Annotated in this window: 110 protein-coding genes, 2 tRNA genes and 1 other RNA gene (2 of these 113 running past the window's edge); 60 read left to right on the forward strand and 53 right to left on the reverse strand. The window is 72.9% G+C overall.

What is annotated here, in order from left to right; genetic code table 11:
• From CXR44_RS19970 to upp, 5 genes are all read right to left on the reverse strand, one after another.
• A protein-coding gene (locus CXR44_RS19970; RefSeq protein ID WP_101787585.1) for a helix-turn-helix domain-containing protein crosses the window boundary here: on the reverse strand, positions 1 to 207 show its start. 1,137 nt of this gene lie to the left of the window's left edge; only the first 207 of its 1,344 coding nucleotides appear in the window; the start codon lies at positions 205 to 207; its stop codon lies beyond the left edge, outside the window.
• A 96-nt stretch (positions 208 to 303) separates the two neighbouring features.
• Positions 304 to 834, reverse strand: a complete 531-nt coding sequence (locus tag CXR44_RS19975) for a PH domain-containing protein (protein WP_101787586.1) — start codon at positions 832 to 834, stop codon at positions 304 to 306.
• A complete protein-coding gene (locus CXR44_RS39540; protein WP_180903592.1) occupies positions 831 to 989 on the reverse strand; it encodes a hypothetical protein in 159 nt (52 codons plus the stop codon). Before CXR44_RS39540 ends, CXR44_RS19975 begins: the two co-directional genes overlap by 4 nt.
• A 97-nt stretch (positions 990 to 1,086) precedes the next feature.
• Complete coding sequence (locus tag CXR44_RS19980) at positions 1,087 to 1,311, reverse strand: hypothetical protein (protein WP_101787587.1); 225 nt, start codon at positions 1,309 to 1,311, stop codon at positions 1,087 to 1,089.
• A gap of 204 nt (positions 1,312 to 1,515) precedes the next feature.
• A complete protein-coding gene (gene upp / locus CXR44_RS19985; RefSeq protein WP_101787588.1) occupies positions 1,516 to 2,154 on the reverse strand; it encodes a uracil phosphoribosyltransferase in 639 nt (212 codons plus the stop codon).
• Positions 2,155 to 2,296: 142 nt separating this feature from the next.
• Here upp and CXR44_RS19990 point away from each other — a divergent pair, with 142 nt between their 5' ends.
• The 4 genes from CXR44_RS19990 (at position 2,297) to CXR44_RS20005 (ending at position 3,854) form a co-directional block, all read left to right on the forward strand.
• Positions 2,297 to 2,806 carry a tRNA adenosine deaminase-associated protein gene (locus CXR44_RS19990; RefSeq protein WP_101787589.1) on the forward strand — a complete coding sequence of 170 codons (510 nt, stop codon included), beginning with the start codon at positions 2,297 to 2,299 and terminating at the stop codon, positions 2,804 to 2,806.
• Positions 2,807 to 2,825: 19 nt separating this feature from the next.
• Positions 2,826 to 3,305, forward strand: coding sequence for a tRNA adenosine deaminase-associated protein (locus tag CXR44_RS19995; RefSeq protein WP_101787590.1), 480 nt, complete (start codon positions 2,826 to 2,828; stop codon positions 3,303 to 3,305).
• Positions 3,306 to 3,319: 14 nt separating this feature from the next.
• Positions 3,320 to 3,757 carry a nucleoside deaminase gene (locus tag CXR44_RS20000; protein ID WP_101787723.1) on the forward strand — a complete coding sequence of 146 codons (438 nt, stop codon included), beginning with the start codon at positions 3,320 to 3,322 and terminating at the stop codon, positions 3,755 to 3,757.
• A gap of 10 nt (positions 3,758 to 3,767) precedes the next feature.
• Positions 3,768 to 3,854, forward strand: a tRNA-Ser gene (locus CXR44_RS20005).
• 66 nt (positions 3,855 to 3,920) lie between these two features.
• Here CXR44_RS20005 and CXR44_RS20010 read toward each other — a convergent pair.
• The gene (locus tag CXR44_RS20010) at positions 3,921 to 4,217 is read right to left on the reverse strand and encodes a type II toxin-antitoxin system VapB family antitoxin (protein WP_101787591.1); all 297 of its coding nucleotides are present in this window, start codon (positions 4,215 to 4,217) and stop codon (positions 3,921 to 3,923) included.
• A 48-nt stretch (positions 4,218 to 4,265) separates the two neighbouring features.
• Positions 4,266 to 5,111 carry a KPN_02809 family neutral zinc metallopeptidase gene (gene ypfJ / locus CXR44_RS20015; RefSeq protein WP_101787592.1) on the reverse strand — a complete coding sequence of 282 codons (846 nt, stop codon included), beginning with the start codon at positions 5,109 to 5,111 and terminating at the stop codon, positions 4,266 to 4,268.
• A gap of 111 nt (positions 5,112 to 5,222) precedes the next feature.
• On the opposite strand from ypfJ, the gene CXR44_RS20020 reads away from it, so the two are divergent.
• Entirely contained in the window at positions 5,223 to 5,864 is a 642-nt protein-coding gene (locus CXR44_RS20020; RefSeq protein ID WP_101787593.1) for a LysE family translocator, read from the forward strand.
• Here CXR44_RS20020 and CXR44_RS20025 read toward each other — a convergent pair.
• Positions 5,851 to 7,047, reverse strand: a complete 1,197-nt coding sequence (locus CXR44_RS20025; protein WP_101787594.1) for an MFS transporter — start codon at positions 7,045 to 7,047, stop codon at positions 5,851 to 5,853. The two genes, CXR44_RS20020 and CXR44_RS20025, sit on opposite strands and share 14 nt — an antisense overlap.
• A gap of 77 nt (positions 7,048 to 7,124) precedes the next feature.
• The gene (locus tag CXR44_RS20030) at positions 7,125 to 7,721 is read right to left on the reverse strand and encodes a TetR/AcrR family transcriptional regulator (RefSeq protein ID WP_101787595.1); all 597 of its coding nucleotides are present in this window, start codon (positions 7,719 to 7,721) and stop codon (positions 7,125 to 7,127) included.
• Positions 7,722 to 7,923: 202 nt separating this feature from the next.
• On the opposite strand from CXR44_RS20030, the gene CXR44_RS20035 reads away from it, so the two are divergent.
• A complete protein-coding gene (locus CXR44_RS20035; protein WP_245899279.1) occupies positions 7,924 to 9,462 on the forward strand; it encodes a serine hydrolase domain-containing protein in 1,539 nt (512 codons plus the stop codon).
• Positions 9,463 to 9,552: 90 nt separating this feature from the next.
• On the opposite strand, the gene CXR44_RS20040 is transcribed toward CXR44_RS20035, so the two are convergent.
• Positions 9,553 to 9,640, reverse strand: a tRNA-Ser gene (locus CXR44_RS20040).
• A 106-nt stretch (positions 9,641 to 9,746) separates the two neighbouring features.
• Between CXR44_RS20040 and ffs the strand changes: the two genes are divergently transcribed.
• Together ffs and CXR44_RS20050 are read left to right on the forward strand one after the other, a co-directional pair.
• Positions 9,747 to 9,842: signal recognition particle sRNA small type (gene ffs, locus CXR44_RS20045), an RNA gene on the forward strand.
• Positions 9,843 to 9,872: 30 nt separating this feature from the next.
• Positions 9,873 to 12,485 (forward strand): DNA polymerase III subunit gamma and tau, encoded by a 2,613-nt coding sequence (locus CXR44_RS20050; RefSeq protein ID WP_101787596.1) that lies wholly within the window; start codon positions 9,873 to 9,875, stop codon positions 12,483 to 12,485.
• 354 nt (positions 12,486 to 12,839) lie between these two features.
• On the opposite strand, the gene CXR44_RS20055 is transcribed toward CXR44_RS20050, so the two are convergent.
• Positions 12,840 to 14,270, reverse strand: coding sequence for a helix-turn-helix domain-containing protein (locus tag CXR44_RS20055; protein ID WP_144070021.1), 1,431 nt, complete (start codon positions 14,268 to 14,270; stop codon positions 12,840 to 12,842).
• Between the two features lie 377 nt (positions 14,271 to 14,647).
• Here CXR44_RS20055 and CXR44_RS20060 point away from each other — a divergent pair, with 377 nt between their 5' ends.
• The 5 genes from CXR44_RS20060 to CXR44_RS20080 all read left to right on the forward strand — a co-directional run bounded on the left by CXR44_RS20060 (position 14,648) and on the right by CXR44_RS20080 (position 18,550).
• Positions 14,648 to 14,998, forward strand: coding sequence for a YbaB/EbfC family nucleoid-associated protein (locus CXR44_RS20060; protein WP_101787598.1), 351 nt, complete (start codon positions 14,648 to 14,650; stop codon positions 14,996 to 14,998).
• Positions 14,999 to 15,001: 3 nt separating this feature from the next.
• Positions 15,002 to 15,601 carry a recombination mediator RecR gene (recR, locus tag CXR44_RS20065; RefSeq protein ID WP_101787599.1) on the forward strand — a complete coding sequence of 200 codons (600 nt, stop codon included), beginning with the start codon at positions 15,002 to 15,004 and terminating at the stop codon, positions 15,599 to 15,601.
• Positions 15,594 to 16,124: a DUF5063 domain-containing protein gene (locus tag CXR44_RS20070; RefSeq protein ID WP_101787600.1), complete on the forward strand. Its 531-nt coding sequence runs from the start codon at positions 15,594 to 15,596 to the stop codon at positions 16,122 to 16,124. The genes recR and CXR44_RS20070 overlap by 8 nt, the downstream gene beginning before the upstream one ends.
• 87 nt (positions 16,125 to 16,211) lie before the next feature.
• Entirely contained in the window at positions 16,212 to 17,486 is a 1,275-nt protein-coding gene (locus CXR44_RS20075) for an aspartate kinase (protein ID WP_101787601.1), read from the forward strand.
• Positions 17,483 to 18,550, forward strand: a complete 1,068-nt coding sequence (locus tag CXR44_RS20080; protein WP_101787602.1) for an aspartate-semialdehyde dehydrogenase — start codon at positions 17,483 to 17,485, stop codon at positions 18,548 to 18,550. Before CXR44_RS20075 ends, CXR44_RS20080 begins: the two co-directional genes overlap by 4 nt.
• Positions 18,551 to 18,846: 296 nt before the next feature.
• Here the strand turns inward: CXR44_RS20080 and CXR44_RS20085 are convergent, their stop codons facing one another.
• Complete coding sequence (locus CXR44_RS20085; RefSeq protein ID WP_144070022.1) at positions 18,847 to 19,587, reverse strand: hypothetical protein; 741 nt, start codon at positions 19,585 to 19,587, stop codon at positions 18,847 to 18,849.
• Between the two features lie 193 nt (positions 19,588 to 19,780).
• On the opposite strand from CXR44_RS20085, the gene CXR44_RS20090 reads away from it, so the two are divergent.
• The 4 genes from CXR44_RS20090 (at position 19,781) to CXR44_RS20105 (ending at position 23,434) form a co-directional block, all read left to right on the forward strand.
• Positions 19,781 to 20,449, forward strand: a complete 669-nt coding sequence (locus CXR44_RS20090; protein WP_101787725.1) for a TetR/AcrR family transcriptional regulator — start codon at positions 19,781 to 19,783, stop codon at positions 20,447 to 20,449.
• Positions 20,450 to 20,515: 66 nt separating this feature from the next.
• A complete protein-coding gene (locus tag CXR44_RS20095; RefSeq protein ID WP_101787604.1) occupies positions 20,516 to 21,475 on the forward strand; it encodes an LLM class F420-dependent oxidoreductase in 960 nt (319 codons plus the stop codon).
• 130 nt (positions 21,476 to 21,605) lie between these two features.
• A complete protein-coding gene (locus tag CXR44_RS20100; RefSeq protein ID WP_219601923.1) occupies positions 21,606 to 23,024 on the forward strand; it encodes an amidase in 1,419 nt (472 codons plus the stop codon).
• Between the two features lie 65 nt (positions 23,025 to 23,089).
• Positions 23,090 to 23,434: a YkvA family protein gene (locus CXR44_RS20105; RefSeq protein ID WP_101787727.1), complete on the forward strand. Its 345-nt coding sequence runs from the start codon at positions 23,090 to 23,092 to the stop codon at positions 23,432 to 23,434.
• Here the strand turns inward: CXR44_RS20105 and CXR44_RS20110 are convergent.
• Positions 23,431 to 24,627 carry an amidohydrolase family protein gene (locus CXR44_RS20110; RefSeq protein ID WP_101787605.1) on the reverse strand — a complete coding sequence of 399 codons (1,197 nt, stop codon included), beginning with the start codon at positions 24,625 to 24,627 and terminating at the stop codon, positions 23,431 to 23,433. The two genes, CXR44_RS20105 and CXR44_RS20110, sit on opposite strands and share 4 nt — an antisense overlap.
• Before the next feature lie 206 nt (positions 24,628 to 24,833).
• Positions 24,834 to 25,640 carry an SURF1 family cytochrome oxidase biogenesis protein gene (locus CXR44_RS20115; protein ID WP_101787606.1) on the reverse strand — a complete coding sequence of 269 codons (807 nt, stop codon included), beginning with the start codon at positions 25,638 to 25,640 and terminating at the stop codon, positions 24,834 to 24,836.
• 202 nt (positions 25,641 to 25,842) lie between these two features.
• Here CXR44_RS20115 and CXR44_RS39545 point away from each other — a divergent pair, with 202 nt between their 5' ends.
• Entirely contained in the window at positions 25,843 to 26,490 is a 648-nt protein-coding gene (locus CXR44_RS39545) for a VC0807 family protein (protein ID WP_101787607.1), read from the forward strand.
• Here the strand turns inward: CXR44_RS39545 and CXR44_RS20125 are convergent.
• Entirely contained in the window at positions 26,464 to 26,931 is a 468-nt protein-coding gene (locus tag CXR44_RS20125) for a winged helix-turn-helix transcriptional regulator (RefSeq protein ID WP_101787608.1), read from the reverse strand. The two genes, CXR44_RS39545 and CXR44_RS20125, sit on opposite strands and share 27 nt — an antisense overlap.
• Before the next feature lie 59 nt (positions 26,932 to 26,990).
• Here CXR44_RS20125 and CXR44_RS20130 point away from each other — a divergent pair, with 59 nt between their 5' ends.
• Both CXR44_RS20130 and CXR44_RS20135 read left to right on the forward strand, forming a co-directional pair.
• On the forward strand, positions 26,991 to 27,503 hold the full coding sequence (locus tag CXR44_RS20130) for a GNAT family N-acetyltransferase (RefSeq protein ID WP_101787609.1): 513 nt from the start codon (positions 26,991 to 26,993) through the stop codon (positions 27,501 to 27,503).
• Positions 27,500 to 28,096 carry a TetR/AcrR family transcriptional regulator gene (locus CXR44_RS20135; protein WP_101787610.1) on the forward strand — a complete coding sequence of 199 codons (597 nt, stop codon included), beginning with the start codon at positions 27,500 to 27,502 and terminating at the stop codon, positions 28,094 to 28,096. The genes CXR44_RS20130 and CXR44_RS20135 overlap by 4 nt, the downstream gene beginning before the upstream one ends.
• Positions 28,097 to 28,127: 31 nt before the next feature.
• Here CXR44_RS20135 and CXR44_RS20140 read toward each other — a convergent pair whose 3' ends face one another.
• Positions 28,128 to 28,430 (reverse strand): hypothetical protein, encoded by a 303-nt coding sequence (locus CXR44_RS20140; protein ID WP_101787611.1) that lies wholly within the window; start codon positions 28,428 to 28,430, stop codon positions 28,128 to 28,130.
• A gap of 177 nt (positions 28,431 to 28,607) precedes the next feature.
• Between CXR44_RS20140 and CXR44_RS20145 the strand changes: the two genes are divergently transcribed.
• Positions 28,608 to 30,005, forward strand: a complete 1,398-nt coding sequence (locus tag CXR44_RS20145) for a DUF7059 domain-containing protein (protein WP_101787612.1) — start codon at positions 28,608 to 28,610, stop codon at positions 30,003 to 30,005.
• Positions 30,006 to 30,287: 282 nt separating this feature from the next.
• Here CXR44_RS20145 and CXR44_RS20150 read toward each other — a convergent pair whose 3' ends face one another.
• The 3 genes from CXR44_RS20150 to CXR44_RS20160 form a co-directional block, all read right to left on the reverse strand.
• A complete protein-coding gene (locus tag CXR44_RS20150; RefSeq protein ID WP_101787613.1) occupies positions 30,288 to 33,299 on the reverse strand; it encodes an AfsR/SARP family transcriptional regulator in 3,012 nt (1,003 codons plus the stop codon).
• Between the two features lie 268 nt (positions 33,300 to 33,567).
• Positions 33,568 to 34,224, reverse strand: a complete 657-nt coding sequence (locus CXR44_RS20155; protein WP_101787614.1) for a GNAT family N-acetyltransferase — start codon at positions 34,222 to 34,224, stop codon at positions 33,568 to 33,570.
• A gap of 141 nt (positions 34,225 to 34,365) precedes the next feature.
• Entirely contained in the window at positions 34,366 to 35,652 is a 1,287-nt protein-coding gene (locus CXR44_RS20160) for a pyridoxal phosphate-dependent aminotransferase (protein ID WP_101787615.1), read from the reverse strand.
• A 79-nt stretch (positions 35,653 to 35,731) separates the two neighbouring features.
• Between CXR44_RS20160 and CXR44_RS20165 the strand changes: the two genes are divergently transcribed.
• Both CXR44_RS20165 and CXR44_RS20170 read left to right on the forward strand, forming a co-directional pair.
• Positions 35,732 to 36,724, forward strand: a complete 993-nt coding sequence (locus tag CXR44_RS20165) for a LysR family transcriptional regulator (RefSeq protein WP_101787616.1) — start codon at positions 35,732 to 35,734, stop codon at positions 36,722 to 36,724.
• A gap of 11 nt (positions 36,725 to 36,735) precedes the next feature.
• Positions 36,736 to 37,407 carry a ribonuclease HII gene (locus CXR44_RS20170; RefSeq protein ID WP_101787617.1) on the forward strand — a complete coding sequence of 224 codons (672 nt, stop codon included), beginning with the start codon at positions 36,736 to 36,738 and terminating at the stop codon, positions 37,405 to 37,407.
• On the opposite strand, the gene CXR44_RS20175 is transcribed toward CXR44_RS20170, so the two are convergent.
• Positions 37,404 to 37,835, reverse strand: a complete 432-nt coding sequence (locus tag CXR44_RS20175) for a type II toxin-antitoxin system VapC family toxin (protein WP_101787618.1) — start codon at positions 37,833 to 37,835, stop codon at positions 37,404 to 37,406. The genes CXR44_RS20170 and CXR44_RS20175 overlap by 4 nt on opposite strands.
• Positions 37,836 to 37,838: 3 nt before the next feature.
• Positions 37,839 to 38,081, reverse strand: a complete 243-nt coding sequence (locus CXR44_RS20180; RefSeq protein ID WP_101787619.1) for an AbrB/MazE/SpoVT family DNA-binding domain-containing protein — start codon at positions 38,079 to 38,081, stop codon at positions 37,839 to 37,841.
• Between the two features lie 90 nt (positions 38,082 to 38,171).
• Between CXR44_RS20180 and CXR44_RS20185 the strand changes: the two genes are divergently transcribed.
• A complete protein-coding gene (locus CXR44_RS20185) occupies positions 38,172 to 39,290 on the forward strand; it encodes an LLM class flavin-dependent oxidoreductase (RefSeq protein WP_101787620.1) in 1,119 nt (372 codons plus the stop codon).
• Positions 39,291 to 39,325: 35 nt separating this feature from the next.
• On the opposite strand, the gene CXR44_RS20190 is transcribed toward CXR44_RS20185, so the two are convergent.
• The gene (locus CXR44_RS20190) at positions 39,326 to 39,712 is read right to left on the reverse strand and encodes an SCO5389 family protein (RefSeq protein ID WP_101787621.1); all 387 of its coding nucleotides are present in this window, start codon (positions 39,710 to 39,712) and stop codon (positions 39,326 to 39,328) included.
• Positions 39,713 to 39,797: 85 nt separating this feature from the next.
• Positions 39,798 to 40,742, reverse strand: coding sequence for an ATP-binding protein (locus tag CXR44_RS20195; protein ID WP_101787622.1), 945 nt, complete (start codon positions 40,740 to 40,742; stop codon positions 39,798 to 39,800).
• Between the two features lie 67 nt (positions 40,743 to 40,809).
• On the opposite strand from CXR44_RS20195, the gene CXR44_RS20200 reads away from it, so the two are divergent.
• The gene (locus tag CXR44_RS20200; protein WP_219601924.1) at positions 40,810 to 41,289 is read left to right on the forward strand and encodes a tetratricopeptide repeat protein; all 480 of its coding nucleotides are present in this window, start codon (positions 40,810 to 40,812) and stop codon (positions 41,287 to 41,289) included.
• A 24-nt stretch (positions 41,290 to 41,313) separates the two neighbouring features.
• Here the strand turns inward: CXR44_RS20200 and CXR44_RS20205 are convergent, their stop codons facing one another.
• Positions 41,314 to 42,702 (reverse strand): LCP family glycopolymer transferase, encoded by a 1,389-nt coding sequence (locus tag CXR44_RS20205; protein WP_245899280.1) that lies wholly within the window; start codon positions 42,700 to 42,702, stop codon positions 41,314 to 41,316.
• 118 nt (positions 42,703 to 42,820) lie between these two features.
• Here CXR44_RS20205 and CXR44_RS20210 point away from each other — a divergent pair, with 118 nt between their 5' ends.
• Both CXR44_RS20210 and CXR44_RS20215 read left to right on the forward strand, forming a co-directional pair.
• Positions 42,821 to 43,540, forward strand: coding sequence for a class I SAM-dependent methyltransferase (locus CXR44_RS20210; protein ID WP_245899281.1), 720 nt, complete (start codon positions 42,821 to 42,823; stop codon positions 43,538 to 43,540).
• Positions 43,541 to 43,580: 40 nt separating this feature from the next.
• Entirely contained in the window at positions 43,581 to 45,020 is a 1,440-nt protein-coding gene (locus tag CXR44_RS20215; protein WP_101787624.1) for an MFS transporter, read from the forward strand.
• On the opposite strand, the gene CXR44_RS20220 is transcribed toward CXR44_RS20215, so the two are convergent.
• A complete protein-coding gene (locus CXR44_RS20220; RefSeq protein WP_144070025.1) occupies positions 44,989 to 45,555 on the reverse strand; it encodes a thymidylate synthase family protein in 567 nt (188 codons plus the stop codon). The two genes, CXR44_RS20215 and CXR44_RS20220, sit on opposite strands and share 32 nt — an antisense overlap.
• A gap of 51 nt (positions 45,556 to 45,606) precedes the next feature.
• Positions 45,607 to 46,278 (reverse strand): hypothetical protein, encoded by a 672-nt coding sequence (locus CXR44_RS20225; RefSeq protein ID WP_144070026.1) that lies wholly within the window; start codon positions 46,276 to 46,278, stop codon positions 45,607 to 45,609.
• Between the two features lie 253 nt (positions 46,279 to 46,531).
• Between CXR44_RS20225 and CXR44_RS20230 the strand changes: the two genes are divergently transcribed.
• Positions 46,532 to 47,494: a serine hydrolase domain-containing protein gene (locus CXR44_RS20230; RefSeq protein WP_101787627.1), complete on the forward strand. Its 963-nt coding sequence runs from the start codon at positions 46,532 to 46,534 to the stop codon at positions 47,492 to 47,494.
• A 131-nt stretch (positions 47,495 to 47,625) separates the two neighbouring features.
• Here the strand turns inward: CXR44_RS20230 and CXR44_RS20235 are convergent, their stop codons facing one another.
• Positions 47,626 to 48,537, reverse strand: coding sequence for a LysR family transcriptional regulator (locus CXR44_RS20235; RefSeq protein ID WP_101787628.1), 912 nt, complete (start codon positions 48,535 to 48,537; stop codon positions 47,626 to 47,628).
• Between the two features lie 71 nt (positions 48,538 to 48,608).
• On the opposite strand from CXR44_RS20235, the gene dapA reads away from it, so the two are divergent.
• Positions 48,609 to 49,499 (forward strand): 4-hydroxy-tetrahydrodipicolinate synthase, encoded by an 891-nt coding sequence (dapA, locus tag CXR44_RS20240; protein WP_101787629.1) that lies wholly within the window; start codon positions 48,609 to 48,611, stop codon positions 49,497 to 49,499.
• Between the two features lie 203 nt (positions 49,500 to 49,702).
• The gene (locus CXR44_RS20245; protein ID WP_101787730.1) at positions 49,703 to 50,614 is read left to right on the forward strand and encodes an NADP-dependent oxidoreductase; all 912 of its coding nucleotides are present in this window, start codon (positions 49,703 to 49,705) and stop codon (positions 50,612 to 50,614) included.
• A gap of 7 nt (positions 50,615 to 50,621) precedes the next feature.
• On the opposite strand, the gene CXR44_RS39550 is transcribed toward CXR44_RS20245, so the two are convergent.
• The 3 genes from CXR44_RS39550 to CXR44_RS20255 all read right to left on the reverse strand — a co-directional run bounded on the left by CXR44_RS39550 (position 50,622) and on the right by CXR44_RS20255 (position 52,611).
• Positions 50,622 to 50,774 (reverse strand): hypothetical protein, encoded by a 153-nt coding sequence (locus CXR44_RS39550; protein WP_180903594.1) that lies wholly within the window; start codon positions 50,772 to 50,774, stop codon positions 50,622 to 50,624.
• 600 nt (positions 50,775 to 51,374) lie between these two features.
• Positions 51,375 to 52,253, reverse strand: coding sequence for a 1,4-dihydroxy-2-naphthoyl-CoA synthase (locus CXR44_RS20250; protein ID WP_101787630.1), 879 nt, complete (start codon positions 52,251 to 52,253; stop codon positions 51,375 to 51,377).
• A gap of 25 nt (positions 52,254 to 52,278) precedes the next feature.
• A complete protein-coding gene (locus CXR44_RS20255; protein ID WP_101787631.1) occupies positions 52,279 to 52,611 on the reverse strand; it encodes an ArsR/SmtB family transcription factor in 333 nt (110 codons plus the stop codon).
• A gap of 87 nt (positions 52,612 to 52,698) precedes the next feature.
• Between CXR44_RS20255 and CXR44_RS20260 the strand changes: the two genes are divergently transcribed.
• Positions 52,699 to 52,869, forward strand: coding sequence for a DUF3073 domain-containing protein (locus tag CXR44_RS20260; protein WP_101787632.1), 171 nt, complete (start codon positions 52,699 to 52,701; stop codon positions 52,867 to 52,869).
• Here CXR44_RS20260 and CXR44_RS20265 read toward each other — a convergent pair.
• Complete coding sequence (locus CXR44_RS20265; protein WP_180903595.1) at positions 52,832 to 54,112, reverse strand: cytochrome P450; 1,281 nt, start codon at positions 54,110 to 54,112, stop codon at positions 52,832 to 52,834. The two genes, CXR44_RS20260 and CXR44_RS20265, sit on opposite strands and share 38 nt — an antisense overlap.
• A 69-nt stretch (positions 54,113 to 54,181) precedes the next feature.
• Between CXR44_RS20265 and CXR44_RS20270 the strand changes: the two genes are divergently transcribed.
• Positions 54,182 to 54,781, forward strand: coding sequence for a TetR/AcrR family transcriptional regulator (locus CXR44_RS20270; RefSeq protein ID WP_101787634.1), 600 nt, complete (start codon positions 54,182 to 54,184; stop codon positions 54,779 to 54,781).
• 17 nt (positions 54,782 to 54,798) lie between these two features.
• On the opposite strand, the gene CXR44_RS20275 is transcribed toward CXR44_RS20270, so the two are convergent.
• The 3 genes from CXR44_RS20275 to CXR44_RS20285 form a co-directional block, all read right to left on the reverse strand.
• Positions 54,799 to 55,698, reverse strand: a complete 900-nt coding sequence (locus tag CXR44_RS20275) for an alpha/beta fold hydrolase (RefSeq protein WP_101787635.1) — start codon at positions 55,696 to 55,698, stop codon at positions 54,799 to 54,801.
• Positions 55,699 to 55,766: 68 nt separating this feature from the next.
• Positions 55,767 to 58,613 (reverse strand): helix-turn-helix transcriptional regulator, encoded by a 2,847-nt coding sequence (locus tag CXR44_RS20280; protein WP_101787636.1) that lies wholly within the window; start codon positions 58,611 to 58,613, stop codon positions 55,767 to 55,769.
• A gap of 39 nt (positions 58,614 to 58,652) precedes the next feature.
• Positions 58,653 to 60,065 (reverse strand): LCP family protein, encoded by a 1,413-nt coding sequence (locus CXR44_RS20285; protein ID WP_245899282.1) that lies wholly within the window; start codon positions 60,063 to 60,065, stop codon positions 58,653 to 58,655.
• Between the two features lie 217 nt (positions 60,066 to 60,282).
• On the opposite strand from CXR44_RS20285, the gene CXR44_RS20290 reads away from it, so the two are divergent.
• The 4 genes from CXR44_RS20290 (at position 60,283) to CXR44_RS20305 (ending at position 65,765) form a co-directional block, all read left to right on the forward strand.
• Positions 60,283 to 60,681 carry a DnaJ family domain-containing protein gene (locus tag CXR44_RS20290; protein WP_101787638.1) on the forward strand — a complete coding sequence of 133 codons (399 nt, stop codon included), beginning with the start codon at positions 60,283 to 60,285 and terminating at the stop codon, positions 60,679 to 60,681.
• Between the two features lie 82 nt (positions 60,682 to 60,763).
• Positions 60,764 to 61,765: an SDR family NAD(P)-dependent oxidoreductase gene (locus CXR44_RS20295; protein WP_101787639.1), complete on the forward strand. Its 1,002-nt coding sequence runs from the start codon at positions 60,764 to 60,766 to the stop codon at positions 61,763 to 61,765.
• A complete protein-coding gene (locus tag CXR44_RS20300; protein ID WP_101787640.1) occupies positions 61,758 to 64,187 on the forward strand; it encodes a xanthine dehydrogenase family protein molybdopterin-binding subunit in 2,430 nt (809 codons plus the stop codon). The genes CXR44_RS20295 and CXR44_RS20300 overlap by 8 nt, the downstream gene beginning before the upstream one ends.
• A gap of 9 nt (positions 64,188 to 64,196) precedes the next feature.
• Entirely contained in the window at positions 64,197 to 65,765 is a 1,569-nt protein-coding gene (locus CXR44_RS20305; RefSeq protein ID WP_101787641.1) for a phospholipase D family protein, read from the forward strand.
• Positions 65,766 to 65,836: 71 nt separating this feature from the next.
• Here the strand turns inward: CXR44_RS20305 and CXR44_RS20310 are convergent, their stop codons facing one another.
• Together CXR44_RS20310 and CXR44_RS20315 are read right to left on the reverse strand one after the other, a co-directional pair.
• Positions 65,837 to 66,766 (reverse strand): MauE/DoxX family redox-associated membrane protein, encoded by a 930-nt coding sequence (locus CXR44_RS20310; RefSeq protein WP_101787642.1) that lies wholly within the window; start codon positions 66,764 to 66,766, stop codon positions 65,837 to 65,839.
• Positions 66,763 to 68,667, reverse strand: coding sequence for an ABC transporter ATP-binding protein (locus CXR44_RS20315; RefSeq protein WP_101787731.1), 1,905 nt, complete (start codon positions 68,665 to 68,667; stop codon positions 66,763 to 66,765). Before CXR44_RS20315 ends, CXR44_RS20310 begins: the two co-directional genes overlap by 4 nt.
• A gap of 296 nt (positions 68,668 to 68,963) precedes the next feature.
• Between CXR44_RS20315 and CXR44_RS39555 the strand changes: the two genes are divergently transcribed.
• Entirely contained in the window at positions 68,964 to 69,134 is a 171-nt protein-coding gene (locus CXR44_RS39555; RefSeq protein ID WP_180903596.1) for an SflA family class IV lanthipeptide, read from the forward strand.
• A 187-nt stretch (positions 69,135 to 69,321) separates the two neighbouring features.
• Entirely contained in the window at positions 69,322 to 71,961 is a 2,640-nt protein-coding gene (gene lanL, locus CXR44_RS20320) for a class IV lanthionine synthetase LanL (RefSeq protein ID WP_219601925.1), read from the forward strand.
• A gap of 7 nt (positions 71,962 to 71,968) precedes the next feature.
• Here the strand turns inward: lanL and aroQ are convergent, their stop codons facing one another.
• Entirely contained in the window at positions 71,969 to 72,421 is a 453-nt protein-coding gene (gene aroQ / locus CXR44_RS20325) for a type II 3-dehydroquinate dehydratase (protein WP_101787644.1), read from the reverse strand.
• 196 nt (positions 72,422 to 72,617) lie between these two features.
• Between aroQ and CXR44_RS20330 the strand changes: the two genes are divergently transcribed.
• The 9 genes from CXR44_RS20330 to nrfD all read left to right on the forward strand — a co-directional run bounded on the left by CXR44_RS20330 (position 72,618) and on the right by nrfD (position 85,141).
• On the forward strand, positions 72,618 to 74,591 hold the full coding sequence (locus CXR44_RS20330; RefSeq protein WP_101787645.1) for an elongation factor G: 1,974 nt from the start codon (positions 72,618 to 72,620) through the stop codon (positions 74,589 to 74,591).
• A 278-nt stretch (positions 74,592 to 74,869) separates the two neighbouring features.
• Positions 74,870 to 76,096: a serine hydrolase gene (locus tag CXR44_RS20335; protein WP_101787732.1), complete on the forward strand. Its 1,227-nt coding sequence runs from the start codon at positions 74,870 to 74,872 to the stop codon at positions 76,094 to 76,096.
• 58 nt (positions 76,097 to 76,154) lie between these two features.
• Positions 76,155 to 76,559, forward strand: coding sequence for a hypothetical protein (locus CXR44_RS20340; RefSeq protein WP_101787646.1), 405 nt, complete (start codon positions 76,155 to 76,157; stop codon positions 76,557 to 76,559).
• 230 nt (positions 76,560 to 76,789) lie between these two features.
• Entirely contained in the window at positions 76,790 to 78,337 is a 1,548-nt protein-coding gene (locus CXR44_RS20345; RefSeq protein ID WP_144070027.1) for an ABC transporter substrate-binding protein, read from the forward strand.
• Positions 78,334 to 79,260 (forward strand): ABC transporter permease, encoded by a 927-nt coding sequence (locus CXR44_RS20350; protein WP_101787648.1) that lies wholly within the window; start codon positions 78,334 to 78,336, stop codon positions 79,258 to 79,260. Before CXR44_RS20345 ends, CXR44_RS20350 begins: the two co-directional genes overlap by 4 nt.
• Positions 79,257 to 80,033: an ABC transporter permease gene (locus CXR44_RS39560; RefSeq protein WP_180903598.1), complete on the forward strand. Its 777-nt coding sequence runs from the start codon at positions 79,257 to 79,259 to the stop codon at positions 80,031 to 80,033. Before CXR44_RS20350 ends, CXR44_RS39560 begins: the two co-directional genes overlap by 4 nt.
• Positions 80,034 to 80,080: 47 nt before the next feature.
• On the forward strand, positions 80,081 to 83,281 hold the full coding sequence (gene fdh, locus CXR44_RS20365) for a formate dehydrogenase (RefSeq protein WP_425437445.1): 3,201 nt from the start codon (positions 80,081 to 80,083) through the stop codon (positions 83,279 to 83,281).
• Positions 83,274 to 84,146, forward strand: coding sequence for a 4Fe-4S dicluster domain-containing protein (locus CXR44_RS20370; RefSeq protein WP_101787651.1), 873 nt, complete (start codon positions 83,274 to 83,276; stop codon positions 84,144 to 84,146). Before fdh ends, CXR44_RS20370 begins: the two co-directional genes overlap by 8 nt.
• Positions 84,143 to 85,141: an NrfD/PsrC family molybdoenzyme membrane anchor subunit gene (nrfD, locus tag CXR44_RS20375; protein ID WP_245899283.1), complete on the forward strand. Its 999-nt coding sequence runs from the start codon at positions 84,143 to 84,145 to the stop codon at positions 85,139 to 85,141. Before CXR44_RS20370 ends, nrfD begins: the two co-directional genes overlap by 4 nt.
• A 101-nt stretch (positions 85,142 to 85,242) precedes the next feature.
• Here the strand turns inward: nrfD and CXR44_RS20380 are convergent, their stop codons facing one another.
• The gene (locus tag CXR44_RS20380) at positions 85,243 to 85,686 is read right to left on the reverse strand and encodes a MarR family winged helix-turn-helix transcriptional regulator (RefSeq protein WP_101787652.1); all 444 of its coding nucleotides are present in this window, start codon (positions 85,684 to 85,686) and stop codon (positions 85,243 to 85,245) included.
• Positions 85,687 to 85,757: 71 nt separating this feature from the next.
• Here CXR44_RS20380 and CXR44_RS20385 point away from each other — a divergent pair, with 71 nt between their 5' ends.
• On the forward strand, positions 85,758 to 86,891 hold the full coding sequence (locus CXR44_RS20385; RefSeq protein ID WP_101787653.1) for an FAD-dependent oxidoreductase: 1,134 nt from the start codon (positions 85,758 to 85,760) through the stop codon (positions 86,889 to 86,891).
• A 24-nt stretch (positions 86,892 to 86,915) separates the two neighbouring features.
• Here CXR44_RS20385 and CXR44_RS20390 read toward each other — a convergent pair whose 3' ends face one another.
• Positions 86,916 to 87,365 carry a DUF4383 domain-containing protein gene (locus CXR44_RS20390; protein ID WP_101787654.1) on the reverse strand — a complete coding sequence of 150 codons (450 nt, stop codon included), beginning with the start codon at positions 87,363 to 87,365 and terminating at the stop codon, positions 86,916 to 86,918.
• Between the two features lie 385 nt (positions 87,366 to 87,750).
• Here CXR44_RS20390 and CXR44_RS20395 point away from each other — a divergent pair, with 385 nt between their 5' ends.
• The 7 genes from CXR44_RS20395 to fdhA all read left to right on the forward strand — a co-directional run bounded on the left by CXR44_RS20395 (position 87,751) and on the right by fdhA (position 95,245).
• Complete coding sequence (locus CXR44_RS20395) at positions 87,751 to 88,239, forward strand: DUF2243 domain-containing protein (protein WP_245899284.1); 489 nt, start codon at positions 87,751 to 87,753, stop codon at positions 88,237 to 88,239.
• Complete coding sequence (locus CXR44_RS20400; protein WP_219601927.1) at positions 88,236 to 89,069, forward strand: cytochrome c oxidase assembly protein; 834 nt, start codon at positions 88,236 to 88,238, stop codon at positions 89,067 to 89,069. The genes CXR44_RS20395 and CXR44_RS20400 overlap by 4 nt, the downstream gene beginning before the upstream one ends.
• A 167-nt stretch (positions 89,070 to 89,236) precedes the next feature.
• Positions 89,237 to 89,428 carry a hypothetical protein gene (locus tag CXR44_RS20405; RefSeq protein WP_101787656.1) on the forward strand — a complete coding sequence of 64 codons (192 nt, stop codon included), beginning with the start codon at positions 89,237 to 89,239 and terminating at the stop codon, positions 89,426 to 89,428.
• A 169-nt stretch (positions 89,429 to 89,597) separates the two neighbouring features.
• A complete protein-coding gene (gene selA, locus CXR44_RS20410) occupies positions 89,598 to 90,896 on the forward strand; it encodes an L-seryl-tRNA(Sec) selenium transferase (RefSeq protein ID WP_101787657.1) in 1,299 nt (432 codons plus the stop codon).
• Entirely contained in the window at positions 90,896 to 92,998 is a 2,103-nt protein-coding gene (locus CXR44_RS41025; RefSeq protein WP_245899285.1) for a SelB domain-containing protein, read from the forward strand. Before selA ends, CXR44_RS41025 begins: the two co-directional genes overlap by 1 nt.
• Positions 92,999 to 93,071: 73 nt before the next feature.
• Entirely contained in the window at positions 93,072 to 93,965 is an 894-nt protein-coding gene (locus tag CXR44_RS20425) for an MIP/aquaporin family protein (RefSeq protein WP_101787658.1), read from the forward strand.
• 59 nt (positions 93,966 to 94,024) lie between these two features.
• Positions 94,025 to 95,245, forward strand: coding sequence for a formaldehyde dehydrogenase, glutathione-independent (gene fdhA, locus CXR44_RS20430; protein ID WP_101787659.1), 1,221 nt, complete (start codon positions 94,025 to 94,027; stop codon positions 95,243 to 95,245).
• 103 nt (positions 95,246 to 95,348) lie between these two features.
• On the opposite strand, the gene chrA is transcribed toward fdhA, so the two are convergent.
• The 7 genes from chrA to CXR44_RS20465 all read right to left on the reverse strand — a co-directional run bounded on the left by chrA (position 95,349) and on the right by CXR44_RS20465 (position 102,431).
• Positions 95,349 to 96,482: a chromate efflux transporter gene (gene chrA / locus CXR44_RS20435; RefSeq protein WP_101787660.1), complete on the reverse strand. Its 1,134-nt coding sequence runs from the start codon at positions 96,480 to 96,482 to the stop codon at positions 95,349 to 95,351.
• A gap of 85 nt (positions 96,483 to 96,567) precedes the next feature.
• Positions 96,568 to 97,326 (reverse strand): response regulator transcription factor, encoded by a 759-nt coding sequence (locus CXR44_RS20440; RefSeq protein WP_101787661.1) that lies wholly within the window; start codon positions 97,324 to 97,326, stop codon positions 96,568 to 96,570.
• Between the two features lie 28 nt (positions 97,327 to 97,354).
• Positions 97,355 to 98,182, reverse strand: a complete 828-nt coding sequence (gene pstB / locus CXR44_RS20445) for a phosphate ABC transporter ATP-binding protein PstB (protein ID WP_219601929.1) — start codon at positions 98,180 to 98,182, stop codon at positions 97,355 to 97,357.
• 25 nt (positions 98,183 to 98,207) lie between these two features.
• On the reverse strand, positions 98,208 to 99,098 hold the full coding sequence (gene pstA, locus CXR44_RS20450; protein WP_101787663.1) for a phosphate ABC transporter permease PstA: 891 nt from the start codon (positions 99,096 to 99,098) through the stop codon (positions 98,208 to 98,210).
• Positions 99,098 to 100,036: a phosphate ABC transporter permease subunit PstC gene (gene pstC, locus CXR44_RS20455; RefSeq protein WP_101787664.1), complete on the reverse strand. Its 939-nt coding sequence runs from the start codon at positions 100,034 to 100,036 to the stop codon at positions 99,098 to 99,100. Before pstC ends, pstA begins: the two co-directional genes overlap by 1 nt.
• 2 nt (positions 100,037 to 100,038) lie before the next feature.
• A complete protein-coding gene (locus tag CXR44_RS20460) occupies positions 100,039 to 101,040 on the reverse strand; it encodes a PstS family phosphate ABC transporter substrate-binding protein (RefSeq protein ID WP_101787665.1) in 1,002 nt (333 codons plus the stop codon).
• Between the two features lie 299 nt (positions 101,041 to 101,339).
• The gene (locus CXR44_RS20465) at positions 101,340 to 102,431 is read right to left on the reverse strand and encodes a zinc-dependent alcohol dehydrogenase family protein (RefSeq protein WP_101787737.1); all 1,092 of its coding nucleotides are present in this window, start codon (positions 102,429 to 102,431) and stop codon (positions 101,340 to 101,342) included.
• 70 nt (positions 102,432 to 102,501) lie between these two features.
• Between CXR44_RS20465 and CXR44_RS20470 the strand changes: the two genes are divergently transcribed.
• The 3 genes from CXR44_RS20470 (at position 102,502) to CXR44_RS20480 (ending at position 105,265) form a co-directional block, all read left to right on the forward strand.
• Entirely contained in the window at positions 102,502 to 103,128 is a 627-nt protein-coding gene (locus tag CXR44_RS20470) for a hypothetical protein (RefSeq protein ID WP_101787666.1), read from the forward strand.
• 116 nt (positions 103,129 to 103,244) lie between these two features.
• Positions 103,245 to 104,633, forward strand: a complete 1,389-nt coding sequence (locus tag CXR44_RS20475) for a selenium-binding protein SBP56-related protein (RefSeq protein WP_101787667.1) — start codon at positions 103,245 to 103,247, stop codon at positions 104,631 to 104,633.
• Entirely contained in the window at positions 104,630 to 105,265 is a 636-nt protein-coding gene (locus tag CXR44_RS20480) for a hypothetical protein (RefSeq protein ID WP_101787668.1), read from the forward strand. Before CXR44_RS20475 ends, CXR44_RS20480 begins: the two co-directional genes overlap by 4 nt.
• A 45-nt stretch (positions 105,266 to 105,310) precedes the next feature.
• Here CXR44_RS20480 and CXR44_RS20485 read toward each other — a convergent pair whose 3' ends face one another.
• The 6 genes from CXR44_RS20485 to CXR44_RS20510 form a co-directional block, all read right to left on the reverse strand.
• Complete coding sequence (locus tag CXR44_RS20485; protein WP_101787669.1) at positions 105,311 to 105,682, reverse strand: hypothetical protein; 372 nt, start codon at positions 105,680 to 105,682, stop codon at positions 105,311 to 105,313.
• A gap of 23 nt (positions 105,683 to 105,705) precedes the next feature.
• Positions 105,706 to 106,137, reverse strand: a complete 432-nt coding sequence (locus tag CXR44_RS20490; protein ID WP_101787670.1) for a roadblock/LC7 domain-containing protein — start codon at positions 106,135 to 106,137, stop codon at positions 105,706 to 105,708.
• Positions 106,134 to 107,036, reverse strand: coding sequence for a hypothetical protein (locus tag CXR44_RS20495; RefSeq protein ID WP_101787671.1), 903 nt, complete (start codon positions 107,034 to 107,036; stop codon positions 106,134 to 106,136). Before CXR44_RS20495 ends, CXR44_RS20490 begins: the two co-directional genes overlap by 4 nt.
• Positions 107,037 to 107,039: 3 nt before the next feature.
• Entirely contained in the window at positions 107,040 to 107,417 is a 378-nt protein-coding gene (locus CXR44_RS20500) for a roadblock/LC7 domain-containing protein (protein WP_101787672.1), read from the reverse strand.
• A 232-nt stretch (positions 107,418 to 107,649) separates the two neighbouring features.
• Complete coding sequence (locus CXR44_RS20505) at positions 107,650 to 108,093, reverse strand: hemerythrin domain-containing protein (RefSeq protein ID WP_101787673.1); 444 nt, start codon at positions 108,091 to 108,093, stop codon at positions 107,650 to 107,652.
• Positions 108,094 to 108,221: 128 nt separating this feature from the next.
• Complete coding sequence (locus CXR44_RS20510) at positions 108,222 to 109,112, reverse strand: aldo/keto reductase (protein WP_425437446.1); 891 nt, start codon at positions 109,110 to 109,112, stop codon at positions 108,222 to 108,224.
• Between the two features lie 59 nt (positions 109,113 to 109,171).
• Between CXR44_RS20510 and CXR44_RS20515 the strand changes: the two genes are divergently transcribed.
• Complete coding sequence (locus CXR44_RS20515) at positions 109,172 to 109,507, forward strand: PadR family transcriptional regulator (RefSeq protein ID WP_101787675.1); 336 nt, start codon at positions 109,172 to 109,174, stop codon at positions 109,505 to 109,507.
• Positions 109,507 to 110,445 carry an HAAS signaling domain-containing protein gene (locus tag CXR44_RS20520; protein WP_101787676.1) on the forward strand — a complete coding sequence of 313 codons (939 nt, stop codon included), beginning with the start codon at positions 109,507 to 109,509 and terminating at the stop codon, positions 110,443 to 110,445. Before CXR44_RS20515 ends, CXR44_RS20520 begins: the two co-directional genes overlap by 1 nt.
• A gap of 46 nt (positions 110,446 to 110,491) precedes the next feature.
• Here the strand turns inward: CXR44_RS20520 and CXR44_RS20525 are convergent, their stop codons facing one another.
• Positions 110,492 to 110,556: the end of an alkaline phosphatase D family protein gene (locus tag CXR44_RS20525; protein WP_245899286.1), read on the reverse strand. It continues 1,441 nt past the right edge of the window; the window shows 65 of its 1,506 coding nt (coding positions 1,442–1,506); its start codon lies off the right edge, out of view; the stop codon is at positions 110,492 to 110,494.

Consider the following 110,556-nt stretch of genomic DNA (forward strand, 5'->3'; position numbering starts at 1 on the left):
CTCGATCCCGTGCAGGAGGAACTCGGTGGTGCACCCCAGGCGCTCGGCCAGGAGGCGGGCCACGACCGGAGTCGGGGTGCGCTTGCCCGACTCGATGAGTGAGACATAACTGTCAGACAGGTCGGGCCCGGCCAGTTGGGCCTGGGACATCCGCCTGTTCAGCCGCAGTCCGCGGACGCGGTCACCGATGGTTCCCTGACTCGGCATCTCATCTCTCAAGGCGGGGAAGGGTCAACAACACGCAATGATTGCATGAAGTAGCCGAATCTGGTATCCCCACGTGAAGAATTCGGCACGCGGAGATTAATCGTCGCCGCTGTCCTGGCTGGGGAAAAGCATCTGGCAGACCTCGAGGTAGAGGGTCTCGGGATACGGAATGTAGTCGACGTTGGACAGCGCCTGGTCTTGACCGGCCGATTCGAGGATGAACTCACCGTAGCCGAGCATGCGCCCGAGGAGAGATCGTTTGAAGCTCATGTCGGTGACCTTGGCCAGGGGCATCATCGCGACCTTGCGCGTGATCAGACCCGTGGTCAGCAACATGCGTTTCGAGGTCACCACAAAGTAGTCGACCGACCACTCCGCGACTTTCCATACAAAACGGATCAACAGCACCAGCCAGAGCCACCAGACGACCACGAGGGCCGTGCCGCCTCCGTTGTCGCCGAGGAACTTGCTGAGCAGTCCGGCGAGGATCAGGCCGCCGAAGACCTCGGCGACGGGACGGAGCAGCACGGCCGGGTGGCGCCGCACCATGATGACCTGTTGTTCGTCGGGGAGTAGGTAACGGTTGACCGACGACGGGGCGGAGTCCCCGTGGGTCACAAGTCTCATGCGAGGTTGTTCACGAACTGGGCCAGGGAGTCGGCCGCGTTGATCACGCTGTCGAAGGCCCCCTTGACCGCGGTGGCGGCGTCGGATGGTCGCGCCAGCAGGTAGTAGGCGGCGAATGCGATGCCGCCGTATGAGAGGACTTTTTTGACCTGCACTGTCTGCCTCCGAGATGTTACCTACTACACCCGCCGTCTACATTACCCACCCGGCGGCCCGGGTAAAGGTGTCTTCACGGCTTGGTCATGATCTTGCTTAACCGCGTTCGCTGGCGACCAGCGCCAGGACGTGAAGGTGCTTGCGCGCGATCCGCTCGACGAGACTGGGGTGGGCGTAGCCCGTGACCTCCAGCGCGCCGAAGTGCGCGGCCTCGACGCATCGCGTTACGGTGGTCGCTGAGTGGACGCCGGCGAACTCGTCGCGCAGCGCGGCCTCGACGTCCGCGTACGGACTCGGATCCGCCTCGGTGTGCTCGCTCACGAGAACACCCCGGTGATCGGAAAATCGCTCATCGCGCCCCCTCGCGCCCATGCGGAAGCTGCCTTCCTCTCTCTACGTACCCACACGACAACAGTATGTAACGAAGAGACCACTCCGTGTGACGGAAGGGGGATTTTCTCGGCCCGCCTTCGGGCGGGGCCGCGTCAGGAGCGCCTGTCGGGGCGCTTCAGCCGGAGGATCGGCTCAGACGACGCCGTAGAGCCTGTCGCCCGCGTCGCCCAGGCCGGGAACGATGTAGCCGTTCTCGTTCAGCCGCTCGTCCAGCGCCGCGGTCACCACGCGGATCGGCTTGCCCGACCCGGCGAACACCTCGTCCATGTGCGCCAGCCCCTCCGGGGCCGCGAGCAGGCAGATGGCCGTCACGTCCTGGGCGCCCCTGTCGAAGAGGAACTGTACGGCCGCGGCCAGCGTGCCGCCGGTGGCGAGCATGGGGTCCACCACGAAGCACTGCCGCCCGGACAGGTCCTCCGGCAGCCGGGTCGCGTACGTCTCCGCCTGCAGCGTGGACTCGTTGCGGATCATGCCGAGGAAGCCCACCTCCGCCGTGGGCAGCAGCCGGGTCATGCCGTCGAGCATGCCGAGACCCGCCCGCAGGATCGGCACCACCAGCGGGTACGGCCGCGCCATCCGGACGCCGTGCGCCTCGGCGACCGGCGTGCTGACGGTCACGTCGGTGGTGCGGACGTCGCGGGTCGCCTCGTAGGCCAGCAGCGTCACCAGCTCGTCGGCGAGCCTGCGGAAGGTGGGGGAGTCGGTCCGCACATCGCGCAGCGTGGTGAGCTTGTGGGCCACGAGCGGATGGTCGACGACGAGGGTTTCCATAAGGGACAACGCTATCTTGTGGGGGACGTACCGCCACGATGCGGCTCCGGTTTTGATCACAATTTGGTCGGAGCGGCACACGGCGGCGGGTCGCGTCTGGAACGATTGGAACTCGGAGAGGCCACGTCAGGTGGGGTGTGCGATGACAGACGAAGACGTGTTCGACTTCGCCGTCGTGGTCTATCGGGAGGACGAGTGCTGGGACGCGGAGATGCTCCCGATGGCGCTGACGTCCGACCTGCACGGTCTGATCAAGGCGCTCCGCCAGCAGCCGAGTGAGAGCGGCACCATCGGGCTCGTCGCCGTGGGCGACGAGTTCTTCGTGGCGCTGCGGGTCCTCGGCGAGCGGGTCGACGTCTTCCTGTCCGACATCGCGGCGTCCTGGGACTTCCCGCTGGCGAGGCAGGTCCTCGAATACCTCGACGTGCCGGTGCCCGACGAGGAGGAGATGGAGGAGATCCTCCAGGACGAGGAGCTGGCGCTGCCCGCGGGTGACCTGTCCATCTTCGCCGACCTGGGGCTCGACGAGATGGAGCTGGGCATCCTGTCCGGCGACATCGACCTGCTGCCCGAGGACGTGCTGTCCAGCATCGCCGCGCGGCTCGGCTTCTCCGAGCCGTTCGAGCGTGCCCTCGAATCGGCCTTCGGCTGACCCCTCTGGAGCAAGACACATGGCGGCCAACACCTTTTCCGCGGCATTCGTCAAGACCACCGACGGCTGGAGCGGTGCCGAGGTCGACCTGGGCGAGGCCGAGATCGTCGACGACCTCGGTGACGCCGTCACCGAGGCGCTCGGCCTGTCGGGCGACGAGATGGCGCTGCTCTGCGTCGAGGTGGAGGACGAATGGTTCGCCATCGTGCGCTACTTCGGCGAGGACGAGCCGCGGGTGTTCCTCTCCGACGCCCACGCCATCGCGCCCGACAGCCTCGGTGAGCTGTTCGCCGAGTTCGCGGGCGTGGTGCCCGACAAGGAGCGCACCAACACGCTCGGCGTACGGCCGGCGGGCGACTTCGAACTGCTCAGCGACCTGGGCATCAGCTCCGAGGAGCTGCTGGAGCTCAGCATGGAGGAGGGCGTGCTCCCGGCCGACGTGCTCTCGGTGATCGCCGAGCGGCTGTCGTTCGGCGACGAGCTCGACCGGTTGCGGTGACCCACGCCGAGGCGATGCGCCTGGCCCTGGCCGAGGCCGTCGCCGCGGGGGCCCGCGGCGAGGTTCCCGTCGGCGCGGTGGTGCTCGACCCGCTCGGCGAGGTGCTGGCGGCCGCGGGCAACAACCGCGAGGCCGGAGCCGACCCGACCGCGCACGCCGAGGTGCTGGCGCTCAGGGCGGCGGCCAGGGTGCGCGGGACGTGGCGGCTCGACGGCTGCACGCTCGTGGTCACCCTGGAGCCCTGCACGATGTGCGCGGGCGCGGCCGTGCTCGCCCGGGTGGCGCGGGTCGTGTACGGCGCGGTGGACGAGAAGGGCGGCGCCGTGGGCTCGCTGTGGGACGTCGTCAGGGACCGCCGGCTCAACCACCGCCCCGAGGTCCTCATGGGCGTGATGGCCGGAGAATGCTCGGCGGTGCTCAAGGAGTTCTTCGCCACTCGGCGGATCCGGTAAGCTCGTCGGCGGTGGTGTCGCCTAGTGGCCGAGGGCGCACGCCTCGAAAGCGTGTGATGGGGCAACTCATCCGTGGGTTCAAATCCCACCACCACCGCCCGCCGAAAGGGCCTGCGATCCGGTTGGATCGCAGGCCCTTTCGCATGTTCGGGGGAGGCCTTGCTCAGGCGGGCAGCTCCAGCACGCGGGCGTGCAGGATGGATCGCTGGTGGAGCGCGGCGCGCAGCGCCCGGTGCAGGCCGTCCTCGAGGTACATCTCGCCCTGCCACTGCACCACGTGCGGAAAGAGATCTCCGTAGAACGTGGAGTCGGCTGCGAGCAGGGAGTGCAGGTCCAGCATCGCCTTCGTGGTGATCAACGAGTCGAGCCGGACCTGCCGCGGCGGTATCCGGGCCCAGTCTCGATTGGTCAGACCATGGTCGGGATAGGGGCGTCCGTCGCCGACGAGCTTGAAGATCACCCCATTGATTTTAGGAGAGAAACGGCCTGCTTGTACTGTTCGCTGGAGTTAACCCAGCTCAGCGGTGTCGCAGCGGGCGGGCTGACCGGTCGTGTAGCCCTGCTTGAAGGCGTCGACGCGCTGCCGCGACGAGCCGTGGGTGAACGACTCGGGATCGACGCGGCCCCGCGTGCGCTGCTGGATGCGGTCGTCGCCGACCGCCGCCGCCGCGTCCACGGCCTGGGCGATGTCGGTGTCGGTGAACGGCTTGTCGTAGAAGCCGGTGTCCACGGCGTTCTTGGCCCACACGCCCGCGTAGCAGTCGGCCTGCAGCTCCGTCCCCACCGAGCCGCCGCGTTCGAGGGCGCCGACGAGGTTCTGCACGTGGTGGCCGTACTCGTGGGCGATCACGTACGCCTGGGCGAACGGGCCGCCCTGGGCGCCGAATCGGCTGTGGAGGTCGTCGAAGAAGCTGAGGTCCAGGTAGACGCGCTGGTCGGCGGGGCAGTAGAAGGGGCCGACCGAGGAGTCGGCCGCACCACAGGCGGTGCGCACGCCGCCGCTGTAGAGGACGGTCTTGGCCGGCCGGTAACCGGAGAGCGAGCCCTTCCAGTAGTCCTGGATGCTGTTGACCACGCCCACGACCCGGCACTTCTCCGACTGGTCGGCGTCCTTGCCGGTCCGGCACTGCTGGGCGAGGTTGGAGGTGGGCTGCTGCCGCACCGGCTGCTCTCCGCCGCTGCCGCCGTCGCCCAGGCCGTTCAGCAGGAGGACGACGACCGTGACGATCAGGCCGACGATGCCCCCGCCACCGATGACCATGCCGCCGGGGAACCTGCCGCCGCCACCGCCGCCGCTCCCGCCGGCGTCCTCCACCTGGGAGGCGTCGAGGTTGGCGTTGTCTCTGAAATCCATCGCCGAAGTCCCTTCTCCGAAGAGCCGCAGGACTGCTTCCCCGGGAAGGCGTGGAGATGCCAACGATCAGGCGCCCGCCGTCGGCGATGACGTGTCAGATAATCTTGCGAAATGACCGCAGGATTGATCGGGATCGCCCTCGTGTCGCTGGGCATGGTCCTCACCCCTGGCCCGAACATGATCTATCTGGTGTCCCGGTCGATCACCCAGGGCCGCCGCGCCGGCCTCGTCTCGCTCACGGGCGTGGCCCTGGGCTTCGCGATCTATCTGACCGCGACCTGCCTGGGCCTGACCGCGATCTTCGCGTACGTGCCCGCCGCGTACACGGCCCTGAAGCTGGCCGGGGCCGCCTACCTGCTGTGGCTCGCCTGGACCGCCGTGCGCCCCGGCGGCACGTCGGCCTTCGAGACGCGGGAGCTGCCGGCCGAGCCGCCGCGCAGGCTGTTCGCGATGGGGCTGTTCACCTGCCTGCTGAACCCCAAGATCGCCATCCTCTACCTCTCGCTGCTGCCGCAGTTCATCGACCCGGCCCTGGGCCACGTGCTGCTGCAGAGCCTGGCTCTCGGCTCGGTGCAGATCGTCATCGGCACCGTGGTGAACGGTCTCATCGCGGTCTCCGCCGGGGCACTGGCGGCGTTCCTGGCCCGCCGCCCGCTGTGGCTGCGGGTGCAGCGCTACTTCATGGGCACCGTCCTGGCCGGCATCGCCGTCCACCTCGCCACGGACCGGTCCAGGGCTCTCACGACGGCCTGACGGCCGGGTCGGGATCCCGTACGTCCGAGATCGCCGGGCCGGCGGCCGGGCGGCGGACGAGCTCGGGGACCAGGGTGAGCAGGCCGAGCGCGGCGAGCCCGCCGCCGAGCCAGAGCGGGGCGCGCAGCCCGGCGGTGTCGATGGCGAGCCCGCCGGCCGACGAGCCGATGATGACGCCGAGCGTGATGAACGACGAGTGCACGGTATTGACCAGCGGCCCGGCGTTGCCGGCGCGCTGGACCCGGGTGACCATGGCCGGGTTCATGGTGACGCCCACCAGGCCGACGCCGAGCATGAGGAGCACCGCCGGCACGCGCACATGGGCCAGCAGGGCGAAGCCGGTGAGGAAGACGGCGTTCAAGGCCAGGCCGCACGCCAGGACGCCGATGGTGTGCCGGTCCGCGAGCCGGCCGACGACGAGGTTGCCGGCCACGGTGGCGGCGCCGTACGCGACCAGCAGGAGCGGGACCGTCTCGGCGCCGAACCCGGTGAGGCGCGTCAGGATCGGGTTGAGGTAGCTGAAGGCGGAGAAGGTCGCTCCGATGATGAGCGTGCTGGTGGACAGCGCCAGCCACAGGCCCGGCCTGCGGAAGACGCCCAGGTGCGCGCGCAGGCCCCCGCCGTCGTCCGCCGAGCGCTCCAGCCGGGGCACGCCCCTGACCGTGGAGAGGGCGGCGAGAACGGTCAGCGCGCTGACGGCCCAGAACGCCGCCCGCCAGCCGAGCCGTTCGCCGACGAAGGTGGACAGCGGCAGCCCGAGCAGAGTGCCCACCATCAGCCCGTTCATGACCATGGCGATGGCCCGGCCGCGCACCTCGGGAGCCGTCAGGCGGACCGTGAGCGAGACGGCGACGCCGAAGAACGCCTGCGCGGCGACGCCGGTGACCACGCGGGCGACCAGCATCACGCCGTACGTGGGGGCGGTGGCCGCCAGCACGTTGCCCACGAGGAAGATCGCGAACAGCGTCATGAGGGCGGTCCTGGGACGCAGTCTCAGCAACGCGACCGTCATGAACGGCCCGCCGGCGGCCATGGCGACCGCGAAGGCGCTGATCAGGTAGCCGATCTGGGGGATCGTGGCATCGAGGCCAGCGGCGAGTTGGGGCATCAACCCGGCCACGGCGAACTCGCTGGTGACCATGGCGAAGATGCCGAGGGCCAGGACGTAGACGGCACGGGGCATGGAGGCGCTCCTCTCAGTTCTGGATCAATCGGTGCAAAATGGAGGCGCATGAAGGCGGCTCCCCCGGATCGGAGGGGTCAGCGGATCAGGGTGTCCAGGGCGGTGGCGGCGATGGCCTCCAGATCGGCGCGGCCTGCGCCGCCCTTGGCCGACACCCGGATGCCGGCGATCACGGCGTTGAGGTAGCGGGCGAGGGTGGCGGGGTCGCGGCCGGAGACGATGTCGCCGGCCCGGAGCCCCTCCTCGATCACCGCCTGGAGCGCGTCGAGCCGCCTGCGCAGGTCGCGATCCAGCAGCCGGGAGATCTCCTCGTCGTGCCCGGCGAGCTCCACGGTGGTGTTGACGCTCAGGCACCCGATGCTGGGGCCGTCACCCCGGCAGCGGAACTCGTCGTCGATGATCCGGGCGAGGAGCGCGCGGACGCGCTCGCCGGCCGGCCGTCCGACGTCGCCGAGGATCTCGGCCTGCGTGGCGGTCATGGCGTCGAGATAGCGGGCCAGCGCGCGCTTGAACAGCTCGTGTTTGCTGGTGAAGGCGTTGTAGACGCTGCTGCGGTCGAGGCCGGTGGCCTCGCACAGGTCGCGGGTGGACGTGCCTTCGTACCCGCCCGCCCAGAACGCGCGCATCGCCGCGTCCAGCACCCGCTCCTCGTCGAACGCCCGGGGTCTTCCCATGCGAGCAACGCTAACGGTTCTACACCAAACGATGCAAAATCTCGGCGTCGTGTCAGCGGCCGCGTCAGGGCGGAGACAGAGCGCTATCAGGGCGGCCGGCGATGGTGGACGCCATCGAGACACCTCGGGCGCCGGCAGGACCGCATCCCCCTTCGGCCCCGTTCAGTTGACCTTCTTAACAGATGTGAAGGAGCACGTGGACATGTCCGTCACCCTTGCCGACCAGGACAAGATCACCCTGTGGACCGCCGCGTGGGGCGCCGTGTCGCTGATGTCCGCCGCCGGGGCCGCCGGCTCCGCCCACAAGGCCGGCACCGAGGGCTCCACCGCTCTGACGTCCGCGACCGGCCTGGTCGGGCACGTGCTCGCCAGGAAGCCCAAGGGCGCGAAGCTGGAGGGCAAGTCCGTCGCCGCGCTCGCCGACCAGGTGCTGCCCGCCCTGACCGCGGCCATGAGCCTGCTGAGGCAGCAGGACCCGGCCGAAGCCGACAACTTCCGGCGCACCGTCCTCGTCGCCGTCCACGCGGCCACCCGGCCCCAGGAGGGCGAGCCCAGCCCCACCGTGGCCGAGATGGCCCGCAAGATCACTGAGACCCTCGACGTCGCTTCGGCCGCGCCCGGGACGGGCGAAGCGGACAACGGCGTGGCCGTGCCGGAGGCCGCTGCCGGGCAGGATCGCCCGGAGCTGCAGAAGATCATGCAGGAGATGGTCGATTCCGGTTTCGTCGGGGTGACGCTGCGCGTGCGCGACGAGCGGGGCGAGTGGGTCGGCAGCGCCGGCGTGGGTGAGCTCGGCGGGACCGAAGAGCCCCCGACGGACGGGCATTTCCGGATCGGCAGCAACACCAAGACCTTCACCGCGACCGTGGTGCTGCAACTGGTGGCCGAGGGCAGGATCGAGCTGGACACCCCGGTGGCCGGCTACCTGCCCGAGTTCGGGCTGGACCGGCGGATCACGGTGCGGATGCTGCTGCAACACACCAGCGGGGTGTTCAACTTCACCGGCGACCACTATCCCGAGTACGTGCCGGGGATCGTCTACCAGGGCCGGGAGTGGGTGGAGGGCCGGTTCACGACGTACCGGCCCGAAGAGCTGGTACGGCTGGCACTGTCCAAGCCGGCGCGGTTCGAGCCGGGCGCCGACTGGAGCTACTCCAACACCAACTACGTGCTGGCCCGGCTGGTGGTGGAGAGGGTCACCGGCCGCTCGCTGGGCGAGGAGATGCGGCGCCTGATCCTGGGGCCGCTCGGCCTGTCGGGCACGGTGGTGCCGGACACCTCGACGGACGTCCCCGCCCCGCACCCGCACGCCTACTACCGGTACGAGGAGGACGGCCAGGAGAAGGTGGCCGACGTCACCCGGCAGAACCCGTCCTGGATCTCGACCGGCGGCGACATGATCTCGACCACCGCCGACCTGGCCACGTTCATCGCCGCGCTGGTGGGCGGGAGGCTGCTGCCGGCCGGGCTGCTGGCCGAGATGTTCACGCCGGAGCCGAAGGCCGGCTACGGCCTGGGGGTGTTCGTGCAGGACACGCCGGGCGGCGGCAAGGTCATCACCCACAACGGCGGCATCACGGGCCACGCGGGGCTGATGTACAGCACGCCCGACGGCGGCAGGACACTCACCGCCTCGCTGAACTACGTCGACGACGCCGACCTGTCCATGGGCCAGGCGTTCCAGAAGGCGACGCAGCGGCTCGTCCAGGAGGTGTTCGGCGGCGGGCAGGCCGCGAACTGACGGGGGGCGAGCCGACTCCGGCCGGCTCGGGCGACGGGCCGGAGAAAGCCGGAAGGGGTGTGCCGTGATCATGGCACACCCCTTCGGAGCTGGCGGAGGATAGGGGATTTGAACCCCTGATAGGTTGCCCTATACACGCTTTCCAAGCGTGCGCCCTCGGCCACTAGGCGAATCCTCCGCCGACGAGCTTACCGGACTCGCAAGGGTGTACGGACCACGATGCGGGCCGTGCTTTTCGCCGGGCGACAGGGGAGCGAGCACTGCCGGATCCGGCTAGACTGTCCACGGACCCCTCGCGCGGCGTCATCCTGTGAACCTCCCCAGGGCCGGAAGGCAGCAAGGATAAGCGGGCTCTGGCGGGTGTGCGAGGGGTCTCTTCGTTGTGAGCCCCTCGCAGGCGGGATGGTCGCATGAGCCTTGCGCTTTACCGCAAATACCGCCCTGGGACCTTCGCGGAGGTCAAGGGCCAGGAGCACGTCACCGATCCGCTGCGGCAGGCGTTGCGTACGGGGCGCATCAACCACGCCTATCTCTTCAGCGGCCCGCGCGGCTGTGGCAAGACCTCCAGCGCCCGGATCCTGGCGCGTTCGCTCAACTGCGAGAAGGGCCCGACGCCCGACCCGTGCGGCGTGTGCGAGTCGTGTGTGGCGCTGGCTCCCACCGGCCCCGGCCACCTCGACGTCATCGAGATCGACGCGGCCTCGCACGGCGGTGTGGACGACGCGCGCGACCTGCGCGAACGGGCCTTCTTCGCCCCGGTCTCCGCCCGCTACAAGATCTACATCATCGACGAGGCGCACATGGTGACCCGTGAGGGTTTCAACGCGCTGCTCAAGCTCGTCGAGGAGCCCCCGCCGCACCTGAAGTTCATCTTCGCGACGACCGAGCCCGAGAAGGTCATCGGCACCATCAAGTCGCGCACCCACCACTACCCGTTCAGGCTGATGCCGCCGGCGACGCTGCGCGCGCTGCTGGAGGAGATCCTCCTCTCCGAGAGCGTCCCCTTCGAGCCGAACGCCCTGCCGCTCGTCGTCCGCGCCGGCGCCGGCTCGGCCCGCGACTCGCTGTCCATCCTCGACCAGCTCCTCGCGGGCGCCGACGACGACGGCATCACGTACGCCAAGGCCGTCTCGCTGCTCGGCTACACCGACGGCGACCTGCTCGACGAGGTGGTCGCCGCGTTCGCCGAGCGCGACGGCGCCCGGGTCTTCCACACGGTCAACCGGGTGATCGAGGGCGGTCACGACCCGCGCCGGTTCGCCTCCGACCTGCTGGAGCGCTTCCGTGACCTGGTGATCCTGGCCAACGTTCCGGAGGCGGCCGTCAGCGGGCTGCTCGACCGGCCGGCCGACGAACTGGAGCGCCTGGTGGGGCAGGCGGCCTCGATGGGCCCGGCCGAGCTGACCAGGGCCGCCGAGGTCTTCAACGCGGGCCTCACCGAGATGCGCGGCGCCACCTCTCCGCGGCTGCTTCTGGAGCTGATGTGCGCGCGCGTGCTGCTGCCGGGGGCCGCGCAGGGCGAGGAGGCGCTGCTGGCCCGGCTCGAACGGCTGGAGCGCGGCGGCGCCGTCGCGGCGATGGCCGCCCGTGCCTCGGGTGCCGGGCCCGCCGGTGTCCCGCCTCAGGCGCCCGCCCACCAGCCGCCCCCCGCGTCCGCCCACCAGCCGCCTCCCGCGTCCGCCCACCAGCCGCCTCCTGCGTCCGTGCCGCAGCCGTCCGGCGCCCGTGGCGGGCCCCAGGCGGGCGCGCCGTCCGCCGTGAACGGGGTCGCGGGGAGTGGTCAGGGGGCCGAGGGCACGCCGGCCGGGCGCGCCCCGGGTGACTCGGGCGGGCAGGACGACTGGCCGGATCCGGTGCGCCCCGGTGCGGCCGTGGCGGGCGGCCCGGCCGCCCACGCCCAGGGCGGCGCTGTTCAGGCCCAGGGCGGTCCCGCCCACGCGCAAGGCGGCGCGGCCCATGCTCAAGGGGGTCCCGCCGCGCACGCTCAGGACCGGCAGGGCTACGCGCGGGGCGGGGCCGCCGCCCAGGCCGTTCCCGCGCCGGGCCCGTCCGCGTCCGGCACGGGAACGGGGGCGATCCAGCAGCAGTGGCCCGCCGTGCTCGCCGCGCTCAAGCAGCGCAGCATCGTCGTCTGGGCCAACGTGAGCACCAACGCGCAGGTCGTGGGCGTCGAGGGCAACCTCGTGACGCTCGGGTTCACCCAGGTCGGCGCGATGAAGAACTTCACGGGCGGCGGCAAGGACGCCGTGGTGGCCACCGCGCTCAGCGACGTCCTGGGCGGCACCTGGCGGGTGGAGGCCGTGGTCGGCGGCTCACCCGTCCCCTCGGGTGGCCGGGGCTCTCAGGCGGGCCCGCCGCCGGGGCCCGCGCGACCCGCGCAGCAGCCGGCCCCGTCCCACCAGCCGGTCTCGTCCCCGCCCCAGCCGACCGGCGGCTCCGCGCCGCACACGCCGGCGGGGCCGACAGGCTCGCCCGGGTCGCCGTCCGGCGAGAGCGGCGCGCAGGAGCCGGGCCGACCGTCCGGCCGGGAGGCGGGCCGGCCGACCACCGACGAGTCGTGGCCCGACGCCCCCGACGACTTCGCCCCGGGCTCCCCGCCCACGCCCGACCCCACCCAGACCACGGGCGCCCTCGGCAGGGGCGCTGTCCCGACCGGCTCCGGCGCCGCTGCGGGAGGCGCGGCCGAAGCGGGCGCGACGGCTGCCGGAGTCGCCGCCGGCGCGGTGGCCGGTGCCGGCGTGGCCGCCGCCGGCGGGGTGGCCGCGGGTGCGACCAGTTCAGCCGTCGCCGCGGCGCGGTCGGCTGCCAAGGCGGCTGCCCAGGCCGGTCCGCGTGCCCCGGCACCCCGCAAGGGCGGCTCCGCCGGCTGGCCGGACGCCGTCCCCGGCCGCCGCCGGGTCTCCGACGCCGACGAGGTCGACCCGCTCAACGACGCCGACGCCGACGTGGACGAGCTGTCCGGCATGGCGCTCCTGCAGCGTGAGCTCGGCGCCCAGGTGATCGGCGAGATCGACCACACCTGACCGCTCCTGGCCGGCGCCGCGCCGATGCGCCGCCCGCCCGGTGGTCGCGCTGGTGTGGCAGCCGGCGCGTCATCGGTGTGGTGGTGGTCGCACCGGCGTGGTGCCGGCGCGTCATCGGTGTGGTGGTTGCCCCACTGGTGTGGTGCCGGTCCGCCGGTCAGGGAGCGGTGGTGGTTGCGCTGGCGTGGTTCCGTCCGCCGCCCGGCCGGTGGTGGTGCGCGGCGTGGCGCTGGTTCGCTGCTCGGGTGTGGTGGTGGTTGCGCCGGCATGGTGCCGGTCCGCCGGGACGATTTCGGTCCGCCGCCCGCCACGGGCCTGGTGTTCGTGCATCGGAGGTCCTGGCGGCGGTGCGGGTCAGTCGGCGAAGAGGCGGGCCTGGGCGGCGGCGGCGCGGTGGTCGGTGGAGGGGAGGGAGGCGGCGATGCGTTCGAGGACCTGGAAGTCGGCCCGGCCGTTGGAGGTCTGCGCGTAGGTCCACAGGTCGTCCGGAGAGCCGCGCAGCAGCAGGCAGGTACGCACCTGGACCTCCAGCTCATCGCGTTCGCGGCGGATCTCCGGCGACTCGGAGCGCGGCAGCAGCGGCCCCGGGTAGGCGTGGGCCAGCGCGGCCGGGTCGCCGGCCGTCAGCAGGCGGCGCACCTGCAGGAAGTCGGCTTCGACGGGCGAGGTGAGCCGGTACGGCTTGGCGCCGATCGTGCCGCGCAACTGGGTGCGCAGGCGGTGGATCTCGGCGCGGATGGTGACGGGGTTGCCGTCGTCGCCGTACAGGTGGACGGAGAGCTGTTCGGCGCTGAGCCCGCGCGGGTGGAGGGCGAGCAGGGCGAGGATCTCGGCGTGCCGGAGAGAAAGGGGCAGGCGGCGCTCGCCGAGGAAGGCCCTCGGCGGCCCCTCGCCGAGAAGGGCGAGCCGGAGCGTGGCGGGCGCGGCGGACGGCGTGGAGCGCAGCAGGTAGCCGTCCGCGAACGGCTCCAGCACCGCCACCCGGCCGTCGCGCAGCAGCATGCGCCCGCCGGATACGGGGAGGGGGACCCGATCGCCGGCCAGGCCGCCGGGGTCGCCGGCGAGGACCCGGCCGGTGGCGGAGAGCAGGATGCCGGGCCGCGTCCGCAGCGACTCGTAGCGGCGGCGCAGCCGGTCGTCGCGCTCGTACATGCGCAGGGCGAGTTGCGTCTCGGCGAGCCGGGCCGTGGCGCCGACGAGCGCCACGGTGGCCGGGTGGAGGGTGGGGGCCGTTCCGCTGACGTCGAGGCAGCCGAGCACCTCGCCGGAGTCGGGGTCGACGATCGGGGCGGCGCTGCACGACCAGACGTGCAGCACGTGGACGAGGTGCTCCTCGGAGTAGACGTGGACGGGCCGCAGCATCGCCAGGGCGGTGCCGATGCCGTTGGTGCCCATGCGGTCCTCGCCCCAGGCGTGGCCGTCGGCGAGCCCCACCCGGTCGGCGCGGCGCATGACGCCGCGGTCACCCTCGCGCCACAGGACGCGGCCCTCCCGGTCGGTGACCACCATGATGTGCTCGGCCTCGTCGACCGTCCGGCTGAGTGTCTGGGTGAGCAGCGGCAGCAGGGGCCGCAGCGCATGGGAGTCGCGGGCGTCCGCCAGGCCGGCGGCGCCGTACGCCAGGGGCGCGGCCCGGACGGCGGGGTCGATGCCCGCGTCCAGGGAACGCCGCCAGGAGGCGCTGATCAGCCGGCGCGGCCCCTCGGGCCGCGCCTCCCCGGTGGTGGCCGTCTCGTGGGCGCCGCGAAGGAGGCGGGAGTACGCGGCGAGATCGGCGTAACTCATCGGACACTCCAGGTAGTCGGACCGTATGGCGAGCATCCGTGCCGGAAGGGGTCCGCGCAAGTCGTTAGAGAGGATCGCTAAACGTGATTGAACGATAGCAACGTGTGTGCAACGTGGGCGTGGCTATGGTGTCCTTCGGCGTCGGCATGGTGCGGCCGCTCCGGTCGACGTTGTGGCCGGGTCTCGGACACTGGAGGGGGGCCGGGATCCGGCCGGCACACCAAGCCGGTCGAGGCCGGGAGGACCTGCCGGACGGGGGCGTCCCAGGGGTCGATCCCGTCCCGGGACGAAACACCAGCAGGCCCCAGTACATGACCAGGCTCAAACACCGTAGGCTCGTGGAGTCAAGAACGCGGAGCCACGAGGAGCGCACGACGGTGAACCCAGGGGATGTCAACCTGCAGCAGCTGCTGGAGCAGGCCCAGCTCATGCAGCAGCAGCTCGTGAGCGCCCAGCAGGAGCTCAACGACGCGCAGATCGAGGGCTCGGCCGGTGGCGGCCTGGTCACGGCCGTCGTCAACGGCTCGGGCGAGCTGCTCGAGCTCAAGATCGATCCGAGCGTGATCGATGCCGCCGACCCGCAGGACACGGCCGACACGATCGCCGACCTGGTGATCGCGGCGGTTCGCGACGCCGTGCGGGCCGCGGCCGACCTGCAGCAGGAGAAGCTCGGGCCGCTGGCCCAGGGGCTGGGTGGCGGCGGTCTCGGCCAGTTGCCAGGGTTCTAGACCATGTACGAAGGGGTCGTCCAGAACCTGATCGACGAGCTGGGCCTGCTGCCCGGTGTCGGTCCCAAGAGCGCGCAGCGGATCGCGTTCCACCTGCTGGCGGCCGACCCGGCCGACGTCAAACGGCTGGCGCACGCGCTGCTGGAGGTCAAGGAGAAGGTGCGCTTCTGCCGGGTCTGCGGCAACGTGGCCTCCGAGGAGGAGTGCCGCATCTGCCGTGACGCGCGCCGCGACACCCACGTGATCTGCGTGGTGGAGGAGCCGAAGGACGTCGTGGCGATCGAGAAGACGCGCGAGTTCCGCGGCACCTACCACGTGCTCGGGGGCGCGATCAGCCCGATCGACGGCGTCGGGCCCGACGACCTGCGCATCCGTGAGCTCATGACGCGGCTGGCCGACGGCCGTGTCACCGAGCTCATCCTCGCCACCGACCCCAACCTGGAGGGGGAGGCCACGGCGACCTATCTCGCCCGGCTGGTCAAGCCGATGGGCGTGAAAGTGACACGATTGGCCAGCGGTCTGCCTGTGGGCGGTGACCTCGAGTACGCCGACGAGGTGACCTTGGGCCGCGCTTTCGAAGGACGGAGGCTGCTGGATGTCTGACCAGTGGACCGCGCTGGCAGAAGAGATCGCCGGACACGCGCAGAACTATCTCGACGGGCTGACCAGGGTGGCGGGCGGCGAGGGCGGTGACGCCATCTGGTCGCTGCTGCTGGTGGAGGTCGCGCAGGTGAGCCTCGCGGGCGCCAAGCTGGGCGCGAACGAGGACGTGATCCTGTCGGGCAACTACGAGCCGCCGCTGAGCGAGGACCCCGACATCGACGGTGTGCGCACCGCGCTGGCCGAGCGGCTGGAGGCGGTCGACGACTACGCCGAGGTGTTCGACCCGTACAAGGACACGGGGGTCACGCCGTACCGGCTGTCCGACGACCTGACGGCGGTCGCGGCCGACCTCATCCACGGGCTGCGCCACTTCCAGGCGGGCCGGCCGCACGAGGCGCTGTGGTGGTGGCAGTACTCCTACTTCAACACCTGGGGCAACCACGCGGGTGCGGCGATGCGGGCGCTTCAGGCACTCGTGGCGCATTCGCGGCTGGACGTGGCGGAGGAGACCACGACGGTCTGATCGCGTCCCACATAGTGGTATGAGCCAGCAGTGTCATGAGAGGCCCCAAGTAGACTGGCAGCTCACAGTCCGAACCGGGAGACTCTCGTGGCGCTCGTTGTGCAAAAGTACGGTGGTTCGTCCGTCGCCGACGCGTCCTGCATCAAGCGGGTCGCGCAGCGGATCGTCGCGACGAAAAAAGCCGGCAACGACGTGGTCGTGATCGTCTCCGCGATGGGCGACACGACCGACGAGCTGCTCGACCTGGCCGAGCAGGTGTCGCCGCTGCCTCCGGGCCGCGAGCTCGACATGCTGCTGACCTCGGGTGAGCGCATCTCGATGGCGCTGCTGGCGATGGCGATCGCCAATCTCGGCCACGAGGCGCGCTCGTTCACCGGCTCGCAGGCCGGTGTGATCACCGACTCCACGCACGGCAAGGCGCGCATCATCGACGTGACGCCGAGCCGCATCCGTGAGGCGCTCGACCTCGGGAGCATCGCGATCGTGGCCGGGTTCCAGGGCGTCTCGCAGGACACCAAGGACATCACCACGCTGGGCCGGGGCGGTTCCGACACGACGGCGGTGGCGCTGGCGGCGGCTCTGGAGGCCGACGTCTGCGAGATCTACACCGACGTCGACGGCGTCTTCACCGCCGACCCGCGCATCGTGCCGGCCGCCCGCAAGATCCCCCGCATCTCCTACGACGAGATGATGGAGATGGCGGCCTGCGGCGCGAAGATCCTGCACCTGCGATGCGTCGAGTATGCTCGCCGATTCGACCTGCCGATTCACGTACGCAGCTCGTTCAGCACCAAGGAAGGCACGTGGGTCGTCTCCGACCCTTACACCGAAGGAACCGAGATGGAGCAGCCGATCATCTCCGGCGTCGCGCACGACCGGAGCGAGGCCAAGATCACCGTTGTCGGGGTCCCCGACAAGGTCGGAGAGGCTGCCGCGATCTTCAAAACTCTGGCGGACGCCGAGATCAACATTGACATGATCGTGCAGAACGTCTCGGCCGCGGCCACCGGCCGCACGGACATCTCCTTCACGCTGCCGACGGCTGACAGCTCGACCGCGCTCGCGGCGCTGAAGAAGATCCAGGGCGAGATCGGTTACGAGTCGCTGCTCTTCGACGACCAGATCGGCAAGGTGTCGCTGATCGGCGCGGGCATGCGCTCCCACCCCGGCGTCACGGCGACGTTCTTCGCCGCCCTCGCCGACGCGGGGGTCAACATCGAGATGATCTCCACCTCGGAGATCCGCATCTCGGTGATCGTCGGGCAGGACGGCGTCGACGCGGCCGTGGCGGCCGCGCACCGTGCCTTCGATCTCGACGCCGACCAGGTCGAAGCCGTGGTGTATGGAGGTTCCGGACGATGAGCAGGCCCAATCTCGCGCTGATCGGCGCCACCGGTGCCGTGGGCACCGTCATGCGTGACATCGTCTCCGGCCGCGCTGACGTCTGGGGCGAGATCCGCCTCGTGGCCTCGCCCCGCTCGGCGGGCAAGGTGCTGAAGGTGCGCGGCGAGGACGTCGTCGTGCAGGCGCTCGCGCCCGAGGTGTTCGACGGCATCGACATCGCCATCTTCGACGTGCCCGACGAGGTGTCGGCCGTGTGGGTGCCGATCGCCGCCGAACGCGGCGCGATCGCGATCGACAAGTCGGGCACGTTCCGCATGGACCCCGACGTGCCGCTGGTCGTGCCGGAGGTCAACCCGCTCGACGCGCGCCGCCGCCCGCGCAACATCATCTCCACGCCCAACTGCACGACGCTGTCGATGATGGCGGCGATGGGCGCGCTGCACGCCGAGTACACGCTCAAGGAGCTCGTCGTCGCCTCCTACCAGGCGGTGTCGGGCGCCGGCGTGGCCGGCTCGGCCCGGCTGTACGACGAGGTCGAGGCGCTCGCCGGTGACCGCTCCGTCGGCCAGGTGGCCGGTGACGTGCGCAAGGCGCTGGCCAACAAGCTGCCCGACGACTCGCCGTTCCCGGCGCCGATCGCGTTCAACGTGGTGCCGTGGGCGGGCTCGTACAAGGACGGCGGCTGGGCGTCCGAGGAGCTGAAGCTGCGCAACGAGTCGCGCAAGATCCTCGGCATCCCCGACCTGAAGGTCTCCGCGACCTGCGTCCGGGTGCCGGTCGTCACGACGCACTCGCTGGCCGTGCATGCCCGCTTCGAACGGGAGATCACCGTGGCCGACGCCCACCGGGTGCTCCAGGCCGCGCCGACGGTGGTGCTCATGGACGACCCGGCCAACGGCGTCTTCCCGACGCCGATCGACGTGGTGGGCACCGACCCGACCTACGTGGGCCGGGTCCGGCAGGCGGTCGACTTCCCCCACACGCTCGACCTGTTCGTGTGCGGCGACAACCTCCGCAAGGGTGCCGCGCTCAACGCCGCGGAGATCGCGGAGCTGGTCGCGGCCGAGCTGGCCGAGGGCTAGCACGTTTCGGGTCCCGCCGGGCCTGACGGTCCGGCGGGACTTCGCTGTGCGCGGCCGGTGGTCCGAGCCCGGGATGTCCGGGCACGCCTGGTCCGTGCGACGGCGGTTCCGACCACGGTGATTCCGGCCGCGCCTGCCCCGGCCCGGTGGTTCCGGGCCCAGTGGTTCCGGGCGCGGTGGTCATGGGCGCGGTGGTCATGGGCGCGCCTGCTTCGGGCACGGTGGTGCCGGGCGCGGTGGAGCCGGGTTTCGGGGTGGTGAAACGCGGCGGGGCGGGACCGGTACGGCGGAAGCCGCTACCTGAACATGATGTCCCAGTGGTCGGACTCGTCGGCGTAGACGGTGCCGGAGGGCGCGCGGTAGAGGCGGGCGCCGTCGCCGCGGACGCCGTGCGGTTCGCTGTGCTGGGCGATGTACCTGTCGATGCAGGCGTTGTGCGAGATGTCGAGCTTGTAGCCCTCGCCGTGGCTGAAGCGGCCGGGGGCGTGGCCGACCTCGGTGCCGCCGGTGACCATGATCGGGCAGTCGCTGGCGTGCTTGAGTGCGATGATCCGGGCGATGGTGCCCGTCCGGACGGAGTCCAGCGACGTGCAGGTGGGCACGTGCCGGTCGGTGCACCGGCCGCTGGACCGGTAGCGCAGGCCGGCGCCGAGCAGGTATGTCGCCGCGTGGTCGTGCGACATGCGCACGGTCGCGCTGCGGTGCTTGACGCGCCCGAGGTCGAGCAGGGGGAGCGTATGGTGGGCGGTCGCCGGACCGGCGCCCGCCCGCCTGCCGCCGGCCTTGCGGTGCCTGCCGTCGCCGTGCAGGTGGACGTGCCAGGGATCGGCGACGCCCCGGTGCCCGGCGGCGTGCCGGTCCTGCGCGACGCGCGGGTGCCGGAGGACGTACCGGTGGGAGACCTGGACGGGCTCCGCGAGGTGGTACGTCCGAGTGATTATTCGTGGCGTCGGCCGCAGCTCCCGGTCGGGTGCCATGGGAGCGGCCGAGGCGGCCGGCGCCAGCGCGATTATGGAGATCTCAATGCCGAGGAGCATGGCCACCAGGGGCCGAGCGGTTCCACGTATCCACATGTCGATGCCTTTTCGCGGAAATAGCCCTTCCGCCTGAAAACATCAATCCCATGCTTCACACCGGTTGACCCCCGTCCCAGGGCTATTTTTGCCCTGTGGCGGCGATCACCGTGCGGCTCCATGACCTAACGCCGTTTGAAGCCGTAAAGTGACGAACGTGTCCGAAGCCCGAAACCGAGGATCGGAGAGCACCAGAGAGGTCATCGTCGAGACGGCCTTGCGACTGTTCCGGGAGCGTGGCTTCGAGGCGACGACCATGCGCGCCATCGCCGCCGAGGCCGGGGTATCCGTGGGCAACGCCTACTACTACTTCGCGGGCAAGGAGGCGTTGATCCAGGCGTACTACGACCGCGCCCAGGCGGAGCACGAGGCCGCCTGCCGCGAGCTGCTCGCCAAGGAGACGTCGTTCGCCGCCCGGCTCAGCGGCGTGCTGCGTGAGTGGGTGCGTGTCTCCGAGCCGTACCACGAGTTCGCGGTGAAGTTCTTCAAGCACGCGGCCGAGCCGACCAACCCGCTCAGCCCGTTCAGCGCGCAGAGCTCGCCCGCGCGCGAGGCGTCGATCGCCATCTACCGGCAGGTGGTCGAGGGCTCCGCCGACCGGATGAACGCCGAGCTGCGCGAGGAGCTGCCCGAGCTGCTGTGGCTGCTGTCGATGGGCATGGTGCTGTTCTGGGTGCACGACACCTCGCCCGGCTGCGAGCGGACGCACCGGCTGATCGACGTCACGGTCCCGCTGGTGGACCGGCTGGTCGGCCTGTCGCACCTGCCGGGGCTGCGCGGGATCACCAAGGACTTCATCGCGGCGGTGCACGAGCTGCGCGCGTAGCGCCCCCCAACCTCCCATACCGTCCGGTTGGTATGGTCCCCGTACCGATGCCGAGACGGAGGCCGCATGACGCAGAACTGGGGCATGACGATCCCCTTCCAGGACCGCTCGCTCGCCCGCTCGCGCGAACTCGTCGAGCAACTGCCGGAGCTGGGGTACACCGACGTCTGGTCGGCCGAGGTCAGCGGCGTGGACGGCTTCGTGCCGCTGGCCCTGGCCGCGCAGTGGGCACCGGGGCTGCGGCTGGGCAGCGCGATCGTGCCCGTCTCGACGCGCGGGCCCGGCCTGCTGGCGATGTCGGCGGCCACGCTGGCCGACCTGGCTCCCGGCCGGTTCACGCTGGGGATCGGCTCGTCGTCGCCCGCGATCGTCGAGCGCTGGAACGCGGGCACGTTCACCAGGCCGTACGCGCGGACCCGCGACACGCTGCGCTTCCTGCGCAGGGCGCTGGCGGGCGAGAAGGTGTCGGAGAAGTACGAGACGTTCGAGGTCGACGGGTTCCGGCTGGAACGGGCGCCGGAGGTCCCCCCGAAGATCGTGCTGGCCGCGCTGCGCCCCCGGATGCTGCGCCTGGCGGCCGAGGAGGCGGACGGGGCGATCACCAACTGGCTGTCGCCGGACGACGTGCGCACGGTGCGGGCGGAGATCGGGCCGGACACGGAGCTGATCGCCCGCCTGTTCGTCTGCGTCAGCGAGGACGCCGAACGGGTGCGTGCGCTGGCCCGCCGCATGCTGGCGGCGTACCTGACCGTGCCGGTGTACGCGGCCTTCCACGACTGGCTCGGACGGGGCGAGGTGCTGCGGCCGATGCACGAGGCGTGGGCGGCCGGCGACCGGCAGGCGGCGCTGCGCGCCATCCCGGACGAGGTGGTGGACGCGCTGGTCGTCCACGGCGACGCGGCGGCCTGCCGGGCGAGGATCGGGGAGTACGTCGCCAACGGGCTCGACACGCCGGTGCTCGCGCCCGTGGCCGGCGGTGAGGTGCCGATCGCCGAGGCCGTCCGGGCGCTCGCTCCGGGCGCCTGAGAGCGACGTGCCGGCTCGGGGCGACGTGCCGGCTCGGGGCGACGTGCCGGCTCGGGCGACGTGCCGGCTCCGGACGACGTGCTGAAGGAGAGTGCAGGGTGGTGGGTGTGACCGGGTGAGGGGAGCGGGCGTGGACGACGTGCTGCGGATGGACGCGGTCGGGCAGGCGCGGGCCGTGCGTGACGGGCAGGTGTCGCCGCGCGAACTCGTGGAGGCGGCGATAGCCCGGATCGAGGCGCGCGACGGCGAGCTGAACGCGGTCGTCCACCGCAGGTTCGAGCGGGCGCTGGCCGAGGCGGACGACATCCCGGCGGGGGCGCCGTTCCGCGGCGTCCCGATCCTGCTCAAGGACCTCGGCTGGCGGCAGGCCGGCGAGCCGTACAGCGCGGGCTCCCACGTCCTCGACGGGCTGCGGGTCGAGCGCGACGGGTACGGCGTCGCCCGGCTGCGGGCGGCCGGGTTCGTGGTGCTGGGCCGGACCAACACCCCCGAGCTCGGCAGCACGGTCACCACCGAGCCGGTGGCCTTCGGGCCCACCCGCAACCCGTACGAGCCGGGCCACTCGCCGGGCGGGTCCAGCGGCGGTTCGGCGGCGGCGGTCGCGGCCGGGATGGCGGCCGTCGCCACGGCCAGCGACGGCGGCGGGTCCATCCGCATCCCCGCGTCGCTGTGCGGGCTGGTGGGGCTCAAGCCGACCAGGGGCCGGGTCAGCCTCGGCCCCGACGGGGGCGAGGGGTGGAGCGGCTTCTCCTGCCCCGGGTTCCTCACCCGGACCGTGCGCGACACGGCGGCGGCTCTCGACCTGGTCGCCGGGTTCCGGCCCGGCGACCCGTACGACGCGCCCGCGCTGCCGGGACCGCTGGCCGGCGAGGTGGGGGCGGATCCGGGACGGCTCCGCGTCGGGTTCGTCACCCGCCACCCGAGAGGCGATGTGCCCGAGGACCCCGAGGTCGTGGCGGCCGTGACGCGCGCCGCGGTACTGCTGGAGGCGCTCGGCCACGACGTGAGCCCGTCGTTCCCGGAGGCGCTCGGCGACGCGGCCTTCCCGCGCCGGTTCGGCGCGGTCGTGGCGAACAACATGGCCGCCGAGATCGACAACATCGGCTCCTGGCGCGGGCGTCCGGTCGCGCTGGAGGAGCTGGAGCCGCGCAACGCCGAGCTGGTGCGCGCCGGACGGGCGCACAGCGCGGCCGAGCACATCCGGGACGTCCAGTGGATCGACGCCTTCCGCAGGCGGATGGCCGCCTGGTGGGAGTCCGGGTACGACCTGCTGCTGGCGCCGTCGCTGGGCGTCGCGCCGTTCGAGCTGGGCTGGATCCCGCCGCACGACCTCAGCGTCGCGGGCGGGCGGACGGCGCACGTGGTGGCCTACACCTCGCCGGTGAACGCCACCGGCCAGCCGGCCGTCTCCCTGCCGTTGCACGTGTCGCGGTCGGGACTGCCGGTGGGCGTCCAGCTCGTGGCCGCCGCAGGCCGGGAGGACCTGCTCGTCCGCGTCGCCGCGCGGATCGAGGTGGCGCGGCCGTTCACCCATCCGGCCCTGGGCTGACCCGTGCGGAACCAACCGTTGACCGAACACGTTATGTCGTGAGAGGCGAGGGTATGGGGGTGGGCATGAAGGCGAAGGCAGCACGCGCGGCGGCGGCCTGGCGGACGTACCAGGACGTGACCAAGCCCGGCACGCCGGGACTGATGGCGCGGGTGCGGGCGATCCCGCGCCTGATCGGAGCCGTGATGCGCGGCGAGTACGGCGAGATGGGCAAGGGCAAGCTGGCCCTGATGGGGCTCGGCGTGGTCTACCTGGTCTCGCCGATCGACGTGGTGCCCGACTTCCTCGTCCTGATCGGCGTGGCCGACGACTTCGGGGTCTTCCTCTGGCTCCTGGGGTCGCTGCTGGGCGAGAGCGGGCGCTACCTCGACCACGAGCGCCGGGTCGTCCAGGGCAGCCTGGAGGGTTAGATCTCCTCCATCCGCAGCCACGCCCGCGAGGGCAGCGGGTGGCCGAAGAGGCGGGCGGCGTTGCCGTAGGCGACCCGGGCGATGTCGGCGGGCGGCAGCGCGCCGAGGTTGCGGGCCACCGCCTGCTGCGTGTCGGGCCAGGTCGAGTCGGAGTGCGGATAGCCGCTCTCCTGGAGCACATGGTCGAGGCCGACCGCCAGGCGCACGCCCGACAGGGCGTGGTCGTCGAGCGTGCCGAAGAAGAAGTTGCGGCGCAGCACCTCGCTGGGCTTGAGCCCGCCGTCCCACGTCGCGTCGCCCGCCACCGGGTGGTCGAGCGCGTAGTCGGCCCGCTCCGCCAGCAGCGGCAGCCAGCCCACCCCGCCCTCGACGATGAGGATGCGCAGGTTGGGGAAGCGCAGCGGCACGCCCGACCAGAGCCAGTCGGCGCAGGCGAACATGGCGCTCGTCGGGATCAGGGTGGTGATCGCCTCGATGGGCGTGTCGGGCGAGGGCACCGGCGCCCAGCTCGACGCGCCGGTGTGCAGGGCCACGACCGTGCCCGTCTCCTCGCAGGCGGCGAAGAACGGGTCCCAGTGGCCGCTGTGGATCGACGGCAGCCGCACCCGGGTCGGGAACTCGGGGAACACCACGGCCTTGAACCCGCGGGCGGCGTTGGCCCGGATCTCCTTGGCGGCGACGTCGGGGTCGGGCAGCCAGGGGAGTTGCAGCCCGATGATGCGCTCGGGATAGGTGCCGGCCCAGACCTCGATGTGCCAGTCGTTCCACGCCTTGACCAGGGCCAGCCCGAGGTCCTGGTCGCGGGTCCTGGCGAACGGCATGCCGGCCTGCCCGGCGAGCATGCCGGGGAAGCAGAGCGCGGCCCAGATGCCGGCCAGGTCCATGTCCTCGACGCGGGCCTCGATGTCGTGGCAGCCGGGGCGCATGTGCTCGAAGCGGATCGGCTCCAGGGTGCGCTGCTCGCGTGGCAGCCCGGCGCCCACGTCCATGGCCGCGCACGGGTAGGTCGCCCCGCCGTAGCGCCACACCTGGTGACCGGCCTCCGTCTCCACGACCTTGGGCGCGACGTCGGCGTATTTCTCCGGTAGCCGGCCCTCGAAGAGGTCCGGCGGCTCGATCAGGTGATCGTCGGCGGAGATGATCACATAGTCGCGCCGCCTCGGATCGGGGTCGGGGAGCAGCGGCGTAGTCACGCAGGTAACCGTACGACGGCGGGATAACGTCGAACAAGCTGCGACGTCTCCGTTGGATATCCCTGTGACGCAGATCCCCGTGGTCTTGCGGACCCGGGGTCGCCGGGAGGGGGATGGCGGGCGACCCCGGGCCATCGGGGTCCGCGGTGACGAGGATGCTGCTCGTGCGGACCCCGCCGCTTCCTACCCCATCGTGATCGATGTAGTCAGCCGGTGTGCGCGGACGTCTCCTCCGGCTCCCCGGCCTCACCGCCGTCCGGCCGAGCGGCCCCGGCCCGGCGGTCGGCCGCCTCGCGCCGGATCAGCAGGGCCCAGCCGCCGACGGCCACGCCGATGAACAGCCACCACTGCACGCCGTAGGCGAGGTTGAGCCCGCCTCCCGCGCCCACGTCGGGCGCCGGCACGGGCTCGGGCGCCGGGCCGCCGCCCGGCCGCTGCTCGGTGAGGTCGACGTAGCCGCCCAGCAGCTCGTACGGCAGGCGCTTGCCGATGGCGTCGAGGTCGATCAGCAGCACCTGACCGGCGGGCAGGCCCGGGCGCTCCCGGATGCCGCTCGACTCCTCGGTCTCGCTCAGCCGTAGCCGGCCGGTGACAGTTACCTGACCTGTGGGCGGCGGGGGCACCTCGGGCGGGGTGTCGGCGGTGGCGCCGGCCTTGACCCAGCCGCGGTTGACGAGCACGGCCCGCCCGTCGGCCAGCACCAGCGGCGTCAGCACGTAGAACCCGGGCCGGCCCTCCTGGGGCCTGCGGCGCACCAGCAGCCCCTGTGCGGCGTCGTAGCTGCCCGAGGCCGTCACGGCCCGGTAGCGGTCGTCCTCCTTGACCGCCGGCCCGGCCAGGCTCTCCACGGGCACCGGAGGGGCGGCCAGGTTGGCGGTGACCCGCTCGCTGTTGGCCGACCTCTCCTCGAAACGCCCGAACTGCCACTGCCCCAGCAGGACGAAGGCGGGGATCACGAGCAGGACCACGACATGCAGCGCGATCCAGCGGGGCGTGAGGAGGAACCGGTACACCCTTCCAGGGTAGGCACCGCACCAGGTGCTCCCTTACGCGCCTCCTGGACCTGCGGCGGTGCCGACGGCGTGATCAAATCGCAATCTGGTCGAAACCCTTACCAGGAAGCCGTTCATCGCGTACGGTCGGAAACCGTGACGTGAGCCTCTCCCCAGGCCTCGCGCAGACCCCCTGCCCGTCGAGAGGCCCTCGAAGAGCTCCATGACCGTGCTTGCCGCGCCCCCCGAGGGGCACGTGTTCGAGCTGCCCCGGCTCGCCGCCCTGGTGCGGCATGCCGTGCCGCGGGTCGTCGAGAGCATGATCCTGCCGGTCGCGGTCTTCTACGCGGGGCTGCTCGCCGCCGGGCCGGCGGGCGGCGTCGGCGCGGCCGTCGCCTGGGTGTACGGGGGAGTGCTGGTCAGGCTGGCCAGGGGGCGGCGGGTGCCCGGCGGGGTGCTGCTGGCCGCGCTCATGGTGACGGTACGGGCGGCGCTGGCGTTGCTGACGGGCAGCCCGCTGCTGTTCTTCCTGCAGCCGACGCTGGGCGTGTTCTGCGCCAGCGCGGCGTTCCTCGGGACGGCGCGGGTGCGCAGGCCGCTCGCGCGGCGGATGGCGGAGGACCTGGTGCCGCTGCCCGAGGACGTCATGGAGCGGCCGGTGATGCGGCGCTTCTTCGCGCGCCAGTCGCTGGCCTGGGGGTGCGCCCAGCTCGGCAACGCCACGCTGAGCCTGTGGCTGCTGCTCAGCCAGCCGATCGAGACGTACCTCGTCGTGCGGACGTCGGCGGTGGCCGTGCTGCTGACGGGTGCCGCGCTGCTGACCCTGGGTGACTTCCGGCGCTGCCTACGCGCTCTTCAGCGCGGAGCCTGAGCCGGGCAGGGCGGTCACTTCCTGGGGCCCGGCCACCTCGTGGCCCTCGGCGCACCGGAAGTGCTGCTCGATCGGCGCGCCGCAGTCGCGGTGGGTGAGCAGCACCGGAGGCCCGTCCTCGCCGGCCAGGTATCTGTCGCCCCAGTGCATGAGCGCGACCAGGAGGGGGTACAGGTCGCGCCCTTTGTCGGTGAGCCGGTACTCGTCGCGCTGGCGCTGGCCGGGCTCGCGGTAGGGCTCCTTGCGCAGCAGGCCCTCGTCCACCAGCCGGGCCAGGCGGGCGCTGAGCACCTGGCGGGGGGCGCCGGTGTTGGCCTGCATGTCGGCGAACCGGCGCACGCCGCTGAACGCCTCGCGGAGCACGAGGAACGTCCACTTCTCCCCGACGACGTTGAGGGTGCGCTCGATCGAGCAGTTGGTGACCCGGAAGGGCACGTTCATGAGCCCTATCATACCTGAGTTCGGTTGACAGACTCAGCCTGTCGGGGCAAGCTGAGTCCATGCAAGGAACTCAGATCCGGCCGGCCCGGTCCGACGACGACGAGCGCATCAGGTGCTTCCTGGCCGGACTGTCCCTGCACACGCGGACGCTGCGCTTCTTCACCGGGTTCAGCCGTCCGGCCGCGAGCCTGGTCCGCGCGCTCCTCGCCGTGGACGAGCGCCGCGACGTCCTGGTCGCCACACTCGACGGCGAGATCATCGGCCATGCCATGAGCTATCGCGGCGCCGCCGCCGACGTGGAGATCGCCGTGGTGGTGACCGACCGGTGGCAGGGTCACGGGCTCGGGCCGCGCCTGGTGGGCGCGCTCCTCCTCCGCGCCGCCCGGCGGGGCGCCACGACGGTCGGCATGGACGTCATGGGCGACAACCGGCGGGCCCTGAGCCTGGTCCGCCGCCTGTGGCCCGACGCCACGATGAGGGTCGTCTCCGGGACGGTGGAGGTGACCGCTATGATCGACCGGACGGCGCTATTTGCGGAACAACGTTCTGCTGCCTCACCATTGACAGTGTGAAGAGCGCCAGAAACGGACGTGACGGGCGGACCCGCATCATCGAGGGGGCCCTGCGCCGATTCAGCCAGGACGGGGTCTCGGCCACCACGCTGAGCGACCTCCGCAAGGAGAGCGGCGTCAGCGTCGGCAGCTTCTACCACCACTTCACCGGCAAGGACCACGTCTTCGGCGTGCTGTACGCCGAGATCCTCACGGCCTACCAGGAGGCGTTCCTCGCCGAGCTGGAGAGCCACGAGTCGGCCCGCGACGGGATCGAGGCCGTCGTCGCCCTGCACATGCGCTGGGCCGGCGAGCACCCCGAGCGCGCCAGGCTGCTGATCAGCGAGCGGCCGCCGCGCAAGCACGAGCCGGGCGGCGCCGAGGTGGCCGAGGCGCGCCGCGCGTTCTTCCGCCGGGTGTCCGACTGGTGGCGGCCGCACATGGACAACGGCCTGCTCCGGCAGGTGCACCCGACCATGTGCTACGTCCTGTGGCTCGGGCCCGCACAGGAGATGTGCCGCCTGTGGTTCGCCGGGGCGCACACGCCCACCGACGAGGAGATCAAGGGGCTGGGCGAGGCCGCCTGGCAGAGCCTCCGCCGGCACGCCGACTGACGGGGCGAACCGGGCGCGGTCGCGACGGCGGCTAGGCGAGCTGGCGGACGCGGCTGTGCACCCGCCAGCTCGCCTTGTCGAGGGAGATGTCGAGCCGCAGGTCGGCCCGGTGGCGGCGCAGGCCGGGCACGCGCACCCGGTCGTGGACGGCGAAGCGGCCCCGGCGCGTGTAGCCGAAGCCCAGCTCGCCGGGCAGCACCCGCACCTCGTCGTGGTTGCCGCAGCGCGGACAGGTCCACAGCACGAGGTCGAGGCCACGGTTGTAGGCCGAGCAGGCGCGGAAGTACTCGTCGGGCACGAACCGGGACTCACAGGCCAGGCACGGGATGAGCATGGGGCCGCTCCTCTTCGAACAGGTCCCGACGTCGAGAACACGTCCCTCGGACAGGGTCCATCAGAGATACCGCGGACCGGTTGCGAGCCGCTTACAGATCGCCAGGTTCATCGGTAACAGTACGATCACCGTAGGTATGGGATCATGCGCGGGCGTAAGCGGTGAAAGGATGGGTGCGTGGAAGGACTGCGCGATCACCTGCACGAAACCGGCTACACGGTGGACGGCGTCCGCGACCGGCTGGGCGACGTGGCGGCCTCCGCCCTGGCCCGCGAGGAACTGGTCCCGGCCCTGCGCGCCACGGCCGCGGGCGAGCCGCTCGACGCGCTGATCCGGTTGTGGTGGCTGGGCGTGGCCGTCCCCCGGGAGTGGCTGGACCCGGCCGTGCTGGAGTCGGGGCTGGTGACCGTGGCAGGCGAGCGGGTCACCGCCGACGTGCACCTCCAGCCGTGGGAGACGGGCGGCTACGTGGTCTCCGACCGCAAGGTGCGCCCCGGCGACCCGGCGCTGCGTCCCGACCACGTCGTGGGCGCGGGCGGCGCCTCGGCCAACCTCGCCCAGCTCGTCACCCGCCGCCCCGTCGAACGGGCGCTCGACCTCGGCACCGGTTGCGGCGTGCAGGTGCTCCACCTCGCGGGGCGGGCAGGGGAGATCGTGGCCACCGACCTCAACCCGCGCGCCGTCGAGCTGGCCCGGTTGAGCTGGGAGCTGTCGGGCGTGCGCGGGGTGGACGCCCGCGTCGGCTCCATGTTCGAGCCGGTCCGCGACGAGCTGTTCGATCTCGTCGTCGCCAACCCGCCGTTCGTCATCTCACCCGGCGGGCAGCTGACCTACCGCGAGACGGGCGAGGACGGCGACGCCTTCTGCCGCGACCTCGTCCGGCAGGCGCCCCGCCACCTCGCCCCCGGCGGCCAGGCCCACTTCCTGGCCAACTGGCTGCACGTCGAGGGCGAGGACTGGCGCGACCGCGTCGGCGGCTGGCTGGCCGACACCGGCTGCGACGCCTGGGTGGTCGAACGCGACGTGCAGGACCCCGCCGAGTACGTCGAGTTGTGGCTCAGGGACGCCGCCGAGCAGGGCACCCCCGGCTACGCCGAGCACTACGACCGCTGGCTGGCCTGGTTCGAGCAGCGCAAGGTGGAGGCGGTCGGCTTCGGCTGGATCACCCTGCGCAACTCCGGGACCCTCGACCCGGTGGTCCGCGTCGAGCGGCTCACCCACCAGGTCACGCTGCCCGTGGGCGACTACGTGGACGACGTGCTCGACTCTATCGCGGCCGCCCACCGCGTCGAGGACCTCGCGTCGGCCTGCCTGCGCACGGCCGACGGGCTGCTCGACGAGCGCATCGGCCTGCCCGGCGCCGAGGACCCGATGCGGATCGTGCTCCGTCAGACCACGGGCCTGCGCCGCAGCAGGGAGGTCGGCACGGTCGAGGCCGCGCTGGCCGGGGTGTGCGACGGCGAGCTGGCGCTCGGCCCGCTGCTCAACGTGATCGCCGAGCTGGTCGGCAACGGCGACATCCCGAACGCCGACGCGGTCCGCCCCCTCATCGCCGAGGGATACTTCCACCTGTGACCGGTGGCGCAATCGGCTGTTGATCCGACGTCAAGCCCTCCGGCGGATGCTGGGGACCACGACACGGACCCGGGGGGTTCGAGGCCCGTGTCAGAGCCCGGCCGGCCGTCGACGTGAGGCGGCTAGCCGTCACGTGGAGCAACCGGAAAACCGGGCCCCCTGGCGACGCGTGGCGGTCACGACGGCCGGCCGGGCAGCACCACCGCCGGGAGGCGCCGAGGACCGCAGAGGACAGCCTTGATCAACCATGTGTGGATGACACGTCTGGACGACGCGCTCTATTCAGGACTCGACGACCTGGGCGGCGTCGAGGAGGACCTCGAGGTCCCCGGCCTCGGGAGCACCGAGCCGGGAGAAGATGTCGAAGGCCTGGCGTAGGCAGTCGAGGCTGCGCGTGGTGCTGCCGAGCCCCTTGAGCGCCTTGCCGAGGACCGTCAGCGACAGCGCCTCGCCGTACGGGTGGCCGATGTTCCGCGACACCAGCAGAGCCTGCTCGGCGTGCCGGACGGCGTCGGCGTAGCGCTCGGCGGCGATGAACGTCTCCGCCAGCCGCGAGCACACCCGCTGCTCCCACACCCGCTGCTTGCCGGCCCGGAAGAAGGCCAGGCACTCGGCGTGGTGATGGACGGCCTCGGTGAGCCGGCCGACCCGCGACAGCACGATGCCGAGGTGGTAGCGGGCCCGCGCGGTGCCGGCGCCGCTGCCGAGCTCGGTGAAGATCTCCAGGCCCCGCTCGGCCGCGGCGACGGCGTCCGCGGGCCGGCCGAGGCCGAGATGGTCGCGGGCGGAGTAGCTGAGCACGAGCGCCTCGCCGGCGGGTATGCCGTGGTCGCGGTAGTGCCGCATGGCCGACTCGAACCACGACAGGGCCTCGGTGTGGCGGCGCTGCCTGCCCACGACCACGGCCAGCGCGTTCATCACCTCGCCGGTGACGACCTTCTCGCCGCGGGTCACCGACAGCTCGTGCACGATCCTGAACTGCTGCTCGGCCTCGGTCAGCCGGTTGCCCGCGAACAGCACCCGGCCCAGCACGTAGCGGGAGCGCAGCTCGCTGCCCTGGTCGCCGATGCCGCGGGCGGCGGCGAGCACGGCGCGGGTGGCGTGGTCGAACTCGCGCGTGTGGGTACCCGACTCCAGCAGCGGCTCCATGGCCACCAGCAGGTCGGCGGCCGGCAGGAGCTGGTCGGCCGTGGGGGAGGCCGCGGCGGCCTGGTTGATCGCCGCGAACAGCGAGTCGCCCTCGGCGATCAGCCAGGCGACGGCCTCGTCCGCGCCGCCGAAGCTGCGCCCGCTGCCGATCTCCACCAGGTTGTCCGCGATGGAGCTGCCCTCGTAGGCCAGCCGGTGGGCCGACTGGGCGGAGGAGAGGTAGTAGCCGAGCAGCCGCCGCAGCACCGGCGTGCGGGCCTGCGGCTGCTCGGTCTTGTCCATGGTGCGCCGGGCGAACAGCTTGAGCAGGTCGTGGAAGCGATAGCGGCCCGGCGCCGGAGCCTCCAGCAGGCTGGCGTCGACCAGCGACTCCAGCACGTCCTCGGCCTCGAACCCGTTCATCGCCAGCACGGCCGCGGCGGCGCCGGCGGAGATGTCGGGGCCGTTGGGCAGCGACAGCAGCCGGAACGCCCGCTGCTGGCCGGCGTCGAGCTGCCCGTAACCCAGCGCGAACGTCGCCTCCACCGCGAGGTTGCCCACCCGCAGCTCGTCGAGGCGGCGCTGCTCGTCGGCCAGCCGCGGCACCAGCGACTCCACCGTCCACGAGGGTCGCGCGGCCAGCCGGGCGGCCACGATCCGTACGGCCAGCGGCAGGAACCCGCACGCCGCCACCACGTCCATGGCGGCGCCGTGCTCGGCCGCCACCCGCTCCGGCCCGGCCACCGCCGCGAACAGCGACAGGGCCTCGTCGGGCTCCATCACGTCGAGGTCGATGAGCCTGGCCGAGGGCAGGTCGGCCAGCTTGACCCGGCTGGTGACGATCGCCGCGCAGCCTGGCGAGCCCGGCAGCAGGTGGCCCACCTGCGCGGCGTCACGGGCGTTGTCCAGCAGCACGAGGATGCGCCGGTCGGCGAGCAGCGACCGGAACAGCGCCGAGCGCTCGGCGAGCCGTTCGGGGATGACGTCGGGCGGGACGCCGAGCGCCCGCAGGAACGCCCGCAGCGCCGACTCGGGCGCGGTGGCCTCGTCGGTGTAGCCGCGCAGGTCGACGTAGAGCTGCCCGTCGGGGAACAGGTCGTCGGCGGCGTGGGCCACGTGCACGGCCAGCGTGGTCTTGCCGACGCCGCCGATCCCGCAGATGGCGACCACGGGCACGCCCTCCGCCGAGGACTGCGCCGACAGCAGCGCGCGCAGCCGTACGGCGATCTCCTTGCGCCCGGTGAAGTCGTTGACCGCGGCGGGGAGCTGCGCCGGGCGGGGCAGCTCGTGGACCGGCTCGTCCCCGCCCGCCGGCTCCGGTGCCGCCCCGGTGACCGTGACGGGCGCCACCGGGGCGGGGGCGGCCGGCGCGGGCGCGAGGGTGAGGGACGGATCGGCTGCCAGGATGCGCTGGTGCAGCGCCGACAGCTCGGGACCGGGCTCGATGCCCAGCTCCTCGATCAGCGCCTCGCGGGTCTCGGTGAACACGGCCAGCGCGTCGCCCTGCCGGCCGCACCGGTAGTAGGCGAGCATGAGCTGCGCCCGCAGCCGCTCGCGCAGCGGGTGCTCGGCGGTCAGCGCGATCAGCTCCGACACGACCGCGGCGTGCTCGCCGAGCTCGAGATCGACGTCCATGAGCGTCTCGACCACGCCGATCCGGCGCTCGACCAGCCGGTCGCGCTGGTGCTCGACGTACGGGCCGACGGTGCCCGTCAGCGGCTCGCCGTCGAACATGGCGAGCGCGGCCCGCAGCGCGGCGGCGGCCTCGGCGAGGTGGCCGGCCTTGCGCGCCGCCTCGGCGTCGTGGACGGCCCGCTCGAAGCGGGTCAGGTCGAGCGCCCCGTCGGTCAGGCGCAGCGCGTAACCGCGCCCGACGGAGGTGAGAATCTCGGGCCGGGAGCGGGCGGGCCGGTCGGGTTCGAGCACGGTGCGCAGCCGGGAGACGTACGTGCGCAGCGCGCCGAGCGCCCTCGGGGGCGCGTCCTCGCCCCACACCGCGTCGATGAGCTCCGTCGGGCTGACCGCCCGTCCCTCCCGCAGCAGGAGCATGCCCAGGATGGAACGCTGCAACGGGGTGCCCAGGTCGAGCTCCTCGCGATCACGCCACGCGCGCACGGGGCCGAGCACGGCGAAGCGCAGCCCGCCTTCGACGCTCTGACCAGCCATGCGGTATGTCTCCAGGGCAATGGAACGCTTTGTTACCAAATCATAGAACCTTCCCCGCCTCCCACATAGGCGCGAGACATTGCGTTAACCAAAGCGTTGATCGGGTGTCAATTGCGTGTTGAGCACCCGAGCGGATGCTGAAGGCGTCGGCAGGCATGGTCCCGGTCAGCGGGGGCGACCGTGCCCGCCCCAGCAATACAGGTGCGAAGTTCCCGGCGAAAACGGGAGGCCCCGCCCATTTTCCGGGCGGGGCCTCGACGGGTGTTTTCTACGCTGCCTCGACCGCCGCTTCCAGCGGCGCGAGTCTCGGCATGAGCCGTTCGCGGACGGCGGGCCATTCCGAATGCAGGATGGAGTAGAACGCCGTATCTCGGACGGTGTCGTCGGCGCCTCGGCTTTCCGCTCGCCGCACCCCGTCGAAGTGTGCGCCGAGGGCCTCGATGGCGGCCCGGGACCGGACGTTGCGTACGTCTGCCTTGAGCGTGATGCGGTGGACGTTCCACGTGTCGAAGGCGTGCGAGAGCAGCAGGTACTTGCTCTCCCGGTTGACACCCGTGCCCTGGGCCGAGGCGCCCAGCCAGGTGTAACCGATGTCGGCCACGGACGGGATCTCGCCCACCACACCCAGCGAGCCCGGAGGCCACGGCAGGGGGCCCTGCCAGTACTCCAGGTGCATGAGACGGGTGGCACCGACCAGACGGTCGGTGGCCAGCCACCGGATGGCGAAGGGCAACGTGCGGCCCTCCGCCTGCTCAGCCAGGGCGGCCTCCACATAGGAGACCATCTCGTCCCGACCGTTCGGGACGCGAGTGAAGGCATACGTGGAGCGGTCTTCACTCGCCGCGGCGACGAGGTCGTCGATCGCCGCGTGGCTGAGAGGTTCCAGGCGCACGAGGCGCCCGGACAAGGTGACAAGAGCGGGCATGAGCACATGATGAGGGCTGCCCGCCCCTGCTGTAACCAGGCGGCGTCAGGGAACTTTCGCGCCCTTGCGGCGCTTCGGTGTTCGCGCAGGTCAGCGCGATGTTTCGGGGGGTGCCGGCGGTCCGCCGGGGGAAGATTTCGCCTAACCGTGACACGCGGTCGGCACGAGCGCCGGGCGGAGTTCACGCGCGGCGCCCCGGCGCGTCGCCGACAGCTCTCCCAACCCCTTCGCCAGGTGGTCGAGACCGGCCGAGATCCACGGCAGGCGCAGCGGGTCGGGGCTGTCGAGCGCGGCCTGCCGCTCCTCGGTCGTCTCGCCGTACAGGAGGCTGACGGCGACCCGGACCCGGGCGGCGGACGGGTCGTCGCCGAAGGCGTGGCCAGGCAGGACGCCGATGCCGTGCCCGTCGAGCAGGATGCGGGTGATCTCGGCCGAGCCGCCGAGGCGGAGGTGGCCGAGGTCGGGGTAGAGGTAGAAGCCGCCCTGGGGGGCGAGCACGGAGGCGCCGATCTCGGTGAAGGCCGCGTGGGCGGCCCGCGCGACCGTGCCGTGCAGCCTGCGGCTGCGCTCGACGCGTTCGACCAGTTCGGGTGGTTCGGTGAAGGCGTACGCCGCGGCCTCCTGCACCGGCGCGGCGGGCGCGGACCAGATCTCGCTGGCCACCGCGAGCAGCCTGGCGCGCAACTCGTCTGCGCCGCCGGGCAGCCGGGCCACGCCGATGCGCCAGCCGCCCAGCGCGAGGCTCTTGCTGAGCCCGGTGGTGACGACGGTGCGCTCGGGGGCCAGCTCCGCGGGCGAGATGTACGGCGGAGCGGGGTGGTGCAGCAGGTCGCGGTAGATCTCGTCGGAGATGATGACGAGGTCCAGCTCGCGGGCGACGGCGGCCAGGCGGGCGATGGTGGCGGGCCTGGCGAGCCTGCCGGTGGGGTTGTCGGGCAGGGTGACGACCACGGACCTGACGGTCCGGCCCTGGGCGCGGGCGTGGAGCACGGCCGAGGCCAGCCGGTCGGGGTCGGGCGCGCCGCCCTCTCCGGCCGGCGGAGGGACCAGGATGGGGCGGGAGCCCACCAGATCGGCCTGGGCCGCGTAGCTGACCCAGCTCGGCACGGTCAGCACCACGTCACCGCCGAGGGCGAGCAGCAGGCCGTACAGGAGCGACTTGCTGCCGGGGCCGCTGACGACCTGGTCGGGGTCGGTGGGCAGGCCGCGACGGGCCCAGTAGCCCGCCGCCGCCTCGCGCAGCGCGGAGGCTCCGGCGACCGGCCCGTAGCCGTTGTTCCCGGACGCGGCGACGAGCCTGTCGCGCAGCGCCGGGTGGACGGGTAGTCCGGCCTCGCCGAAGGCCAGGTGGAGCACCCGTGCCCCGGCGCGTCGTCTTCGCTCGATCTCCTCGTTCGTCGCCAGCGTGGCGGAAAGCGTCACCGTCATGTTTGTCACGTTCCCAGGGTGGTTGGATGAAGGCATCAGGACAAGCGAGGCTTTTTGTGGGTAGGCATAAGGAAGTCCGATGCTCGATTTGCGGCGTTTGGTGTTGATCTGCGAATTCGCTCGGCGCGGCAGCATCGCCGCGACCGCCGAATCGCTCGGCTACAGTGCCTCCGCGGTCTCCCAGCAGCTCGTCGCGCTCGAACGCGAGGCCGGCACGGCCCTCATCGACCGGACGGCCCGCAGCGCCGAGCTGACCGATGCCGGTCGCCGCCTGGTCCTGCACGCCGAACGCATCCTTTCCATGGTCGAGGAGGCCGAGTCGGACCTCTCGGCGCACCGGGGCACGCCTGCCGGGCGGGTCGTCGTCACCGCCTTCCCCACAGCGGCCGTCGCATTCGCGCCCGCGCTCGCCCGGTCGCTGCGCCGCCACACCGAACTCACACTCCGCCTGCGGCAGAGCCGCTCGGGACGCGGGATGCGGGAGGTGCAGTCGGGCGAGGTGGACATCGCGCTCGTGGACGACTGGTACGGCCGCGCCCGCGACAGCGAGAACCTGCGGGTCTTCCCCCTGCTGCACGACCCCCTCGTGCTGGTGGTGCCGCGCAGGCACCGGCTGGCCGACACCGGCGTGCCGTTCGAGCTGGCCGAGCTGCGCGACGAGCCGTGGATGGCCACGCCGGACGGCGAGCCGTCGCGGCTGGCGGTGGACCGGCTGCTGGTGGACGTGGGCGGCACCAAGCCGCAACCGTGGGAGTTCGAGGGGCTGGGCACGATCCTGTCGCTGGTGGCCAAGGGGCTCGGGATCGCCGCCGTGCCGGCGCTGGCGCTCGCGGCGGGAGTCCGCGGGGTGGCGGTGCGGCAGTTCCCGGGCAACCCGGTGGGGCGCGAGGTGCACGCCGTCGCCCGGGGTTCGAGCGTGCACCGCCCCTCGGTCTCGGTCACCCTGCGGGCCATCCACGTGGCCGCCCGGTACATCGCCGCCGACCTCGAACCGCTCCGGCTCGCCGACCGCCGGCCGGGGCCCGCCGCTGACGAGCGCGATCCGGGCCCGGTACGGCCCGCGGACCGATAACGTCTGGGGCCATGCCGCCGACCTACGACATCGAGCACCTCCTGCTCGCGCAGCCCAGCACCCGCACCGTGGCGGGCGTCGACGAGGTGGGCCGCGGCGCCTGGGCTGGCCCGGTGACCGTCTGCGCGGTCGTCACCGACCTGACGGAGCCGCCCGCCGGGCTGACCGACTCCAAGCAGCTCACGCCCGCCAGACGCGAGACCGTGGCCGCCGAGCTGCTCCCGTGGGCCGCCGGCATCGGTTTCGGCGAGGCCACTCCTGCCGAGATCGACACCGTCGGCATGACCGAGGCGCTGCGCCGCGCCGCCCGCCGGGCGCTGGAGGCCCTGCCGGTCAGACCCGACGCGGTGATCCTCGACGGCTCCCACGACTACATCGGCGCTCCCTGGCCCGTACGCCTGGAGGTCAGGGGCGACGCGGCGAGCATCTCGGTGGCGGCGGCGTCGGTGCTGGCCAAGGTGCGGCGCGACGCCCAGCTGGCGGCGCTCGGCCACGAGGAGTACGGCTTCGCCGACAACGCCGGCTATCCGTCGCCGGCCCACCAGGAGGCCCTGGCCCGGCTCGGGCCCACCGAGCACCACCGCCTGTCGTGGTCCTACCTCGACGACCTGCCGCGCTGGCGGCACCTCAAGCGGCACCGCGATCCCTCGGTGACCGAGGGCCAGGTCAGCCTGTTCGGCTAGTCGGGGCAGACGAGCTGAATCTTGGGGAAGTAGGTGCGAAAGCGCCGGGCGTCGCGGGTCAGCAGACGGTAGGACCGGATGGCCGCGTGCGCGCCGATGTAGAAGTCGGGCAACGGCGCCCGCTTCTGACCACCCCGTCTCTTGTAGGCGTTGAACGCCTGTCCGGCCAGAAAGGCTGCCTCGTAGGGCAGATTCTCACGGCCGAACTCCTCGTGGGGCAGTGTCTCCTCCAGCTCTTCTATGCTCGGGAACCGGGGAGTGACCTCGGCGTAGATGATCGGATTGATGACGACGCGGCCCGTGTCGCTGGCTCGTTCGAGCTCCTTGCTGGACCAGTCGGCCCAGTGGGGATCTTCGGTGAAGATGTCGAGCAGCACGCACGAGTCGACCAGGGTGATCTCATCTGCGGAGTGGACGGCTCGAAGCATGACTCAAACCTCGCCCCACTCGTCGCCGCGCATCATCTTCATGATCTCATCGGTGGTCATCGTGCCTTTGCCCCGTCCGCGCATGTGCCTGACGAGGCGTTGACCGCGAGTGAGGCTGTCTTCCCGCCGCACGATCTGCAGAACGTGGCCGACCTCGATGACCTCCACCTCGTCGCCCTCGTGGAGGTTGTACTTGGCGCGCAGCGGCGCGGGGATGGTCACCTGGCCCTTGCTGTTGATCTTCATGTGGTCACCGGTTCGGGTTGTCATGTGTCACTTCTACAACCTGATACTAAGCACTGTCCTGACCTCGGAGAATCGGTCATTATCGGGTGGGTGCGAATCGGGATCTTTCTGGTCGCGGCCCAGTTTCCGGGCCGGGATCCGGGACGGGTGCTGGCCGACACCGTGGAGCTGGTCGTGGCGGCCGAGGAAGCGGGGTTCGACGACGCCTGGATCGCCGAGCACCACTTCATGTCGTACGGGGTGTGCCCGTCGGCGATCACGTTCGCGGCCGTGGCCGCCGGGCGGACGTCGCGGATCGGGCTCGGGACGGCGGTCAGCGTGCTGTCCACCTGGCATCCGGTCGCTCTGGCGGAGCAGGCCGCGATGCTGCACCACCTGTCGGGCGGGCGGTTCGCGCTGGGGGTCGGGCGGGGCGGGCCGTGGGTGGACCTGGAGGTGTTCGGCACGGGGCTGGAGCGGTTCGAGCGGGGCTTCGAGGAGTCGCTGGACGTGCTGGTGCGCGCTCTGTCGGAGGAGCGGGTGTCGGCCGGCGGGGAGTTCTTCGCGTTCCGCGAGGTGCCGATGGTGCCCGCGGCCACCATGCGGCCGGTCGTGGCGTGCACCTCTGAGGCGACGCTGACGCTGGCGGCCCGGCGCGGGCTGCCGATGCTGCTCGGCATGCACGTGGACGACCGCGAGAAGGCGGCGGCCGTGGCCGCGTACGAGCGGGTGCGGGACGAGCACGCGCGGGACGGGCGGGTGCGGGACGAGCACGGGCGGGACGGGCGGGTGCGGGACGGGGACGCGCGGGACGGGCGGTCGGTGGGCGGGGGCGGGCCGGGTGGGGGCGCGGTGGCCGGGGGCGCCGGGGCCGGGGTGGGGCACGTGGCGGCGGCCGTCGGGTTCGTGGCCGACTCCACGCGGCAGGCCGTCAGGGAGCTGACCGAGGCGATGCCGCGCTGGCTGGAGCCGGGCCTGGCGGGCTACCTGCCGGTGGACGGCCGGCCCCGCCCGCCCCGGGACGTCGGCGCGTACGTGGACTTCCTGACCCGCGTCCACCCGGTCGGGTCGCCCGCCCACTGCGCCGAGACGATCCTCGCCACCGCCGAGGCCACCGGACTGCGGCACCTGATCCTCATGGTCGAGGGCGCCGGCGACCATCGGCGCACCCTGGAGAACGTCCGCCGCCTCGGCGCCGAGGTGCTGCCCGCGGTGCGCGGGCGGCGGTGAACCGGGAGCCCCGGCCCGCCGCCGCCCGCGCCCGCTCAGCAGTCGACGAGCTCGGGCTGCTGGTTGAGGATCTGCGCGCGCGGCGTCACGAAGTCGCGCAACGCCTCGGTGGCCGCCGGGTCGAAGACGGCGACCCGGTGGCAGTTCTGGAAGGCGAGCCGGACTCCGAAGTGCCGTTCCAGCGCGCCGCGCATCGCGTCGCTGGCCAGGCAGCGCAGGAGCTGGCCGCGCGCCTCCTCCGACGGCGGCGGCACGTGGTTGTCGGCGAACTCGGCTCCACTGGAGTCACGCTGCTGGACCAGCTCGCTGATCACCGACCACGCGTACGGCAGGGAGTCGCGGACGCAGGCGACGAACGCCGCGTCGTCGATCTCGCCCGCCCTGGCCTGGTCGAGAAGATCGTTCGGAACGGTCAGCGACATGCTGTCTCCTCTCGAAGGGGATCTCACCGACGCTATGCGGCGCCGGCGTGGCGCTCCAGGTGTCTGGAGGGGGACACTCGTGTGGTCACGGGCCGTAGACGAACTCGGGGTCGATCTGGTCGCCCAGATCGAGACCCGTGCGCTCGTTGCCCCAGGCGCGCGCGTTGCGCAGGTGGAACTCCTCGGCCTGCCGGCCGAAGCGCACCCAGTCCTTCTCCTGGGCGTCCACCTCCTTGAGCAGCACGGCCAGCGCGTCGGAGTTGGCGGGCTCCAGGTCGTCGAGGGCGAACGGGCGGCCCTGCTCCATGGCCCGGACGGCGGCGGAGTGCTCCATCCAGGTGAGCAGGTCGTCGCCCGCGTGGGAACGGAGGAAGCCGACGTCCGCGTCGTCGTGCACCTTGTTGCCGACCACCGCGATCCGCACGCCGAACTCGGCGGCGTAGTCGAGATACTGCCGGTAGACGCTGACGCCCTGCCGGGTGGGCTCGGCCACGAGGACGGTCAGGTCGAAGCGGGTGAACAGGCCGGAGGCGAAGGAGTCGGCCCCGGCGGTCATGTCGACGACGACGTATTCGGACGGGCCGTCGACGAGGTGGTTGAGCAGCAGCTCCACCGCGCCGACCTTGGAGTGGTAGCAGGCCACGCCCAGGTCGTCCTCGCTGAACGGGCCGGTCGCCATGAGGCGGACGCCCTCCGGCGTGGTGACCGCGAACTCGCGGCCGCCGATGCGGGCGGCGGCGAGGTCGTCGAAGCTCAGCAGGCGCGAGCCCCGGCCCGGAGGCGTGGTCTTGACCATGGCCTCGGCCGAGGCGATGCGGGGGTTGTCACCGCGCAGATGATCCTTGATCGCGGTGAGATGGGAGCCCAGCGGCTCCGGCGGCTCGGTCACGCCGAGCACCAGGGCGAGGTGCTGGTTGATGTCGGCGTCCACGGCGACCACCCGGCCGCCCTGGCTCGCCACGTGTCTCGCGAACAGGGCCGACATCGTGGTCTTGCCGCTGCCGCCCTTGCCGACGAACGCCACCCTCACACGCGCTCCAAATGATTATGAAAACCGTTGTCGAACAGGTCGCTGGCAATCATGCCACACTCGGTCGGTGCGTGATGACGAATTGGCGGAGGCCGTGCGACTGCGTGAGGCGGGGAGCCGCGAGGAGGCCCGCGCCCTGCTCCTGGGCCTGTCCGAGCGGCATCCCGACGACGCCGAGATCGCCTACCAGACCGCGTGGGTGCACGACGCGCTCGGCCTGGAGGCCGAGGCCGTGCCCTTCTACGAGCGGGCGCTGGCCGGCACGGGGCTCACCGCCGCCGACCGGCTGGGCGCCTTCACGGGCCTCGGCAGCACGTTCCGGGTGCTGGGGCGCTACGACGAGGCGCTGGAGACGTTCCGGCGCGGGCTCGCCGAGTTCCCCGGCGACAAGGCGCTGCGCACGTTCATGGCGATGGCGCTCCACAACTCCGGGCAGTCCCGCGAGGCGGTCGGCACGCTGCTCAAGGTGCTGGCCGAGACCGAGGAGGTCGGCCGCTACCGCCGGGCCGTCGCCTACTACGCGGACCATCTCGACGAGACCGTCTGACCCTCGTCCCGGTGCCGCCGGACGCTACCCGCAGGCGGCGTCCAGGGCGACGGCCTGGTCGGCCTTCTGCGCGGGCGGGACGGTGGCCGCCCCGGTGCCCGGCGCGGCGCTGCGCGGCGTGCGGCGCTCCGGGCGGTCGGCGAGCGCCTCGGCCACCTTGTCCCTGATCAGGTCCCAGTCGGGGTAGGCGGTGTTGACCAGCGGCGGCACGAAGTTCAGGCTCCTGATCCTGGCGTCCTTGACCTTGTGGGCCAGGTCCACCAGCGGCGGCAGCAGGTCCTGCGGGATGTCGGTGGAGATGGCGCGCTTCGTCGCCGTGGCGAGCTGCTCGAAGCTGTTGATCACGGTGATCGGGTCGGCCTGCTTGGCCACGGCGTTGAGCAGGCACTTCTGCCGGCCCATGCGGACGTAGTCGTCGCTGTCGGTGCGCGAGCGGCCGTACCAGAGGGCCTCGGAGCCGCTGAGCCGGCGGGTGCCGGGGGCGAGCAGGCCCTCACGGTACCTGCCGTAGACGATCGGCTCCTTGATGGTGACCTTGACGCCGCCCATCGCGTCGATGATCTGCGCGAAGCCCCGCATGTCCACCAGCGCGTAGTAGCTCACCCGGAGCCCCAGGATGTCGCCGATCGTCTGCTTCAGCAGGGCCGGGCCGCGCTCGCCGCGCCGCACGCCCGGCACCACCTCGGGATGGTCCTCGGCGTACTGGAAGACCTCGTTGAGCAGCCCCGGCGTCTCGGGCCCCGCGCCGGCGAAGCCGCTCGGGAAGCGGTCGCGGGCCGGGCCGGTGGGCAACGGCACCCGCTGCAGGTTGCGCGGCAGGCCGAACAGGACCGCGGCGCCCGTCGCGGTGTCCACGCTGGCCACCGTCATGCTGTCGGTGCGCACCCCCGGCCGGCTCGGCGCCGAGTCGCCGCCGAGCAGCAGGAAGTTGATGCGGTCCGCCCCGTTCCACGGGTCCTGCGCCATGACCGGCGTGGAGTTGGTGAACAGCGCCTGCACCACGTCCCGCGACACGTACGCCATCCGGGCCGCGTACGCGGTGGGCGCCAGGACGAGCGCGCACAGCCCGGCCGCCACGATCGCGGTCAGGGCGCGACCCACGGTGTCGGAGGGCGCCGGCCGGACCAGGACGAACGAGCGGACGATCACCAGGGACCAGGCGAGCGCGACCAGCCCCAGCGCCACCGACAGCGCGGTCAGCCAGGCCGGCTGCACGGCCAGCGCCAGCAACTGCGGGCCGAACCCGGTGACGGCCGTGATGACCACCGCGAGCACGAGCACGTGGGCCGCCATCAGGGCGAGTCCGGTCCGGCGGCGGTCGGTGGCGAGGTGGGCCACGCCCCACAGCAGGGCCGAGCCCAGGGTCAAGGCGATGCTCGAGACGGGGTTGAAACCACGCTCCGTGCCTGTCATCCCTGGTCAACTCCCTGTTTCCGAGCACGACCATTTCAGGTTAGTAACGGTTTGTGGTCGATTGGGATTGAGTCAGGGAAGTGTCGCCCCAATTCCCGGGCAAGTCATGGTGGTGAGTGTGCGACGCGGTAACTACGGGTTCGACGCGCCCTGGGCCCTGGCGGGCCTCGTCCTCGGCGGCCTGGCGCTGCTGGGCCTGGCGGCGGTCTCCTTCGCCTTCGACGTGCCGGCCCCCGGCGTGGTCTTCCTGCTCGGCGGCCTCTACACGCTGGCCAGCGGCGCCAGCCACCTGTACACGACCCGCCGCGGCAAGTTCGCCGTCTGGGCGGACGAGCTCGACCGGCTCAAGGGGGACGAGCGGCTGCTCGACCTCGGCTGCGGCCGGGGCGCGGTGCTGCTGCTCGCCGCCGGGCGGCTGCCCGAGGGACGCGCGGTCGGCGTGGACGTGTGGCGATCGAGGGACCAGTCGGGGAACGCGGGACGCGTCACCCGGGCCAACGCGGCCGCCGAAGGGGTCTCCGCCGACCTGGTCACCGCGGACATGCGCGACCTGCCGTTCGGCGACGGGACCTTCGACGTGGTCGTCTCCAGCCTGGCGCTGCACCACCTGCACCGCGCCGAGGAGCGGGCGCGGGCCGTCCGCGAGGCGTACCGGGTGCTGCGTCCCGGCGGGCTGATCCTCGTCGCCGACCTGTGGCACACGGTCGCCTACGAGGACATCCTGCGCGACCTCGGCATGGCGGACGTGCGCAGGCGCGATCTCGGCTGGCGCTACTGGTACGGCGGACCGTGGGCGAACATGTCGATGCTGGAGGGAAAGAAGCCGGTCACGGGCTGAGAACGTTTGGCGGTCGCGGCCCGGGTACCTCGTTGCGCTCATGAGCGACGTGGAGACCGGCACCATCACCACCAAGGTGCCCGCCCGGCTGGACCGGCTGCCGTGGTCCCGCTGGCACTGGATGATCGTGATCGGGCTCGGGACCGTCTGGATCCTCGACGGGCTCGAAGTCACGATCGTGGGAAACCTCTCGGCCCAGCTGGCCAAGCCGGGCAGCGGCCTGGACATCACGCAGGAACAGGTGGCCGGTCTGGCCGCCGCCCTCTACGTGGCGGGGGCCTGCTCGGGGGCGCTGTTCTTCGGCTGGCTGACGGACAGGTTCGGGCGCAAGAAGCTGTTCCTCGTCACCCTGGTCGTCTACCTGTTCGCGACCCTGATGACGGCGTTGGCGTTCGACGCCTGGTGGTTCTTCCTGTTCAGGTTCCTCACCGGCTTCGGCATCGGCGGCGAGTACGCGGCCATCAACTCGGCGATCGACGAGCTGATCCCCAGCAGGCACCGGGGGCGGATCGACATCATCATCAACGGCAGCTACTGGCTCGGCGCGGCGGGCGGCGCGCTGCTGACCGTGCCGCTGCTCAACGACCTGCCGGTCTTCCTCGGCTGGCGCATCGCCTTCGGGCTCGGCGTGGTGCTGGGCGTCGCCATCCTGCTGGTCCGCAGGCACGTGCCGGAGAGCCCGCGCTGGATGTTCATCCACGGGCGCGACAGGGAGGCCGAGCAGCTCGTCACCGACATCGAACGCGAGATCGGCGGCGACCTGCCGGAGCCGAAGAGCTCGGTGACCATCCACCAGCGCAGGTCCATCGGCTTCGTCCGGATCGCGCACACGATGGTGGCGCTCTACCCCAGGCGCACCGTGCTCGGGCTCTCGCTGTTCATGGGGCAGGCGTTCCTCTACAACGCCATCACCTTCGGGTACGCGCAGATCCTGTCGACCTTCTACGGCATCGACACGCACACCGGCTACTACTTCGCCGTCATCGCGATCGGCAACTTCCTCGGCCCGTTGCTGCTGGGCAGGCTGTTCGACACCGTCGGCCGGGTGCCGATGATCTCGGCCACCTACATCGGGTCCGGTGCGCTGCTGCTCGGCACCGCCTGGCTGTTCGACCAGGGCATGCTGACCGCCGTCACGCTGACCGCCTGCTGGTGCGCGGTGCTCTTCGTCGCCTCGGCCGGGGCCAGCTCCGCCTACCTGACGGTGAGCGAGATCTTCCCGATGGAGACGCGGGCGATGGCCATCGCCTTCTTCTTCGCCGTCGGCACCGCGGCGGGCGGCATCGCCGGTCCGCTGATCTTCGCCGAACTCGTCTCGACCGGGGTGCCCGGCGACACGGCCCTGGCGTTCTCGATCGGCGCCGTCGTCATGATCGCCGGTGGGATCGTGGAGCTGTTCCTCGGCGTCAAGGCGGAGCAGAAGAGCCTGGAGGACATCGCCACCCCGCTCACAGCAGCCTCGGCAGACAAGGTCGCATGACGCGCAGCACCTGGGTGCTGTCGGACAGGTAGAGGTGGGGCACGTCCACGAAGACCCGCATCGGCCCGGGCGCCACCCCCAGCCGGTGCGCCATCCCCGCCTGGACGTCGGCCAGCGGCACGTAGTTCAGGTAGCTGGTGAACACGTTCTGCGAGCGGAACACCGCCGTCATGACCAGCGTGCCGTCACGCAGCCGGAACGCCAGCCCGCTCAGGCACGGCACCGCGTCGTACGGCTCGCCCGGCGTGGTCAGGGAGATCCACGCGCTCTTGCTGTACGGCTTGGCCCGGAGCAGGTCGGCAGCCCACCGGAGCTGCCCCTTGATCCGGGCTCCGTAGCTGTACTTGAACGGCGGCACGACCGTGTCCTGGGTGAACTTGCGGCAGTAGAGCGCGAGCCGGTCGGCGTCGCCGTACCTGCCGATGATGGGGTCGTCCCGGCTGACCTCGGTCATCTCGAACAGCACGGGCGGCCCCTCCATGACCGGGCCGCGGTCGTCGTCGCCGAGCGCGCCGGTCGTCCACACATGGCGCATCAGATGGATCCACGCCTCCCCACATGACGCCCACACCTCCGGGCCGGTCATTCATGTCTCCACGTTCGGGAACTGGTAGGGGTTGTGCGGCAGCCTGCGGCGCCTGGTCACGTTGCAGCGCACGTAGTAGACGGAGTAGTGCACGAGCGCGACCAGCAGGACGCCGGTCAGCAGCAGCGGGGCGTTGGGCTCCTGGCCGCTCAGGCCGGTGACGCCGACGGTCAGGTAGGCGGAGTTGACGACCGCCAGCACCATGACGTTGATCCCCGGCCAGGCGAGCGGCGCGTAGGTCTCGGGGAAACGCGGGTCCACCGGCAGGTTGGGCGACCAGGACAGCTCGTCCTTGAGCTGGGTGGCGTACAGCAGCCGGAAGTTGTTGATCGCCCGCGCGGTCCTGGCGCAGGCGTTGACCGCCTCGATCAGCCGGAGGAACGGCAACACGCTGAGCAGCCCGAACGCGGCCACCAGCGCGAACAGGTACCACGGCACGGTGTGCCAGGCGGCCAGGTGCTCCGGGTCCACCACCTTGGCGCTGGTGAGCGCGATGGTGGCCAGGAACGGTCCGGCGAGCAGGCTCATCGCGAGCCTGGTCATCTTCAGACGCTCGTCCTTGGCGGCGAGGTGGACGGCGTAGATGCCGGTGAAGTCGACTGCTGCGAGTTGCAGGAACTGGCTCGACGGCAGCCCTTCCTCCGGCGTCATGCGTGGGGGTGTCTTCCGCATGAGGCGCTCCTGTTGGGCCAGCTGCCTCCAGTATGAGCACACTTCGGGGCTCGTGTCGGGCATTTCTTCCATTCATTCCAACAAATGCCGACTCCTTGTCGTCAATGACCGTGTGCGAGGTTGCCACCGCCAGGCGGCGAGCAGGTCACCGGTTCCCCGGCGCATGTCCAGCGGCAGGTCGGCGACGTACCTGTTGACCCCGACACCGTGGCAGGTGCTAGTTCTACGGGGGTTGCCGACTGGAGGAGGAGACATGGGGATCGCCGCGCGGATCGACGGGCTGCTCAGCGACGGAGGGGCGCCCGGCCTGCACGGGCTCGTCGTCCTCAGGAGCGGGCGGGTGGAGCTGGAGAGATACGGGGCGGGGGAGGACTTCCGGCTGAACCGGTCCCTCGGGCACGTGGTGTTCGACGCGGACACGCTGCACGACGTCCGGTCGGTGACCAAGAGCGTGGTGGCCCTGCTGTACGGCATCGCGCTGGCCGAGGGAGCCGTGCCCGCGCCCCGGGAGAGGCTGCTGCCGTGCTTCCCGGAGTATCCGGATCTGGCGGCCGATCCGGCGCGGGCGGAGATCATGGTCGAGCACGCGCTGACCATGACCCTGGGGCTCGCGTGGGACGAGACGGCGCCCTACACCAGCACCGAGAACAGCGAGATCGCCATGGAGACCGCGCCCGACCGGCACCGCTACGTGCTGGAGCGGCCGGTGGTGACGGAGCCGGGGCTGCGATGGGTCTACTGCGGGGGCGCGGCGGCGCTGCTCGGCCGGTTGATCGCCAAGGGGGTGGGCCGGCCGCTGGCCGAGTACGCCCGGGAGAGGCTGTTCGGACCCGCCGGCATCTCCGCGTTCGAGTGGACGACGGGCGACGACGGGGTGGAGATGGCCGCGGCCGGGCTGCGGCTGACGCCGCGCGGGCTGGCGGCGCTGGGCACGCTGGTGCTCGACGGAGGAGGCGGGATCGTGCCGCGGGAGTGGGTGGCGGAGATGACCCGGCCCCGGGTCCGGATAGGCGACGACACGTCGTACGGCTACCAGTGGTACATCGGCGACGGGCCGCGCCGGTGGATCGCGGCGCACGGCAACGGCGGGCAGCGGATCTACCTGGAGCCCGAACGCGAGCTGGTGGTCGCGGTGACCGCAGGCGAGTACAACGCCGCGCAGCACAGCGCGGAAGCGGCGCTGCGGGCCGTGACCGGCGAGGTCACGACCGGCTGAACGGAGTCGTGAGCGGCTGGGCTGGAGGTTATGGGCGGCTGGACGGAGGTCGTGAGCGGCTGGGCCGGGAGGTCACGGCCGGGCCGGGTCGGGCGTCGTGACCGGCTGGTGGGTGGTGCCGTCGCGGGACGTCACGGGTGGGTGGGCGGCGGGGCGGGTGACGCGGCCGGTGGGGTGAGGGGGAGCCCGGACAGGGCGGTGCGGAAGGCGGCGACGGCCGCCCTGATCGCCGGGTGCCCCTCGTGCCCGCTGCGGAAGGCCGCCAGCGTGCGGCGGCTGAGTGCCAGCTCCGTGAGCGTCACCCCGGGCGGCGGTGCGAGGGCCGCCAGGCGCGGCACCAGCGCCACCCCCTGCCCGGCGGCGGCGAACGCCAGCACGGTGTCGAAGTCGTCGACGTGATGGCGTACCCGAGGCTCGAAGCCCGCCGCCTGGCAGGCGCGCACCGCCATGGTGTGGCACAGGGTCCCCGGCATGCTCATGATCCACGGGTCGTGGCGGGCGTCGCCGAGCGTCCTGCGGCCGGTGAGGTACATGGGCTCCGCGAACAGCGGCTCGGTGGCCAGCGAGGCGTCCGTCACCGGCGGCACGAAGTCGTACTCGTGGACCAGGGCGACGTCCAGCTCGCCCGCCCGCAGCGCGCCGGACACGTCGGCGGGGTCGATCTCGTGGACCATCGGCTCCAGCGCGGGATGGGCCCGCCCCAGCTCCGCGAGGGCGGCCGGCACCAGCACCCGCGCCGCCGTGGGGAAGGCGCCCAGTCGCAGCGGCCCCGCCGGCGCCCCGCGTACCGCGGCGAGCGCCGCCGCGGCCCGGTCGAGCTCGGCGAGGACCGCCTGCGCGTGTTCGACCAGGAGCCGGCCGGCGGGTGTCAGCGTGACGGTCCGGCCCGTGCGTTCGAGCAGGGGCACGCCCGCCTCCCGTTCGAGCGCGCTGAGCTGCTGGGACACCGCGGACGGGGTGAAGGTGACGGCCTCGGCGACGGCGGCGATCGTGCCGCGCCGGTCCAGCTCGCGCAGGAGGCTGAGCTTGCGAGGGTCGAGCATCAGTCCAGCTTAATCTCGACCACAGAAATTGGCGCTGGACCTTACGGGTGTGCCGGCCTCAGGCTCGAAGCATGCTGAACGGAATCCACGTACCGCTCGTCACCCCGTTCGACCCGGCCGGTGAGGTGGCGCTCGACGCGGTCGAGAAGCTCGCCGGGCACCTGCTCGACCAGGGGGCCGCCGGGCTGGTCGCGCTCGGCACCACGGGAGAGGTCGCGGCGCTGTCCGCCGCCGAGCGGGCCGGGGTGGTCGAGGTGTGCGCGCGGGTCTGCCGGGAGCGGGGCGTGCCGCTGACGGTCGGCGTCACCGGCAACGAGCCGCGTTCGGTGCTGGAGGCGCTGCGCGGGCTGCCGGACGGGGTCGCGGCGGCCCTGGTGACCGTGCCCTACTTCCTGCGGCCGGGCGAACGTGGCGTGGTGGCGTACTTCGAGGCGCTGGCAGCCGAGACGCCGGTGCCGCTGGTGATCTACCACATCCCCTACCGCACCGGGCAGCAGGTGAGTGCCGAGACGCTGCGCCACCTCGGGCGGCATCCGCGCATCGCCGGCGTGAAGTACGCGGCCGGCGGCATCGACCAGGACGCCGTGGACCTGCTCGGCGACCCGCCGGCCGACTTCGACGTGCTGGGCGGCGACGACGTGGTCGTCTCGCCGCTGCTCGCGCTGGGCGCCGCGGGCGCCATCCTCGCCTCGGCGCACCTGGCCACCGACCGGTTCGCCGAGCTGGTCGCCGCCTGGCGGGCGGGTGACACCGTACGGGCCAGGGACCTGGGGCACCGGCTGGCGCGGCTCTCGGCCACGCTGTTCGCCGAGCCGAACCCCGCGGTGGTCAAGGGCGTGCTGCACGCGCGTGGCCTGATCCCGACGCCGGACGTCCGGCTGCCGCTGCTGCCCGCCGGCGCGGAGTCGGTGGCGCGAGCCCTGTCGGAGTGCGACCTCGTGGCGGCGCGCCCAGACCGGTGACTCCTGGCCGGCGTGCTTCCTGACGAAGAACGGCAGCGCCGATCGCCCACGTCAGCGCCGTGAACGTCACCACGGACAGTGCCAGGCCGCGCGGAACCCCCGGCCGTCCGGCCGCGCCCGCAATGTTTTACGTGAAACATCGCGAATGGGGTTGACCTCAACCTTAGTTGAGGGTGAACGCTCTTTTCATGAGCGAAAGCATGATGAGAGCCGCGGCCTTCCGGACCTTCGGCGGGCCGGAGGTCCTGCAGGTGATGGAGCTGCCGGCACCGGTGGCCGGGCCGGGCGAGGTGCGGGTGCGGGTCCGGGCGGCCGGAGTGCAGCCCTTCGACGCGGCGGTGCGGGCGGGATGGACGCCGCCCGGCGTGACGGGCGACCTGCCGCGCATCCCGGGCAACGAGTTCGCGGGCGTGGTGGACCAGGTGGGCGAGGACGTCACCGGAGTGTCCCTGGGACAGGAGGTGCTCGGCTTCTCGCTGCTCAACAGTTATGCCGAGTACATCGTGGTGCCCGCGGGGGACGTGACGCCCAAGCCGGCGCGTGTTCCCTGGGAGGTGGCGGGCGCGCTGACGGCCGCGGTGCAGACGGCCGAGCTGGCGCTCGACGGGCTGGCCGTGAGCGCGGGCGACACGCTGCTCGTGCACGGGGCGGCGGGCGCGGTGGGCACGGCGGCGGTGCAGATCGCCCGCAGCCGTGGGGCCGTGGTGATCGGCACCGCCCGGGAGGAGAACCACGAGCATCTGCGCGAGCTGGGCGCGGTGCCCGTGGTGTACGGCGACGGGCTGGCCGACCGGGTGCGGGCCCTCGCGCCCGGAGGCGTGCACGCGGCGCTCGACGGCGCGGGCGGCGCGGCGCTGGACGTCTCGCTGGAGCTGGTCAAGGACCGCGACCGCATCGTCACGCTGGTCGAGCACGGCAAGGCGGCGGAGCTGGGAGTCCAGGTCGTGCGGGGTACACGGACGGCTGAGCGCCTCGGCCGCTACGCCGCCCTGTACGCCGAGGGACGGCTGAAGTTCCCCGTCCGCAGGACGTACCGGTTGGAGCAGGCGGCCGACGCGCACCGGGAGATCGAGACCGGCCACGGCCGGGGCAAGATCGTCCTTGTTGTCGGCTGACGGCGGGTCAGCGCGGGTGGAAGCCGCGGTAGACGGTCCGCCTGCGCCGCAGCACCGGCCATTCGCTGCCCCTGATGCCGGCCAGCACCAGCACCACGACCGCGATCGTCAGGACGCTGCCGATGAGAGCGCCCATGGCGACCATGAAGGCGATTTCCATGACGACTCCTTGGCCTAGTTGAAAGTTAAACTTGTAGGCCAGAACCACAACCCCTGTCGCCCTATTCCCCCACTCTACGCCGATCCGGCGGCCCCGTCCCCGTCCGTTCGCGGGGGTCGTCTCCGGCCGTTCGGGCAGACGGTCCTCGTGCGTTCACGGGGGTCCTCTTCGGCCGTTCGCGTAGACCGTGCTCGTGCGTTCGCGGGGGTCGTCTCCGGCCGTTCGCGGGGTCGCCGACGCGTCCTGGCGGCCGGTCCGGCCGGGCCGCCCGCCGGTCCGGTGCCGGGAGCGTCCTACCCCGACGCGGTCACCGGGCCGGCCTCGGGAGGGGCATCCCGGCGCCGTCACGGGGGTCAGGCGGGCGGAAGCGTCCACTCCGGTGCCGGCACGGCGGTCCGGCACCGGGAGCGTCCTGACCTGACGCGGTCTCGGGAGCGTCAGTCCCGGCGCGGGCACGGGGTCCGGTGCCGGCAGCGTTAGCCCCAGAGCCGGCGCGGGGCGCCTGCCGGGGGCGGGCCGTTCGATCGCGGGTGGGCGTCTCCGCCGGTCGCCGTGACCCCCGGTGGGTGGTCCGACGCCGTCGTGCGCGCCTCGGCCTCGTCAGTAGTGCCAGGGGAACGGCGACCAGTCGGGGGCCCGCTTCTCCAGGAACGAGTCGCGGCCCTCGGCGGCCTCGTCGGTCATGTACGCCAGCCGCGTCGCCTCCCCGGCGAACACCTGCTGCCCCACGAGCCCGTCGTCGATCATGTTGAACGCGAACTTCAGCATCCGCTGCGCCGTCGGCGACTTCCCGTTTATCTTGCGAGCCCATTCCAGGGCCGTCGCCTCCAGCTCGGCGTGCGGCACCACGGCGTTGACCATGCCCATGCGGTGGGCGTCGGCGGCCGTGTAGGTGTCGCCGAGGAAGAAGATCTCACGGGCGAACTTCTGGCCGACCTGCCGGGCGAGGTAGGCCGAGCCGAAACCGCCGTCGAAGCTGGCCACGTCGGCGTCGGTCTGCTTGAAGCGGGCGTGCTCCTCGCTGGCGAGCGTCAGATCGGCCACCACGTGCAGGCTGTGTCCGCCTCCCGCCGCCCAGCCGGGCACCACGCAGATGACCACCTTCGGCATGAACCTGATCAGCCGCTGCACCTCCAGGATGTGCAGCCGGCCGGTGGACGGGGTGCCGTCGGCGTACTGGTAGCCGTCCTTGCCCCTGATGCGCTGGTCGCCGCCGGAGCAGAACGCCCAGCCGCCGTCCTTCGGCGACGGTCCGTTGCCGGTGAGCAGCACGCACCCCACGTCGGTGGTCTGGCGGGCGTGGTCGAGCGCCCGGTAGAGCTCGTCGACGGTCTGCGGCCGGAAGGCGTTGCGCACCTCGGGGCGGTCGAACGCGATGCGGACCGTGCCCTGGTCGACCGCCCGGTGGTAGGTGATGTCGGTGAAGTCGAACCCGTCGACTTGCTGCCACGCCTTGGGATCGAACAGCTCGGAGACCATGGGGCCGAGCCTAACCGAACCGGCGCTAGGTGACCTCCGCGCGTAGCTCCGCCAGCAGCTCTCCCTGGTCGGAGAGCATGTCGGTGAGGATGCGCCGGGCGGTGCCGAGCAACTGCGTCAGCTCCGGCGTGGCCAGCGTGTAGACGACGGTGCTGCCCTCGCGGATGGCGGTCACGATCCCGGCTCGGCGCAGGACCGCGAGCTGCTGGGAGAGGCTGGACGCCTCGATGTCGATCTGGGCCAGGAGATCCCGGACGGGAAGCGGGCCTTCCTGCAGGAGCTCCAGCACTCGGATGCGAGCGGGGTGGCCGAGTGTGCGGAAGAAGTCGGCCTTGGCCTGGTAGACCTCCACGTGCATAGTGACAGACTAATCCAGTGCAGTTGCATAATTCTTCAAGTCGTAACGTTGTTGGCTAGGATGACAGCGGGGACTGAGGGAGTAGCCATGGGCCGAGGAAGAGCCAAGGCGAAGCAGACGAAGGTCGCTCGCCAGCTGAAGTACACCAGCCACACCATTGACTATGACCGGCTCCGCGAGGAGCTCGGGGCGGACTCGCGACGCGACGACATGCACCCCGCTACGTCGTCCGAGCAGGAGTCCGAGCCTGCGCGATGACGCGGGCCCGCTTCGCGGGCGACAGCGTCACGCCGGTGAGCCGCCTGGTCTCCGGGGCCTGATCCGTCACGGAGAGCTCCAGGCGGCGCAACACCTCGCGGATGATCACACGCATCTCCAGGAGGGCCAGCTGCGCGCCGACGCAGAAGCGTCGGCCGCCGCCGAACGGCATCCACGACCTGTGGGGCCCGCCGTCCAGGAAGCGCTCGGGCCTGAACTCCTCCGGCTCGGCGAACACCGCAGGGTCGTGGTGCACGAGCGGGATGCTGGGTCCTGCGTACCATCCGGCGGGCACCTCGTACGCGCCGAGGCGCAGCGGGGTGTCGAGCAGTCTCGGCGCCTCGTACACGACCGGCCGCAGCCGCAGCACCTCCTTGACCACGGCGTCGAGGTAGGGCTCGTCGTCGGGCAGCCGGTCGAGCACGTCCGGCGTGCGCAGCAGCCGTTCGAAGGCCCATGACAGGCCGGTGGCGGTCGTCTCGTGCCCGGCGAGCAGCATCGTGACGAGTTCGTCGCGGATCTCCTGGTCGCCCAGCCCGGTCTCCAGGAGCCGGGCCAGCACGTCGGTGCCGCCGGGCTCGGCGCGGCGGCGGGCGATCTCGTCGAAGAGGATCGCGTCCACGGCCGAACGCACCCTGAGGAAGCGCGCGTAGGGCGTGAACGGCACGCGCGCCATCCTGTCGCGCAGCCGGGGCGGCGTCATCGCGACGGACATGGTGGAGCCCTGCTCCATCAGGCGCTGCAGCAGAACCCGCAGCCGGTCGAGCCGTTCGGCGTCGCGGATGCCGAAGACCAGCCGCAGGATCACGTCGAGGGTGATCTCCTGCATGCGCTCGCGCAGGGTGAACGGCCGCCCGAGCGGCCAGGTGGCGATGCGCTCGGCGGCTATCCCGGTGATCTCGTCGTGGTAACCCGCCACCTGGCGGGCCCGTAGCGGCGGGTTGAGCAGCTTGCGGTGCTGCCACCACGGGTCGCCGTCGAGGGTCAGCACCGAGTGGACGCCGACCAGGGGCTCCAGGAAGTCGCGCCGGGCCTGGCCGGCCTTACCGCCGCCCTGATCGGTGCGGTAGACCTGGTCGGCCAGGTCGCCGGTGGCCACGTACACCTCGGGCGGGAAGCCGGCGAACCGCACCGTGAAGACCGGCCCGTACCTGCGGTGACATGTGGTGAGGAAGCCGATCGGGTCGCGCGTGAACCATGCCAGCTGCGCGACCGCGGGCAGCCTCGGTCCGGGAGGGAGCATGCTGTGCCTCCAGTCGGATTGATATATACGTACGTCATATACGCTCGTATACATCTGTAGCATGGTTCCGTGTCACGAACAACGCAAGGCGGCTATCGCGACAGGCTGCTCGCCGGAGCAGTGGCGTGCCTGCAGGAGAAGGGCTACGCCCGCACGACGGCACGCGACCTGGTGGCGGCGTCGGGCACCAACCTGGCCTCCATCGGCTACCACTTCGGCGGCAAGGACGCGCTGCTGAACGAGGCCATCGCCGCCTGTTTCGAGGCGTGGACCCGCCGGGTCGAGGAGACGATCTTCAGCCCGGCCCCGGGCACGCCGAGGGAGATGCTGGAGCGGGCCATGGTGGCGCTGGTGGACGTGTTCGAGGAGCTGCGGCCCGAGCTCGTCGTCTGCGTCGAGGGTTACCCGGCCGCCCTCCGTGAGAGCGCGCTGCGCGAGAGGATGGCGGCGGAGTACGCGCGGGCACGCGAGGCCGGCGTCGACATGGTCAGGCGGGCCTGCGCCGAGCTGGGCATCGAGCCGCCGATCCAGCCCGAGGCACTGGTGTCGGTGCTGATCGCCGTCTCCGACGGGCTGCTGCTGCAGTGGCTGCTCGACCCGGCGAGCACGCCCGACTCCCGGCAGGTCGTGGACGCGCTCGCCGCTCTGTCGTCGATGTTCGCGCTCTGACGGCCCCGCTCACCGGCTCAACGGGCCGTGTGGGCGAGGACGGCCTGGGCCAGCTCCTCGTACGCCTGGGGCGGGATCATGTGCCCCATCCCCTCGATCATGCGCAGCTCGGCGCCAGGGATCAGCTCCGCGATGATCGCGCTGTGGCCGGGCTTGGCCGGCTCGTGCGTGCCCTCGACGACCAGGGTGGGGGCCTTCACCCGGTGCAGCACCCCCTCCGGCTCGAAGTCCGGCTTGGCGGCGTAGGCGAGCCGGTGGTTGGCCAGCGCCGACAGGTCGCGGGCCCGCTCGTACACGCGCTCCTGCAGCTGCCGCTCGGCGTCCTCGTCGAACGGCAGGGCGGTGCCGTGCAGGACCCGCGCCTCCTCGATCATCCGCTCGATCTGTTCCCGGCGACCGGACGGCGGCGGGCTGGCGATCACCTTCCGGTAGTGGGCCACGAACTCCGGCGTGGGCGGCGGCAGGCTGCCCTCCGGCTGGGGCTCTCCCATGAGCGCCCGCATGAGCACCGCGCCTTCGTGCCCGCCGAGCGGCGACGAGCCGATCACGGTGAGGGTGCGCACCCGCTCGGGCCGCTCCACCGCGATGAGCTGGCCGAGCAGCCCGCCCGCCGAGTGGCACACCAGGTGGGCGCTGTCGAGGCCGTACGCGTCGAGGACCCGCAGCACGTCGTCCTTGATGTCCTCCCACGTGTACGGCTGCCGCTCGAAGTCGAACACGGACGACCGGCCGGTGTCGCGGTGGTCGTAGCGGATCACCCTGCGACCCCCGGCGGCCAGCCGGCCGACGAACTCGTCGGGCCACAGGATGCCCTGCGTCATGGAGCCCATCACCAGCAGGACGGGCGGGTGGGCCGGGTCGCCGAACTCCTCGGTGTAGAGCTGGACGCCGTCGATGTCGATCAGGTTCGTTTGCATGTCTCCACTCTGGCGTGCGGGGTCCCGTACGCCTTCCGTAGTCCTACTGGGCCCGTCCTACTGGGCTGTCACAGCAGCCGGGCCAGCTCGGTACGGGAGGTGATGCCGAGCTTCGGATAGATCTTGTACAGGTGGTACTCGACGGTCCGCGGGCTGAGGAAGAGCTGGGCCGCCACCTCCTTGCTCGACGCGCCGCCCGCCACCAGCCGGGCGATGCGCAGCTCCTGCGGGGTCAGCGCGGCCAGGACGCCGGCGTCCGGCCGGGCCGCCGACTCGCCCGCCGCCCGCAGCTCGCCGTGCGCCCGACGCGCCCACGGCTCCGCGCCGAGCCGCTGGAACGCCTCCATCGCCGCCCGCAGATGCGGCCGCGCCTGCCCCGGCCGCTGGGTGCGGCGCAGCCGCTCCCCGTACAGCAGGGCGGTGCGCGCCCCCTCGAACGGCTCGCCGTGCAGGCGCAACGCCTCCTCGAACAGCTCGTCGTCGCCGCCCACCAGGGCGCGGCAGCGGGCGAGCAGCGCCCGTGACTCGGCCGTGGCCGCGTTCGCCGACCACCGTTCCAGCCACGACACGGCCTCGCGCGCCGCGTCGAGCTCTCCCGCCGCCACGGCCGCCTCCACCCGGTCGGGCGTCGAACGCCACACCACGGTGGGATGCCCGGCCCCCGGGCCGGCGGTCGTGATCGCGGTGAACCGGTCGTGCGCCGCCGCGAACCTTCCCAGGCCCAGGTCCAGCATGGCCAGCGCGTACATCGCCACGCCCACGCGCAGCCCCGCCCGGTGCGGGATCGCGATGGCCAGCGCCTCGTCCGCGTGACGGCGGCACGCCTCCTCCTCGCCGCGCAGCGCCGCCACCACGGCGAGGTTGGCCAGGTGGGCGCCGACGGAGTTGGTGTAGCCGGCCTCGCGGGCCAGCGCCAGCCCCTCCTCGGCGATCGCGGCGCTCTCGGCGAGCCTGCCCTGGAAGCGTTCGGCCGCCGAGACGAACTCCAGCACGACGGGAAGCTGGCCCACCATGCCCGACATCCGCGCCACGCCGCCCGCCCGGCCGGTCAGCTCCGCCGACAGGTCGGCCTCGCCCAGGTAGCTGGCGGCGGCCGACGCCCACAGGAACTCGGCCGCCTCGGTCAGCTCCCCGGCGCGGTCGAGCGCGGCCCGCAGCAGCTCCGCCCCGCCGGGGTCGCCGCCGAGGACGGCCCCGATGCCCGCGATCGCGTCGCGCAGGAATCCTCTGGGGTGGGCCAGCGCCCGGCGGCCCAGCTCGACGATGGCGGGCACGTCGCCCACGTAGCTGGCCGCCTCGGAGGCGTCGGCCAGCATCTCCAGCGTGTCGCCGCGGCTCAGGATCCGCAGGGCCTCGGCGGCGTCGCCGGAGATGAGCTCGAACCTGCCCCGCAGCTGGGCGAGCTCCGCGAGCAGCCGCCCGCCCGTCACGGGCTCCCGGGCGGACTCGTGGCCAGAGGCGCCCGGCGGCGCGGGGGCGTCCGCCGGGGATGCCGGCCCGGCGGCGTCACGAGGGGGTCCCGTGAGCCGGCCGGCCAGGTCGCGGGCCTCCGCCAGGTGGGTCTGCGCCAGGCCGGGGCGACCGGCGAGCCAGGCCGCCGTGGCGGCGTCCTTGAGCCGTTCGGCGCGCAGGGCCGGCTCGGGCGTGAGCTCGGCGGCGCGCGCCAGGGCGGTGGCGGCGTCGCCGTACCCGCCGCGCGCCCGCGCCCGCACGGCGGAGGCGGCGAGCGCGGCGGCCACCGCCTCGTCCGGGGCGAGGCTCGCGGCGGCGAGATGCCAGGCCCGCCGGTCGCCCTCGACCAGCGTGGCCAGGGCGGCGTGCGCCTGCCTCGACCGCACCGAGCCGGCCACCCCGTGCACGGCCGACCGGACCAGCGGATGCCGGAACCGAACCGTCGCGCCCTCCACGGACACCAGCCCGGCCGTCTCCGCCTCCCGCAGCGCCTCCGCCACCCACCCGGTCACCCCGTCGCCGAGCACCGCCACGCCCGCGGGACCGCCGGAGGGCGCGGCCTGGACCGCCGCCGCGGGTGCGGCCGGTGCCGTACGCGTGCCCGGGGTCGCGCCGGTGAGGGTGGCGGCGGCGCGCAGGACGGTGGCGAGGTCGGCGTCCAGGGAGGCCACGAGCAGCACCAGCCGGGCCGGCTCGCTGAGGGACGACACCTGGTCGCCGAAGAGCTGCTCGCCTCCGGGCAGGGGGTCGGGCAGCGGGGCGCGGCCCGAGAGCTGGTCGGGCGTCAGCCGTGCCGTCGTCTCGCGGAGGATGAGCGGGTTGCCGCCGGACAGGGCGGCGAGGTGCGCCCGTACCGCCGGCGCGACCGCCGCCCGGGAGGCGAGCAGGTCGCCGGCGCTGCCCGCGTCCAGCCCGCCCACGCGCAGCTCGGGCAGCCCCTTCAGCGGCGTGTCTCCCCGTACGGCCAGCAGCAGCGCGATGCCCTCGGCGCGCAGCCGCCGGGCCGCGAACAGCAGCGTGTCCGCCGAGGCCCGGTCGAGCCACTGCACGTCGTCCACCAGGCACGCCAGCCCGCCGGGCACCGCCGCCTCGGTCAGCAGCGACAGCACCCCGGCCGACACCAGGAAACGGTCGGAGGTCGGCGCGGCCAGCCCGAGCGCGCCCGCGACGGCGTCGCGCTGCGGGCCGGGCAGCGCGTCGAGCAGGCCGGTCACCGGCTGCAGCAGCTGGTGCAGCGCCGCGAACGCCAGGTCGGCCTCGGGCTCCACGCCGCTCGCGCGCAGCACCCGCATGCCCCTGCCCGGCGGATCGGGTCGACCGGCGGTGGCGGCGGCCAGGTCGAGCAGGGCCGACTTGCCGACGCCCGCCTCGCCGCGCAGCACCAGGGCGCCGCCGGCTCCCGAGGCGGCCGAGGACAGCAGGTCGCCGATCGCGGCGGTCTCCGTGGCTCTCCCGTACAGCACGGGAGCCCACTGTATCGAGCGGGTTCGCGCCGGCGTCGGCTAGGAGGCGGCGCAGGTGTCGTGGGTGGCGTCGAAACCCTTGATGACCTCGGTGTCGCCACCGCGCAGCGGCTTCAGACCGGCCCAGTCGTCGCCGAGGACGAGCACCAGCCGGCTGGTGGCGGCCTGCGGGACGGCCGCCGGGGTGACGGTCAGCAGGTCCTTGGTGAGCGTGGGGACGTGGGTCTCGCCGTTCGGCGAGTAGTAGACCAGGGTCTTGGCGTGCGGCTTGCGCGTCGTGTCGCCGACCTTGGTGACGTGGTAGCCGCGCTGTTCGAGCAGGGCGGCCACCTGCGTGCCCAGCCCGGCCCGGAAGGTGCCGTTGCGCAGTTCGACCTGCACCCGCGAGCGGGGGACGGTGGCCTGGCCGCCCTTGACCTCGCCCGGGTCGCGGTCCTGGGAGATCAGCTCGAACAGCCGGTCGGCCTGCGGCTGGACCCATTCGACCCGGCCGGGGTGGGTCATGGAGTAGTGCCACGGGGTGGTGATGAAGCGGATGCGCCCGGCGTTCAGGCCGCGCAGGCTCAACGCCAGGTCCTTCATCACCCCGGCCGTGAGCCCCGGGTCGGTCGTGACCGCCCTGGTGCCCGCGTCGAGGAAGCCGAGCAGCCTGGCCGGGTCGGTGAGCGTCTCGCCGCTCATCACCTTCTTCACCATGGACGCGACGAACATCTGCTGCCGCTGGATGCGTCCGATGTCGGAGCCGTCGCCGAAGCTGTAGCGGGCCCGGACGTAGCCGAGGGCCTGCTCGCCGTTCAACGTCTGGCGCCCGGCCGGCAGGTGCAGCAGCGCCTTGGCGTCGTGCACCGGCTCGGGCAGGCAGACCTCGACGCCGCCGACGGCGTCCACCATGCTCGTGAATCCGCCGAAGTCCACCTTGACGAAGTGGTCGATGTGGATGCCGGTGAGCGTCTCGATGGTCTTCCAGGTGCAGGCGATGCCGCCGGAGTTGAAGGACTCGTTGATCATGCCGACGTGCGGCTGCTGGCCGGGCAGTCCGTCGCGGGCCGGGCAGGCGGGCAGCTGAACCATCGAGTCACGGGGGAAGCTGACCACCATCGCGTTGCCGCGGTCGGACGACAGGTGCGCGAGCATGATCGTGTCGGTGCGCTCGCCGGCGAGGCGGCCGTACCTGGAGTTCGGGCCGTCGCGCCGGTCGGAGCCGACGATCAGCACGTTGAGCGCGGTGCTCGCCACCTTGGCCGGGCGGGCCGCGCCGAGGTCGGCGCCGGTCACGTCGATGTGCCGCACGTTGCCGGTCAGCCGGGCGTAGACGACCACCACCGTGGCCGCGACCAGGAGGGCGAGGGCCGCCGTGGCCGCGACCAGCCACCGCGCCCAGCGCCGCGGCTCGCGGGGGCGCCGGTGAGCGGGCACGTGCCTGGGCGGCGCGTGGGTCAGCCCGCTTCTCACGTGCACTCCCAAGGGACGGGGCCGACGGCCCAGGGCCTCGCGGGGCATCGGCCGGTTGAACGGCCCCGAGTGTAGTGGCGTCGTGTGTACGGAGCGTGAGGATGGCGAGATGTCCCTTTGGTGCGGTGTCGGCCGCCGGCGCGGTGCCGGTCGTGCCCGCCGGCGGGCGGCGTGGCGGAACGTAGCCTGGATCGGGAGCCGAGTGAGGGGGCGTGCCGTGACCGACCGCAAGCCGCTGGGCACGAACTTCGAGTCGTGGATCGACCGGCAGATCCGCGAGGCGGAGGAGCGGGGCGAGTTCGACGACCTGCCGGGCAAGGGCAAGCCGCTGCCCGACCTCGACAAGCCGTATGACGAGATGTGGTGGATCAAACAGAAGCTGCGCAGCGAGGGGCTGTCCATGCCGCTGCCGCCGACGCTCCAGCTGCGCAAGGAGGTCGAGGAGGCTCTGGAGGAGGCGGCCGGGGCCCGGTCGGAGGGCGAGGTGCGGCGCATCCTCGGCGACGTCAACGACCTGATCCGCGAGGCGATCAGGACGGGTCTGTCCGGCCCGCCGCTCAACCTGGTGCCCTACGACGTGGAGAAGGTCGTGGAACGGTGGCGCGCCTCCCGCTAGCGCGCGTCCTCGCCCCCGGATTTCACTGCATCGACTGAATTGATACAGTTGCTGCACTGAAGTTCTCGGGAGGAGACGGCACATGGGAGCACTGGACGGGCGCGTCGCCCTCATCACCGGCGCGGGGCGCGGCATCGGCCGGGAGGAGGCGCTGCTGTTCGCCGCCGAGGGGGCGAGCGTGGTGGTCAACGATCCGGGCGTGGCAGCCGACGGTAGCGGCGGCGACGACGGCGTGGCCGCCGCCGTGGTGGCCGAGATCACCGCCCGCGGCGGCCGGGCCGTGGCCAGCACCGACAGCGTCGCCGACTGGGACGGCGCCCGCCGGATGGTGGACATGGCCGTCGAGACGTTCGGCGACCTGCACGTCGTCGTCAACAACGCCGCCATCGAACGCAACGCGCCCCTGGTCGCCATGACGCAGGCGGACTTCGACGACGTGCTGGCCGTCAAGCTCAAGGGCACGTTCGCGGTCAGCCACTGGGCCGCCCGCCACTGGCGGTCCCGGTTCGAGGCCGGCGCGCGCGCCGACCGGGCCGTCGTCAACACCGCCTCCGGCTCCGGCCTGCTCAACCCGCTGCCCACCCAGACGTCGTACGCGGCGGGCAACGCCGCCGTCGCCGCCATGACCATCGTCGGCGCCCTCGAACTGCGCAGGTACGGCGTGCGGGTCAACTGCGTCTCGCCGTCCATGGTGCGGACCCGGCTCACCGCGGGCGTGCCCGGCATCCAGGAGCCGCAGTCCGGCGGCTTCGACCCGCAGCACCCGGCCACCACCGCCCCCCTCGCCGCCTACCTGGCCACCGCCGGCTGCCCCCTCACCGGGCAGGTGCTGTCGATCCGCGGCGGCTCGGTGGCGGTCAACCACGGGTGGACGCGCGGCGCGCGGGCCGAGCAGGACGGCCTGTGGGAGGTGGCCGGGCTCGCCGAGGCGCTGCCCGGCCTGCCGATGGACGACCCGTTCGACAAGCTGGCCGAGGCGCTCGGCGGCGCGTTCGGCATCACCGATCGCGACCAGGTGCTGCGACTCGTGGACGACGCGCTGGACCGGTCCCTGAACGAGGCTCACACTCGGGGGCATGGATGACCGTGGAGACGAGCGCGCACCCGAGGCCCGACGCGACGGCGGGCCGGACGAGCGGCCGGACGGGCGACGGGACGGGCAACCGGACGAGCGGCCCGACGGGCAATCGGACGGGCCGCCGCACGGAGGGCGGCGGCACGTGGGCGCGCGCACCCCGCGCCGCGAGGACGCCCGGCTGCTCACCGGCCGCGGGAGATATGTGGGCAATGTCCGCCTGCCCGGCACGGCCCACGCCGTGGTGGTCCGCAGTCCCGTCGCCCACGGGCGGCTGACCCGCTGCGACACCAAGGCGGCCTGGACCGTCGAAGGGGTGCTCGACGTGATCACCCCGGCCGACGCCGAGGGGATGCGGCTGCCCTGCGTCACGCTCGGCGCCGGCCAGCTCCAGACCTCCTACCCGGTGCTGGAGGCGGCCATCCGCTACGCGGGCCAGCCGCTCGCCCTGGTCGTCGCCCGGACCCCCGAGGCCGCGGCGGACGCCGCCCGGCTGGTCGACCTGGACCTCGAGGAACTGCCCGCCGTCATCGGCGTGGAACGGGCCCTGGCGGACGGCGCGCCACTGCTCCACCCCGCCTGGGGCACCAACGTGGTCACCGACTCCGTCCTCGGCGACCCCGACTGCGAGGCGGCCATCGCCGGGGCCGAGCACGTCGTCGAGCTGGTCGTCTCCATCGGCCGGGCCTCGCCGCACCCGTTGGAGCCGCGCGGCGTCGTCGCCGCCTTCGCCGACGGCGAGCTGACGATCCACACGGCCACGCAGGCGCCGCACCACGTGCGCGACCACGCGGTCGAGGCGCTCGGGCTGACGCACGACCGGGTGCGGGTGGTCACCGGCGACGCCGGGGGCGGGTTCGGCGGCAAGGAGCACCTCTATCCGGACGAGGCGCTGGTCTGCCTGGCCGCGATGCGCCTGGGCGTCCCCGTGGCCTGGACGGAGTCGCCGGGCGACCGTCTGATCGCCACGCTGCCCGCCCGCGCCGCCGTGCACCGGGCGCGGCTGGCGCTGGACGGCGACGGGCGGTTCGTGGCGCTGCACGCCGACGTGGTCGGCGACCTCGGCGCGCACCCGTCCAACGTGGGCATCTCGCCGTTCGCGGTGACCGCCGTGACGCTGCCCGGCCCGTACCGGTTCGACCGGGCGGGGGCGCGGCTGCGCGGCGTCGTCACGACGACCACGCCGACCGGCTCCTACCGGGGGTTCGGCCAGCCGGAGGCCACCTTCACGCGGGAGCGGCTCATCGACGAGGCGGCGCGCCGGCTCGGGCTCGACCCGGTCGAGCTGCGGCTGCGCAACCTGCTCGGCCCGGACGAGCTGCCCTGCACCAGCCGCACCTGGCAGCCGTACGACTCCGGCGACTACCCGCGCGCCCTGCGCACGCTGCGCGACCTGGTCAGGCCGGTCACCAGGGACGACGGGCGGCGGCGCGGGATCGGCTTCTCCTGCCACGTCGAGTCGACCGGGCTCGGGCCGTCCATGGAGATGAAGGCCATGGGGATGCTGGCGGGCGGGTTCGAGACCGCGGTGCTGCGGATGGAGCCGGACGCCTCGGTCGTCGTCGCCTCCGGCGTCGCCGCGATCGGCCAGGGCATCGAGACGGCCCTCGCCCAGCTCGCCGCCGACCGGGTCGGGGTGGAGCTGGACCGGGTACGGGTCGTGCTGGGCGACACTGCGGCGACGCCGTACTCGTCCATCGGCTCGATCGCCAGCCGGTCGCTGGCGGTCGGCGGCGGGGCGCTCATCCAGGCGGCGGCCCGGCTGCGCGAGAAGATCCTGGCCATCGCCGCCCACCGGCTCGAAGCGGCGCCCGCCGACCTGGAGGTCGTCGACTCGGCCGTACGGGTGAAGGGCGACCCGCGCGCCTCGCTGACGCTGCGGGAGATCGCCACGTCGGCCTGGCGCGGCTGGGACCTGCCCGAGGGCGCCTCGCCCGGCCTGGAGGAACGGGTCACCTACGACCCCGCCTCCTCCACGTTCGCCTACGGCGCGCACGCGGCGGCCGTGGCCGTCGACCCGGAGACCGGGGCCGTGGAGGTGGAGGGCTACTGGGTGGTCAACGACGCCGGCGTCATGGTGAACCCGGCCATCGTCGAGGGCCAGCTCCGCGGCGGCGTCGCGCAGGGCATCGGCATGGCGCTGACCGAGGAGATCGTCTACACCGCCGACGGGCAGCCGGTCACCGACTACCTTCTGCCGACCACCCGCGAGGTCCCCGACATCCACGTCGTCACCCTGGAGACCGCCGCGCCCGGCAACCCGGGCGGCATGAAGGGCGTCGGAGAGGCCGGCACCATCGGTCCGCCCGCGGCCATCGGCAACGCCGTCGCCGCCGCCCTGCCGGAGATCGCCGGCCAGGTCACCCGCACGCCGCTGACGCCGGAGACCGTCTGGCGCCTGCTGAGGAATGCCGGCGGGCGGTCCGGGTAGCGGAAGGCGATGAGCACCGAGGATCTCGGAGCGTGGTTCCTCACTGCCGAGGAACGCGACAATCCGGCCACCCGGCTGCTGCCGTGGACGACGGGCAACCTCGTGACCCCGCTCGTCCACGGCGCCACCTACTTCGCCGAGCTGAACGCCTGCCTGGGCCGGCTCGGCCCGCGCGACCTGCTGCTGTTCGCCGACTGGCGTGGCGACCCCGACGAGCGGCTCGCCGACGACGGGCCCGGCGTGGCCCGTGCGATGGCGCAGGCCGCCCGCAGGGGAGCGCTGGTCAGAGGACTGATCTGGCGCTCCCACCTCGACGCGCTGCGCTTCAGCGCCGCCGAGAACAGGCATCTCGGCGAGGACATCGAGGCGGCGGGCGGGCAGGCGCTGCTCGACACCCGGGTCCGGTCCGGCGGCTCGCACCACCAGAAGTTCGTGGTGCTGCGCCACCGCCGCAACCCGGCCGCCGACGTCGCGTTCGTCGGCGGCATCGACCTGTGTCACAGCCGCCGCGACGACGCCCGGCACCTGGGCGACCCGCAGGTGGCACCGATGCCCGGCGTGTACGGCGAGCGGCCGCCCTGGCACGACGCGCAGGTGGCGATCCGCGGCCCCGCCGTCGCCGAGGTGGAGAAGGTCTTCCGCGAGCGCTGGGAGGACTCCGCCCCCGAGACCCGCCAGCCGTTCAGGCGGCTGCGCGACCACCTGGAACGGATGGACGACGAGCCGCCGCTGCCGCCGCAGGCGCCCGCACCCGACCCGGTCGGCACGCACGCCGTGCAGCTGCTGCGGACCTACCCGAGCCGGCGCAGCCCCTACCCGTTCGCGCCGCGCGGCGAGCGCAGCGTGGCCCGGGCGTACCACAAGGTGCTGGGCCGGGCCGGCAGTCTCGTCTACCTGGAGGACCAGTACCTGTGGTCGACCGAGGTGATCGAGCCGTTCGCCGAGGCGCTGGAGCGTGAGCCCGAGCTCCGCATGATCATCGTGGTGCCGCGCCATCCCGACCAGGACGGCTGGCTCGCCTCGCCGGCCAGCCTCATCGGCCGGGCCGAGGCCCTGGACCGGCTGCGCCGGGCGGGCGGCGACCGGGTGGGCGTCTACGACCTGGAGAACGAGGCGGGCACGCCCGTGTACGTGCACGCCAAGGTGTGCGTCGTGGACGACGTGTGGGCGACGGTCGGCTCCGACAACGTCAACCTGCGGTCGTGGACGTACGACTCCGAGCTGAGCTGCGCGGTCGTGGACGAGGAGCGCGACCCCCGCCCGCCCGCCGGCGGACGGGCCTTCGCCCGGCGGCTGCGGATCGCGCTCGCGGTCGAGCACCTGGGCCGCGACGCGGCGGACCACGGCGACGACCTGTGCGACCCGAAGGCCGCGTTCGAGGCGTTCGCACAGTGCGCCGCGCGGCTGGACGCCTGGCATCGCGGCGGCTGCCGTGGGGACCGGCCACGGGGACGGCTCCGGCAGCACATCAAGCCGGAGCTGGGGCGGCTGCGCAAGCTGCTGGCCCTGCCGCTGTACCGGATGGCCGTGGACCCGGACGGCCGCCCGGCCGACATGCGCCGGTCACGCCACTTCTGACCGGCCCCGCCGGGCCCTGTCACGTGGCCCGCCCTTGGCCGGACACGCCACGTGCGGCCGCCGGGCCGACGTCACGCGGTGGCGACCGTCTCGGCGCGGGCCAGCACCCGTTCCAGCTCGGCCGGCTCGGCCGCGCCGCCGCAGGCCAGGACGGTCCCGTCGCGGCCGGTCACCACGGCGTACGGCGGCCAGGGGATGTCGTTGCGGTCGAAGACGTCCGGGTCCACGACCACGGGCAGCCCGCCACCGCCGTACCCGTCGGCCGCGCTCACCAGGACGACCTCCATGCGCCCGGACAGCGCCGCGAACTCCGGCAGCATCGCACCGCACAGCCCGCACCCGGGCGCGACCAGCGCGTACAGCACCCGTTCGGCGCCGGGCTCCGGCGCGCCGGTCAGGGCGAAACGGGCACCGGGGCGCGGCCCGTGGGAGGGGCGTCGTCCTGGGAGCAGGCGCGGCGCCGCGAACACGACCGCGACCAGGCCCGCCGCCACTGGCGCCTGGACGGGCGCGAACGGGACCGGACCGGCCAGGCCCGCCGTCACGGCCAGCGCCAGCAGCAGGCCGGTACGCGCCAGCGTGCCCGGACCGACGAGGTCCCGGCCACCGAAGCAGCCGCAGTCCACGCTCATCCCGCGCCGCAGCACGGACACCATCGCCGTGAGGAACGCCGCGAACAGCAGCCCCGCCACCACGGCCGCCCACCGTCGCAGGTCCGGCCCGAGCGCGTCCGGCCCGAGCGCGTCCGACCCGAGCGCGTCCGGCCCGAGCGCGTCCGGCCCGAGCGCGTCCGGCGGGAGGAGGCTCGGCGCGAGGAGCAGCCCGGCGGCGGCCACCTCGGCCACGATCACCGCCACCGCCACCGGCCGGGACAGGCGGCCGGGCAGCAGTCGGTAACCGGCCACCGACGCGGCGAAGCCCCGCACGTCGCGCAGCTTGCCCAGCGCCGCCACCAGCAACACCGCCGCCACGGCGAGATACGCCGACTCCGCGACGATCACGGCACCCGCTGCCGGTAGGCCGAGGCCTGCAACTCGTACAGGTCGGCGTAGAGGCCCTCAAGGGCCATCAGCTCGTCGTGGGTGCCCTGCTCGGCGACGGCGCCGTGGTCGAGCACGTAGATGCGGTCGGCGTAGCGGACGCTCGCCAGCCGGTGTGTGATCAGCACGATCGTCCGGCCGTCGGCGTGGCCGCGGATCCGCTCGAACAGGGCGTGCTCGGCGCGGGCGTCAAGGGCGGAGGTCGGCTCGTCGAAGATGACCAACGCGGCGTCGCGGTAGAACCCGCGCGCCACGGCGATGCGCTGCCACTGGCCGCCCGACAGGTCGTGCCCGCCGCGGAAGCGGCGGTCGAGCAGCGCGTCGTAGCCGTCGGGCAGCCCGGCCACCACCTCGTCCGCACCCGCGGCGGCGCAGGCGGCGGCCAGCCGGTCGTCCTCCGGGGGACGGCCCATGACGATGTTCTCGCGGACGGTCAGCGGCCAGCGGGTGTGATCCTGGGCGATCACCGAGACGCTCCGGCGCAGCGTCTCGCCGTCGAACGCGCCGAGGTCGACGCCGTCCCAGCGGATCGCGCCCTGCTGCGGCCGGTAGAGCCCCGCCAGGAGCTTGGCCAGGGTGGTCTTGCCCGAGCCGTTCTCGCCGACCAGGGCGACGACCTCGCCTCTGCCGAGGGTCACGCTCACGTCCGTCAGCGCGGGCCGGTCGGCGCCGGGGTAGGTGAACGTGACGTGCTCGGCGTCCAGGCGGTGGAACGGCGCGGGCGCGCTCGCGGCGGCCGGGGGAGAGGCGGGGAGCCGTTGCCGGGCCAGGTCGCAGAAGGCCAGGTAGTCGCCGAAGTAGAGGCCGGCCTCGTAGAGCCGGTTCATGGTCTGGACGAGGGCGGTGAGCGACACCTGCCCGGTCCTGATGGCGAGCACCGCCGCGCCGGCCACCGACAGCGGGATGACGCCGACGGCCAGCAGGACGCCGAGCGTCACGTAAACGCCGGCCGTGGCGACGCCGGTCAGCAGGTCGCCGCCGGCCTTGGTGGCGGCCTGGCGGCGGGCCACGTCGAGCTGGACGTCCTGCTCCAGGTCGGCGACCTTGGCGTACTGGCCGAGCAGGTAGTCGCGCAGCGTGAACGCCCGCACCTCGGCGGCGGGCTGCCGCTCGGCCATGAGGTCCGACAGCATGAACTTGCGCCGCCGCGCCGCCGACAGCCGGTAGAACGCCCGGTAGCCCAGCCGGGCCGTGCGCACCGCCGCCCAGCCCGCCGGCACCGCGGTGACCAGCAGCAACGGCATGAGAACCGGGTGCAGCAGGCCGAGCGCCACCGCCGAGGCGAGCACGCCGACCGCCCCCGTGACGACCGCGATGGTGGTCTCGACCACGGTGGCGGTGTCGGGCACGCCGCTGTCGCGAGCCCTCCGCATCGCGTTGTGGAAGTCGTGGTCGTCGAACGCGGCCAGCTCCACCCGGGTGGTCAGCTCGAACAGGCGGGTCTCGGCCAGCCGTTCGACCTGGGGTTTCAGCCGGGCCTGGGCCCAGCCCGCGGCCGCCAGCAACCCGCCGCGCAGTCCGGTCGCCGCCGCCACGAACAGCAGTGAGGGCAGGGCGGCCCGGACGCGCTCAGGCGTGGGCCCGGCGGCGAGCAGCGAGGCGAGGACGTCGGAGGTGGCGACCAGTCCGAAGACGGTGAAGACGCCGGCCACCAGGTTGCCCGTCAGGGCCACGGCCGTGTCGCGGGGGCTCGCCTGCCACGCCATCCGCAGCGCCGCGGCCACCAGGGACGGCAGCCTGCGGGCGATCGTGCCGAGGGTGGCGGTCAGCAGGTGCTCGTCGTGGCTCTCCCAGTACGCGACCACGAGCCCCGACCTGTCGTCCGGGACGTCCGCCCGGCGTCCGCGCCACCAGAGCCTCATGCGCCGGGGCCTGCCCATGGTCGGCGGAACGGCCGAGATCCCCCTGTCACGCAGGTCAATCTAGAAGATCGAAGTCGTGCTGTAAAGGTGCATGTAAATGTATTTTGGCGATTATGGCTGCTCTCTGGACAGGCTTCCGGATATATGCACATAATGCGTCCGTTTGCTCGCGACGCGGGGATCGTGAGAGCGATTCGCGGTCGTGGGCAGGGCGCGGGAAAAGGTGCCTACCGGCGCCATCCCGAGGCTCAGGTCCCCACGTCGGCCGCCCATAGGCGACCAAGGAAGGAGCCCTTATGTCGGTCCTGGCCCTGGAACCCCGAGACGCCGGAGTCCTCGAGTACGAGGACCTCGCCGTCGACTTCGAAGGCGAGCTGGGCAAGCTGGCGCACGGCCCCCAGGCCTGCGTCAACACCTGCAAGCGCACGGTGTGCAGCCGCTTCCCCTGCTGCCCGTCCATCGTCTAGAAGCGCCGTCCGTAGCGCCTCGCCCCGTGTGGTGACGCGGGGTGAGGCCGTGCGCTGGAAAAGGCCACCGGCGCTGTCCGGTGGCCTTTTTCGCATGAGAGCCGATGCGCTGCGCTGTCAAGGGGTGACTGTGGAGAGAACCGTGCTGGACCGCCTTGCCCAATTTGCAGAGTCGAACACTAGGGAATTGTACGAGGACGACACGTGGATCAGCGTGCACGACCCTCGTACCGACATTCCGCCGCAAGGCTGGAAAATTCACATTTCAGCACGTCCCGGCACTCTCGCCGACACCCTTGACCGGGCACTGCCGATCCTGGCCGAGGCCGGGTGCGCGTTCAAGGTGGCCCGGTCGGCCGAGACGCTCATGGAGCTCAACACCGGCGACGTCGACGCCGCGGCCGTGGGCAAGGCCATGACCGTCTACCCGGAGCAGGACGCCGTGGTGGAGCTGGGACACGCCCTCGCCGACGCCCTGTCGGGACTGTCCGCGCCGCGTGTCGTCAGCGACCGGCGGGTACGGCCTGACGCGCCGGTCTACTACCGGTACGCCCCCTTCGCCCCGCAGTACCGGGTGGACGAGAACGGCGACTTCGAGCTGATCGTGATCGGACCGGACGGCGAGCAACTGGCGGGCGCGGCCGGGCCCGAGTTCACCTGCCCGCCCTGGGCCACCGACCCGTTCCGCCCCGGCACCGACGCCTCCCCGGAGCGGCGACAGCCGGAGCGGCGACAGCAGGAGGAGGAGGGCGGGACCGGCGGCGGCCGGATCGTCGGCGGCCGCTACCGCGTGACCTCCGGAGTCGTCCGGGGCCCGCGCGGCAACGTCTACCGCGCCACCGACGCCGCCGGCAGGCGGGTCGTCGTCAAGGAGGCCCGCGCCTACGTCGGGGAGAACGCCGAGGGCTGGGACCTGCGGATGTACCTCCGCAACGAGCTGCGCATCCTCCAGGCGCTGCGGGGCGTGACGGGCGTGCCCGAGCCGATCGACCACTTCCGGCACGGTGACGACGAGTTCCTCGTCATGACCGACGCGGGCAGCCGCGACCTCAACCGGGACGTCGCGGAGAACGGCCTGTTCACCGAGGAACCCGGCACCGGACGCGACCTCGGCGCGCTGGCCGCCCGGCTGCTGGAGGTGCTGGACGCGGTGCACGGGCGTGGCGTCGTCGTCAGAGACCTCTCGCCGAAGAACGTCGTCCTCGGCGACGACGGCCGGTGCACGCTCATCGACTTCGGCAACAGCAGGTACGACGGCCTGCAGCTGCCCGGCTGGAGCTACGGCTACAGCGTCCCCGGCCAGCAGACCGGCCGCGAGTCCGTGCCCGCCGACGACTACTTCTCGCTCGGCGCCACCCTGTTCTTCGCGGCCACCGGGATGAACCCGGTCATGATCGACCCCGATCCGGCCCGCAACGTCGAGCGCACGCTGATGTGCCTGGCCCGGATGTTCCCCAGCGGTGCCACGGGCGTGCCCGGCCTGCTGTCGGGCCTGCTGAGCCTGGACCCCGACGAGCGCGCCGAGGCCGCCGCCGAGATCCGCGCCACGTACGGAACCGTCCCCGCCGAGATCCGCGCCACTCACGAGGCCGTCCCCGTCGAGGGCGGCGCCACTCACGGGACCGTCCCCGCCGAGGGCGGGCGCGGCGGGGCACGCCGTCGCCGGTGGGCGCTTCCCGCGACGCCGAAGCTCACCGGCGACCTGCTGTCGCGGGCGCTCGACCACACCGTGCGCGAGTGCGTCGCCTTCGCCGAGCGGCTGATGGCCGCGCCCGAGGACGTCCGACGGGCGAGCCCGCCGGTCACCAACGTCTACGGCGGCTGCGCCGGCGTCGGGATGGAACTGCTGCACCACCCGGAGGCCAAGACCGTGGCCGGTGACCTGGCCCGCTGGACGGTCCGGGTGACGCCGCCCGCCAAGCTGCCGCCCTCGCTGTACTTCGGCCGGACCGGCACGGCGCTGTTCCTGACCGCCGCCCGCCTGACCACCGTGCCCGAGCTGACCGAGCCGGCGCCGGTCACCCTCGACGGTCCGCAGCGCGCCGACCAGGCGCACGGCGTCGCCGGGATCGGCTCGGGCCATCTGGCGCTGGCCGCCGTCGAGCCCGCCGCGAGCGCCCGGCACCTCGCGGTCGCCGCCGAGTGCGCCCGGCTGCTCGTCGCCGGCGACGTCAAGGACGCGGACGACACGGACGACAAGACACCCCCGCCGCCGGGCTCCGGCGTGTCCGTGGAGACGGCCTACGCCCACGGCGAGGCGGGCTGCGCCGACTTCCTGCTCTCCTACCACGAGGCCACCGGCGACCGGGCGGCCGGGGAGGCGGCCAGGGAACGGTTCGCTGCGCTCGCCGTACGGGCCGAGGCCCTGGTGGAAGAGCTGAACGGTCCGGACGCCCGCCCGATGGGGGCGTCCTGGTGCCAGGGCATGTCGGGCATCACGGGCGCGCTGGCGCACGCGGCCGGCGCGTACGGCGACGACGGCTACCTGCGGCTGGCCGAGCGGGGGGCACGGGCGTGCCTGACCGTCGCCCCGCAGGCGTGGGTGGTCTCCCAGTGCTGCGGGCTGGCGGGCATCGGCGAGGCTCTCATCGACCTCGCGATGCTCACCGGCGACGACGGCTACTGGCGCGGCGCCGAGGAGATCGCCGAGCTGATGCTCGTCCGGGCCGGCGGTGAGCCGTCGCGGCCGGTCTTCCCCGGCAACGACCTCGACAAGGCCGGCCACACCTGGAGCACCGGGGCCGCCGGTGTGCTGTCGTTCCTGCGCCGCCTCGACCGCCGCGCGGGGAGCCGCCTGTGGACGGCCGGCTGGCGGCTGCCCGGATGAGGCGGGCTCAGGAGCGTGTCGCCTGGTGCAGGCCGTGGATGGCGAGGACGTAGCCGTACACGCCGAACCCGACGACGATGCCGCGCGCCACCGGCGAGAGGTAGGAGTGGTGCCGGAACTCCTCTCGCCGGTGCACGTTCGAGATGTGCACCTCGACCACCGGCACCTCCGCGCCCTCGATCGCGTCGTGCAGCGCGACCGAGGTGTGCGTGTAGGCCCCGGCGTTGAACACCACGCCCACGCACCGGCCGGCCCTGTGCTCGACGCCGGCCTCATGGATCCAGTCGACGAGCTGCCCCTCGTGGTTGGACTGCCGGCACACGGCCTCAAGGCCCAGCCGCTCGGCCTCCTCGCGGCACAGCGCCTCCACGTCCGCCAGCGTGGCCGAACCGTAGACCTCGGGCCTGCGGGTGCCGAGGAGGTTGAGGTTGGGGCCGTTCAGGATGAGGACGGTCGGCATGCGGGCCTCGCTTCGCGCTGTCGTGCCTTGCGTTGACCGGTCCATCTTCCCGCCACGCCGGAAAACCGGTTGATCGCGCCGCGGAGTGTCTGTTCTACTCGCGGTGACGTCCCACGGATCGAGGAGGTAACGAGAATGAGGTCTCCCGTCATGTCCCAGCTCGTAATCTCCGTCTATCCGAAGGACATGACGCTTCGTGCGTACGCTCAACCTGGGGATCCTGGCGCATGTAGACGCCGGTAAGACCAGCCTGACCGAGCGGCTGCTGTTCGCCGCCGGTGTCATCGACGAGATCGGCAGCGTCGACGACGGCAGCACCCGGACCGACTCCCTCGCGCTGGAGCGCGAGCGCGGCATCACGATCAAGTCCGCCGTCGTCTCGTTCGCCGTCGGCGGCGTCACCGTCAACCTCATCGACACGCCCGGTCACCCCGACTTCATCGCCGAGGTCGAACGGGCGCTCGGCGTGCTCGACGGCGCCGTGCTCGTCGTCTCGGCCGTCGAGGGCGTGCAGCCGCAGACCCGCGTGCTGATGCGCACGCTGCGCCGGCTGCGCATTCCCACCCTCGTCTTCGTCAACAAGATCGACCGTGCCGGGGCGCGGGACGACGCCGTGCTGAAGACGATGGCCGAACGGCTGACCCCCTCCGTCGTCGCCATGGGCGCCGCCCGCGACCTCGGGACCCGCCAGGCCGCCTTCGTCCCGTACGGGCCGGACGATCCGGGCTTCACCGGACGGGTCGCGGAGGTGCTCGCCGAGCACGACGACGCCTTCCTGACCGCGTACGTCCATGACACGCGGGTCCCGTACGGCCGGCTGCGCGACGGGCTGGCGGAGCAGACGCGGCGGGCGCTGGCCCACCCGGTGTTCTTCGGCTCCGCCATCACCGGGGCCGGCGTGGACGCGCTCACCGCCGGGCTGACGGAGCTGCTGCCCACCGCCGGGGGCGACGCCGACGGCCCCGTCTCCGGCACCGTGTTCAAGGTCGAACGCGGCCCGGCCGGCGACAAGATCGCCTACGTCCGGATGTTCTCCGGCACCGTCCGCACCCGCGACACGGTGCGCTTCGGTCCCGGGCAGGCCCGCTCGGCCCGGGTGACCGGGATCAGCGTGTTCGAGCAGGGCTCGGACGTGCGCCGTGACGCGGTCGGCGCGGGGCGGATCGGCCGGCTGTGGGGCCTCGGCGAGGTCCGGATCGGCGACAGCGTCGGCGAACCGCCGCCGGGGCCCGGCCGTCACTTCGCCCCGCCCAGCCTGGAGACCGTCGTGGAGCCGCGCCGGCGGGCCGACCGGCCCGCGCTGCACGCGGCGCTCGGCCGGCTCGCCGAGCAGGACCCGCTGATCGACCTGCGCCAGGACGACGTGCGGCAGGAGATCTCCGTCTCGCTCTACGGCGAGGTGCAGAAGGAGGTCATCCAGGCGACCCTGGCCGAGGAGTTCGGGCTGGACGTCACCTTCCGCGAGACCACCACCATCTGCGTCGAGCGTCCCGCGGGCACTGGCGCGGCCGTGGAGGTGATGTACCAGGAGCCCAACCCGTTCCTCGCGACCGTCGGCCTGCGCGTCGAGCCGGCCCCGGCCGGGTCCGGCGTCGCCTACCGGCTGGAGGCCGAGCTGGGGTCCATGCCGTACGCGTTCATGAAGGTGGTCGAGGACACCGTGCGCGAGACCCTGCGCCAGGGCCTGCACGGCTGGGAGGTCGTCGACTGCGTGGTCACGCTCACGCACACCGGGTACGCGCCGCGGCAGAGCCACGCGCACGCCACGTTCGACAAGAGCATGTCGAGCACCGGCGCCGACTTCCGCGCCCTGACGCCCCTGGTGCTGGTGGAGGCGCTGCGGCGGGCCGGCACCGTCGTGTGCGAGCCCATGCACCGCTTCCGCCTGGAGGTGCCGGCGGAGCTGATCGGGACCGTGCTGCCGGCCCTGACCCGGCTCGGCGCCGTGCCGGACCGGGTGGAGCCGTCGGCCGTCGAGGGGCTGATCCCGGCGGCGCGGGTGCACGGGCTGGAGCAGCGACTGCCGTCGCTCACCAGCGGCGAGGGCATCCTGGAGAGCTCCTTCGACCACTACGAGCCGGTGCGCGGCACGCCGCCCGGCCGGCCGCGGACGGACCACAACCCGCTCGACCGCAAGGAATACCTCCTGCACGTCCAGCGGCGGGTGTAGCCGATGACCACCTCACCCAAGGAGCCGCGCCACGTCCTCCGGGGTCGTCGCCTGCTCCTCGGCGGTCGCCTGCTCCTCGGCCGTCACCTGGTTCCCGACCCGGCGGCGACGCAGGCGGGGCGGGGCCCAGGCCACCCCCTGCCTGCCTACCGCCGCGTGTCAGCGGCCGCGTCAGGGCGGCGACGGTCCGGTATCAGAGCGGGCGGCGATGGTTGATGCCGTGAGCGCGGGACCGGAGCGGGTCCCGCCAGGTCGACACGGTTGTGAGGAGTTTCATGATGACGAGGAACAACGGCTTCTCCGTGACGGGGCTGCGCCGGCTGCGTGAGGTGCTGGCCCGGCACGTCGAGTCGGGGAAGATCCCGGGGCTGGTCGCCCTGGTCAGCCGGGGCGGTCAGACGCACGTCGAGACGCTCGGGACGATGCGTCATGACGGTGGCGCGCCGATGCGCCGGGACACCATCTTCCGGATGGCCTCCACCTCCAAGCCGGTGTCGATCGCGGCGGCGATGGTGCTGCTGGACGAGTGCCGGCTGCGGCTGGACGACGTGGTGGATCCGTGGCTGCCCGAGCTGGCCGGCCGTCAGGTGCTCAGGCGGATCGACGCCCCGCTGGACGACACCGTGCCGGCGCGCCGGCCGATCACCGTCCGGGACGTGCTGACCTCGACCTTCGGGCTCGGCATGGACATGACGGCGCTCGGCACCCCGATCCTGAACGCGATCTTCGAGCGGGGGCTGACGCCGAACCTGCCGGTGGAGGTGCCCGAGCCGGACGAGTGGATGCGCCGCCTGGGCGAGCTGCCGCTGATGCACCAGCCCGGCGAGCACTGGCAGTACCAGATCAGCAGCGACCTCGTCGGCGTGCTGGTGGCCCGGGTCACCGGCCGGTCGTTCGAGGACTTCCTGCACGAGCGCGTCTTCGAGCCGCTGGGCATGACCGACACCGGTTTCCACGTGCCCGCCGACCGGATCGACCGGCTGCCGGACCTGTACGCCCCCGACCCTCAGACCGGCGAGTTCCTCGTCTGGGACGAGGCCAAGGGCGGCCGCTGGAGCAGCCCTCCGGCGTTCCAGGGCGGCGGCGGCGGGCTGGTCTCCACCGCCGACGACTATCACGCCTACTTCCGGATGCTGCTCAACGGCGGGCTGCACAACGGCAGGCGGATCCTGTCCCGGTCCGCCGTGGAACTGATGACCACCAACCGGCTCACGGCCGAGCAGAACGCCGCCCGCACCGCCCTGGCCACCGCCAACGTCCATCTCTCCTTCGGCCAGGGCCAGCAGGGCGGCTGGGGCCTGGGCATGGCGGTGCGCACCTACCGCGGCGACTACGCCCCCGTCGGCCAGTTCGGCTGGGACGGCGGCAGCGGCACCTCGGCCTACGCCGACCCGGCCAACCAGCTCACCGGCATCCTGCTCACCCAGGTCGGATACTCCGTCCCGAACCCGGCGCACCTGATGAGCGACTTCTGGACCACCCTCTACCAGGCCCTCGACGACTGACACCGAACCCGCCCCCGTCCGTCCCCTGATCCACCACAGACTCGAAGGAGCAGAAACCATGTCCGTCACCCTTTCCGAGCAGGACAAGCTGACGTTGCGGCTCGCCGGGTGGGGCGCCGTCTCGCTGATGTCCGCCGCCGGCGCCGCCGGCTCGGCCCACAAGGTCGGCGTCGAGGGCTCCGTCGCCCTCACCTCGGCGACCGGCCTGGTGGGGCACGTCCTCGCCAAGGCGCCCAAGGGCGTGAAGTACGGCAGGACCGTGGCCGAACTGGCCGACCAGGTGCTGCCGGCCCTGACCGCGGCCATGAGCCTGCTCAAGCAGCAGGACCCGGCCGAGGCCGACAACTTCCGCGGCACCGTCGTCGTCGCCGTCGAGGCGGCCGCCCGGACCCACCAGGGCGAGCCCGGCCCCACCATGGCCGAGATGGCCCGCAAGATCACCGAAGCGCTCGACGCCGCCTGACCGCACCCGCCGCCATGCGGCCGGGCGGCGACGCCGGCCGCAGGCACGGAAGGTCTTCGGGGAAGTCCGAGCCCGGTTCTCGCCGGGTGGCGCCGCGCGCGCACCATGCGCCGCGGCGGGCGGGTGGGCGGCACCACGAATACCCAGATGTCCAGAGATTTCCTGCTTTCCGGTCAGCATGAAAACCGTTATCGTTTGCCGGGGCGTCGTACGGCCGGAGGGAGACGAGGGTGCGGGGACGAGCGATGATCACGGCGGCGGTGGCGCTGGCAGGGCTGGCCATGGCGGCCTGCGGCGGCCCCGCCCCGGCCGGACCGGACGACGGTGTGCTCACTCTCGCCGCTCCCCGCGACCTCGTCGCCGGCCCGCAGGACCCCTACTACACCCACCAGACCCTGCGCGTGTGGGAGCCCCTGGTGACCGTGGACCAGCGGCTGCGCCCCGTCCCCGCCCTCGCCACCTCGTGGACCGGCGCCGACGGGGGCCGGCGCTGGACGTTCACGCTGCGCGAGGGGGTGAGGTTCAGCGACGGCACGCCGCTCACCGCCGAGGCCGTGGTCGCCAATGTCCGGCGGCTGCTGCGGCTCGCACCCCGGCAGTCCCCGTTCTTCAGCCTCGACGCCGGCATGGAGCTGGCGTACGGCCGGCTCTCCGACGTGCGGGCCGAGGGCGGGAAGGTGACGTTCGAGCTGGAGCGGCCGGTGGCCGACCTGCCGGGGCGGCTGGCCGGGTTCTTCAGCATGGTGCAGTCGCCCCGGGCGTTCACCCCGGCGGGTGACTTCGCGGGCGGCCCCGTCGGCACCGGGCCGTACGTCCTGACCGGCTGGGTCAAGGGGCAGCGGGCCGAGCTGGCCGCCAACCCCCACTTCCACGGCGCCGCGCCGGCGTACAAGAAGGTCGTCGTCAAGGTGATCCCCGACGCCAACGCCCGGGTGGCCGCGCTGCGGGCGGGCGAGGTCGACGGGCTGATCGACAAGGGCGCGCTGCTGCCCGGGCAGGTGGCGGCCGTCGGCGGCGGCGGTCACACGGTCGTGCGGACGCCCTCGGTGCTGACGCACTACCTCACCTTCAACGCCTCGCGGAAGCCCTTCGCCGATCCCCGCCTGCGCGAGGCCGTGGATCTCGCCGTCGACCGGCGGACGATCGCCGGCACGCTGCTCGCGGGCACGGCCCGGCCGGGCGCCGGTTTCCTGTCGCCCGTCTTCGGCGACCTGGCCGAGCCCTCCGTCGCCCCGGCGCACGACCCCGCCCGGGCGAGGGCGCTGGTCGAGGCGGCGGGGCGGCCCGCCGAGCCGGTCACCATCCTCGTCTCGTCGGGCGAGACCGGGCAGTTCCCCTACACCGACATCGCGGAGGTGCTCCGCGCCGCCTTCGCACGCGTCGGGCTGCCCGCGAAGGTGAGGGTGGCCGAGGCCACCAAAGCCGTCATGGAGGCGGGCGACTACGACCTCTTCCTCAGCGCGTACAGCGTGCCCAACGGCGACCCCGACTACCTGCTGCGCCGCTTCCTGCGGTCGGACGCGGCCTGGAACACCGAGCGCAGGCTCGGCTACCGCAGCGAGGAGTTCGACACGCTGGTGGACCGGGCGGCGGCGGAGGCGGACCCGGTCCGGAGACGGGAGCTGTACCACCGCGTCCAGCGGCTGCTCGCGGCCGACCGGCCGATGATCCCGCTCGCGTACCAGGACAATCCCATCGTGACGAGTGACAGGATCGGCGGTGTGGAACAGAACGTGGCGTACATCGTGGATCTGGCCAAGCTGACGCCGTTGCGGTGAGGTGGCTGCTGCGCCGCGCGGCGGAGACGGTGCTCGTCCTGCTGGCGCTGTCGGTGCTGGTCTTCTCGCTCGCCGCGCTGACGCCCGGAGATCCGGCCGAGGAGATCCTGCGCCGCGGCGGGCTGCAGCCGACGCCGGCCGCCGTCGCCGCCTTACGCGCCGAGCTTGGCCTCGACCGGCCGCTGCCCGCGCAGTACGCCGGGTGGCTGCTCGACGTGGTCCGCGGTGACCTCGGCCGCTCCTACGCCGACCGGTCGCCGGTGGGCGCCGAGATCATGGCGCGGGTCCCCGCGACGCTGCGGCTGGCGGGCGCGGCCGCGCTCGTCGCGGTCGGGCTCGCCCTGACGGTGTCGCTGTGGGCCGCGCTCCGGCCGCGCGGCGCGGTCGGCCGGGTGGTCGCGGTCGTGACGGTGGCGGTCGCCGGCGTCCCGCCGTACATCGTGGGGATCCTGCTGATCAGCGTGGTCGCGGTCGGGCTGCGCGCGCTGCCCACCGGCGGCGACGGGGCGCCGGAGGCCGTGGTGCTGCCCGCGCTGACCCTCGGCCTGGCGGGCGCGGCGACGCTGCTGCGGCTGCTGCGGGCGGACCTCGCGCAGGCGGTCGGGCAGCCGTTCGTCAAGTTGGCCGCCGCCAAGGGGCTGCCCGCCCGGCGCGCCGTCGTGGTGCACGCGCTCCGGCTGGCCGCGCCGAACGCCATCGCCGCGACGGGCGTGGTGCTGGCCGACCTCGCGGCCGGGGCCGTGGTGGTGGAGACGCTGTTCGCCTGGCCCGGCATCGGGCAGCTCGCGGTCTCGGCGATCAGGCAGCGGGACCTGCCCGTGGTCCAGGCGTACGTGCTGCTCACCGGGCTCGCCACCGTGCTGCTGCTGGCGCTGGCCGACCTCTGCCTGACGGCGGCCGACCCTCGGGTGCGCCGCCGGTGAGGGGCCGCGCGGGTCTCGTCCTGCTCGCCCTCGTGGTGGCGTGCTGCGGGCTCACGCCCCTGCTGTCGCCGTACGATCCGCACCTGCCCGACCCGGCGCGCGCCCTGCTGCCGCCCGGCGGGCGGCACTGGCTCGGCACCGACCAGCTCGGCCGCGACCTGCTGACGAGGACCGCCGTGGCGGGGCGGACCTCGCTGCTGTTCGCGCTCGCCGTCACCGGGATCACCACGGCGCTCGGCACGGTCCTCGGCGCGGCCGCCGGGCTGGCCGCGGGACCGTCCGACCGGCTGCTGAGGTTCGCCGCGACCGTGGCGCTCGCACTGCCGGGGCTCACGCCGGCGCTGGCGCTGGCGGGCGTGCTGCCGCCGGGGCCGGGCGCGGTGCTGGCCGCGCTGGTGCCGTTCGGCTGGGTGAGCTGCGCGCTCGTCGCCCACACCGCCACCCGCCGGGTGGCCGCGTCGGGGTACGTGCTCGCCGCGCGGGCCATGGGGGCGTCACCGCTGTACCTGCTGCGCCGGACGGTCCTGCCGCACATCGCCGGACCGGTGCTCACGGTCGCCACCGCCGACCTCGCCCGCACGCTGGTCGCCGTCACCTCGCTGAGCTTCCTCGGTCTCGGGCTGCCGCCGCCCGAGACCGACTGGGGCGGCATGGTGAGCGAGGCGGTGCCGCTGCTGGTCGCCTCCCCCCGGCCGGCGGTCGTGCCCGCGCTCGCCCTGGCCGTCACCGGTCTGGCCGTCGCGCTCGTGGTGGACTCCCGGGATCCCGCGTAGACCGCCGCCCGTACGGACCGCCCGCGTGGAGTGTCCGCATAGACCGGATGAAAGCGGGCAGAACTCGCGATGTGCCAGGAAGGGGATGGCTTGCTCGCTGGCCGGTGATCCGCCAGCTCAGGGGCGAGGACGGCAGGAGCGACGCCGCGCGGTCGGCCCGCACCGACGCGCTGCGCCCCCGCACCGAGGACGCCACGACGGTGGCCCGCTCGGTGTGCCCCTACTGCGCGGTCGGCTGCGGCCAGCTCGTCTACGTCCAGGACGGCAGGGTCACCCAGATCGAGGGCGACCCCGACTCGCCGATCTCCCGGGGGAGGCTGTGCCCGAAGGGGGCGGCCAGCAAGCAGCTCGTCACCCATCCGGGCCGCCGCACCGAGGTGCTCCACCGCAGGCCGTACGGCACCACCTGGGAGCGGCTCGACCTGGACACCGCGATGGAGATGATCGCCGACCGGGTGGTGCGCACCCGGCGGGAGACCTGGGAGCAGACCCACGAGGGCAGGGTCGTGCGCCGCACGCTGGGCATCGCCAGCCTGGGCGGGGCGACGCTCGACGACGAAGAGAACTACCTGATGAAGAAGCTCTACACAGCCCTCGGCGCGATCCAGGTCGAGAACCAGGCGCGTGTTTGACACTCCTCCACCGTCCCCGGTCTGGGGACCAGCTTCGGGCGTGGCGGCGCGACCACCTTCCAGCAGGACCTGGCAGGCGCGGACTGCATCGTCATCCAGGGCTCCAACATGGCCGAATGCCACCCCGTGGGCTTCCAGTGGGTCGTGGAGGCGAAGGAGCGCGGGGCCCGGGTCTTCCACGTGGACCCGCGCTTCACCCGCACCAGCGCCCTGGCCGACCGGCACCTGCCGATCCGCGCGGGCAGCGACATCGTGCTGCTCGGCGCGCTGATCAACCACGTGCTGACGAACGGGCTGGAGTTCCGCGAGTACGTGCTGGCCTACACGAACGCCGCCACGATCGTGTCCGAGGACTTCCGCGACACCGAGGACCTCGACGGCCTGTTCTCCGGCTGGGACCCCGAGACGGCCACGTACGACCCGAGGAGCTGGGCGTACGAGTCGACCGGCGAGCAGCCGCCGGCGGAGCGGGCGGAGGGCGGGCCCCTGCACGCCGAGGCGGCCGGCGCGCACGCCTACGGCGCGGGCGGGCCCGCCGCCCACCCCAACCCGCGCACCGACCCGACGCTCACCCACCCGCGCTGCGTCTACCAGATACTCAAGCGGCACTTCGCCCGCTACACCCCGGAGCTGGTCGAGCGGCTGTGCGGCATCCCGCGCGACGGCTTCGCCGAGCTGGCCGAGGCCGTCACCGCCAACTCCGGCCGCGAGCGGACCACCGCCTGGGTCTACTCGGTCGGCTGGACCCAGCACACCGTCGGCGCGCAGTACATCCGCTCGGCCTCGATCCTGCAGCTCCTCCTCGGCAACATGGGCCGCCCCGGCGGCGGCATCCTCGCCCTGCGCGGCCACGCCAGCATCCAGGGCTCGACCGACATCCCGACGCTGTTCAACATCCTGCCGGGCTACCTGGACATGCCGCACGCCGAGCGGCACGAGGGCCTGGACCAGTACCTGGAGCTGGAGGGCGGCGCGACGGGCTTCTGGGGCAACCGGCGCTCCTACCTGGTGAGCCTGCTCAAGGCGTGGTGGGGCGACGCCGCGACGGAGGCGAACGACTTCTGCTTCGGCCACCTGCCGCGCCTGACCGGTGACCACGGCCACTACACCACCGTGATGGGCCAGATCGACGGCACCGTGAAGGGCTACTTCGTGATCGGCGAGAACCCCGCCGTCGGTTCCTCCGGCGGCCGGGCGCAGCGCCTCGGCCTGGCCAACCTCGACTGGCTCGTCGTCCGTGACCTGACCCTGGTGGAGACGGCCACGTTCTGGCTGGACGGCCCCGAGCTGGAGACCGGTGAGCTGCGCACCGAGGAGATCGGCACCGAGGTGTTCTTCCTGCCCGCCGCCAGTCACGTGGAGAAGGAGGGCACGTTCACCAACACCCAGCGGCTGCTCCAGTGGCGGGAGAAGGCGCTCGACCCGCCCGGCGACTGCCGCAGCGAGCTGTGGTTCTACCACCGCCTCGGCAAGCTCGTCAGGCAGCGGATGACCGACGACGAGATCGACCGGCCGGTACGCGAGCTGACCTGGGACTACCCGGAGCACGGCCCGCACCGGGAGCCCTCCGCCGAGGCCGTGCTGCGCGAGATCAACGGGGTCGGCCCCGACGGACGGGCTCTGTCGTCGTCCACCCAGCTCCGCCCCGACGGGTCCACGGCGTGCGGCTGCTGGATCTACTGCGGCGTGTACGCCGACGAGGTCAACCAGGCCGCCCGCCGCCGCCCGGGCCGGGAGCAGAGCCCCGTGGCCCCCGAATGGGGCTGGGCGTGGCCGGCCAACCGGCGCATCCTCTACAACCGGGCCTCCGCCGACCCGGAGGGCCGCCCGTGGAGCGAGCGCAAGGCGTACGTGTGGTGGGACGCCGAGCGCGGCGAGTGGACCGGGCACGACGTGCCCGACTGCGAGCTCCGCAAGCCGCCGGACCACGTGCCGCCCGAGGGCGCCCGCGCCGAGGCCGCGCTCGCCGGGACCGACCCGTTCATCATGCAGTCCGACGGCAAGGGCTGGCTGTACGTGCCGGCCGGCCTCGCCGACGGCCCGCTGCCCGCCCACTACGAGCCGCACGAGTCTCCGGTCACCAACCCCCTGTACGCCCAGCAGGCCAACCCGGCCCGCCGGACCTACCACCGCCCCGAGAGCCCGTACAACGCGCCGGGGGGACGCTTCCCGTACGTGCTGACGACGTACCGGCTGACCGAGCACCACACGGCGGGCGCGATGAGCCGTCCGCTCGCCTACCTCGCCGAGCTGCAGCCGGAGCTGTTCTGCGAGGTGTCGCCGCAGCTCGCCGGGCACCTCGGGCTGACCAACGGCGACTGGGCGACGATCGTGACCAGCCGCGCCGTCGTGGAGGCCCGGGTGCTGGTGACCGGGCGGATGCGGCCGCTGCGCGTCGAGGGCAGGGTCGTCCACCAGGTGGGCCTGCCGTACCACTGGGGCTGGGGCGGAGACGGCCTGGTCACCGGCGACGTGGCCAACGACCTGCTGCCGCTCGTCCTCGATCCGAACGTCTACATCCAGGAGGGCAAGGCCATGACCTGTGACGTGCGGCCGGGGCGGCGGCCGAGGGGACGGGCGGCGCTCGACCTGCTGGAGATGTACCGCCATGGCTGAGCGGATGGGGTTCTTCACCGACACGAGCGTCTGCATCGGGTGCAAGGCGTGCGAGGTGGCCTGCAAGGAGTGGAACCAGCTCCCCGACGACGGCTTCGTCTTCGAGGCCACCTCCTACGACAACACCGGCATGCTGGGGGCGAGCACCTGGCGGCACGTCGCGTTCATCGAGCAGGCGCGGCCGGCGCCCGACGGCGACGACGGCGTCGAGCGCTGGCTGATGTCCTCCGACGTGTGCAAGCACTGCACGCACGCCGCCTGCCTGGACGTCTGCCCGACGGGGGCGCTGTTCAGGACCGAGTTCGACACGGTGGTGGTGCAGTCCGACATCTGCAACGGGTGCGGCTACTGCGTGCCCGCCTGCCCGTTCGGGGTGATCGACCGGCGGGAGGAGGACGGGCGGGCCTGGAAGTGCACGATGTGCTACGACCGGCAGCGCGGCGGGCTAGAACCGGCCTGCGCCAAGGCGTGCCCGACCGACTCGATCCAGTTCGGGCCGCTCGACGAGCTGCGCAGCCGGGCCGAGGAGCGGGTGGCCCGGCTGCGGGCCGACGGGCGCGAGGAGGCCCGCCTGTACGGCGAGAGCCCTTCGGACGGGGTCGGGGGAGCGGGGGCGTTCTTCCTGCTGCTGGACGAGCCCGAGGTGTACGGCCTGCCGCCGGACCCGGTGGTGACCACCCGGGACCTGCCGGCCCTGTGGCGCTGGGCGGGCGCGGCGGCCGTGTCGGCGGCGGGGGCCGTGGCGCTGGCGTTCCTGGGCCCGCGCGGGTGGGGCGGCTCGCGTGGACGGGGCCGGTGGGGCGGCTCCCGCGGCCTGCCGGGCTCGCACGGTGTGCTCGGCTCGCGTGGGGGAGGCGGGCGGTGACGCGGGAGCGGGCCGTGGTGCCGGAGGCGGAGTTCCGGTCCTACTACGGCCGTCCGGTGATCAAGCCGCCCATCTGGCACGAGCCCCACATGCCGACATATCTCTATCTGGGCGGGATGTCCGGAGTCTCGTCCATGATGGCCGTCATGGCCCGGCTGACCGGCCGCGACCGCCTGGCCGGCACCGCCCGCGTCGCCGCCGCCGCGGGGGCGGCCTTCGGAGCCGCCCTGCTCGCCGCCGAACTGGGCAGGCCCGAACGGTTCCTCAACATGCTGCGGATCTTCAAGCCCACCTCCCCGATGAGCGTCGGCTCATGGATCCTCGCCGCGCAGGGCGGCCTGTCGGCCGCGGCGCTGGTCGGTCCACTGGACGGCGCCTCGCCCGGCGGCCTGCCGGATGTGCTCCCGGGCGTCCGGACCGGTGGCCCGGACGGCCCGCTCGCCGGCGTCCTGCGGCCCCTCGGTGACGCGGCGCTGCTGGCCAGCGGCGTGACCGGGCCGCTGACCGCCACCTACACCGCCGTACTCGTCGCCGACACCGCCGTGCCCGCCTGGCACGAGGCGTACCGGGAGCTGCCGTTCCTGTTCGCGGGCAGCGCGATGGCCGCCGCCGGGGCGGTCTCGATGCTCGGCACCCCCCGGGCCCACGCCGGCCCCGCGCGGGCCGTGGCCGTGCTCGGAGCCGCCATGGAGACGGTCGCGGGCGAGGCCATGGAACGCCGGCTCGGCTTCCTCGGCGAGCCGTACCGGACGGGGCGGGCGGGCCGGCTCATGCGCACCGCCCGCGCCCTGACGGCGGGCGGCGGGCTGCTGGCGGTGGTCGCCGGACGCAGCCGCACCCTGACCGCGCTGTCCGGCCTCGCGCTCACCGCCGGCTCCCTGTGCACCCGCTTCGGCATCCTCGAAGCGGGCCGCGCCTCGGCCGCCGACCCCAAGTACACGGTCGTCCCCCAACGCCGGCGCCTCGACGCGGCCCGTGAGCGCCAGGACTCCTAGCCGGACCGCCCGCACACCGGGGACGCCGACGCGGCTCGGCCGGCGACCGGCGCGCGCCGCGGACCGGCGCGCGCCGCGGACCGGAGCGGGCAGGCGGGGGGTCAGGGCGTGGCCTGGCGGAGTTCCGCGGTGGCGGAGCGGTGGGCCTCGGTGACGCGGGCGAACATGTCCAGCAGCAGCGGCGCCTGTTCGGGCCCGTAGTGCAGGGCCAGAGCGTCCAGGTGCCGCCGTGAGGTCGCGCAGGCGGCGTGGTAGTCGTCCAGGCCGCCCTCGACCAGCTCCACGGTGATCGTGCGCCGGTCGCGTTCGCCCCGCACCCGGCGCACGTAGCCCGCCTTCTCCAGCCGGTCGATCAGCCGGGTGGCGGAGGCCGACGGCAGCCCGAGCTCCTCGGCGATCGCCCCCACGGCGAGCGGCCCGCGCGTCTCCAGCAGCATGGTGGCGGCGACGTCCGCCGGTTGCAGGCCGAGCCGGTCGGCGACCGCCTCGTTGTGCAGCACGATCGAGATCAGGAACTCGCGGAAGACCGCCTCGCCGGGATGCATGTGGGCCACTTTCCCAACCTACTCCCCGACGGAGTATCTTCGAAGTGAAGATACTCCGATATGGAGGAGATATGGATGTTCTCGTCATCGGCGCCGGCGTGGGCGGGCTCGCCGTGGCGCGCGTGCTGCTGGCCGCGGGCCACCGCGTGCGGGTCCACGAGCAGGCCCCCGGCCCCCGGACGGGCGGCAAGGCGGTGCTCGTCTGGAGCAACGGCAACGCCGTCCTGGCCGACATCGGCGTCAGCCTCGACGGCGTGGGAGCGCGCATCGACCGCATCGACGCGCTGACCTCCGACGGCCGGCTGCGCACCAGCATGGACATCGCCCACGCGGCCGGCCGCTACGGCTTCGTCACCAAGGCGATCGCCCGCCGTGACCTCCAGGAACGCCTGGCCGACGGGCTCCCCGACGGCCTCGTCCGCTACGGCGCGACCTGCCGGGCGGTGACCCAGGACCGGGGCCGGGTCACGGCGACCTTCAGTGACGGCTCGACCGACACGGGCGACCTGCTCATCGGGGCCGACGGCCACCACTCGGTCGTCCGGCGGCACCTGTGGGGCGAGAACACCGTCCAGCCGGCGACGTTCGGCACCTGGCAGGGACTCAGCCCGATCGACATCGACATCACCGACACCGCCCGCCACCTGATGATCTCGGGACGGGAGGGCGCGTGCGGCCTCATGCCGGCGGGCGGCGGGCTGCTGCAGTGGTGGTTCGACGTGCGCTGGTCGCCTGCCGACCCGCGGCCCGCCGCGCCGCTGGCCGAGCTGAGGAGACGGTTCGGGCACTGGGCGTCCCCCGTCCCCGAGGTGCTCGCCGCCGCCACCGAGGACGACCTCGAATTCTTCGGCCACCACTGGAACAAGGTCCGCCCGGTGGTGGGCGAGGGTCGCATCACCCTGATCGGCGACGCCGCCCACACCATGCCGCCCACCCTGGGGCAGGGCGCCAACCAGACCCTGGAGGACGCGTGGGTGCTCGGACGCGAGCTGGCCAAGGGCGGCGACGACCCGGCGGCACGGCTGCGCTCCTACGAGAAGGCCCGGTACCCGCACATCTCCCTGGTCTCCCGGCTGGCCAGGCGCAATCCCGCCAATTGGCGCACCCCGCCGGCCCTCGCCAGGCTGTTCCCCGAGACGCTCCAGACCACCATGCTCGCCCGCTTCAGCAACCGCCTCACCGAGCCCGCCCCGCCGTCCCCCTGACGACCGCGGGCGAGGTGACCGCGCTCAGTGTCGGGATTCCTTCGGACGGCGGGCGGCCAGGACGTAACCCAGCGCGATCATGCCGAGGCCGAGGAACAGGTGCAGCCAGTTGTCGGCCGCGTTGACCGGCACGAAGTTCACCGAGCTCGTGCGGTCGATCAGCATGCCGTAGAGCCACACCATGAGATACAGGACGCCTCCGGCCACGAGGTAGATCTGGGACCCGCGCCAGGAGCGGGCCGCCAGCACGCCGGCGGCACCGAAGAGAAGGTGAACGATGTTGTGCAGAACGGACACCTGGAACAGGCCCATCAACAGAGCGCCGGAGTGGGGCCCGGCGAACCGCATGCTCTCCTGACCAGCGGTGATCCCGGGGACGAAGCCCAGCACACCGACCAGGAGGAACACCGCCCCCACCACCGCCGCGGCGACCTGGACCGGTGTACGGAACGACCGGTTCGATGATCGCGCCATGAGTCCTCCCCCCATGGATGACCCGAACGCCGCTCCTACCCGCGGGCTCGTTCGGCACACCCACGGCGCGTACAAGACGCTGATGGAGCGCGGTGGTCACCGGCCATGCCGGCCGGTGCTGCCGGCGTCGCCCGGACGGCGTGCGGATGCATCGGGGACGGAGCAGGTCTTGGAGCCGGACCGTCCTGCCGCTTGCAGGTCGGCGTGCGTGTGGTGACTGCCGCGGACACCGGCCCGTCCGCGCGGCCCCGAACGCCGACTGATCGCCGGCCCGACGGGTAGGGCCATCGCGGGGCACCGGGCCCGTGCCGGAGAGGACACTGCGATCATGAGCCAGGGGCGGCGATCGGCGCGAACCCAGGGGGAAGGGGAGCGTGGCCGGTCAGTGGCGGCCGCCGCACTGGTCGGGGCGGCGGCGATGGCGGCGGTCGACGAGATCGTGTTCCACCAGGTGCTGGGCTGGCATCACTTCTTCGACCGCTCCACGCCGGCGATCGGCCTCCTGTCGGACGGGTTGCTGCACACCGCCGAGCTGCTGGCCCTGGTGGCGGGGTTCGTGATGTGGGCTGATCTACGCCGCCGCCGAGCGCTGTCGGCGGCGCACGCCTCGGCCGGCCTGCTGCTGGGGCTGGGCGGTTTCCAGCTGTTCGACGGCCTGGTCAACCACAAGGTGTTGTGGCTGCACCAGATCCGCTACGGCGTCCCGGACCTGCTGCCCTACGACGTGGCCTGGAACGGCGCCGGGCTGGTGCTGGTGGCGGCCGGGACGGTGCTGGCCGTCCGGGCTCGCCGCGTCGGCCGGCGCGCGCAGCCGGGCACGCGCACGGGGCCGGACGCCGGCCCGGACACGGATCAGGAGGAGATCCATCGGTGACGCCGGGACACGCTCACCAGGCCGGGCCGGAGGCGGCGCAGCTGCCGGCCCTCTGCCTGGTCGTCCTTGCTGCCGCGGTCTACCTGATGGCCGCGCATCGGTTGCGCCGCCGGGGCTCGGCCTGGTCGTGGACGTGGCAGGCATCCTTCATCACGGGCGCCGTACTGCTGGCGGTCGCTCTCACCCTGCCGGTGCCGGCCGGACCGTTCACCTCGCACATGAGCCGGCATCTGCTGGCCGGGATGGTCGCTCCCGTGCTGCTGGTGCTCGGGCGGCCCCTGCGGCTGGCACTGCGCGTGCTGCGGCCGAGCCGGGTGCGCCGCGCTGTGTTGGCGGTGGTTCATTCGCGCCCGGCCGGGTGGATGGTGAGCCCTGCCGTGGCGGTGGTGCTGGACATGGGAGGGCTCTGGCTGCTGTATCGCACGCCGCTGCTGGCGGCCAGCGGTCACCACGGGTGGCTGCACGCCGTCGTGCACATGCACGTGGTGGTCGCCGGGACGCTGTTCGCCTTCGCCGTCTGCCAGGTCGAGCCGGTGCGTCGGCGGTGGAGCCTGCCCTGGCGCGCGGGCGCACTCCTGGTCGGTGGGGCCGCGCATGCGGTGCTCGCCAAGACCCTGTACGCCACGCCGCCGCCGGGCACCGCCTTCGCCGCGCCGGATCTGCGGGCCGGCGCCCAGCTGATGTACTACGGCGGTGATGCGGTGGAGTTGGCGCTGGCCGCCGTCGTCGCCGCCCAGTGGTATGCCGTCACCGGCCGCGCCCACCGCCGTGCGTTCCGCCGTGCCCGTCGCCGGACGACGGCCGCCCCCGGCCCGGCGCCGGTGACCTGAGCCCTGCTCCGGGTGCCGCCGTCCTGAGCCGCTCTTCGATGTCCTCGATCACCGTGCATGACCGGGCGTCCGCGACACCCTCCTTTTTTTGGGGCAATTTCGCAAGCTTTGTCCGTTTGTCGGGAGGGTGCCCGGGGAGGGTTCCGCTCACCACGGAGGAGAACGATATGACCGAGCCACAGCAGCCGGAGATTCGGCGATCGGGCAAGGGCGGCACGAGCGACGAGGAAGTGGACGTCATCCCCGAATCGCCCAGTGCCAAGCCGTCTGGCGGGCCACACGGAACCGACAAAGGCGACAAGGGTGGCGGCGAGGGCGGCGGCGTGCCTCCGGACCAGCAGTCGCCGTACCCGTCCTGACCATGAGCGGACCGACGTGAGCACCGAGCCGGCCGAGCACGGAAGCAGCGAGGAGGCCTGCGGGACGCGCTGACCCCGACCGAGGAAGCGGCGCCCGCCGCGACACACCGGGTGCACGGCCGGACGCCAGGGCGGTGATTCCCGTCCGTCTCCGCCTATGTTCGAAGATATGGACCGACGCAGGCTGGTGCCCCGCACCGACGCCGTGCTCGCCGACCCGCGCCTGGTGGAGGCCGGCGGGCGGCTCGGTCGGCCGGTCGTCAAGGAGGCGGTGACGCGGGCCCAGGAACGGGCGCGGCGCGGCGAGATCGGCCCCGAGGAGGTGGCCGACGCGGCGGTGGCGGCCCTGCCGGCGCACGCGGCGAGCCTGCGCCCCGTCGTCAACGCGACGGGCGTGCTCGTCCACACCAACCTCGGCCGGGCTCCGCTGTCGGCGGCGGCCGTCGAGGCGATGGCCGCGGCCTCCGGGCCGGCCGACGTCGAGTTCGACCTGGTGACGGGCCGCCGGGCGATGCGGGGCCGGGGCGCGCTGGAGGCGCTCGCCGGTGCCGTGCCCGCGGCGGAGGACGTGCACGTCGTCAACAACAACGCCGCCGCGCTCGTCCTGGTCGCCACCGCGCTCGCCGCCGGGCGCGAGATCGTGATCAGCCGGGGCGAGCTGGTGGAGATCGGCGACGGGTTCCGCATTCCCGACCTGCTCACCTCCACCGGGGCGCGGCTGCGCGAGGTGGGCACCACCAACCGCACCTCCGCTCGCGACTATGCGGAGGCGGTGGGCCCCCAGACGGGGTTCGTGCTCAAGGTCCACCCGTCGAACTTCCGGATCGAGGGGTTCACCGGCTCCGCCGCGGTGCCCGAGCTGACCGGGCTCGGCGTGCCCGTCGTCGTGGACATCGGCTCGGGCCTGTGCGCCCGCGAGCCGATGCTGCCCGCCGAGCCCGACGCCACCACCATGATCGAGGCGGGGGCCGACCTGGTGACGGCCAGCGGCGACAAGCTGCTGGGCGGGCCGCAGGCCGGCCTGCTCCTCGGCCGCCGCGACCTGGTCGAACGCTGCCGGCGGCATCCGCTCGCCCGCGCGCTGCGGGTCGGCAAGCTCACCCTCGCCGCGCTGGAGGCGACGCTGCGCGGTCCCGTGCCGCCGGTCAGGCAGGCGCTGCACGCCGATCAGGCGGGGCTGGTGGAGCGCGCCGCGGCCGTGGCCGGCCGGCTGGCCGAGGCGGGGGTGGACGCGCGCGGGGTGCCGAGCGAGGCCGCGGTGGGCGGCGGCGGCGCGCCCGGCGTGACGCTGCCGAGCGCCGCCGTGAGCCTGCCCGACCGGTTCGCCGTCCCGCTGCGCGGCGGCGATCCGCCGGTCGTCGGCCGGATCGAGAGCGGCAGGCTGCTGCTCGACCTGCGCACGGTCCCGCCCGAGCGCGACGCCGACGTGGTCGGCGCGGTGCTGTCGGCCGCGGGGGTGCGGGGCTGATGCACGTCGTGGCCACCGCCGGTCACGTCGACCACGGCAAGTCCACCCTGGTACGGGCGCTCACCGGGATGGAGCCCGACCGGCTGGCCGAGGAACGGCGGCGCGGCCTGACCATCGAGCTGGGCTACGCCTGGACCGCTCTGCCGTCCGGGGAACGGCTCGCGTTCGTGGACGTGCCGGGGCACGAGCGCTTCCTCGGCACGATGCTGGCGGGGGTCGGGCCCGTGCCGGCCGTGCTGTTCGTGGTGGCGGCCGACGAGGGGTGGATGCCGCAGTCCGAGGAGCACCTGGTGGCCCTGGAGGCCCTCGGGGTGCGGCACTGCCTGCTGGCGGTGACGAGGTCGGACCTCGCCGACCCGGCCCCGGCGGTCGAGCAGGCCCGCGCCCGCCTGACCGCGGCCGGCCTCGGAACGGGGCCTGGAACGGGGCTCGGAACGGGGCTCGGAACGGGTTACGGAACGGGCCTCGAAACCGGTTTCGGAGCGGGCCCGGTAGCGAACCTCGGAGCGGGCGGCGGGGCGGGCGGGGTGGAGGCGGTCGTCGTGAGCGGGCGCACCGGACAGGGGCTGGGCGACCTGCGGAGGGCGTTGGACCGGCTCGTGGCCGGGCTGCCCCGGCCCGATCCGGCGGCGGCGGTGCGGCTGTGGATCGACCGGGCGTTCAGCGTGACCGGCAGCGGCACGGTGGTGACCGGCACGCTGCCCGCCGGCACGGTCTCGGTGGGCGACGAGTTGCTGCTCGACGGGGAGCCGGTGCGGATCAGGGCGCTGGAGTCGCTGAAGGAGCCGTGCGAGGCGGTGTCCGGGGTCGCCCGGGTGGCGGTCAACCTGCGCGGCCACGACCTGCCCGGCCGGGGCCAGGCGCTCGTCACGCCGGGCGGATGGACGAACACGGACGTGGTGGACGTGCGCGTCTCCCCCGTCGGGGCGCTGCGGGAGGAGGGCGCCGTGCTGCCGCGGCGGCTGACCGTGCACGTGGGGTCGGCGGCCGTGGTGGGCGAGGCGCGGCCGCTCGGCGGGCGCGTCGTGCGGTTGCGGCTGGCCCGCCCGGTGCCGCTCCACCTCGGCGACGTGCTGCTGCTGCGCGACCCCGGCCGCGCCCCTGGGCACGCTCCCGGCCGCGCTTCCGGGCGTGACCCCGGGCAGGACCGGTTCGAGGTGCGGGTGCTCGCCGGGGCGAGGGTCCTCGACGTCCGCCCGCCGGGCCTGCGCCGCCGCGGCGCCGCCGGGGAACGGGCGGCGCTGCTGGAGGCGGCCCTGCCGGAGCCCGCCGCGCCGGACGCGGCGTTCGCGCTGCGCCTCCACCGCCTGTTGCGCGCCCCCGACCTGTACGCCATGGGCGTCCACGTCCCCGAAACCTGCGCCACCCCACGAGCCCCGGCAGCCCCAGAAGCCGGTGCCACCCGTGGAGCCCCCGAAGTTCCCGAAGCCGCCGAAGCCCGGGAAGGCGCCGGAGCGGGCAGAGCGTCGGGGGAGGACGGTGCTGTGGAGGGGCGGCCGGTGTGCGGGGACTGGTACGCCGACCCCGGATACTGGGCGGAGCTGGGCGGGCGGCTGGTGGAGGCGGTGCGTCGGCACGCTGCCGCCCACCCCCTGGAGCCCGGCATGCCGGTCGAGGCGGCCCGCCACGAGCTGGGCCTGCCCGACCGGCGGCTGGTCACGGCCCTGGTACGGCCGCCGCTCACCGTCGCGGCCGGCCGGATCGTGCCCGGCCGGGTCGTGGCGGGGCGGATGGTGGCCGGGCCGGCGAGCCTGCCCGCGCCGGTCGCCCGGGCGGTGGACCTGCTGCGCCGGGAGCTGGCGGCGCGGCCCTTCCGGGCGCCGGAGGCGGACCGGCTGGCCGAGCTGGGGCTGGGCGCGCGCGAACTGGCCGCGGCCGTACGGGCCGGGAGCCTGCTGCGGGTGGGCGGCGGGATCGTGCTGCTGCCGGGGGCCGACGCGCGGGCGGCCGAGCTGCTGCGCCGGCTGCCGCAGCCGTTCACGGTCAGCCAGGCCAGGCGCGCGCTGGACACGAGCCGCCGGGTCGCCGTGCCGCTCCTCGAACACCTCGACAGGGCCGGTCTCACCGAGCGCCTGGACGAGTCGCACCGGCGTTGCAGATGATCGGCTCAGCGGCGGGATCCGGGCGTATATTCGGAGCTTGGGGGAGTTCGGACCATCGTCTTCGGGGGTTGCGATGGTTGAAGACCTACCGCGGCGACTCGTCGCGGAAGCCGTCGGAACGATGCTGCTGGTGGTCTTCGGCGCCGGCTCCGTCGTGGCCGCTCTGATCATGGGCAACGGCACGATCGACTACGCGGCTCTGGGGTTCATCTCGCTGTCGTTCGCCGTGGTCGTCGCGCTCGTCATCTACGCCTTCGGCTCCACCTCCGGCGCCCACATCAATCCGGCCGTCACGATCGCCCTCGCGGCGGGCCGCAGGTTCCCGTGGTCGGAGGTGCCGCTCTACATCGCGGCGCAGCTCGTCGGCGCGTTCGCCGGCGGCCTGCTCATCGTGGGCGGTTTCGGCCGGCGGGCGGTGGAGTTCGGCACCGGGCTCACCACCCTCGGTGAGGGCGTGAGCTACGGGCAGGGCATCCTGCTGGAGGCGCTGGGAACGTTCCTGCTGATGCTCACGATCATGGCGATGGCCGTGGACCGCCGGGCGCCGTCCGGGTGGGCGGGATGGATGATCGGCATGGCCGTCGCGGGTGAGATCTTCGTGATCGGCCCGATGACGGGCGGCGCGGTCAACCCGGCCCGTACCTTCGGCCCGTACCTGACGACCAGCGTGTTCGGCGGTGGCGCGCCATGGGCGCAGTACATCGTCTACGTCGCCGGGCCGGTCGCCGGCGCGGTGCTCGCCGTCCTCGTGTACGACCTGGTGGCACGGCCCGCGCGCGAGGTGCCCGAGGAGGCCGCCCAGGGCAGGGCCGGCGAGGTCGCCGGCGCCCGCGAGCCGGGCGGGGAGGCGACCGGGCAGGCCGCTGTCAAGGAGGTTCCGGCGGCCCGGAACCCGCAGGACGACCGGATCCGCGACCGCGTGGGGCACGGCGGCCGCCGCCGCCGGCGTCCCGGACATGGGAGGTGATCGTGACCACGTGACGACCCACCGTCCGTACCGCACACAAGGAAGCAGAGGGCATCGTCATGCCCGGTAACAGGGGCGTCTCCTACGAGGGGCCAGGCAAGGTCGAGGTACGCGAGACCGACTACCCCGACTACGAGCTCAAGGACGGCCCGGGTGTGAACCCGGCCAACGTGGGCCGCAAGCTGCCCCACGCGGCCATACTCAAGGCCGTCGCCACCAACATCTGCGGCAGCGACCAACATATGGTCCGCGGCCGCACCACGGCCCCGCAGGGCCTCATCCTCGGCCACGAGATCACCGGCGAGGTCGTCGACACCGGTCCCGACGTCGAGTACGTCAAGACCGGCGACCTGGTGTCCGTGCCGTTCAACATCGCCTGCGGCCGCTGCCGCAACTGCAAGGAGGGCAAGACCGGCGTCTGCGAGAACGTCAACCCGGACCGGCCCGGCTCCGCCTACGGCTACGTCGACATGGGCGGCTGGGTGGGCGGCCAGGCCGAGTACGTCCTCGTGCCGTACGCCGACTGGAACCTGCTGAAGTTCCCCGACAGGGACCGGGCGATGGAGAAGATCCTCGACCTGGCCATGCTGGCGGACATCTTCCCGACGGGGTACCACGGCTGCGTGAGCGCCGGCGTGCGGCCGGGCTCGACCGTCTACATCGCCGGGGCCGGACCGGTCGGGCTCGCCGCCGCGTGCTCGGCGTACCTGCTCGGCGCCGCCGTCGTCATCGTCGGCGACCTGAACAAGGAACGGCTGGACCAGGCGCACAGCTTCGGCTGCGAGACCGTCAACGTGGCCATGGGCGAGCCGAAGGACCAGATCGAGCAGATCCTCGGCGAGCCCGAGGTCGACTGCGCCGTGGACGCGGTCGGCTTCGAGGCCCGCGGCCACGGCAACGAGGCGGAGGTGGAGCGGCCCGCCACCGTGCTCAACACGCTGATGGACGTCACCCGGGCGGGCGGCGCGCTCGGCATCCCCGGCCTGTACGTGACCGGGGACCCCGGCGCGGCGGACGAGGCGGCCAAGCACGGCTCGCTGTCGATCCGGATCGGCCTCGGCTGGGCCAAGTCGCACAGCTTCGTCACCGGCCAGTGCCCCGTCATGAGGTACAACCGCCAGCTCATGCAGGCGATCCTGCACGACCGGGTGCAGATCGCCAGGGCGGTCAACGCCACGCCGATCTCGCTGGACGACGCCCCGCGCGGCTACCACGAGTTCGACGAGGGCGCGGCGCGCAAGTACGTGCTCGACCCGCACGGCATGCTCGCGTCCCGGTGACCGGCCGCGCTGTGAGCGCTGCGAGCGGTGCGAGCCGCCGCTCGCAGCCCCCTGGTGTGATCGCGGCGAGGACCCCGAGGGCAATCTCGACAGGTCGTGAGCGTCAGGTGAGCAGCGTGTGCGCCAGTCCGATGAGGGCGCCCGCGGCGATGTACCACGCGTTGTTGAGCCGGGTCCGCCACAGCAGCACGAGCGTCGCCAGCGCGATGCCGGCGGTCAGCGGATCGACCACGGCCGTCCGGCCGAGCTGGTAGGACACGCCGGCCATGAGGGCGAACGCGGCGGCGTTGACCCCGTCGAGCAGGGCGGAGGTCCACGCGGAGGAGCGCAGCCGGTCGGTGATCTTCGTGACCAGCCCGACGAACACGAACGACGGCAGGAAGATCGCGACCGTGGCCAGGAACGCCCCGGCGGGTCCGGCGATCACGTAGCCGATGAAGGTCGCCGTGGTGAAGACCGGCCCGGGGGTGACCTGCCCGATCGAGACGGCGTCGATGAGCTGCTGCTCGGTGAGCCAGCCGAGCCGGTCCACGAAGTCGCCGCGCAGGAAGGCCAGGAGGACGTACCCGCTGCCGTACAGCACGGCGCCGATCTTGAGCATGGTCAGGAAGAGCTGGGTGAGCTGGCCGCCGGTCGGGTCGCCGAGGCCCAGCAGCGGCACCGCGACCAGCCCGTGCGCGCCGCGCCCCGCGCGGCGGGCCAGCAGGGCGCCGCCCCCCAGCAGCCCGCCCGCCGCCAGCACGAGCAGCTCGTTCACCCCCAGCAGGTACGCGGCCAGCGCCCCGGCGGCCAGCAGCCCGAGCCAGACGTTCTTGACCACGGTGCGCAGCAGGCCGAGCAGCGCGTGCACGATGATCGCGATCACGGCCGGCACGACGCCGTAGAGGATGCCCTCGACCGCGGGAGTCTCACCGTAGGTAACGTACGCCCAGGCCAGGGCCGTGACGATGAGCGCGGCGGGCAGGATGAAGCAGATGCCGGCGGCCAGCAGGCCGCGCCGGCGGGCCCGGTCGTAGCCCAGGTGGATCGCGAGCTCGGTCGAGTTGGGGCCGGGGATCAGGTTGGTGGCGCCCATCAGGTCGACGAAGCGCTGGTCGGTGACCCAGCCGCGGCGGCGTACCAGCTCGTCGCGCATCATCGCGGTGTGCGCGGCCGGGCCGCCGAACGCGATCGTGCCGAGCTTGAGGAACAGCAGCGCCACCTCGCGCGCCGAGCCGGGGGATGACTGCTCGCTCACCTGTGAAGTCCTTCGCGTGACGGATGCCGGCCGAGGTCGGGTGCGCGGCGGTCCGGCCGGACCGCCCGGACCGCCCGGTGGCCGCTCAGCGGCTCGCGGGCGAGACCAGCCGGTAGCCGACGCCCCGAACCGTCTGGATCATCGTGTCATCCGTGTCGCCGAGCCGTGCGCGCAACCTCTTGACGTGCACGGCGATCGTGTTGGTGGCGACGTTGTCGGCCGAGGAGTGCCACACGTGCCGCATGATCTGCTCGCGGGTGACCGTCCGGTCGATGTTGCGCATGAGGTAGAGCAGGAGCTCGAACTCCCGCAGCGGTAGGTGCACGACCTCGCCGCCGACCCGCACCTGGTAGGCGCCGACGTCCAGCTCGACGTTGCCGATCACGAGCGCCCGGCCGGCGCCGGGCTCGCCGGACGCGGCGGCCTGCACGAGCGGCAGCAGCTCGTGCACCCGGTACGGCCGCGCCACGCACGCCGTCGCCCCCGCCGACAGCGCCTGCACGGCCAGTTCCGCGTGCCCGTCGCCGACGCCCAGCAGCACGGGCATCGTCCGGCTGGCGCGCAGCGCCCGGACGAAGTCGACCGGGCCGACGAGCGGGATGGTGGCGCTGACCAGCACCACGTCCGGCTGCAACGCCCCCGCCTGGAGCAGCGCCTGGGCGCCGTCGGCGACGCCGGTCACCTCGACGCCCTCGCGCCCCAGCGCGTCGGTGAGCTCCCGGACCCCCGTGGTGTCGGGATCGGCCACCAGCAACACGGGCGCACCCGGCGTCTGCCGGGCACGCGCCGGGCCCGCGCCGCCACGGGCGTCCTCGTCCCCCTCGAGTGTTGCCTGCGGGCGCATCACCCGGGTCCTCCTCTGCGACGTAGGGTCACCCGAAGCGTCCGGTGATGTAATCCTCGGTGCGCTTGTCGGACGGGTTGGTGAAGATGCGGCTGGTCTCGTCGAACTCGACCAGGCGGCCGTGCCGCACGCCGGCGTCGTCGACCTCGGCGGTGAAGAAGGCGGTCCGGTGCGAGACCCGGGCGGCCTGCTGCATGTTGTGGGTGACGATCACGATGGTGTAGTCGTGCGCCAGCTCCTGCATCAGGTCCTCGATCTTGGTGGTGGCGATCGGGTCGAGGGCCGAGCAGGGCTCGTCCATGAGGATGACCTCGGGCTTGACCGCGATGGCCCGCGCGATGCACAGACGCTGCTGCTGGCCGCCGGACAGCGACAGGGCGTTCTGCTTCAGCTTGCCCTTGACCTCGTCCCACAGCGCCGCCTTCGTCAGCGCCTCCTCGACGATGTCGTCCATCTTGCCCTTCACGCCGTTGACCTTGGGGCCGTAGGCGATGTTGTCGTAGATCGACTTGGGGAAGGGGTTGGGCTTCTGGAAGACCATGCCGATGCGCCGGCGCACCTCGATCGGGTCCACGTGGTCGCCGTACAGGTCCTCGCCGTGGTACTGGATCGTGCCGGCCGGCCGGGCGCCGGGGATGAGGTCGTTCATCCGGTTGAAGCAGCGCAGCACGGTGCTCTTGCCGCAGCCGGACGGCCCGATCATGGCGGTGATCTCACGGTTGCCGATGAGCATGTCGACGCCGCGCACGGCCTCGTAGTCGCCGTAGAAGACGCTGAGGTTCTTGACGGTGAAGACCGGGTCGAGGGACTCGATGGTGCGGGGCGCCTCAGGTCCGCGGACCGTGACGTTCGGCATGGAGGTTCCTATCTCAGTCATTTCTTCACCAGCGCTTCTGGTAGCGGTTACGGAGCCAGATGGCGACGGAGTTCATGAGCAGCAGGATCACCAGCAGCACCACGATCGCCGCCGCGGCCAGGACGTGGAAGCCTTCCCGCGACTGCGAGATCCAGTTGAAGATCTGGATCGGCAGCACGGTGTAGCTGGCGAAGATCCCGTCCGGGTTGAAGCGGATGAAGGACACCGCGCCCAGCATGAGCAGCGGGGCCGCCTCGCCGATCGCCCGCGACAGGGCGAGGATCGAGCCGGTCGCGATGCCGGGGATCGAGGCGGGCAGCACCTGGCGGGAGATCGTCTGCCACTGCGTCGCCCCCAACGCCAGCGAGCCCTCGCGGATGGAGGGCGGCACGGCGCGGAGCGCCTCGCGCGAGGCGATGATCACGATGGGCAGCACCAGCAGCCCGAGGGTCAGCGAGGCGGTGATCACGCTGAACCCGAGGCCCAGCGTGCGGGCGATGATGCCGAGGCCGAGGATGCCGTAGACGATCGACGGGATGCCCGCGAGGTTCTGGATGTTGAGCTCGATGACCCGGTTGTACCAGCGGGTCTTGTCGGCGTACTCCTCCAGGTAGATCGCCGCGGCGATGCCCGTCGGCAGGGTGAACAGCCCGGTCAGCGAGATGACCCAGAGCGTGCCCGTGATCGCCGACTGCGCGCCCGCGATGTCGGGGTTGCGGATCGACGGCATGTTCTCCCACAGGCGGGAGTCGAGCCGCGGCCAGCCCTCCACGAACACGTACGACAGCAGGGCCACCATGAAGATGAACGCGACCACCAGGCTGGCGATCAGCAGCGTCCTGAACAGGTGCTCCCTGACAGGGGTGCCCTTGCTCGCCAGTTGCACGGCGGAGCGCGGGGTCGAGAGAACCGCCACTACTCGTACACCTCCCGGAACCTGCGCACCAGCCGGACGCTGACGAAGTTCATCGCGAACGTCATCACGAAGAGCAGCGAACCGACCGCGAAGATGGTGTTGTACTCGGTGGTGCCGACCGGCACGTCACCGGATCCGGCCTGGGCGATGAACGCGGCCATGGTCTGCATCGCCTTGCCGACGTCCAGGGTGAAGTTCGGCTGGCCGCCGCCGGCGATGAACACGATCATCGTCTCGCCCACACCGCGTGAGATCGCGAGGATGACGGCCGCGACGATGCCGGAGAAGGCCGCGGGCAGCACCACGCGCAGCGATGTGGTCATCTTGGAGGCGCCCAGCGCGTACGAGCCCTCACGCAGCCCGTTCGGCACCGCCGCCATCGCGTCCTCCGACAGCGAGGCCACGATCGGGATGATCATGAAGCCGACGACGAGACCCGCGCACAGCGCGTTGAAGATCTCGATCTCGAACGGCATGATGCTCCGGAGCAGCGGGGTGACGAACGTCAGCGCGAAGAAGCCGAAGACCACGGTCGGGATGCCCGCCAGCACCTCCAGCATGGGCTTGAAGACCTTGCGCACCTTCGGCTTGGCGTACTCCGACAGGTAGATGGCGGCGCCCAGCCCGAGCGGCACGGCCACCACGATGGCGATGCCGGTCGTGATCAGCGTCGCGCTGACCAGGGGCAGCACGCCGTAGTGCGGCGGCTCGAACAGCGGTCCCCAACTGGTGGAGGTGAAGAACTCCACCGCGCTGATCTCGCCGAAGAAGCTGATCGTCGGTTCGAGGAGCGACACCACGATGCCGATGGTGGTGGCGACCGACAGCAGGGCGGCCACCATGAGGACCGCCTTGATGGCCTGCTCGCCGTAACGCGGGCGCGACCGCGCCAGGGACTGGGGAGTCCCGGGCACGGTCGCGTTGTGGGGGGCCGCCATGCTTACGCCTGCGACTTCAGGGTCGCGAGGTCGGCCTTGAGCTTGGCCTGCTGCTCGGAGTTGAGCGGGATGTACTTGGCGTCCGTCGCGATCTTGTTGTCGTTGCTGATGAAGTAGTCGAGGAACGCCGCGACCTCGGGCCGCTTGGCGGCGGCGGCCGACGGGTAGATGAACAGCGGCCGCGACAGCGGGGTGTAGGTGCCGTCCTGCGCGGTGGCCGCGCTCGGCGCGACGCAGCCCTTGCCGGAGTCGATCTCCACGGCCATCAGCTTGTCGGCGTTCTCCTCGAAGTAGGTGAAGCCGAAGTAGCCGAGGCCGCCCTTGGAACCCGTCACGCCCTGGACGATGACGTTGTCGTCCTCGCTGGGGCTGTAGTCCTTGCGGCTCGCGCCCTCCTCACCGTTGATCTCGTCGGTGAAGTAGTCGAACGTGCCGGAGTCGGTGCCCGGGCCGAACAGCTTCAGCGGCTCGTCCGGGAACTTGGCGTCCACCTGCTTCCAGCTCGTGATCTTGCCCTCGGCGCCGGGCTCCCACATCTTCTTGAGCTGGTCCGTGGTCAGGCACTTGGCCCAGGTGTTCTCCTTGTTGACCACGACGGTGAGCGCGTCGGTGGCGACGGTCAGCTCGGTGAACTTGATGCCCTTCGCCTCGCAGGCCGCCTTCTCCTCGTCCTTGATCGGGCGGGAGGCGTCGGCGATGTCCGTCTCGCCGTTGCAGAACTTCTCGAAGCCGCCACCGGTGCCGGAGGTGCCGACCGTCACGTTGACCTTCGGCTGCTCCTCGGAGAAGAACTCCGCGGCGGCGCTGGTCAGGGGGGCCACCGTGCTGGAGCCGTCGACCTTGACCTGGCCCGCGAGCTCGGCGGCGGCGCCGGTGCCCTGGGAAGCCGTCGCGGTGCCCTCCCCGGCCGACGTGGTGGTGTTGGTGCCGCCACAAGCGGCGGAAAGAGCCACAACGACGGCGGCCGTCGCCACGGCGCTGAGGCGGCGCTGTCCACTGGTCACGGGTGTGTTCCTTCTCCGTAGTGAGATCCGTTCTCGGTGCAATCTGATGAAAACGGCCGAAAGTGAACAGACGGCGAACAGGTCATGACGGCAGCTCGAAAGGGTGTGCCGAAGCGCGTGAATCTCTGTTAAGAAACCGGCTGACGGCTGTCCTGAGCAGGGATGTCCGGCCCTGGGAGCCGCCGGATCGGCGGCCCCGGCGAGCGGGCGCGCCTCAGCCGGACCGGCGGGCGGGCGGGGGCTCAGCCGGACCGGCAGGCGGACGGGGCCTCAGCCGGACCGGCAGGCGGGCGGGGGCCTCAGCCGCCCATGCGCAGGACGGCCGCGCCGGTGACGCGGTCGGCGGCCAGATCGGCGAGTGCCCGGTCCGCCTCCTCCAGCGCGTACGGCACGGTGGCCACCCGCACCGGATGGCGGGCGGCGTGCTCCAGCAGGGCCCGGCCGTCGGCCCGGGTGTTGGCCGTGACGCTGCGCAGCGTCCGCTCCTGGAACAGGTGCCGCTGGTAGGTCAGCGGCGGGATGTCGGTGAGATGGATGCCGGCGACGGCCAGCGTGCCACCCCGGTCCAGGGCCGCCAGCGCGACCGGCACCAGGTCGCCCACCGGCGCGAACAGGATGGCAGCGTCCAGCGGCTCGGGCGGCGTGCCGTAGGCGTCACCCGCCGACGCGGCCCCCAGCTCCAGCGCGAGCCGGCGCGCCTCGGCCGCCCGCGTCAGGACGTGCACGGTGGCGCCCTGCGCGATGGCCACCTGCGCGGTGAGGTGGGCCGACGCCCCGAACCCGTACACGCCCAGCCGACCGCCCGGCGGCAGTTCGGCCCGCAGCAGCGCCCGGTAGCCGATGATGCCCGCGCACAGCAGCGGCGCCAGCCACTCGGCCGGCTGGTCCTCGGGCAGCGGGTAGACGAAGTCCTCCGGTGCGGTCAGGTACTCGGCGTAGCCGCCGTCGGCGTCCCAGCCGGTGTAGCGGGAGTACGGGCACAGGTTCTCGGCGCCGCGCACGCAGTAGCGGCAGGCGCCGCAGGTGGAGCGCAGCCACGCGACCCCCACCCGCGCGCCCTCGGCGATCCGTCCCGCGCCCTCGGCCGACGGGCCGCGTGCCACGCCCGGCCCCGCGCCCTCGGCCGACGGGCCGCGTGCCACGACCGGCCCCGCGCCCTCGGCCGACGGGCCGCGTGCCACGACCCGCCCGACCACCTCGTGGCCGGGCACGGTGCCCGGGCGGCGCGGGGCCAGGTCGCCCTCGGCCAGGTGCAGGTCGGTGCGGCACACGGCGCACACCTCCACCCGGATCAGCACCTCGCCGGGACCGGGCTCCGGCACGGGGAGCCGCACCCGCTCCAGCGGCCGTGTCGCCATCGGGCCGGGCCGCCGCACCACCCACGCCGTCATCGTGTCCGCCACCTCCCCATGGTCACATGTCACCGTGAACCGCCCCCGCGCGGCGCACGTGTGGAGGGACATGACCTCACGCGTCCTTCTCGTCCTCGCGCTGCTGGCGGGCAGTCTGGTGATCACCGCGGGGCCGGCCGCGGCCTGCTCCTGCGCGCGGCTCACCCCGAGACAGCGGGTGGCCGAGGCGGCGGCCGTCTTCACCGCCACGGCCACCGAGGTGCGTCTGATCGAGCCGGTGGATCACGGAGGGAAGGTCACGGCCACCCTGCGTGCCGACCAGGTCTACAAGGGCGAGGTCGGACGGGTGGCCGAGGTGTCCACCCGGGCGCAGGGGCCGGCCTGCGGGTTCCCGTTCCGGACGGGCGAGCGCTACCTGATCTTCGCCGGTGCCGACGGGGACGCGCTGACCACCTCCAGCTGCTCGGGCAACCTGACCGTCCCGGCCGGTGACCGGCCGCTGCGGCTCGCCGGTGACGCTCACGGGATCACCCGTGGCCTGCTCGCGGCGCTCGGCACCCCCAGGCTGCCGCCGACCCACCCGCCCTTCACCTCGTGGAGTGCCGGCCCCGGCCGGCGGCCGTCGGCCGGCGGCCCGGCCGACGGTCCGCTGCTCCTCGGGCTCGCCGCCCTGGCGGCGGCGGGCCTCGTCGCCGGCCTCGTGTCGGCCCGCCGTAGGCGCTCGGCGGGCCGCTGAACGCGCGGACCCCGGGTGTCGGTCCCGCGTCAGTTCGCGCCCGTGGATACGTCATAGTTCGCCCCCGAATGCCCCTGACATCTTGACTGGGTAGGGAGTCAGGAAACGATGGAGAAATGGCTCTCTGGACACCGGACCCCACGTTCTATCCCTCCCCGCGCGACGCCGCCGCCGCGCCGGGCGAGCGATACGCCTACGTCGCGGCGTTCGACCGCCAGGCGGCCCGGCCGGACGCCATCGCCGTCCTGGACACCGATCCTGCCTCGCCCGGCTACGGCACCGTGGCGGGCTGGACCGAGCTGCCCAACACGGGCGACGAGCTGCACCACTTCGGCTGGAACGCCTGCAGCAGCGCCCTGTGCCCGTACGCCCCGCACCCGCACGTCGAGCGCCGCTACCTCGTCGTGCCCGGCATCCGCTCCTCGCGCATCCACATCCTCGACACCAAGGACCGGGTGAGCCCGGAGATCGTCAAGGTGGTCGAGGCCGAGGAACTGGCCCGCCGGGCCGGCTACTCCCGCCCGCACACCGTGCACTGCGGCCCCGAGGGCCTGTACGTCTCGGCGCTCGGCGGCGCCGACGGCCAGGACGGCCCAGGCGGGATCGCCATTCTCGACCACGAGTCGTTCGAGGTGCTCGGCCGGTGGGAGATGGACCGGGGGCCGCAGTACCTCTCCTACGACTTCTGGTGGCACATCAACCACGACGTGCTGGTCACCTCCGAGTGGGGCACCCCGTCCATGATCGAGAACGGTCTGGTGGGGGAGCTCCTGCTCGGCCGGAAGTACGGGCACCGGCTGCACTTCTGGGACCTGCGCAAGCGCCGCCACGTGCAGGAGGTGGACCTCGGCGACCAGTACCAGATGCCGCTCGAGCTGCGTCCCGCGCACGACCCCACCCGGACCTACGGCTTCGCCGGCGTCGTCATCAGCGTCGAGGACCTGTCGGCCTCGGTGTGGATCTGGTTCCACGAGGACGGCCGCTGGCAGGCGCGCAAGGTCGTCGACATCCCCGCCGAGCCGGCCGACCCCGCGGACCTGCCGGACCTGCTCAAGCCGTTCGGCGCGGTGCCGCCGCTGGTCACCGACATCGACCTGTCGGTGGACGACCAGCGGCTCTACGTCTCCTGCTGGGGCACCGGAGAGCTCAAGCAGTACGACGTGAGCGACCCGTTCAAACCCGTGGAGATAGGCTCCCTGCGGCTCGGCGGCATCGTCCGCGGCACGCCGCATCCCGCCGACGGCGGGCGGCTGCGCGGCGGGCCGCAGATGGTCGAGGTCAGCAGGGACGGCCGTCGGGTCTACGTGAGCAACTCCCTGTACGGCGCCTGGGACGACCAGTTCTACCCCGAAGGCGTCGGGGCCTGGCTGGCCAAGATCGACACGGAGCCGTTCGCCCTGGACGAGCGGTTCTTCCCGCACGGCGACGACTTCCGCGGCCTGCGTCCGCACCAGGTCAGGCTGCAGGGCGGCGACGCGTCGTCCGACTCCTACTGCTATCCATGACGATCGCCACGGCTCTCCTGCTGGGCGCCTTCCATGGCCTCAACCCGGCCATGGGCTGGCTGTTCGCCGTCGCCCGCGGTCTGCAGGAGCGCAGCAGGGACAAGCTGCTCGCGTCTCTGCCCGCCATCGCCGCCGGGCACCTGGGGTCCGTCGCGGTGGTCGCGGTCGTGGTCGGCGTCACCGGCTCGCTCACCACCGCGACCGCGCTCTCGATCGCGGGCGGTGCGGTGCTGGTGGGGTTCGGCCTGTGGCGGCTGCTGTCGAAGCGGCACTTCCGATGGGTGGGCATGCGGCTGTCCCTGCCGCAACTGGCGGGCTGGTCGTTCCTCATGTCGTCGGCGCACGGCGCCGGGCTGATGCTGATCCCGGTGTTCACCGGGCTGCGGCCGGCCGGGCCCGGCCAGGGCGGCGAGCATGCCGGTCACCTGGCGCACGCCGCCCAGTCGGTCACGGCCGGGCTGGGCGTCGCGGCGCTGCACACCGTGGGGATGCTCGTGGTCTCGGCCGTGGTGGCGCTCACCGTCTACGAGGTGGCCGGCCTGACGGTCCTTCGCCGGGCCTGGTTCAACGTGGACCGCATGTGGGCGGCCGCGCTCGTGGCAGCCGGGCTGTTCACGTTGTTCCAGGCCTGAGCGAGGCGTCGGGGGGCGCCGTCCGGTGGGGCGCCCCCGAACGGGTCAGACGTCCAGCTTCTCCTCGATGGAGCGGAGCTGGTGGCGGGCCATCGCCAGGTTGGCCCGGTTGCGGTCGAGGGCGAGGTAGAGGAACAGTCCCTTGCCGCCGCGCCCGCTGATCGGCCGGATGATGTGGTACTGCGTGCTGAGCGTGATCAGGATGTCCTCGATCGCGTCCTTGAGACCGAGGGAGTCCATCGTGCGCAGCTTGGCCTTGACCACCTCGGTGTTGCCGGCGCCCGCGACCTGCAGGTCCAGCTCCTTGGAGCCGCCGAGCGCGCCCAGGGTCATGCCGCTGCCGTGGTCCACGACCGCCGCGCCGAGCGCCCCGTCGATCGCCATCATCTCCTTGAGGGAGACGTCCATGCTGGCCATGCTTTCCTCCGTTTTCGTGATGGTCATCGGATTCGTGCTGCGATGGCGGCCACGGTGGCCGCCGTCTTGTGCCCCTCCAGCCGGAGCAGCCCGAGGTTCGTGCCGGGCCGGGCCAGGACTGTGAGGACGATCGTGGGGCCCGCCGTGTAGAACGCGGCGAACCCGGCGCTGCCCGAGATGAGCGTCTCCTGGAGATCGCCCCTGCCGGACAGGGAGAGCATGCGCCTGCTCATCGCGACCAGCGCGGCCGTCAGGGCGGCCGTCCGGTCGCCTTCGCGCGCGCCGAGATCGCAGGCCAGCGGCAGCCCGTCCACCGTGCAGGCGACGCTGCCGGTGATGTCGGGAGTGCGCTCGCGCAGGAGGACCATCTCCCTCAGCACCTCCTCCTTCAGCACCTCGTCGCGGAGCTCCACCGGCGGCCTCCTTCTCAGCGACAACCTCTGGGCGAACCTCATGCCAGCTCCTCCAGGGCCTTCTTCAGCCGCATCAGCAGCTCCAGGTCCGCTGGATCCGCCGTCACGGCCGGCCCGACGAGCCGGACGCCGGGCCCGGGGTCCGCCCTCGCCGCGGACCCCGGCCCGTGTTCCGGCCCCGGGGCGGGGCCCGGCTGGGACTCCTGGTAGGGGCGGGCGCGCGTGCCCCCCTCAGGCCCGCTCTTCGTCCGGGCCGCCTGCCGGGAGCGTTTCGGCAGCGCCGGGCGCTCCTCTCCGGACGGCGCCGGCGCCAGCAGCCCGGCCGCCGCCAGCTCCCGCACGGCCTGCAGGACCGAGTAGCCGGAGCGGCCCAGCCGCCGGGCGAGTTCGAGCGGCGTCAGCTCGTGGTCGGCGTGGGTGACGACCTCCCACTGGACCCGGCTGAGCGCCACGCCGTGCCCGGCCAGCCGGGGGACCGGCCGTACCGGTGCGGTGTCCACGTCGGCCGACGGCCAGATCAGCGCCAGGTGGGCCCGGCGGCGTGCGCACTCCCGCACCAGGCCCCGCACGTCGAAGTACCAGCAACCACCCAGCCAGTGCCGCTCGCCGGGCCGGAACTTCGGCCGCGTCCCCGCCGACGGCAGCAGGAAGAAGGCGGCGTCGAGGACGGCGCCCAGCACGCAGAACTGCAGCTCGCCCAGCGTGACGGGCCCCTCGGCGAGCAGCCGCTCGGTGCCGCCGTCGGTCTGGAGGCGGCGCAGCGCCGCCTCCGGCATCCGGCCGCGCGCCGACAGGATCCGCTCGACGCCGGGCGTCTGGGCGCACTCCATGTACGTCACCCGCCCCTCGTCGAGGAACACCGTCCCGGCCCGGCCGACCCGGAGCGCCCCCGTGGAGCGTTCCTTGGCCAGCCCGGCCAGCAGCGTGTCGAGAGCGGCCATGGCTCAGGCCAGCAACCGGGTCGAGATGTCCTGCAGGCGGAAGCGCGCGAGCGCCACGTTCGCCCGCTCGCGATCGAGCCGCACGTAGATGACGAGCGGCCCCTCGAAGGCGGTCTCCATCAGCCGGAGCAGGTGGTGACCGTGATCCGTGGTGACGAGCATGTCGTCGATGCGGACCGTGTCGCCGGGACACGAACGCGCCAGCCCGTCCATGGTGGCCCGGAGCGTCTCGGTCAGGGCGGCGGCGGAGCGCTCGGTGTCGACGCCGTCGGGCGCCCCGCTGGCCACGACCGCCACGCCGCTGGTCTGGTCCAGCAGCATCGCGTCCAACGCTCCCGGTATGGCCATGACCTCGGTCAGGCAGTCGTGCAGTCCCAGCACCCGTCCTCCCCTCGCCGCCGCCTCACGACGGAGACAGCGTAGGAGGGGCGAGAGGCGGCGCATCGGGAACGCGAGGCGGCAGTGAGGCAGCTTTACGGCCGGGGCGAAGAAAAACCCTCCTGCGGCGAACTTCTATCGGATTTACGGATATTTCTCGCAATAGCAGAATGAGAAATGTTCGCTTTCTGCCGCACCGGGTTCCGGCCTTCTGCCGCGCCGGTGCGGGAGCGCCCTACCGGGTCAGGGGCCGGTCGGTCGTGATGCGGTCCCACGCGGGGAGCGGCAGCACGATGACAGCCGCGGGGAACAGGCCGTGCTCCTCCTTGTCGATGTGCCGGTGCAGCAGCCGCAGCGCCTCCAGCACGGCGGCCCAGTCCGGCGCCGCCCGGTCGACGGCGAGCAGCACCCCATGGATGTCGGCGTGCTCGGCGCACAGCCGGTCCACCTCCTCGGTGAGCGCCCCGTCGGCGCGCAGCTCGGCGAACAGCCCGCTCTCCTCGGTGGCGGTGTGCGGGCCGAGCTGGGCCAGCAGTGCGTCGAGCAGCGCCAGCGACTCGTCGTGCCGCCCTTCGCCGATGGACCTGCGCAGCGAGCCGGCCAGTTCCTCGATCTCCACGTGCTCCTCGGACAGCTGTCCGATCAGCGGGAACTCCCGGCAACCGCAGTAGTTGCACATCCTGTGACCTCACCCTTTCGCGCCGTCCCCGCCAGCCTCGCGCGCCGGCGGGGACCGCGGCAGGGCCGGTCGCCCCTCGCCGCAGGGCCGTTGGTCCCTGGGTCAGGCCATCCGCGACGGTCCCTGGGTCAGGCCATCCGCGACAGGGTCGCGTAGTGCTCCGCGGTCAGCGCGACGTCGGCCGCGGCGACGTTCTCCTCCAGGTGGGCGACCGACGACGTGCCCGGGATGGGCAGCATGACGGGGGAGCGGCGCAGCAGCCACGCCAGCGCGAGCTGGGCCGGGGTGGCGCCGGTCTCCTGGGACAGCGCGGCCAGCGGGCCGCCGGGCTCGGCGAGCTGTCCCGTGGCGATGGGGAACCACGGGATGAACCCCATCCCCTCGGCCTCGCAGTGGTCGAGCACCGCCTCGGACTGCCGGTTGGTGAGGTTGTAGAGGTTCTGGACGGTGGCGATCTCCGCGTGCCTGCGGGCCTGCTCGATCTCCTCGACCGACACCTCCGACAGTCCGATGTGGCGGACCTTGCCCTCCTTCTGCAGCTCGGTGAAGACGCCGAGCTGGTCGGCGAGCGGCACGGCGGGGTCGACGCGGTGCAGCTGGAACAGGTCGAGGCGCTCCACGCCGAGGCGGCGCAGGCTCATCTCGGCCTCCTGGCGCAGGTACTCCGGACGTCCCACCGGCAGCCACTGGTTCGGGCCGGTGCGCACCAGGCCCGCCTTCGTGGCGATGACCAGGCCCTCGGGGTACGGGTGCAGCGCCTCCTTGATCAGCTCCTCGGACACGTACGGCCCGTAGGAGTCGGCGGTGTCGATGAAGTCGACGCCCAGCTCGACCGCGCGCCGCAGCACCCGGATCGCCTCGTCGTGGTCCCGCGGCGGCCCCCAGACTCCGGGACCCGTGATCTGCATGGCTCCGTACCCGAGCCGGTTGACCGTCAGCTCGCCGCCTATCGCGAACGTCATGGCGTGCTCCCTTCCCCCGCCAGCCACGTGCCCGTAACCGGACAAAACCAACCACATCACCCCGATCGAAGGCGTGCTGTGGACATTAGTGTGTGCCACACAGTAACGTGCGAGACGTGACCTCAGAAGAGCTGATCCTCACCCAGGCCCAGGAGCTGCGCCGCGGCACGGTCGTGCTGGCCTGCCTGGCCCTGCTGGAGGAGCCGCAGTACGGCTACGCGCTGCTCGAGACGCTCAACGACGCCGGGGTCACCGTCGACGGCAACACCCTCTACCCGTTGCTGCGCCGGCTGGAGAAGCAGGGCCTGCTCACCAGCGAGTGGAACACCGACGAGTCCCGCCCGCGGAAGTTCTACCGGGTCAGCCCGGAAGGCTCGCAGGTGCGCGCCCGCCTGGTGCGCGAGTGGCGCGACCTCGTCACCTCGATCTCACGACTGACCAAGGAAGCCTGATGACCCCCACCACGCTGACCGAGCGCTACGTGCACGAGGTCGTACGGCGGATCCCGGCCGACCAACGCGACGACGTCGCCGCCGAGCTGCGCGCCACGATCGCCGACACCATCGACGCGCGCGACCCGGACGGCCGGGGCGCGGCGGAGCGTGAGGTGCTCACCGAGATGGGCGACCCGATCCGGCTCGCCGCCCGCTACGCGGACCGGCCGCTCGCCCTCATCGGCCCCGACCTCTACCCGGCCTACATCCGGCTGCTCGGCGTCCTGCTGGCCGCCGTGCTCCCGGTCGTCACCGTGATCTCGGTGGTGGTGGACGTCCTCGACGGCGACAGCCTCGGGGCGGTGATCGGCGCCGCGCTCGGCACGGTGCTCACCGTCGGAGCCCAGTTCATCGCCTGGCTCACCCTGGTCTTCGCCCTGGCCGAGCGGTTCGGCAAGCGTCGTGGCGCGGCCCGCGGCGCCGGCTCCTGGACCCCCGACCAGCTCCCCGAGGCCGCCGACTCCGGCAGCCGGACCGCCGCCATCGGCGGTCTGGCGGTGGACGCGCTGATCCTCGGACTGATCGTCTGGCAGCACACCGCCAAGCCGTACGTGACCGACGGCGGCGAACGGCTGTCGGTGCTCGACCCGGCCCTGTGGACGGGGTGGATGTGGCCCGTCCTCGCCGGGCTCGCCGGCCTGGTCGTGCTCGGCGTGCTCCGGACGGCCACCGGCCGGTGGACCACCCCGCTGGTCGCCGCCTACGCGGCCGCCAACGCGCTGTTCGCCCTGCCCATGGCCTGGATCCTCCACAGCCGGCAGTTCTTCGACTCCGACTTCCTGGCCGACCTCGGCGGCCTGGTGGCGCCGGACGCCTTCTACACCGTCACGGCGCTGGGCGTGCTGGCCGTGAGCGCCCACGACGTGTACAAGCGCGTGCGCGAGTGGCGCGCCTGATCCCGGCCACGAGTGCCCGATCCCGGCCAGGCGTGCCGGATGCCGATCAGACCGGCGGGGACAGGCCCGGCACGCCGTCGGCGACGGTGAACGTGGCCGCGCTCCGGGCCG

This window comes from Nonomuraea indica (assembly GCF_002850745.1).
Taxonomy (GTDB): Bacteria; Actinomycetota; Actinomycetes; order Streptosporangiales; family Streptosporangiaceae; genus Nonomuraea; species Nonomuraea indica.

What these genes read in the sequence shown, in the direction of transcription:
- pstC (WP_101787664.1), bottom strand. Translation starts at nt 100,036, where the DNA reads ATGGCGGCCCCCCACAACGCGACCGTGCCCGGGACTCCCCAGTCCCTG.
- CXR44_RS20335 (WP_101787732.1), top strand. Translation starts at nt 74,870, where the DNA reads ATGACGAGGAACAACGGCTTCTCCGTGACGGGGCTGCGCCGGCTGCGT.
- CXR44_RS39545 (WP_101787607.1), top strand. Translation starts at nt 25,843, where the DNA reads ATGACCGTGCTTGCCGCGCCCCCCGAGGGGCACGTGTTCGAGCTGCCC.
- CXR44_RS20495 (WP_101787671.1), bottom strand. Translation starts at nt 107,036, where the DNA reads ATGGCCGCTCTCGACACGCTGCTGGCCGGGCTGGCCAAGGAACGCTCC.
- pstB (WP_219601929.1), bottom strand. Translation starts at nt 98,182, where the DNA reads ATGCCGAACGTCACGGTCCGCGGACCTGAGGCGCCCCGCACCATCGAG.
- dapA (WP_101787629.1), top strand. Translation starts at nt 48,609, where the DNA reads ATGCTGAACGGAATCCACGTACCGCTCGTCACCCCGTTCGACCCGGCC.
- CXR44_RS20405 (WP_101787656.1), top strand. Translation starts at nt 89,237, where the DNA reads ATGACCGAGCCACAGCAGCCGGAGATTCGGCGATCGGGCAAGGGCGGC.
- CXR44_RS20085 (WP_144070022.1), bottom strand. Translation starts at nt 19,587, where the DNA reads ATGCTCCTCGGCATTGAGATCTCCATAATCGCGCTGGCGCCGGCCGCC.
- CXR44_RS20030 (WP_101787595.1), bottom strand. Translation starts at nt 7,721, where the DNA reads ATGGGAAGACCCCGGGCGTTCGACGAGGAGCGGGTGCTGGACGCGGCG.
- CXR44_RS20220 (WP_144070025.1), bottom strand. Translation starts at nt 45,555, where the DNA reads ATGCGCCATGTGTGGACGACCGGCGCGCTCGGCGACGACGACCGCGGC.
- CXR44_RS20505 (WP_101787673.1), bottom strand. Translation starts at nt 108,093, where the DNA reads ATGTGCAACTACTGCGGTTGCCGGGAGTTCCCGCTGATCGGACAGCTG.
- CXR44_RS39550 (WP_180903594.1), bottom strand. Translation starts at nt 50,774, where the DNA reads ATGGAAATCGCCTTCATGGTCGCCATGGGCGCTCTCATCGGCAGCGTC.
- CXR44_RS20070 (WP_101787600.1), top strand. Translation starts at nt 15,594, where the DNA reads ATGTCTGACCAGTGGACCGCGCTGGCAGAAGAGATCGCCGGACACGCG.
- CXR44_RS39555 (WP_180903596.1), top strand. Translation starts at nt 68,964, where the DNA reads ATGTCGGTCCTGGCCCTGGAACCCCGAGACGCCGGAGTCCTCGAGTAC.
- recR (WP_101787599.1), top strand. Translation starts at nt 15,002, where the DNA reads ATGTACGAAGGGGTCGTCCAGAACCTGATCGACGAGCTGGGCCTGCTG.
- CXR44_RS20125 (WP_101787608.1), bottom strand. Translation starts at nt 26,931, where the DNA reads ATGAACGTGCCCTTCCGGGTCACCAACTGCTCGATCGAGCGCACCCTC.
- CXR44_RS20180 (WP_101787619.1), bottom strand. Translation starts at nt 38,081, where the DNA reads ATGAAGATCAACAGCAAGGGCCAGGTGACCATCCCCGCGCCGCTGCGC.
- CXR44_RS20105 (WP_101787727.1), top strand. Translation starts at nt 23,090, where the DNA reads ATGAAGGCGAAGGCAGCACGCGCGGCGGCGGCCTGGCGGACGTACCAG.
- CXR44_RS20385 (WP_101787653.1), top strand. Translation starts at nt 85,758, where the DNA reads ATGGATGTTCTCGTCATCGGCGCCGGCGTGGGCGGGCTCGCCGTGGCG.
- CXR44_RS20255 (WP_101787631.1), bottom strand. Translation starts at nt 52,611, where the DNA reads ATGCACGTGGAGGTCTACCAGGCCAAGGCCGACTTCTTCCGCACACTC.
- CXR44_RS20315 (WP_101787731.1), bottom strand. Translation starts at nt 68,667, where the DNA reads ATGAGGCTCTGGTGGCGCGGACGCCGGGCGGACGTCCCGGACGACAGG.
- CXR44_RS20155 (WP_101787614.1), bottom strand. Translation starts at nt 34,224, where the DNA reads ATGCCCGCTCTTGTCACCTTGTCCGGGCGCCTCGTGCGCCTGGAACCT.
- CXR44_RS20215 (WP_101787624.1), top strand. Translation starts at nt 43,581, where the DNA reads ATGAGCGACGTGGAGACCGGCACCATCACCACCAAGGTGCCCGCCCGG.
- CXR44_RS20160 (WP_101787615.1), bottom strand. Translation starts at nt 35,652, where the DNA reads ATGACGGTGACGCTTTCCGCCACGCTGGCGACGAACGAGGAGATCGAG.
- CXR44_RS20190 (WP_101787621.1), bottom strand. Translation starts at nt 39,712, where the DNA reads ATGTCGCTGACCGTTCCGAACGATCTTCTCGACCAGGCCAGGGCGGGC.
- CXR44_RS41025 (WP_245899285.1), top strand. Translation starts at nt 90,896, where the DNA reads ATGCACGTCGTGGCCACCGCCGGTCACGTCGACCACGGCAAGTCCACC.
- upp (WP_101787588.1), bottom strand. Translation starts at nt 2,154, where the DNA reads ATGGAAACCCTCGTCGTCGACCATCCGCTCGTGGCCCACAAGCTCACC.
- CXR44_RS20095 (WP_101787604.1), top strand. Translation starts at nt 20,516, where the DNA reads ATGACGCAGAACTGGGGCATGACGATCCCCTTCCAGGACCGCTCGCTC.
- CXR44_RS20050 (WP_101787596.1), top strand. Translation starts at nt 9,873, where the DNA reads ATGAGCCTTGCGCTTTACCGCAAATACCGCCCTGGGACCTTCGCGGAG.
- CXR44_RS20265 (WP_180903595.1), bottom strand. Translation starts at nt 54,112, where the DNA reads ATGCTCCCTCCCGGACCGAGGCTGCCCGCGGTCGCGCAGCTGGCATGG.
- CXR44_RS20465 (WP_101787737.1), bottom strand. Translation starts at nt 102,431, where the DNA reads ATGACGGCGTGGGTGGTGCGGCGGCCCGGCCCGATGGCGACACGGCCG.
- CXR44_RS20130 (WP_101787609.1), top strand. Translation starts at nt 26,991, where the DNA reads ATGCAAGGAACTCAGATCCGGCCGGCCCGGTCCGACGACGACGAGCGC.
- CXR44_RS20440 (WP_101787661.1), bottom strand. Translation starts at nt 97,326, where the DNA reads ATGCGCCCGCAGGCAACACTCGAGGGGGACGAGGACGCCCGTGGCGGC.
- CXR44_RS20510 (WP_425437446.1), bottom strand. Translation starts at nt 109,112, where the DNA reads ATGTGGTTGGTTTTGTCCGGTTACGGGCACGTGGCTGGCGGGGGAAGG.
- CXR44_RS19995 (WP_101787590.1), top strand. Translation starts at nt 2,826, where the DNA reads ATGGCGGCCAACACCTTTTCCGCGGCATTCGTCAAGACCACCGACGGC.
- CXR44_RS20020 (WP_101787593.1), top strand. Translation starts at nt 5,223, where the DNA reads ATGACCGCAGGATTGATCGGGATCGCCCTCGTGTCGCTGGGCATGGTC.
- CXR44_RS20340 (WP_101787646.1), top strand. Translation starts at nt 76,155, where the DNA reads ATGTCCGTCACCCTTTCCGAGCAGGACAAGCTGACGTTGCGGCTCGCC.
- CXR44_RS20080 (WP_101787602.1), top strand. Translation starts at nt 17,483, where the DNA reads ATGAGCAGGCCCAATCTCGCGCTGATCGGCGCCACCGGTGCCGTGGGC.
- CXR44_RS20055 (WP_144070021.1), bottom strand. Translation starts at nt 14,270, where the DNA reads ATGAGTTACGCCGATCTCGCCGCGTACTCCCGCCTCCTTCGCGGCGCC.
- CXR44_RS20000 (WP_101787723.1), top strand. Translation starts at nt 3,320, where the DNA reads ATGCGCCTGGCCCTGGCCGAGGCCGTCGCCGCGGGGGCCCGCGGCGAG.
- CXR44_RS20235 (WP_101787628.1), bottom strand. Translation starts at nt 48,537, where the DNA reads ATGCTCGACCCTCGCAAGCTCAGCCTCCTGCGCGAGCTGGACCGGCGC.
- CXR44_RS20490 (WP_101787670.1), bottom strand. Translation starts at nt 106,137, where the DNA reads ATGAGGTTCGCCCAGAGGTTGTCGCTGAGAAGGAGGCCGCCGGTGGAG.
- CXR44_RS20170 (WP_101787617.1), top strand. Translation starts at nt 36,736, where the DNA reads ATGCCGCCGACCTACGACATCGAGCACCTCCTGCTCGCGCAGCCCAGC.
- CXR44_RS20245 (WP_101787730.1), top strand. Translation starts at nt 49,703, where the DNA reads ATGAGAGCCGCGGCCTTCCGGACCTTCGGCGGGCCGGAGGTCCTGCAG.
- CXR44_RS20205 (WP_245899280.1), bottom strand. Translation starts at nt 42,702, where the DNA reads ATGACAGGCACGGAGCGTGGTTTCAACCCCGTCTCGAGCATCGCCTTG.
- CXR44_RS20425 (WP_101787658.1), top strand. Translation starts at nt 93,072, where the DNA reads ATGGTTGAAGACCTACCGCGGCGACTCGTCGCGGAAGCCGTCGGAACG.
- CXR44_RS20165 (WP_101787616.1), top strand. Translation starts at nt 35,732, where the DNA reads ATGCTCGATTTGCGGCGTTTGGTGTTGATCTGCGAATTCGCTCGGCGC.
- CXR44_RS20175 (WP_101787618.1), bottom strand. Translation starts at nt 37,835, where the DNA reads ATGCTTCGAGCCGTCCACTCCGCAGATGAGATCACCCTGGTCGACTCG.
- CXR44_RS19975 (WP_101787586.1), bottom strand. Translation starts at nt 834, where the DNA reads ATGAGACTTGTGACCCACGGGGACTCCGCCCCGTCGTCGGTCAACCGT.
- CXR44_RS20300 (WP_101787640.1), top strand. Translation starts at nt 61,758, where the DNA reads ATGGATGACCGTGGAGACGAGCGCGCACCCGAGGCCCGACGCGACGGC.
- fdhA (WP_101787659.1), top strand. Translation starts at nt 94,025, where the DNA reads ATGCCCGGTAACAGGGGCGTCTCCTACGAGGGGCCAGGCAAGGTCGAG.
- CXR44_RS20250 (WP_101787630.1), bottom strand. Translation starts at nt 52,253, where the DNA reads ATGGTCTCCGAGCTGTTCGATCCCAAGGCGTGGCAGCAAGTCGACGGG.
- CXR44_RS20475 (WP_101787667.1), top strand. Translation starts at nt 103,245, where the DNA reads ATGGCTCTCTGGACACCGGACCCCACGTTCTATCCCTCCCCGCGCGAC.
- CXR44_RS20295 (WP_101787639.1), top strand. Translation starts at nt 60,764, where the DNA reads ATGGGAGCACTGGACGGGCGCGTCGCCCTCATCACCGGCGCGGGGCGC.
- CXR44_RS19990 (WP_101787589.1), top strand. Translation starts at nt 2,297, where the DNA reads ATGACAGACGAAGACGTGTTCGACTTCGCCGTCGTGGTCTATCGGGAG.
- CXR44_RS20275 (WP_101787635.1), bottom strand. Translation starts at nt 55,698, where the DNA reads ATGCAAACGAACCTGATCGACATCGACGGCGTCCAGCTCTACACCGAG.
- CXR44_RS20480 (WP_101787668.1), top strand. Translation starts at nt 104,630, where the DNA reads ATGACGATCGCCACGGCTCTCCTGCTGGGCGCCTTCCATGGCCTCAAC.
- CXR44_RS20140 (WP_101787611.1), bottom strand. Translation starts at nt 28,430, where the DNA reads ATGCTCATCCCGTGCCTGGCCTGTGAGTCCCGGTTCGTGCCCGACGAG.
- CXR44_RS20035 (WP_245899279.1), top strand. Translation starts at nt 7,924, where the DNA reads ATGTCCGTCACCCTTGCCGACCAGGACAAGATCACCCTGTGGACCGCC.
- CXR44_RS20025 (WP_101787594.1), bottom strand. Translation starts at nt 7,047, where the DNA reads ATGCCCCGTGCCGTCTACGTCCTGGCCCTCGGCATCTTCGCCATGGTC.
- CXR44_RS20230 (WP_101787627.1), top strand. Translation starts at nt 46,532, where the DNA reads ATGGGGATCGCCGCGCGGATCGACGGGCTGCTCAGCGACGGAGGGGCG.
- CXR44_RS20305 (WP_101787641.1), top strand. Translation starts at nt 64,197, where the DNA reads ATGAGCACCGAGGATCTCGGAGCGTGGTTCCTCACTGCCGAGGAACGC.
- CXR44_RS20380 (WP_101787652.1), bottom strand. Translation starts at nt 85,686, where the DNA reads ATGCATCCCGGCGAGGCGGTCTTCCGCGAGTTCCTGATCTCGATCGTG.
- CXR44_RS20470 (WP_101787666.1), top strand. Translation starts at nt 102,502, where the DNA reads ATGACCTCACGCGTCCTTCTCGTCCTCGCGCTGCTGGCGGGCAGTCTG.
- CXR44_RS20520 (WP_101787676.1), top strand. Translation starts at nt 109,507, where the DNA reads ATGACCCCCACCACGCTGACCGAGCGCTACGTGCACGAGGTCGTACGG.
- selA (WP_101787657.1), top strand. Translation starts at nt 89,598, where the DNA reads ATGGACCGACGCAGGCTGGTGCCCCGCACCGACGCCGTGCTCGCCGAC.
- CXR44_RS20390 (WP_101787654.1), bottom strand. Translation starts at nt 87,365, where the DNA reads ATGGCGCGATCATCGAACCGGTCGTTCCGTACACCGGTCCAGGTCGCC.
- CXR44_RS20225 (WP_144070026.1), bottom strand. Translation starts at nt 46,278, where the DNA reads ATGCGGAAGACACCCCCACGCATGACGCCGGAGGAAGGGCTGCCGTCG.
- CXR44_RS20485 (WP_101787669.1), bottom strand. Translation starts at nt 105,682, where the DNA reads ATGGCCAGCATGGACGTCTCCCTCAAGGAGATGATGGCGATCGACGGG.
- CXR44_RS20150 (WP_101787613.1), bottom strand. Translation starts at nt 33,299, where the DNA reads ATGGCTGGTCAGAGCGTCGAAGGCGGGCTGCGCTTCGCCGTGCTCGGC.
- CXR44_RS20260 (WP_101787632.1), top strand. Translation starts at nt 52,699, where the DNA reads ATGGGCCGAGGAAGAGCCAAGGCGAAGCAGACGAAGGTCGCTCGCCAG.
- CXR44_RS20370 (WP_101787651.1), top strand. Translation starts at nt 83,274, where the DNA reads ATGGCTGAGCGGATGGGGTTCTTCACCGACACGAGCGTCTGCATCGGG.
- aroQ (WP_101787644.1), bottom strand. Translation starts at nt 72,421, where the DNA reads ATGCCGACCGTCCTCATCCTGAACGGCCCCAACCTCAACCTCCTCGGC.
- ypfJ (WP_101787592.1), bottom strand. Translation starts at nt 5,111, where the DNA reads ATGGATTTCAGAGACAACGCCAACCTCGACGCCTCCCAGGTGGAGGAC.